At 70.0% G+C, this 115077-nt stretch carries 104 protein-coding genes and 2 riboswitches (1 of these 106 only partly in view); of the genes, 43 read left to right on the top strand and 61 right to left on the bottom strand.

Going from position 1 to position 115077, the window contains the following annotated elements; genetic code table 11:
* From AC1ROC_RS00520 to dapA, 10 genes are all read right to left on the bottom strand, one after another.
* Window positions 1-50: the 5' portion of a helix-turn-helix domain-containing protein gene (locus AC1ROC_RS00520; protein WP_055895785.1), read on the bottom strand. Its footprint begins 262 nt before the window's first position; the window shows 50 of its 312 coding nt (coding positions 1-50); the start codon lies at window positions 48-50; its stop codon lies off the left edge, out of view.
* A gap of 157 nt (window positions 51-207) precedes the next feature.
* On the bottom strand, window positions 208-708 hold the full coding sequence (locus tag AC1ROC_RS00515) for a CinA family protein (protein WP_492997420.1): 501 nt from the start codon (window positions 706-708) through the stop codon (window positions 208-210).
* Complete coding sequence (pgsA, locus tag AC1ROC_RS00510; RefSeq protein ID WP_492997418.1) at window positions 695-1318, bottom strand: CDP-diacylglycerol--glycerol-3-phosphate 3-phosphatidyltransferase; 624 nt, start codon at window positions 1316-1318, stop codon at window positions 695-697. The genes AC1ROC_RS00515 and pgsA overlap by 14 nt, the downstream gene beginning before the upstream one ends.
* Window positions 1319-1323: 5 nt before the next feature.
* Window positions 1324-4164 (bottom strand): FtsK/SpoIIIE family DNA translocase, encoded by a 2841-nt coding sequence (locus AC1ROC_RS00505; protein ID WP_492997416.1) that lies wholly within the window; start codon window positions 4162-4164, stop codon window positions 1324-1326.
* 96 nt (window positions 4165-4260) lie between these two features.
* The gene (locus AC1ROC_RS00500; protein WP_492997414.1) at window positions 4261-4752 is read right to left on the bottom strand and encodes a GNAT family N-acetyltransferase; all 492 of its coding nucleotides are present in this window, start codon (window positions 4750-4752) and stop codon (window positions 4261-4263) included.
* Window positions 4753-4814: 62 nt separating this feature from the next.
* Window positions 4815-6038, bottom strand: a complete 1224-nt coding sequence (locus AC1ROC_RS00495) for an ABC transporter permease (RefSeq protein WP_434948921.1) — start codon at window positions 6036-6038, stop codon at window positions 4815-4817.
* The gene (locus AC1ROC_RS00490; RefSeq protein WP_492997411.1) at window positions 6035-6739 is read right to left on the bottom strand and encodes an ABC transporter ATP-binding protein; all 705 of its coding nucleotides are present in this window, start codon (window positions 6737-6739) and stop codon (window positions 6035-6037) included. Before AC1ROC_RS00490 ends, AC1ROC_RS00495 begins: the two co-directional genes overlap by 4 nt.
* On the bottom strand, window positions 6736-7737 hold the full coding sequence (locus tag AC1ROC_RS00485) for an efflux RND transporter periplasmic adaptor subunit (RefSeq protein WP_492997408.1): 1002 nt from the start codon (window positions 7735-7737) through the stop codon (window positions 6736-6738). Before AC1ROC_RS00485 ends, AC1ROC_RS00490 begins: the two co-directional genes overlap by 4 nt.
* Window positions 7738-7881: 144 nt before the next feature.
* Window positions 7882-9558: a ribonuclease J gene (locus AC1ROC_RS00480; RefSeq protein ID WP_085370414.1), complete on the bottom strand. Its 1677-nt coding sequence runs from the start codon at window positions 9556-9558 to the stop codon at window positions 7882-7884.
* Between the two features lie 66 nt (window positions 9559-9624).
* Window positions 9625-10602 (bottom strand): 4-hydroxy-tetrahydrodipicolinate synthase, encoded by a 978-nt coding sequence (gene dapA / locus AC1ROC_RS00475; RefSeq protein ID WP_085370416.1) that lies wholly within the window; start codon window positions 10600-10602, stop codon window positions 9625-9627.
* Window positions 10603-10743: 141 nt separating this feature from the next.
* On the opposite strand from dapA, the gene AC1ROC_RS00470 reads away from it, so the two are divergent.
* From AC1ROC_RS00470 to AC1ROC_RS00455, 4 genes are all read left to right on the top strand, one after another.
* Window positions 10744-11184, top strand: a complete 441-nt coding sequence (locus AC1ROC_RS00470; RefSeq protein WP_492997406.1) for a thioredoxin family protein — start codon at window positions 10744-10746, stop codon at window positions 11182-11184.
* A complete protein-coding gene (locus tag AC1ROC_RS00465; protein ID WP_492997404.1) occupies window positions 11171-11659 on the top strand; it encodes a DUF4395 domain-containing protein in 489 nt (162 codons plus the stop codon). Before AC1ROC_RS00470 ends, AC1ROC_RS00465 begins: the two co-directional genes overlap by 14 nt.
* 108 nt (window positions 11660-11767) lie before the next feature.
* Complete coding sequence (locus tag AC1ROC_RS00460; protein ID WP_085370422.1) at window positions 11768-12193, top strand: OsmC family peroxiredoxin; 426 nt, start codon at window positions 11768-11770, stop codon at window positions 12191-12193.
* Window positions 12194-12196: 3 nt separating this feature from the next.
* Window positions 12197-13087, top strand: coding sequence for a TIGR01777 family oxidoreductase (locus AC1ROC_RS00455; protein ID WP_492997402.1), 891 nt, complete (start codon window positions 12197-12199; stop codon window positions 13085-13087).
* A 17-nt stretch (window positions 13088-13104) separates the two neighbouring features.
* Here the strand turns inward: AC1ROC_RS00455 and AC1ROC_RS00450 are convergent, their stop codons facing one another.
* Both AC1ROC_RS00450 and dapB read right to left on the bottom strand, forming a co-directional pair.
* Window positions 13105-13557, bottom strand: coding sequence for a hypothetical protein (locus AC1ROC_RS00450; RefSeq protein WP_373270203.1), 453 nt, complete (start codon window positions 13555-13557; stop codon window positions 13105-13107).
* A 5-nt stretch (window positions 13558-13562) separates the two neighbouring features.
* Window positions 13563-14345, bottom strand: coding sequence for a 4-hydroxy-tetrahydrodipicolinate reductase (gene dapB / locus AC1ROC_RS00445; RefSeq protein WP_492997399.1), 783 nt, complete (start codon window positions 14343-14345; stop codon window positions 13563-13565).
* 79 nt (window positions 14346-14424) lie between these two features.
* On the opposite strand from dapB, the gene AC1ROC_RS00440 reads away from it, so the two are divergent.
* Window positions 14425-14916 carry a GNAT family N-acetyltransferase gene (locus tag AC1ROC_RS00440; protein WP_168689701.1) on the top strand — a complete coding sequence of 164 codons (492 nt, stop codon included), beginning with the start codon at window positions 14425-14427 and terminating at the stop codon, window positions 14914-14916.
* A gap of 19 nt (window positions 14917-14935) precedes the next feature.
* On the opposite strand, the gene AC1ROC_RS00435 is transcribed toward AC1ROC_RS00440, so the two are convergent.
* Entirely contained in the window at window positions 14936-15538 is a 603-nt protein-coding gene (locus tag AC1ROC_RS00435; RefSeq protein WP_085370429.1) for a histidine phosphatase family protein, read from the bottom strand.
* Between the two features lie 37 nt (window positions 15539-15575).
* Complete coding sequence (locus AC1ROC_RS00430; protein ID WP_492997397.1) at window positions 15576-16988, bottom strand: M16 family metallopeptidase; 1413 nt, start codon at window positions 16986-16988, stop codon at window positions 15576-15578.
* Window positions 16989-17157: 169 nt separating this feature from the next.
* Here AC1ROC_RS00430 and AC1ROC_RS00425 point away from each other — a divergent pair, with 169 nt between their 5' ends.
* Window positions 17158-17742 carry a TetR/AcrR family transcriptional regulator gene (locus AC1ROC_RS00425; RefSeq protein ID WP_085370433.1) on the top strand — a complete coding sequence of 195 codons (585 nt, stop codon included), beginning with the start codon at window positions 17158-17160 and terminating at the stop codon, window positions 17740-17742.
* Window positions 17743-17920: 178 nt separating this feature from the next.
* On the opposite strand, the gene AC1ROC_RS00420 is transcribed toward AC1ROC_RS00425, so the two are convergent.
* The 8 genes from AC1ROC_RS00420 to AC1ROC_RS00385 all read right to left on the bottom strand — a co-directional run bounded on the left by AC1ROC_RS00420 (window position 17921) and on the right by AC1ROC_RS00385 (window position 27208).
* Window positions 17921-19081: an aldo/keto reductase gene (locus tag AC1ROC_RS00420; protein WP_256922058.1), complete on the bottom strand. Its 1161-nt coding sequence runs from the start codon at window positions 19079-19081 to the stop codon at window positions 17921-17923.
* Window positions 19082-19355: 274 nt separating this feature from the next.
* Entirely contained in the window at window positions 19356-20171 is an 816-nt protein-coding gene (locus AC1ROC_RS00415; RefSeq protein ID WP_492997394.1) for an HpcH/HpaI aldolase/citrate lyase family protein, read from the bottom strand.
* Window positions 20168-20671: a MaoC family dehydratase gene (locus AC1ROC_RS00410; RefSeq protein WP_492997392.1), complete on the bottom strand. Its 504-nt coding sequence runs from the start codon at window positions 20669-20671 to the stop codon at window positions 20168-20170. The genes AC1ROC_RS00415 and AC1ROC_RS00410 overlap by 4 nt, the downstream gene beginning before the upstream one ends.
* Entirely contained in the window at window positions 20668-21342 is a 675-nt protein-coding gene (locus tag AC1ROC_RS00405) for a CoA transferase subunit B (protein ID WP_492997390.1), read from the bottom strand. The genes AC1ROC_RS00410 and AC1ROC_RS00405 overlap by 4 nt, the downstream gene beginning before the upstream one ends.
* The gene (locus AC1ROC_RS00400) at window positions 21339-22106 is read right to left on the bottom strand and encodes a CoA transferase subunit A (protein ID WP_492997388.1); all 768 of its coding nucleotides are present in this window, start codon (window positions 22104-22106) and stop codon (window positions 21339-21341) included. The genes AC1ROC_RS00405 and AC1ROC_RS00400 overlap by 4 nt, the downstream gene beginning before the upstream one ends.
* Before the next feature lie 41 nt (window positions 22107-22147).
* Window positions 22148-23359, bottom strand: coding sequence for an acyl-CoA dehydrogenase family protein (locus AC1ROC_RS00395; protein ID WP_085370442.1), 1212 nt, complete (start codon window positions 23357-23359; stop codon window positions 22148-22150).
* Between the two features lie 40 nt (window positions 23360-23399).
* Entirely contained in the window at window positions 23400-25595 is a 2196-nt protein-coding gene (locus tag AC1ROC_RS00390; RefSeq protein ID WP_492997384.1) for an acetyl/propionyl/methylcrotonyl-CoA carboxylase subunit alpha, read from the bottom strand.
* A 5-nt stretch (window positions 25596-25600) separates the two neighbouring features.
* Entirely contained in the window at window positions 25601-27208 is a 1608-nt protein-coding gene (locus AC1ROC_RS00385) for a carboxyl transferase domain-containing protein (RefSeq protein WP_492998889.1), read from the bottom strand.
* A 106-nt stretch (window positions 27209-27314) separates the two neighbouring features.
* On the opposite strand from AC1ROC_RS00385, the gene AC1ROC_RS00380 reads away from it, so the two are divergent.
* Window positions 27315-27941 carry an SACE_7040 family transcriptional regulator gene (locus AC1ROC_RS00380; protein ID WP_085370444.1) on the top strand — a complete coding sequence of 209 codons (627 nt, stop codon included), beginning with the start codon at window positions 27315-27317 and terminating at the stop codon, window positions 27939-27941.
* A gap of 79 nt (window positions 27942-28020) precedes the next feature.
* A complete protein-coding gene (locus tag AC1ROC_RS00375) occupies window positions 28021-30660 on the top strand; it encodes a penicillin acylase family protein (protein ID WP_492997381.1) in 2640 nt (879 codons plus the stop codon).
* Window positions 30661-30691: 31 nt separating this feature from the next.
* Here AC1ROC_RS00375 and AC1ROC_RS00370 read toward each other — a convergent pair whose 3' ends face one another.
* From AC1ROC_RS00370 to AC1ROC_RS00355, 4 genes are all read right to left on the bottom strand, one after another.
* The gene (locus tag AC1ROC_RS00370; RefSeq protein WP_085370447.1) at window positions 30692-32029 is read right to left on the bottom strand and encodes a citrate synthase; all 1338 of its coding nucleotides are present in this window, start codon (window positions 32027-32029) and stop codon (window positions 30692-30694) included.
* A 124-nt stretch (window positions 32030-32153) separates the two neighbouring features.
* Window positions 32154-33272, bottom strand: a complete 1119-nt coding sequence (gene dapC, locus AC1ROC_RS00365) for a succinyldiaminopimelate transaminase (RefSeq protein ID WP_492997379.1) — start codon at window positions 33270-33272, stop codon at window positions 32154-32156.
* A gap of 16 nt (window positions 33273-33288) precedes the next feature.
* Window positions 33289-33609 carry a ferredoxin gene (gene fdxA / locus AC1ROC_RS00360; RefSeq protein WP_055895722.1) on the bottom strand — a complete coding sequence of 107 codons (321 nt, stop codon included), beginning with the start codon at window positions 33607-33609 and terminating at the stop codon, window positions 33289-33291.
* A 33-nt stretch (window positions 33610-33642) separates the two neighbouring features.
* Window positions 33643-34053 carry a DUF6113 family protein gene (locus AC1ROC_RS00355; protein ID WP_085370451.1) on the bottom strand — a complete coding sequence of 137 codons (411 nt, stop codon included), beginning with the start codon at window positions 34051-34053 and terminating at the stop codon, window positions 33643-33645.
* A gap of 99 nt (window positions 34054-34152) precedes the next feature.
* On the opposite strand from AC1ROC_RS00355, the gene efeU reads away from it, so the two are divergent.
* From efeU to efeB, 3 genes are read left to right on the top strand one after another with little or no spacing between them, the layout of a single operon-like run.
* Window positions 34153-35025 carry an iron uptake transporter permease EfeU gene (efeU, locus tag AC1ROC_RS00350; RefSeq protein WP_085370453.1) on the top strand — a complete coding sequence of 291 codons (873 nt, stop codon included), beginning with the start codon at window positions 34153-34155 and terminating at the stop codon, window positions 35023-35025.
* 44 nt (window positions 35026-35069) lie between these two features.
* The gene (gene efeO, locus AC1ROC_RS00345) at window positions 35070-36248 is read left to right on the top strand and encodes an iron uptake system protein EfeO (protein ID WP_085370455.1); all 1179 of its coding nucleotides are present in this window, start codon (window positions 35070-35072) and stop codon (window positions 36246-36248) included.
* Window positions 36249-36257: 9 nt separating this feature from the next.
* Window positions 36258-37571: an iron uptake transporter deferrochelatase/peroxidase subunit gene (efeB, locus tag AC1ROC_RS00340; RefSeq protein WP_492997376.1), complete on the top strand. Its 1314-nt coding sequence runs from the start codon at window positions 36258-36260 to the stop codon at window positions 37569-37571.
* 105 nt (window positions 37572-37676) lie between these two features.
* Here efeB and typA read toward each other — a convergent pair whose 3' ends face one another.
* Both typA and AC1ROC_RS00330 read right to left on the bottom strand, forming a co-directional pair.
* Entirely contained in the window at window positions 37677-39599 is a 1923-nt protein-coding gene (typA, locus tag AC1ROC_RS00335; protein ID WP_085370458.1) for a translational GTPase TypA, read from the bottom strand.
* Window positions 39600-39724: 125 nt separating this feature from the next.
* Window positions 39725-41578: an ABC transporter ATP-binding protein gene (locus AC1ROC_RS00330; RefSeq protein WP_085370460.1), complete on the bottom strand. Its 1854-nt coding sequence runs from the start codon at window positions 41576-41578 to the stop codon at window positions 39725-39727.
* Window positions 41579-41664: 86 nt separating this feature from the next.
* Between AC1ROC_RS00330 and AC1ROC_RS00325 the strand changes: the two genes are divergently transcribed.
* Window positions 41665-42291 carry a PH domain-containing protein gene (locus AC1ROC_RS00325; protein WP_085370461.1) on the top strand — a complete coding sequence of 209 codons (627 nt, stop codon included), beginning with the start codon at window positions 41665-41667 and terminating at the stop codon, window positions 42289-42291.
* Between the two features lie 59 nt (window positions 42292-42350).
* Here AC1ROC_RS00325 and AC1ROC_RS00320 read toward each other — a convergent pair whose 3' ends face one another.
* From AC1ROC_RS00320 to AC1ROC_RS00310, 3 genes are all read right to left on the bottom strand, one after another.
* A complete protein-coding gene (locus AC1ROC_RS00320; RefSeq protein WP_434948946.1) occupies window positions 42351-43364 on the bottom strand; it encodes an ABC transporter permease in 1014 nt (337 codons plus the stop codon).
* Window positions 43364-44896: an ABC transporter permease gene (locus tag AC1ROC_RS00315; RefSeq protein WP_434948947.1), complete on the bottom strand. Its 1533-nt coding sequence runs from the start codon at window positions 44894-44896 to the stop codon at window positions 43364-43366. The genes AC1ROC_RS00320 and AC1ROC_RS00315 overlap by 1 nt, the downstream gene beginning before the upstream one ends.
* 191 nt (window positions 44897-45087) lie before the next feature.
* Window positions 45088-46878: an ABC transporter family substrate-binding protein gene (locus tag AC1ROC_RS00310; protein ID WP_085370466.1), complete on the bottom strand. Its 1791-nt coding sequence runs from the start codon at window positions 46876-46878 to the stop codon at window positions 45088-45090.
* Between the two features lie 272 nt (window positions 46879-47150).
* On the opposite strand from AC1ROC_RS00310, the gene AC1ROC_RS00305 reads away from it, so the two are divergent.
* The gene (locus AC1ROC_RS00305; protein ID WP_085370468.1) at window positions 47151-47945 is read left to right on the top strand and encodes a CPBP family intramembrane glutamic endopeptidase; all 795 of its coding nucleotides are present in this window, start codon (window positions 47151-47153) and stop codon (window positions 47943-47945) included.
* A 78-nt stretch (window positions 47946-48023) separates the two neighbouring features.
* On the opposite strand, the gene gcvP is transcribed toward AC1ROC_RS00305, so the two are convergent.
* Genes gcvP through gcvT form a run of 3 tightly spaced genes read right to left on the bottom strand, consistent with a single transcriptional unit; the run spans window position 48024 to window position 52486 of the window.
* Window positions 48024-50927, bottom strand: a complete 2904-nt coding sequence (gcvP, locus tag AC1ROC_RS00300; RefSeq protein ID WP_492997367.1) for an aminomethyl-transferring glycine dehydrogenase — start codon at window positions 50925-50927, stop codon at window positions 48024-48026.
* A 15-nt stretch (window positions 50928-50942) separates the two neighbouring features.
* A complete protein-coding gene (gcvH, locus tag AC1ROC_RS00295) occupies window positions 50943-51314 on the bottom strand; it encodes a glycine cleavage system protein GcvH (protein WP_085370470.1) in 372 nt (123 codons plus the stop codon).
* 2 nt (window positions 51315-51316) lie between these two features.
* Window positions 51317-52486 carry a glycine cleavage system aminomethyltransferase GcvT gene (gene gcvT, locus AC1ROC_RS00290; RefSeq protein WP_492997365.1) on the bottom strand — a complete coding sequence of 390 codons (1170 nt, stop codon included), beginning with the start codon at window positions 52484-52486 and terminating at the stop codon, window positions 51317-51319.
* A gap of 67 nt (window positions 52487-52553) precedes the next feature.
* Window positions 52554-52653: riboswitch (glycine riboswitch) on the bottom strand.
* Between the two features lies 1 nt (window position 52654).
* Window positions 52655-52755, bottom strand: a riboswitch (glycine riboswitch).
* Between the two features lie 150 nt (window positions 52756-52905).
* Between gcvT and AC1ROC_RS00285 the strand changes: the two genes are divergently transcribed.
* The 7 genes from AC1ROC_RS00285 to AC1ROC_RS00255 all read left to right on the top strand — a co-directional run bounded on the left by AC1ROC_RS00285 (window position 52906) and on the right by AC1ROC_RS00255 (window position 60600).
* A complete protein-coding gene (locus AC1ROC_RS00285; protein WP_085370472.1) occupies window positions 52906-53661 on the top strand; it encodes an NUDIX hydrolase in 756 nt (251 codons plus the stop codon).
* Entirely contained in the window at window positions 53658-54956 is a 1299-nt protein-coding gene (gene nadA / locus AC1ROC_RS00280; RefSeq protein ID WP_492997363.1) for a quinolinate synthase NadA, read from the top strand. Before AC1ROC_RS00285 ends, nadA begins: the two co-directional genes overlap by 4 nt.
* Before the next feature lies 1 nt (window position 54957).
* Complete coding sequence (gene nadB / locus AC1ROC_RS00275) at window positions 54958-56547, top strand: L-aspartate oxidase (protein WP_492997360.1); 1590 nt, start codon at window positions 54958-54960, stop codon at window positions 56545-56547.
* Window positions 56541-57413, top strand: a complete 873-nt coding sequence (nadC, locus tag AC1ROC_RS00270; protein WP_168689717.1) for a carboxylating nicotinate-nucleotide diphosphorylase — start codon at window positions 56541-56543, stop codon at window positions 57411-57413. The genes nadB and nadC overlap by 7 nt, the downstream gene beginning before the upstream one ends.
* Window positions 57410-58552: a cysteine desulfurase family protein gene (locus AC1ROC_RS00265; RefSeq protein WP_492997358.1), complete on the top strand. Its 1143-nt coding sequence runs from the start codon at window positions 57410-57412 to the stop codon at window positions 58550-58552. The genes nadC and AC1ROC_RS00265 overlap by 4 nt, the downstream gene beginning before the upstream one ends.
* A gap of 70 nt (window positions 58553-58622) precedes the next feature.
* Entirely contained in the window at window positions 58623-60209 is a 1587-nt protein-coding gene (locus tag AC1ROC_RS00260) for an MDR family MFS transporter (RefSeq protein ID WP_492997356.1), read from the top strand.
* Window positions 60210-60237: 28 nt separating this feature from the next.
* Window positions 60238-60600, top strand: a complete 363-nt coding sequence (locus AC1ROC_RS00255) for an iron chaperone (RefSeq protein WP_492997354.1) — start codon at window positions 60238-60240, stop codon at window positions 60598-60600.
* Window positions 60601-60680: 80 nt separating this feature from the next.
* Here the strand turns inward: AC1ROC_RS00255 and AC1ROC_RS00250 are convergent, their stop codons facing one another.
* A complete protein-coding gene (locus AC1ROC_RS00250; RefSeq protein WP_492997352.1) occupies window positions 60681-61418 on the bottom strand; it encodes a class I SAM-dependent DNA methyltransferase in 738 nt (245 codons plus the stop codon).
* A 72-nt stretch (window positions 61419-61490) separates the two neighbouring features.
* On the opposite strand from AC1ROC_RS00250, the gene AC1ROC_RS00245 reads away from it, so the two are divergent.
* Entirely contained in the window at window positions 61491-62060 is a 570-nt protein-coding gene (locus tag AC1ROC_RS00245) for a carboxymuconolactone decarboxylase family protein (protein WP_085370482.1), read from the top strand.
* 235 nt (window positions 62061-62295) lie between these two features.
* A complete protein-coding gene (locus AC1ROC_RS00240) occupies window positions 62296-63765 on the top strand; it encodes an NAD(P)/FAD-dependent oxidoreductase (RefSeq protein ID WP_492997348.1) in 1470 nt (489 codons plus the stop codon).
* A gap of 9 nt (window positions 63766-63774) precedes the next feature.
* On the opposite strand, the gene AC1ROC_RS00235 is transcribed toward AC1ROC_RS00240, so the two are convergent.
* Window positions 63775-65475, bottom strand: coding sequence for a PucR family transcriptional regulator (locus AC1ROC_RS00235; protein WP_492997346.1), 1701 nt, complete (start codon window positions 65473-65475; stop codon window positions 63775-63777).
* Window positions 65476-65568: 93 nt separating this feature from the next.
* Here AC1ROC_RS00235 and AC1ROC_RS00230 point away from each other — a divergent pair, with 93 nt between their 5' ends.
* From AC1ROC_RS00230 to AC1ROC_RS00215, 4 genes are all read left to right on the top strand, one after another.
* On the top strand, window positions 65569-67053 hold the full coding sequence (locus tag AC1ROC_RS00230) for a CoA-acylating methylmalonate-semialdehyde dehydrogenase (RefSeq protein ID WP_492997344.1): 1485 nt from the start codon (window positions 65569-65571) through the stop codon (window positions 67051-67053).
* Window positions 67054-67142: 89 nt separating this feature from the next.
* On the top strand, window positions 67143-68564 hold the full coding sequence (locus AC1ROC_RS00225; RefSeq protein ID WP_492997342.1) for an aspartate aminotransferase family protein: 1422 nt from the start codon (window positions 67143-67145) through the stop codon (window positions 68562-68564).
* Window positions 68565-68583: 19 nt separating this feature from the next.
* Window positions 68584-69687, top strand: a complete 1104-nt coding sequence (locus tag AC1ROC_RS00220) for an NYN domain-containing protein (protein ID WP_085371342.1) — start codon at window positions 68584-68586, stop codon at window positions 69685-69687.
* A gap of 34 nt (window positions 69688-69721) precedes the next feature.
* A complete protein-coding gene (locus AC1ROC_RS00215; RefSeq protein WP_085371343.1) occupies window positions 69722-70657 on the top strand; it encodes an NADP-dependent oxidoreductase in 936 nt (311 codons plus the stop codon).
* A gap of 19 nt (window positions 70658-70676) precedes the next feature.
* On the opposite strand, the gene AC1ROC_RS00210 is transcribed toward AC1ROC_RS00215, so the two are convergent.
* From AC1ROC_RS00210 to AC1ROC_RS00200, 3 genes are read right to left on the bottom strand one after another with little or no spacing between them, the layout of a single operon-like run.
* Window positions 70677-70964, bottom strand: a complete 288-nt coding sequence (locus AC1ROC_RS00210; RefSeq protein ID WP_085371344.1) for a DUF4287 domain-containing protein — start codon at window positions 70962-70964, stop codon at window positions 70677-70679.
* A gap of 3 nt (window positions 70965-70967) precedes the next feature.
* Window positions 70968-71300, bottom strand: a complete 333-nt coding sequence (locus tag AC1ROC_RS00205; protein WP_168689726.1) for a DUF7882 family protein — start codon at window positions 71298-71300, stop codon at window positions 70968-70970.
* A gap of 4 nt (window positions 71301-71304) precedes the next feature.
* Entirely contained in the window at window positions 71305-71664 is a 360-nt protein-coding gene (locus AC1ROC_RS00200) for a DUF7882 family protein (protein ID WP_085371346.1), read from the bottom strand.
* Between the two features lie 122 nt (window positions 71665-71786).
* Between AC1ROC_RS00200 and AC1ROC_RS00195 the strand changes: the two genes are divergently transcribed.
* A complete protein-coding gene (locus AC1ROC_RS00195) occupies window positions 71787-72032 on the top strand; it encodes a hypothetical protein (protein WP_085371351.1) in 246 nt (81 codons plus the stop codon).
* Between the two features lie 6 nt (window positions 72033-72038).
* On the opposite strand, the gene AC1ROC_RS00190 is transcribed toward AC1ROC_RS00195, so the two are convergent.
* Window positions 72039-72518, bottom strand: coding sequence for a nucleoside deaminase (locus AC1ROC_RS00190; protein WP_085371347.1), 480 nt, complete (start codon window positions 72516-72518; stop codon window positions 72039-72041).
* A 43-nt stretch (window positions 72519-72561) separates the two neighbouring features.
* Here AC1ROC_RS00190 and AC1ROC_RS00185 point away from each other — a divergent pair, with 43 nt between their 5' ends.
* A complete protein-coding gene (locus AC1ROC_RS00185; RefSeq protein WP_492998887.1) occupies window positions 72562-73983 on the top strand; it encodes an MFS transporter in 1422 nt (473 codons plus the stop codon).
* A 101-nt stretch (window positions 73984-74084) separates the two neighbouring features.
* On the opposite strand, the gene AC1ROC_RS00180 is transcribed toward AC1ROC_RS00185, so the two are convergent.
* From AC1ROC_RS00180 to AC1ROC_RS00165, 4 genes are all read right to left on the bottom strand, one after another.
* A complete protein-coding gene (locus tag AC1ROC_RS00180; protein WP_492997336.1) occupies window positions 74085-78911 on the bottom strand; it encodes a hypothetical protein in 4827 nt (1608 codons plus the stop codon).
* Window positions 78908-83062: a hypothetical protein gene (locus AC1ROC_RS00175; protein ID WP_492997334.1), complete on the bottom strand. Its 4155-nt coding sequence runs from the start codon at window positions 83060-83062 to the stop codon at window positions 78908-78910. Before AC1ROC_RS00175 ends, AC1ROC_RS00180 begins: the two co-directional genes overlap by 4 nt.
* 289 nt (window positions 83063-83351) lie before the next feature.
* On the bottom strand, window positions 83352-83726 hold the full coding sequence (locus AC1ROC_RS00170; protein WP_492997332.1) for a hypothetical protein: 375 nt from the start codon (window positions 83724-83726) through the stop codon (window positions 83352-83354).
* Window positions 83727-83731: 5 nt separating this feature from the next.
* Complete coding sequence (locus AC1ROC_RS00165) at window positions 83732-84004, bottom strand: hypothetical protein (protein ID WP_492997331.1); 273 nt, start codon at window positions 84002-84004, stop codon at window positions 83732-83734.
* A gap of 201 nt (window positions 84005-84205) precedes the next feature.
* On the opposite strand from AC1ROC_RS00165, the gene AC1ROC_RS00160 reads away from it, so the two are divergent.
* Together AC1ROC_RS00160 and AC1ROC_RS00155 are read left to right on the top strand one after the other, a co-directional pair.
* Complete coding sequence (locus tag AC1ROC_RS00160) at window positions 84206-84973, top strand: alpha/beta hydrolase family protein (protein ID WP_492997329.1); 768 nt, start codon at window positions 84206-84208, stop codon at window positions 84971-84973.
* Between the two features lies 1 nt (window position 84974).
* Window positions 84975-86189, top strand: coding sequence for an NAD(P)/FAD-dependent oxidoreductase (locus AC1ROC_RS00155; RefSeq protein ID WP_492997327.1), 1215 nt, complete (start codon window positions 84975-84977; stop codon window positions 86187-86189).
* Window positions 86190-86195: 6 nt separating this feature from the next.
* Here AC1ROC_RS00155 and AC1ROC_RS00150 read toward each other — a convergent pair whose 3' ends face one another.
* The 4 genes from AC1ROC_RS00150 to AC1ROC_RS00135 form a co-directional block, all read right to left on the bottom strand.
* Entirely contained in the window at window positions 86196-86762 is a 567-nt protein-coding gene (locus tag AC1ROC_RS00150) for a GNAT family N-acetyltransferase (protein WP_492997324.1), read from the bottom strand.
* A 44-nt stretch (window positions 86763-86806) separates the two neighbouring features.
* Window positions 86807-87280 carry a DUF8821 family protein gene (locus tag AC1ROC_RS00145; protein WP_434948971.1) on the bottom strand — a complete coding sequence of 158 codons (474 nt, stop codon included), beginning with the start codon at window positions 87278-87280 and terminating at the stop codon, window positions 86807-86809.
* 70 nt (window positions 87281-87350) lie between these two features.
* The gene (locus AC1ROC_RS00140; RefSeq protein WP_492997322.1) at window positions 87351-87743 is read right to left on the bottom strand and encodes a DUF2510 domain-containing protein; all 393 of its coding nucleotides are present in this window, start codon (window positions 87741-87743) and stop codon (window positions 87351-87353) included.
* 113 nt (window positions 87744-87856) lie between these two features.
* Entirely contained in the window at window positions 87857-88468 is a 612-nt protein-coding gene (locus AC1ROC_RS00135; RefSeq protein ID WP_492997320.1) for an LON peptidase substrate-binding domain-containing protein, read from the bottom strand.
* A gap of 35 nt (window positions 88469-88503) precedes the next feature.
* Between AC1ROC_RS00135 and AC1ROC_RS00130 the strand changes: the two genes are divergently transcribed.
* Complete coding sequence (locus AC1ROC_RS00130; RefSeq protein ID WP_492997318.1) at window positions 88504-89001, top strand: DUF427 domain-containing protein; 498 nt, start codon at window positions 88504-88506, stop codon at window positions 88999-89001.
* Between the two features lie 28 nt (window positions 89002-89029).
* On the opposite strand, the gene ychF is transcribed toward AC1ROC_RS00130, so the two are convergent.
* Both ychF and AC1ROC_RS00120 read right to left on the bottom strand, forming a co-directional pair.
* Entirely contained in the window at window positions 89030-90103 is a 1074-nt protein-coding gene (ychF, locus tag AC1ROC_RS00125) for a redox-regulated ATPase YchF (protein WP_492997316.1), read from the bottom strand.
* Between the two features lie 96 nt (window positions 90104-90199).
* Window positions 90200-90946: a class I SAM-dependent methyltransferase gene (locus AC1ROC_RS00120; RefSeq protein WP_492997314.1), complete on the bottom strand. Its 747-nt coding sequence runs from the start codon at window positions 90944-90946 to the stop codon at window positions 90200-90202.
* Window positions 90947-91127: 181 nt separating this feature from the next.
* Here AC1ROC_RS00120 and AC1ROC_RS00115 point away from each other — a divergent pair, with 181 nt between their 5' ends.
* The 3 genes from AC1ROC_RS00115 (at window position 91128) to AC1ROC_RS00105 (ending at window position 94203) form a co-directional block, all read left to right on the top strand.
* Window positions 91128-91709: an exonuclease domain-containing protein gene (locus AC1ROC_RS00115; protein WP_168689740.1), complete on the top strand. Its 582-nt coding sequence runs from the start codon at window positions 91128-91130 to the stop codon at window positions 91707-91709.
* Window positions 91710-91763: 54 nt separating this feature from the next.
* Window positions 91764-92540 carry a GntR family transcriptional regulator gene (locus AC1ROC_RS00110; RefSeq protein WP_085371118.1) on the top strand — a complete coding sequence of 259 codons (777 nt, stop codon included), beginning with the start codon at window positions 91764-91766 and terminating at the stop codon, window positions 92538-92540.
* 235 nt (window positions 92541-92775) lie between these two features.
* Window positions 92776-94203 (top strand): sugar porter family MFS transporter, encoded by a 1428-nt coding sequence (locus AC1ROC_RS00105; protein ID WP_492997311.1) that lies wholly within the window; start codon window positions 92776-92778, stop codon window positions 94201-94203.
* A 74-nt stretch (window positions 94204-94277) separates the two neighbouring features.
* Here the strand turns inward: AC1ROC_RS00105 and AC1ROC_RS00100 are convergent, their stop codons facing one another.
* The 7 genes from AC1ROC_RS00100 to iolC all read right to left on the bottom strand — a co-directional run bounded on the left by AC1ROC_RS00100 (window position 94278) and on the right by iolC (window position 102710).
* Window positions 94278-95294 (bottom strand): Gfo/Idh/MocA family protein, encoded by a 1017-nt coding sequence (locus AC1ROC_RS00100; RefSeq protein WP_492997309.1) that lies wholly within the window; start codon window positions 95292-95294, stop codon window positions 94278-94280.
* A 70-nt stretch (window positions 95295-95364) separates the two neighbouring features.
* Window positions 95365-96282, bottom strand: coding sequence for a sugar phosphate isomerase/epimerase family protein (locus tag AC1ROC_RS00095; protein ID WP_168689743.1), 918 nt, complete (start codon window positions 96280-96282; stop codon window positions 95365-95367).
* A gap of 38 nt (window positions 96283-96320) precedes the next feature.
* Entirely contained in the window at window positions 96321-98204 is a 1884-nt protein-coding gene (gene iolD, locus AC1ROC_RS00090) for a 3D-(3,5/4)-trihydroxycyclohexane-1,2-dione acylhydrolase (decyclizing) (protein WP_492998885.1), read from the bottom strand.
* Between the two features lie 14 nt (window positions 98205-98218).
* Window positions 98219-99205: a 5-deoxy-glucuronate isomerase gene (iolB, locus tag AC1ROC_RS00085; RefSeq protein ID WP_492997306.1), complete on the bottom strand. Its 987-nt coding sequence runs from the start codon at window positions 99203-99205 to the stop codon at window positions 98219-98221.
* Window positions 99206-99213: 8 nt separating this feature from the next.
* A complete protein-coding gene (locus AC1ROC_RS00080; protein WP_492997304.1) occupies window positions 99214-100719 on the bottom strand; it encodes a CoA-acylating methylmalonate-semialdehyde dehydrogenase in 1506 nt (501 codons plus the stop codon).
* A 112-nt stretch (window positions 100720-100831) separates the two neighbouring features.
* Window positions 100832-101734 carry a Cgl0159 family (beta/alpha)8-fold protein gene (locus AC1ROC_RS00075; protein WP_492997301.1) on the bottom strand — a complete coding sequence of 301 codons (903 nt, stop codon included), beginning with the start codon at window positions 101732-101734 and terminating at the stop codon, window positions 100832-100834.
* A complete protein-coding gene (gene iolC / locus AC1ROC_RS00070; protein WP_492997299.1) occupies window positions 101721-102710 on the bottom strand; it encodes a 5-dehydro-2-deoxygluconokinase in 990 nt (329 codons plus the stop codon). The genes AC1ROC_RS00075 and iolC overlap by 14 nt, the downstream gene beginning before the upstream one ends.
* Window positions 102711-102825: 115 nt before the next feature.
* On the opposite strand from iolC, the gene AC1ROC_RS00065 reads away from it, so the two are divergent.
* Window positions 102826-104190, top strand: coding sequence for a DNA recombination protein RmuC (locus AC1ROC_RS00065; RefSeq protein ID WP_492997297.1), 1365 nt, complete (start codon window positions 102826-102828; stop codon window positions 104188-104190).
* Between the two features lie 104 nt (window positions 104191-104294).
* Here AC1ROC_RS00065 and glpX read toward each other — a convergent pair whose 3' ends face one another.
* On the bottom strand, window positions 104295-105296 hold the full coding sequence (gene glpX, locus AC1ROC_RS00060) for a class II fructose-bisphosphatase (protein WP_085371127.1): 1002 nt from the start codon (window positions 105294-105296) through the stop codon (window positions 104295-104297).
* A 209-nt stretch (window positions 105297-105505) separates the two neighbouring features.
* Between glpX and fbaA the strand changes: the two genes are divergently transcribed.
* Entirely contained in the window at window positions 105506-106534 is a 1029-nt protein-coding gene (fbaA, locus tag AC1ROC_RS00055) for a class II fructose-bisphosphate aldolase (RefSeq protein ID WP_085371128.1), read from the top strand.
* Between the two features lie 63 nt (window positions 106535-106597).
* Window positions 106598-107329, top strand: coding sequence for a DUF6264 family protein (locus tag AC1ROC_RS00050; protein WP_492997294.1), 732 nt, complete (start codon window positions 106598-106600; stop codon window positions 107327-107329).
* Between the two features lie 92 nt (window positions 107330-107421).
* Here AC1ROC_RS00050 and AC1ROC_RS00045 read toward each other — a convergent pair whose 3' ends face one another.
* Complete coding sequence (locus AC1ROC_RS00045; protein WP_492997292.1) at window positions 107422-108291, bottom strand: SDR family oxidoreductase; 870 nt, start codon at window positions 108289-108291, stop codon at window positions 107422-107424.
* A gap of 95 nt (window positions 108292-108386) precedes the next feature.
* On the opposite strand from AC1ROC_RS00045, the gene AC1ROC_RS00040 reads away from it, so the two are divergent.
* Window positions 108387-108770, top strand: coding sequence for a winged helix-turn-helix transcriptional regulator (locus AC1ROC_RS00040; protein WP_085371131.1), 384 nt, complete (start codon window positions 108387-108389; stop codon window positions 108768-108770).
* A 9-nt stretch (window positions 108771-108779) separates the two neighbouring features.
* Here the strand turns inward: AC1ROC_RS00040 and AC1ROC_RS00035 are convergent, their stop codons facing one another.
* Window positions 108780-109808: a 4-hydroxy-3-methylbut-2-enyl diphosphate reductase gene (locus AC1ROC_RS00035; protein WP_085371150.1), complete on the bottom strand. Its 1029-nt coding sequence runs from the start codon at window positions 109806-109808 to the stop codon at window positions 108780-108782.
* Between the two features lie 99 nt (window positions 109809-109907).
* Here AC1ROC_RS00035 and xseA point away from each other — a divergent pair, with 99 nt between their 5' ends.
* Genes xseA through AC1ROC_RS00010 form a run of 5 tightly spaced genes read left to right on the top strand, consistent with a single transcriptional unit; the run spans window position 109908 to window position 114224 of the window.
* Window positions 109908-111176, top strand: coding sequence for an exodeoxyribonuclease VII large subunit (gene xseA, locus AC1ROC_RS00030; protein WP_492998882.1), 1269 nt, complete (start codon window positions 109908-109910; stop codon window positions 111174-111176).
* Between the two features lies 1 nt (window position 111177).
* Complete coding sequence (locus AC1ROC_RS00025; protein WP_085371132.1) at window positions 111178-111456, top strand: exodeoxyribonuclease VII small subunit; 279 nt, start codon at window positions 111178-111180, stop codon at window positions 111454-111456.
* Window positions 111453-112109, top strand: coding sequence for a DUF4245 domain-containing protein (locus AC1ROC_RS00020; RefSeq protein WP_168689751.1), 657 nt, complete (start codon window positions 111453-111455; stop codon window positions 112107-112109). Before AC1ROC_RS00025 ends, AC1ROC_RS00020 begins: the two co-directional genes overlap by 4 nt.
* Window positions 112106-112762 carry a carbonic anhydrase gene (locus tag AC1ROC_RS00015; RefSeq protein WP_179150871.1) on the top strand — a complete coding sequence of 219 codons (657 nt, stop codon included), beginning with the start codon at window positions 112106-112108 and terminating at the stop codon, window positions 112760-112762. The genes AC1ROC_RS00020 and AC1ROC_RS00015 overlap by 4 nt, the downstream gene beginning before the upstream one ends.
* Window positions 112763-112817: 55 nt before the next feature.
* Window positions 112818-114224: a class II fumarate hydratase gene (locus tag AC1ROC_RS00010; protein WP_492997288.1), complete on the top strand. Its 1407-nt coding sequence runs from the start codon at window positions 112818-112820 to the stop codon at window positions 114222-114224.
* A 107-nt stretch (window positions 114225-114331) separates the two neighbouring features.
* Here the strand turns inward: AC1ROC_RS00010 and AC1ROC_RS00005 are convergent, their stop codons facing one another.
* A complete protein-coding gene (locus tag AC1ROC_RS00005) occupies window positions 114332-114901 on the bottom strand; it encodes a prepilin peptidase (protein ID WP_492997286.1) in 570 nt (189 codons plus the stop codon).
* Between the last annotated feature and the right edge of the window lie 176 nt (window positions 114902-115077).

Raw genomic sequence — 115077 nt, 5'->3', positions numbered from 1 at the left:
AGGCGGAAGTCCCTGAGCACGTCGCCGATTTCCTGACGTACAAGAATCATTCGGAGCCTCCTTCTTCTACCCTGCCGACGGATCGGACCTTGTTAGGGATGCCAACACTAGCGCATCTTGTGAGGCTCAACGATATCGATGACGACTGGGCTTTTCTTGTGAATGCAGCAGGTGTAACGAGACCGTAACAGCGCGTATTCCCGCCCGTTACGACGGATCGAGACCGACCTCATCGGCCAGCTCCGCGAGCACCTGCTCGACCACCTGACGCCGGATCTCCGACCGCGTCCCGGTGAGCGCGAGCTCGACGGCGCGCGTCCCCTCCGCGGTGGAGATCCCGACGAACACCGTGCCCACCGCGCGGCCGCCCTGAGGGTCCGGCCCTGCGACGCCGGTGGTGGAGAGACCGATGGACGCCGGCCTGCCGTCGACCGCGAGCGCATCCCGGACTCCGGAGGCGAGCTGCCTGGCGACCTCGGGATGCACGGGGCCCTCCGCCGCGAGCAGGGCCGCATCCACGCCGGTGAGCGTGTGCTTCAGCTCGGTGGCGTAGACGACCACCCCGCCGAGCACCACCGCGGATGCTCCGCCGACCCTGGTCAGTTCTGCGCAGAGCTCCCCGCCGGTGAGGGATTCCGCCGCCGCGACGGTGAGACCGCGGTCGGCGAGGTACGGGATGAGGCGTGCGGCCAGGTCAGGCGACGGCACGCTTCGCCCTCCGGCCCTTCCAGGCCTGCCAGAGGTAGTCGAACCCGGTGACGACGGTGAGGATCACGGCGACCGTCATCACGATGCCGTTGACCCAGAACACCCAGTCGCCGAACAGGGTCCAGAGCGGGAACAGCGCCAGGCTGATGGCGACGGACTGCACGATGGTCTTGATCTTGCCGCCACGGGATGCGGCGATGACGCCCTGCCGGATCACGACGAAGCGGTACACGGTGATGCCGATCTCGCGCACCAGGATGACGATGGTCACCCACCACGGGAGCTCGTTCAGGATGGAGAGTGCGACCAGGGCGCCGCCGGTGAGCACCTTGTCGGCGATCGGGTCGAGCAGCTTGCCCAGCTCGGTGACGAGGTTGTTGCGCCGGGCGATGGCGCCGTCGACGCCGTCGGTGGCGATGGCGATGACGAACAGCACGGCCGCCGCCCAGCGGAGCCAGCCGTCGTCGCCGGCGTCTGCCAGGAGCATCCACACGAACAGCGGGGCGAGCAGGATGCGCACCACGGTGATGATGTTGGGCAGGTTCCAGTTGCTCGCCCGTGCTGGCGTGCCCTCCGCCGCGGCAGGCGGAGGCGTGTCGTGCACCGACATGTGCTCTACTCCCTGTCGGTCAGCTGCCAGGCGTCCTCGTCCGAGTCGCCGTCCACCTCAGGATAGCCCTCGGTCATCCGTGCGACCGGGTCTCCGCCGTACTGGTCGTCGTCCATCGCGCCGGCAGACGCGACGGTCGCGGCGGGCGCAGCAGGCGCACCGGACGGGGCGGACGCGGCAGGCGCAGCCCCGCCGGGCGATTCCTCGCCGCGCAGCATCGCGAGCACGGACGGGAGCTGGTCGGCCGTGGCGAGCACGTCCCTCGCCTTCGAGCCTTCGGAGGGGCCGACGATCTCGCGCGATTCCAGCAGGTCCATCAGGCGGCCCGCCTTGGCGAAGCCGACCCGGAGCTTGCGCTGCAGCATCGAGGTGGAGCCGAACTGCAGCGACACCACCAGCTCGGCGGCGGCGAGCAGCAGCTCGAGGTCGTCGCCGATGTCCGAGTCGATCTGCTTCTTCTCCGCGGCGGCGGCGACATCCTGCCGGTACTCCGGCCGTGCCTGCCTGGTGACGTGCTCGACGACCTTCTGGATCTCGGCCTCGTTGACCCACGCGCCCTGCACGCGGATCGCCTTGGACGCCCCCATCGGCAGGAACAGCGCGTCGCCCTGGCCGATGAGCTTGTCGGCGCCCGGCTGGTCCAGGATGACCCGTGAGTCCGTGACACTGGTCACGGCGAAGGCCAGTCGCGACGGGACGTTCGCCTTGATGAGGCCGGTGACCACATCCACCGACGGCCGCTGGGTGGCGAGCACCAGGTGGATGCCGGACGCACGCGCCAGCTGCGTGATGCGCACGATCGAGTCCTCGACGTCTCGCGGGGCGACCATCATCAGGTCGGCGAGCTCGTCGACGACGACGAGGAGGTACGGGTACGGCTTGAGCGTGCGCTCGCTGCCGGCGGGGAGGACGATCTCGTTGTTGACGACGGCCTTGTTGAAGTCGTCGATGTGCCGGAAGCCGAAGCTCGCGAGGTCGTCGTAGCGCATGTCCATCTCTTTCACGACCCACTGCAGCGCTTCCGCCGCCTTCTTGGGGTTCGTGATGATGGGCGTGATGAGGTGCGGCACGCCGCTGTAGATGGTCAGCTCGACGCGCTTCGGGTCGATCAGCACCATGCGAACGTCCGACGGCTTGGCGCGCATCAGCAGGCTGGTGATCATCGAGTTGACGAAGCTCGACTTTCCGGAGCCGGTGGAACCGGCCACGAGGAGGTGGGGCATCTTCGCCAGGTTGGCGACGACGAACCCGCCACCCACGTCTTTGCCGACGCCGATGGTCATCGGGTGGGTGCTCTTGGTCGCCGCGCCCGAACGCAGCACATCGCCGAGGGAGACGATCTCGCGGTCGGAGTTCGGGATCTCGATGCCGATGGCGCTCTTGCCGGGGATCGGGGACAGGATGCGCACTTCGTTGCTCGCGACCGCGTACGACAGGTTCTTGCTGAGCGCGGTGACGCGCTCGACCTTCACTCCGGGGCCGAGCTCGATCTCGTACTGCGTCACCGTCGGGCCCCGCGAATATCCGGTGACCTGCGCGTCGACGCCGAACTGCGTGAGCACCTCAGTGATCGCCGCGACGATGTCCTCGTTCGCGCTCGACCGGGTCTTGGCCGGGGTTCCCGCCGAGAGCATCCCCGCGGAGGGCAGGTGGTACGGAGCGGCGGGCTCCGAGGCGGACGGGATGGCGGCGGTCTCGTCGAAGTCGTCTGCACCGGCACCCTGTGCGTCGGGGACGAAGCCGGGGAGCACGGCGGGTGCTGCCGCAGCGGCCGGGGGCCACGGAGCGGGAGCGGCGGGCGCGATCTCGCCGGTGAAGCGCTTGAGGGCGTCTTCCGCGTTGGCGAGCTCGCTGAGCACCTCGGTGTTGTAGTGGTCGCTGGCCGGATCGGGCTCGAGGGCCGTGGCGAACTCGCCCTTGCCCTTCTTGGGACGGTCGCCGAACACCTCGGTGATGCCGTCTTCGACCACGGGGGTGTCGAACGCGGGGTCTTCCTCGCGGCCGGACTTGTTCCTGCGCCACCAGGGCAGGTTCGCCTCCTGCTCGCCGTCGTCGCCGTCGACCCCGTCGAGCTCCACCTGCTGGGTCTTGGCCTCCTTGGCGGCCTGACGCTCCTCCTCCGTGGGAAGCTGCGCGCCGAACAGGTATGCGTAGAGCTCGCGCACCCGGACGCCCACCTTGTTCGGCGGGGTCTTGGTGATGATGAAGATGCTCAGGATGAGCAGCACGATGATCACGGCGGCAGCGCCGTACGGCGTGATCAGCGCGGAGAGCGGTGCGGCGAGCAGCCAGCCGAGCACTCCCCCGGCCTCAGCGAGCTTCGCCATGCCGTCGCTCGGCTGCGGGTGGAAGCTGAACAGGTGGCACAGGCCGGAGATGGTGAGCAGCAGGATGCTCAGGCCGATGCCGATGCGCGTGTTGTCGTGCACGGAGCTCGGATGCCGGAACAACCATCCGGCGAACAGCACCATGATGACGGGGAGCGCGAACGCCACGCGCCCGAACAATCCGCCGAACGTCCACGCATCCAGGGTGCGGGCGACCTCGTCGTTGATGAGGAACCACTCGACCACGGCGCCGGCGACGGCGAGGAGGACGAGGAAGAACGGGAAACCGTCCCGACGCTCCTCCTTGGCGAGCTTCTCGGGCCCGAGGGCGCGGAAGGCGGCGCCCGTGAGGTGGGCGAGGCCCATCCACGCGCGGACGAGGGGGTTCGGCCCCGCGTCGGCGGTCGGGTATGCGACCGTCTTCTGGGTCGCGGTCTTCGCCGCCGGCTTGCGCGCGGCCGAGCCGCCGCGGCCGGAGGAGTTCCGTGCGCGCGATGTCGACTTGGTGCTCGTAGCCATAGGGTCCACGGTACTTCGCGCCCCCGTCTTCCTGCGGTTACCGCGCGCTGATTGTGGAAAATCGGTCGCCGGCCGGTTCTGTGCAGGAGACCCGGGTCAGTGCACGGCTCTGACCATCGTGTCCGCGTTCTCGCCGGACGCGACGGTGATGTATCCCTCGCTGACGTAGAGGCGCTGGGCGAAGTTCGCGCGCTCGACGCTCAGGCTGACGCGGCTGTGCCCGGCGGCGCTCGCCTGCCGGGCGACCGCCTGCAGCAGGGCGCGCCCGACGCCTCGTGCACGCCACTGGGTGTTCACGCCGAGCGTCAGCTCCGGGACGCCGACGGCCACGAAACCGTAGCCGGGCGCGTTGGCGGGGAACAAGCGCCCCCAGCACGCCCCCACCGGCACGTCGCGCGCGTCGATCGCGACAGATCCGAAGTCGCCCGGCCGCATCCAGCCGCTGACGTAGCGGGACACCTTCGAGTCGTCGAGCACGGCGACCCTTGGCCGGCTGGTGGCCGGGTTCCAGTTGGACGCCTCGACGAGCATGTCGGCGAGGAAGCGCGCGTCGTCTCCGGTCGCCGCCCTGATCCGGAATGCTGTCATGCAGGAACGTTACCGGGAGACGTGTAACAGCGAGGTTACGAAAACCGCCGCGCGCCTGCCCGTCAGTACCGGATGGCGTCGATCACCTTCACCCGCACCGCGACGAGCGCAGGAAGCAGTCCGGCGAGCGCTCCGACGGCGGTGGCGGCGACCATCCCGATCACCGCGGCCTCCACCGGGAACGGCGGCAGGTCGGACACCAGCCCCTGGCCGATCAGCTGTTCGAGCCACGGACTCTTCACGATCAGGATGGACAGGCCGACGCCTGCCGCTCCGGCGACCATCGTCGCGACGACGCTCTCCATCATCACGGCGAAGAACACCCGCCCGGCCGTCGCCCCGAAACTCCGCCGCACCCCGATCTCCCGAATGCGGTGGCGCACCGTCACCAGTGCGATGTTGACGAGCCCGAGAGCGCCGAGCAGCAGCACGAGCACGGCGATCCCTCCAACGGCGAGCTTCAAGAATCCGAGGGGATCGTCGCCGTGAGCCAGGTAGTCCTGCCGGTTGACGCTCGCCGTTCCTGCGCCGAGCGACTGGTCCAGCTCCTCCCGGATGGCCTGGGCGAGAGGATCGGCCAGGTGCGGCGGCACCCACGCCTCCAGGTTCGCCGGTGCGCCGCCCGTGTAGTCGACCGACATCAGCGGAGCGGACGCGGGGGTGAGCACGTACGCCGACGGCGTCATGTCCTCCCCGGCGGGCGTGCGGAAGACGCCGACGACGACCGCCGTCACTTCCCCATCGCCGCTCAGGACGCGTGCGGTGGGGTGCGACGCGAGCGACGGCGAGCCCAGCTTGCGCCAGAAGTCGCCGTTGACCACGAGCGCCGGTGCCAGCCGCTCCGTGTCGGACTTCGCGAACCAGGACCCTTCCGAGATGCGGAGGCGGTGCATCGCCGCATACGGCTGGTCGACGGCCGTGGTGTTGACCTCGGCGACGCCTCCGCGGAACTGCACGCGCATCCCGAATGGGCGCACCGACGAGGTGTACTCGATCTTGTGGCGTTCTACGACCCCGGCCCACGCTTGGGGCAGCCCTCCCCCCACGAGCGGCGTGCCGTCCGGGCCGTACGACGCGGAGACGGACAGCAGCGCCGGACGGCCGCCGAACCGCTCGTTGGACTCCGTGAGGCCCTGCTGCGCGATGTTCGCGAGCCCGACGACGGAGCTCAGCGCACACACCGCGACGGCGACGCCGATCAGTGACAGCAGCACGCGCACCCGGTGGATGCGCACCTCCTGCCAGGCTTCGACGATCGCACCCCAGACCGACTCGACCGCCCTCACGCCGGCACCTCCGCGCCGGACTCGACCGGATGCAGCCGGCCGGCGTCCAGCCGGTGCCGCTCGTCGGCGAGCGCGGCGATCGCCGGGTCGTGCGTGATGATGACGAGAGCGGCGCCGTAGTCGGTCGCGACGGTGTCGAGGAGCCCCATCACCGAGGTCCCCGTCTCCACGTCGAGGGCGCCGGTCGGCTCGTCGGCGAGGATGAGGCGCGGTTCGCGCACGAGGGCTCTGGCGATGGCGACGCGCTGCTGCTCACCGCCGGAGAGCTTCTCCGGCATCGTGTCGAGGCGGTGGCCCAGCCCGACCTTGTCGAGCATCTCGGCGGCGATGGCCCTGCGCCGCCAGAATCGGCGCCCGCTCGCGTAGAGCAGCGGGGTCATCACATTCTCGAGCGCGGAACGCCCCGACAGCAGGTTGAACTGCTGGAAGATGAAGCCGACGTCCGCACCGCGCTGCCGATCGCGCGCACCCGACCTCAGCCGGGCGACCGATCGGCCGTCGAACTCGAACACTCCGGAGGTCGGCGCATCCAGCAGGCCCAGGATGTTGAGCAGAGTGGACTTGCCGGAGCCGGAACGCCCGACGATCGAGGTGCGCTCCCCGTGTTCGACGACGAGGTCGACGCCGTGCAGGATGGTCAGCGGCTCGGCGTCCGGGATGTCGACCGTCTTGGTCACACCCTCGAGTCGCAGCAGGGTCACGAGCCGACCGACGCGCAGGACATCGAGCCGTCGGGCCCGGTGATGCACCCGTTCTCGTCGGGCATCGGTGCGCCAGGGACGAACTCGAGGATCGTGTCGCCCTCCTTCACCCCGCCGCGGACCTCGACGGCGGTGCCGTCGGTGAGGCCGAGGGTCACGGCGACCTCCTTCGGCGCCCCGCCCTTCGGATCCGGCAGGAAGACGATGCCCTTCTCGGCCGTGCCCTTGATGGCCGTGGTGGGAACGGTGAGCACGCCCTCCGCCCGGCCGCCGGACATGGTGAGGTCGGCGGAGAGACCCGCGAACACGGTGACGCCGGCCGAGATCGCGCAGCGGACGGTGGTCGACGATCCGGATGCGCCTCCGCCGCCCTGCTGCTCGGAGCCGGCCGGCGGGGTCTGTGCCGTGTCGGCGGTCGCGGCGGGCGTGGTGATGCTGAGGCCCGTGCAGGTGAACGGCGCCGGGCCGTTCTTGATGGTCACCACGGCCTCCGTCGGCCGGTTGAGCAACCGGTACTGCTGGGCGGACGGCAGGGATGCCGTGGCCGAGAACGTGGGAGGCGCGATGCCGCCCGTCGCCTCGCCGACCGCCACCGACTGGCCGGGGATGACCGGCAGAGCGCTGACGATGCCGCCGATCGGGGCGGTGACCTCGACGTAGCTGACGGCGGGCTTCGGTTGCGTGACGACGGGAACGCCGTCGGGCCCTGTCGTCTCGACCGGTTCGCGCGGCGTCTCCACCTTGATGTCGTAGAGCGTCGCTCCGGCCTCCACCGCGGCGCCGACGGCGACCTGCACCTCGTCGACCACACCGGCGGCCGTGGCCCTGACCGGTGCGGCGGGATCGGCGACGATGGAACCACTCACGGTCACATCGTTGACGATCGTGCCGGTCTGCACGGCCACGGTCGGATCGCTCAGCTCGGCGGTCGGCTGCAACGGATCGGACGCCGATGGGCCGTCACCGAAGAACGCCAGTTTGACGAGCGCTGCCGCCACGACGGCGACGAGAACCAGACGGATGATGGGAAAGACCCATCGTCGCGTTACCCCCACTGTTCCTGCTTTCTGCTTTGAGTTATCTAGTCCCTCGCCCGCGACACGGACGAGGGGCCACCCCCCGGCGGCTTGTTCGTCAGTGCGTCACGCCTCGATCACGAGCGGAACGATCATCGGACGACGGCGGTAGCTGGTGTTGACCCAGCGGCCGACGGTGCGGCGCACGACCTGCGAGAGCGCGTGCGAGTCGCGGACGCCGTTGTGGGCCGCCTCCGCCAGCGCGGAGGCGATCTTCGGCTTGACCGCGTCGAACACGGCGTCGTCTTCGGCGAAGCCGCGCGCGTGGATCTCCGGGCCGGTGACGATGCGGCCGGTGGCCGCCTCGACGACGACGATGATCGAGATGAAGCCCTCTTCGCCGAGGATCCTGCGGTCTTTGAGGTCGGCGTCGGTGATCTCGCCGACGCTCGAACCGTCCACGTAGACGAAGCCGAGGTCGAGCTGGCCGACGACCCGGGCGACACCGTCGCGCAGGTCGATCACGGTGCCGTCTTCGGCGAGGATGGTGTTCTGCTCCGGCACGCCGGTGTCCATCGCCAGACGCGCGTTCGCGACCAGGTGGCGGTACTCGCCGTGCACCGGCATGACGTTCTTCGGCTTCAGGATGTTGTAGCAGTAGAGCAGCTCGCCCGCGGCGGCGTGGCCGGAGACGTGGACCTTGGCGTTGCCCTTGTGCACGACGTTCGCGCCGAGCTTGGTCAGGCCGTCGATCACCCGGTAGACCGCGTTCTCGTTGCCCGGGATGAGGCTGGACGCCAGGATGACGGTGTCGCCCTGGCCGATCTCGATCTGGTGGTCGAGGTTGGCCATGCGCGCGAGCACGGCCATCGGCTCGCCCTGCGAACCGGTGGACATGTAGACGATCTCGTCGTCCGGCAGGTCGGCGGCCTTCTTGTAGTCGATCAGCACGCCCTCCGGCACCTTGAGGTAGCCGAGGTCGGCGGCGATGCCCATGTTGCGCACCATCGAACGGCCGAGCAGCGCGACGCGTCGTCCGTTGGCGGCCGCGGCGTCGAGCACCTGCTGCACCCGGTGCACGTGGCTGGAGAAGCTCGCGACGATCACGCGGCGCGGAGCGCGGGCGATGACGTTGTCGAGCACGGGGCCGATGGAGCGTTCGAGCGGGGTGAAGCCGGGCACGTCGGCGTTCGTGGAGTCGGCCAGGAACAGGTCGACGCCCTTCTCGCCGAGGCGGGCGAAGGCGCGCAGGTCGGTCAGGCGGTCGTCCAGCGGAAGCTGGTCCATCTTGAAGTCGCCGGTGTGCAGCACGACGCCGGCCGGCGTGGTGATCGCGACGGCGAGCGCATCCGGGATCGAATGGTTCACGGCCACGAACTCGAGCGAGAACGGCCCGAGCTGCTCGACCTGCCCCTCCTTGACGGTGAGGCTGTACGGCTGGATGCGGTGCTCCTTGAGCTTCGCCTCCACCAGCGCGAGGGTGAGCCCGGAGCCGATGAGCGGGATGTCCCTGCGCAACTTGAGCAGGTATGGCACGGCGCCGATGTGGTCTTCGTGGCCGTGCGTGAGCACGACGCCCACCACGTCGTCGAGCCGGTCGCGGACCGGTGCGAAGTCGGGCAGGATCAGGTCGACGCCCGGCTGGTTCTCCTCCGGGAAGAGGACGCCGCAGTCGACGATGAGGAGCTTGCCCTCGTATTCGAAGACCGTCATGTTGCGGCCGATCTCCCCCAGGCCGCCGGTGGGGATGATCCTGAGGGTGCCCGGTTCGAGTGCGGGCGGGTCGGAGACGAGGTTGGGCATGTGCCCTCCTAAACAGATACCGGCGCTGTGCGCCTGTTGTGGTTCACGCCGTGCAATCGCAGCGGCCTATCGAGTTGTTCCGGCGATTCGGGGCAGAGCACCGCCTGCTGCGGCGTTGCGATCCGGCCGGAAGTTGGAGAAGTCGACACCGGGGATGTCTTTGACGAGGTCGAGCTCGTCTTCGATCTGAGCAGCCTCCCACTCCTCCGGACCGACGAGCGGCAGGCGCACGCGCGGGCTGGAGATGCGGCCGAGGCCGTGCAGGATGTACTTCGCGGCGACCGTGCCCGGCACGTGCGTCATGACGGCGCGCACCAGCGGTTCGAGCTTCTGGTGCGCCGCGGTGGCAGTGGCGAGATCGCCCGCGTTGACCGCATCCACGATCTGGCGGTACGGCCGCGCGGCGATGTTGGCCGTGACGCCGATGAGGCCCGTTGCTCCGATGGCCAGGTGCGGGAGCACGTTGGCGTCGTCGCCGGAGAAGTAGAGCAGGTCGGTCTGGTTGAGCACCCGGCTGACCTCGCTGAAATCGCCCTTCGCGTCTTTGATGGCGAGCACGTTGGGGTGCTTGGCGATGCGGAGGATGGTCTCGTATTTGATCGGGACGCCGGTGCGGCCGGGGATGTCGTAGAGGATCACCGGAAGGTCGGTGGAGTCCGCGATGAGCCGGAAGTGGGTGAGGATGCCCGCCTGGGTGGGCTTGTTGTAATAGGGAGTGACGATCATCACGCCGTCCGCCCCCGCCTTCTCGCTCTGCTGATAGAGCTGGATGGCGTGCGCCGTCTCGTTGGAACCGCCGCCCGTGATGATCTTGGCGCGACCGGCCGCCACGTCTTTGCCGACCTCGACCAGCCGCAGCTTCTCGTGGTCGGTGAGGGTGGAGGTCTCCCCGGTCGTGCCGGTGACGACGATGCCGTCTGCCCCCGCGGTGATCACGTCGTCGATGTGCTTCTCCACGCCGGCCCAGTCGACCTCGCCATCGGCGGTGAACGGGGTGACCAGGGCCACGAGGACCTGGCCGAACGGATTCGCGGAGTTCGACATGGCTCAAGGTTATCGGGTCGGTCGCTCCGGGCGCTCTCCCCCTCGTCGGATCTGTGGACAGTCCCCGTTATCCACATGCGCCTGCGTCATCCGCCGTCACACTCCGCATCCGGTGCCCCAGCGGGCGTAACGTCACGGTCCATGAACGCTTGGGAAGCGGCCGCCGTGCTCGTCGCGCTCGTCGTCGCCGCCACGGTGGGCGGGTTGCTCTGGCGCAGGACCACCGGACGCGTCCGCACCGCCAGGCAGACGCGTGTCGTCACGGCCGCAGAGGTCGGAGCCCCCACCTTCGGCAGCGCCGCGACGCTCCTCCAGTTCTCCACCGAGTTCTGCGCGCCGTGCAAGACCACCGCCCGCATCCTGAGCGGCATCGCCGACGAGCGGCCGGGCGTCGCCCACATGGATGTGGACCTCACCCACCGTCCGGACCTCGCCTCGCGCTTCGGCGTGCTGCAGACGCCCACCACCCTCGTGCTCGACCCCTCCGGCGCCATCCGAGCGCGCATCGGAGGGGCGGCCCGCGCCGACGAGGTGCGCATCACCATCGACCAGATCACCGGGAGCGACCATGTCAACGCCTGAACAGACACCCACCGTCCGCGCGGGGATCGACCCCCGATCGCCCCGCTTCGGGGCGGGCATCACGGCCGTGCTCCTCCTCATCGACGTGTTCCTCGGCCTGGTCGGCGCGACGACGGCAGCGTTCTGGCTGCTGCTCGCCATCGCGCTGCTCTTCGCCTGGGGAGCGTTCGCCGGCATCCGGCGCCACCCGTACGGCGCGCTGTTCCGCACCGTCGTGCGCCCCAGGCTCGCGCCGCCCGCCGAGCTCGAGGACCCTGCTCCCCCGACGTTCGCGCAAGGGGTCGGGCTGGTCGTCACCGGGCTCGGCCTCCTCCTGCACCTGCTCGGGGTGCCGGCCGTGCTCCCGATCGCCGCGGCACTGGCGTTCGTCGCCGCCTTCCTCAACGCCGTCTTCGGCTACTGCCTCGGCTGCCAGATCTACCTGCTGCTCGTGCGCGCCGGTGTGATCCGCCGGGGTGGCGTCGCAGCCGCCTGAACGAATACCAGGGAATCCCCCGTACGCCCTGCCCCGGTGTCTGGGGGCGCGATTAGGCTGGTCGAACCGTCCGCGCACCGTGCGGGGGAACAACGAGGAGGACCACACATGGCAGTCACGAGCGCATCGACAACCGTTTGGACCGGCGACCTGAAGTCCGGCTCCGGCGAGGTCACCCTCGATTCGTCGCACTCCGCGCAGTTCCCCGTCACCTGGGCCGCCCGCTCGCAGGGTTCCAGCGACGTGACGACGCCTGAGGAACTGCTCGGCGCCGCGCACTCCGCGTGCTTCTCGATGGCGTTCTCCAACGCCCTCAGCAGCTTCGGCACCACCCCTGAGCGCCTCCAGGTCACCGCGCACGTCGGCTTCGACCCCGCGGAGGGCATCACCGGCAGCCACCTGGTGGTCGAGGCGACCGTGCCCGGTCTCTCCGTCGAGGACTTCAACCGTCTCGCCGACGAGGCGAAGACCGGCTGCCCGGTCTCCCGCGCGCTGGTCGGCATCCCGATCACCATCGACGCCACCCTGGTCTAGCCGATGAGGGTGCTCATCGCGGGCGCCTCCGGCATGATCGGCACCGAGGTCACCGCACAGCTGGCTGCGCAGGGGCACGAGGTGCTGAGACTGGTCCGCGGTGCGCCGTCGGCCGCGAACGAATACAACTGGGCGCCCGCCGCCCGCATCATCGACTTCACGCTGATGGACAGAGTGGATGCGGTGGTCAACCTGTCCGGCGCATCCATCAGCCGTCTGCCGTGGACGCCCGCGTGGAAGCGGACCATCCTCGCCTCGCGCCTGGAGGCCACGCACACCCTGACGGACGCGATGCGGATGGCCGGCTCTCCCCCTGCGGTGTTCGTGAGTGGCTCGGCCGTCGGGTTCTACGGCGACCGGCCCGGCCAGAAGCTGACGGAGACGGCGATCAAGGGCACGGGCTTCCTCTCCGACGTGGTCGAGGCGTGGGAGTCCGCCGCGCACCTCGCGCCGGAGAAGACGCGCGTGGTCACGGTGCGGACCGGCGTGGTCGTCGGGCGCGGGGGCGCGATGAAGCCGCTGCTCCCCGCCGGACGTCTCGGGCTGCTCGGGCCGATCGCGGGCGGCGGCCAGCACTGGCCCTGGGTGAGCCTGCACGACGAGGCAGCAGCCATCGTGCACCTGCTCGACTCGACGCTGCGCGGACCGGTGAATGTGGCAGGACCGACACCGGCGACGGCCGACACGGTGCTGCGCGAGCTCGCGGCGACGCTGCGGCGGCCGTATGGACTGCCTCTGCCCGCCAAGGCGATCACGCTCGCGCTCGGCGACGCCGGACGCGAGCTGCTGCTGGCCAGCCAGAAGGTGGTGCCGCAGAAGCTGCTCAACGACGGGTTCGTGTTCTCCGAGCCGACGGTGCGGGATGCGATGGAGCGGCTGGTCGCGAAGCGGTAGGCGCGGCCGGTTCGCCTCTACGCCGCGCGCTGCTCCGTGCGGTACAGCCGGATCGACTCGCGCAGGGCCGAGCGCGCCCGCTTGCGGTCGCCGGACGCGTCGTAGGCGAGCCCGAGCCGGAACCACGCGCGCCAGCTCTCCGGCTGCGCCTCCACCTCGGCCTTGTAGCGGGGGAACTCCTCGTCGGCCGCGTCGCGCAGGGGACGGCCGCTGGCGCGGACGGGGAGGTCTTCGACGGGGAGGCCGCCCTCCGCATCCAGGATCTTGACCAGCTTCTCGGTGCGGGCGCCGAACAGCAGCTCGCGGCCGATCGCCCACGCCGCCACGATCGGCAGCGCGAGCAGCGCGACGCCCATCGCGATCGCGATGCCCTCGCCGGTCGCCATGAGCATGACGGCGCGCTGCAGGACGAGCACCAGGTAGACCGCGAGGATGACCGCCATGACGATGGCGGCGATACGGTTCCGCACGGCCGTTACGCCGTCTCGCGCACGGTGGGCCGGGGCGGCTCGCCGTCGGGCTCCGCGATGCCCAGGTCGATCAGCTTGTCGAGCCCGACCGTGACGCCGACGGTCGACGCCGCAGCGCGGAGCGCGAGCAGGATGCCCGCCTCGTACGACTCGGAGCCGACGGTGTCGTGCCGGATCGTCAGGGTCTCCCCCGCGCCGCCGAAGACGACCTGCTGCTGCGCGACGATCCCGCGCATCCGGAGGCTGTGGATGGGGACGCTCGCCACCTGCTGGCCGCGGGCGCGCTGGTCGGTGTGCGGGGCATCCACGGGGCCGCGTTCCGCGCGGGCCGCACCGATCAGCTCGGCGGTGCGCACCGCGGTGCCGGAGGGCGAGTCGACCTTGCCCGCTCCGTGGGCCTCGATGATCTCGATGGAGTCGAAGAACCGGGCGGCGACCGTCGCGAAGGCGGTACCGAGAGCGGAGCCGAGCGAGAAGTTGGGGATGACGACGGCGCCGGCGCCCTCGTGGGCGGCCACGCGACGCTCGAGGTCCAGGATGCGGTCGGCCGACCATCCCGAGGTGCCGACGAGCACGTTCAGCCCGTTGTCGACCGCGAAGGCGACGATGCCGGGGCTGACCGCCGGGAGGGTCATGTCGACCAGCACGTCCGCACCGAGCATGTCTTCCAGCGGGGAGCGGGAGTCGAGGCTGGCGACGAGTTCGACGTCGTCGGCCTCCTCGATCAGCCGCACGGCGACGCTGCCCAGTTTTCCGGTCGCCCCAGCGACGGCTACGCGAATAGTCACCAGATCAATCTACCCGCCGCACCTCCGCGAAAGATCCGGGATGCGCGGCACACGCCTGCCACGGAACTACGCTGGGGCGATGGTGTCTTTTGCTGATGTCGCCGTCACGGATGCGACCGCCCACCGGATGCTCAGCGACTACTTCGCGGAGCGGGCGGTCTCCTTCCCCACGTCGCAGGGCGCATACCGCACGACCTTCCCCGACCCCAGCCAGTTCGTACCGCCCGCCGGGGTGTTCCTGCTGGCGTACGACGAGGACGGCGAGGCCGGCTGCGGCGGCGTAAGGGAGCTCAGCGTCCCGCTCGCCGACGCCGACCCCGAGCTGCCGGTGGTGCGCTACGAGATCAAGCACCTGTGGGTCGCACCCGCGCACCGCGGACAGGGGCTGGGGCGCGCGATCCTGTCCGAGCTGGAGCACCGGGCACGCGGGTTCGGTGCGACCGAAGTGGTGCTCGACACCAACGCCAGCCTGGAGGCGGCCGGCGGGCTGTACCGGTCGCACGGCTACGAGAACATCCAGCCGTACAACGACAACCCCAACGCGACGGACTGGTTCCGCAAGCAGCTCTGACCGGCGAGGCCGCCCGCGACTAGACCGGCTGCAGCTCCGGCAGGCCCGTGCGCAGCTCGACGGGCAGGTGCCCGAGATCGTTGTGGACGACGAGCACCGGCGGCTTCGCCGAGCGCACCCGGATGATGGTCAGCCCGCAGTTGGCCTGGTTGAGTCCCAGCCACCGCCACGCCGGAGCGTCGAAGACGTGCCGCACGAACCAGCCGATGACGAAGTTGTGGGTGACGAGCAGATCGTGCCTGTCGCCGAGCGCCGGCGTGAGGAACTCGCCGACCGCGTCGTCCATCTGCGCCCGCCCCGCCTCGATCTCCGCGTCCGTGACGTTGCCGAAGAACGACTCGAACGCCTTCGGCATGTCCGGGGTCGGCCCGGACGGGATGCAGTCGAACAGCAGGCTCGACGGCTCCGGCGTCAGTGCGGGCATCCGCTCCGCCATGATCGCTGCCGTCTCCGCCGCGCGATTCAGCGGTGAGTGGTACATGCCGGTGAACGGCACGCCGCTCAGCCGTTCAGCGACCAGCTGGGCCTGACGCTTGCCACGCGGCGAGAGCGGGCCGTCGGGGAGGCCGTGTTCTGCATCCTGCTGCTCACCGTGGCGAACGAGATAGAGGTAATGGGGCACCGGGAAGCCTTTCGGAGGTACGGATGGAAGCGGTGGGTCACGGAGCGAGGCCGGCGAACTGGTCGTCGGTCACGCTCCCCACCGCGGAGATGGAGACCGGTCGGCTCGCCAGGTCGGTGGCGAGGCTCTGCACATCGTCGGCGGTGACGAGGTGCAGGCGCCGGAGGCTCTCATCGAGGTCGGAGAACTCGCCCAGGCTGATCTCGGCTCTGCCGAGCCGAGACATCCTGGTGTCGGAGTCCTCGAGGGCGAGGGCGGCGCCCCCGGACAGCTGGCCGACGGCGCGGCGCATCTCGTCCGGCGTGACGCCGCCGTCGGCGAGGCGGTGCAGCTCGCCGAGCATCAGCTCGGCGACCTGCGTGGCCTTTGCGGGAGCGCATCCCGCGTAGAGGCCGAAGATCCCGGCGTCGGAGTATGCGCCGGAGAACGAGTACACGGCGTACGCCAGACCGCGCTTCTCGCGCACCTCCTGGAAGAGCCGGGACGACATCCCGCCGCCGAGGATGGAGTTGAGCACGCCCATCGTGGTGCGGCGCTCGTCGGTGGCGACGATGCCGGGGACGCCGATGAGGAGGTTGGCCTGCTCGGTGGGGCGCTGGACGGTGACGATCGACGCGCCGCGCTCGATGTCGGCGGCAGTGGATGCGCGCCGCTCGACCGGGGACGCCTCCACGCTCAGGTCCCAGCCGGCCGCGACGAGTGCGCGCTCCACCCCGGAGACGAGGAGGTCGTGGTCGACGGCGCCCGCCGCCGTGATGACGAGGTCTTGGGGACGGTAGTTGGCGCGGTAGTGCGCAAGCACCGCATCCCTGGTCGCCTCGCGGATGGTCTGCGGGCTGCCGCCGATCGGACGGCCGAGTGGATGCGCGCCGAGCACCGCCTCGAAGAACCGCTCGTTGGCCACGTCGGCCGGATCGTCCTCTGCCATCGACAGTTCTTCGAGGATGACGCCGCGCTCGTTCTCGAACTCGACGGGGTCGAGGAGCGAGGAGGTGAGCATGTCGGCGATGACCTCGACGGCCATCGGAAGGTCGCGGTCCTGCACCTTGGCGTAGTAGCAGGTGTACTCCTTGGCCGTCATCGCGTTGTGCTCTCCGCCGACCGAGTCGAAGGAGATGGCGATGTCGAGTGCCGTGCGGCTCGGAGTGCCCTTGAACAGGAGGTGCTCGAGGAAGTGCGTGGAGCCGAAGCTCGCGGGGACGGCCGGGAGCGCGGGTGTGGCGGGAGCGCCGCCGGACGCCGGATGTGCCGGGGTGGCGGGGATCGCATCCACTTCGTCGCGGGAGCCCACGGCGACCCAGTATCCGAGAGTGGCGCTGCGGGCGCCGGGCACCTGCTCGCTCAGGATGCGGACGCCGCTCGGCAGGACGGTGCGCCTGACCAGCGCGTCGCCGGATGCGGCGAAAGAGAGGTCGGCCAGACCGAGCGGGAGGTCGACTGCGCTGTTCATCCCTTCCACCCTACGCCAGCGGCTCAGGAATCCTTTGGCACGAAATGAGGACAAACAGACTGGTCTGTCTACTATATACTGGTGTCACAGCGCTCCGACGGGTCCCTACGTCGGAGCAGAATCACGAGGGCGGACCCGACCGCCCTCCGCAGTGAAGGAGTCGTGCCGGATGGTCGTAAGTGCCCGAGCGACCATCCGGCCGCCCGCGCCGTCGAAGGTCAAGATCCTCGCGACGGCGGACGAGCTCTTCTACCAGGAAGGCATCCACACGGTGGGTGTCGACCGCATCATCGCGGGAGCGCGCGTCACCAAAGCGACGTTCTACAAGCACTACCGCTCGAAAGACCTCCTGATCATCGCGTACGTCGAAGGCCGCGACAAGCAGGTGCGCGACTGGTTCGACGAGCAGGAACGCGAAGGCCACGACCCGCGCACGATCGCCCGCGCCCTGGTCGACTCGATCAACCTCGAAGCGGTGCGTCCCGGATTCCACGGCGACCCGTTCATCAACGCCGCAGCGCAGTTCGCCGACGAGACCCACCCGGTGCGCGTCGCGGTCAGCACCCACCGCGACTGGTACGCGCGCCGCATCGAAGAACTGTTCCGCGACATCGGCCACCCGCGACCGGGCGACGCCGCAGACGACCTGATCCTCGCGCGGGATGGCGCGCTCGCCGGCGGCTACGTCGGCGACGCGATCGCTGCGGGAGCCGCGCTGCACCGCTCGCTGGACCGCATCCTCGCGGAGGCGTAGGGGCGCGCGCTCATCCGGAGATTCCGGCCGACACGCCGCGCGCGGCTCCGCTAGAGCGGAAACCACGCGCCGGGACGCAGGATCTCTCCGCCTGAACGGACATCGTCGGCGGGAACGCTGGACTTCTCCATCGGCTGGACTTCTCCACCGGAGTGGGCGGGACGCGTCGGCGCGGGCGCTACTCGGAGACGCGGTCGAGTTCGAGCATGTTGGCCCTGGTGAGGCGGATGCCTGCCGAGACCATGAGCGCATCCACCTGTTCGGGGCGGCTGGCGCTGGCGACCGGTGCGACCACGTTGCGCTTGGCGAGGAGCCAGGCGATGGCGATGCTCGCGGGCGTTACCTGCTGCTCGGCCGCGATGCGGTCGAGGGCGGCGAGGACGCGCTGACCCTTGCGGTTGACGTACGCGGCGGCCCGGATGCTGCGGGCGTCGGCGTTCAGGTCGCCCTTGCTGCGGTACTTGCCCGTGAGGAACCCGTTCGCGAGCGCGTAGTACGGCATCACGGCGAGGCCCTGGGCCGCGGCGACGATGCGCAGCGCGCTCTCGAACTCGGTGCGGTGCATCAGGTTGTACTGCGTCTGCACGGCGATGAACTTCGGCAGCCCCGTCGACGACAGGATGCGGGCCTCGATGAGGCGGTCCGCGCTGAAGTTGGACGCGGCGAGGTACCGGACCTTGCCGGACTCGATCAGCCACTCGACGGTCGCGAGGCTGTCTTCGAGGGGCACATCCGGGTCGTCGTCGTGGAAGTAGAGCAGGTCGATGTGGTCGGTCTGCAGACGTTCGAGCGACGCCTCGACGGCGCGCACGATGCTTACCGAACCGAGGCCCGGGTTCTCGTGGTGGCGGCCCACCTTCGTGGCGACGACCACCTGGTCGCGGTTGCCGCGCTCGCGCATCCACTTGCCGATGAGCACTTCGCTGCGGCCGCCGACGTAGCTGTCCGCCGTGTCGATGAAGTTGCCGCCGAGGTGCGCGAACCTGTCCAGGATGCGCAGCGACGTGTCGCCGTCGGCCGTCCAGCCGAAGACGCTGGCGCCGAGCGACAGCGGGTAGACCGCGAGGTCGCTCTCGCCGATGCGGCGGGGCGCGATGATCGACAGCGGGCCCGTGCGTTCGAGCGCGGGATCGAGGGCTGGCATGGCAGCAGTTTCGACGCCGATGGACTCGGTCAGCACCTCTTCCGGGGTGCCGGCTTCGAAAGCGCCCGTCTCGAAAGCTCCGGTCTCGACCGTTCCCACCGACCGCGCTCCGGCGCCACCGCGAGCGGACGCACCGCGTGCGACCGTGGACGGCCGGGCGGTCTGACCGGCGTCGGCACCATCCGCAGGCTCCACGGGGGTCGCTCCGCGTCGCGCGACCGTATCACGCAGACGGAGAGGTAACAGCTGTGGCATGTTCCCTCCCCCTTACTCCGTGCGGTTCGAATCGATTCGAGGACCCCGGTTCCCCGATACTTACTTGCAGCGTAAGGCATACGTCCGACGGGCCAGGGACAATCGCGGTGAACTGTTACACAATGCTTGGTCACAGTTTCATCACGAAACCGGATGGCGTCGGATTCGTGCGCAAATCGGGCCCGAACACACGAAAACGGCCCGCTCACGCCGGTCACCGCCGGGCGCGCTCCAGCACCGAACGGGCGTGCGCGATCACCGGTCCGTCCACCATCCGGCCGCCGAAACGGAACACGCCGCCCGCCTCTGCCGCGGCATCCAGCAGCTCCCGCGCATCCCGCACCTGGTCGTCGGTCGGACGGTACGCCGCCCTGATCGTCTCCACCTGCCCGGGGTGGATGCATGCGGTCGCGGCGAACCCGACCGCCGCGGCATCCTCCGCCTCCGCCGCGAGCCCGGCGAGGTCGTCGATGTCGAGGTGCACGGTGTCGACCGCGGCGATCTCCGCGGCCCCGGCGGCGAGCAGCACCGCCGAGCGGGCGTGCACGGCGACATCCCGGTAGCGGCCGTCGGCGTGCCTGCTCGACGTGCCGCCGAGCGACGCCACGAGGTCCTCCGCACCCCACATCAGCGCGACGACCTCGCCCGCCGTCGCGAGCCGCGGGGCGGCGAGCACCCCGGCCGCCGTCTCGCACAGCGCGATCACCGCGAGACCGCCGAGGTCGCGCAGGTCGGCGACCGATTCCGCCTTCGGCAGCATCACCGTTGTGTACGGCGTCGCTGCGAGCGCGGACAGGTCGGCGGCGTGGTCGGAGGTGCCTGCCGGATTGACGCGGACGATGACGCGCTCCGGGTCGAGGTCGGAGGCGGCGAGCGCCTCCCGTGCCACGGCGCGACGGGACGGGTCGACGGCGTCTTCGAGGTCGATGATGACGGCGTCGGCGCGTTCCAGCGCTTTCCCGTACCGCTCAGGACGGTCGGCCGGGCAGAACAGCAGGGCGGGGCCGAACGCGAATGCTCCCCCGCTCACTCGTCGCCCCCGCCCGCTCCGCCCAGGTCGAGGTGCGCGTCCTTGCACCACATCATCACCTGGCGGGTGGCGGTCGCGACGACCGTGCCGTCCTGGTTGCGCCCGGTGTGCGCCAGCGTGACGATGCCCTGGCCGGGGCGCGACGACGACAACCGCTTGGCGACCACGACCGTCTCCGAGTAGAGGGTGTCCCCGTGGTGCAGTGGATGCGGGAAGGTCACGTCGCTGAAGCCCAGGTTCGCCACGATCGTGCCCTGCGTGAGCTGGGCGACGGAGGCGCCGACCAGTGTCGCCAGGGTGAACATCGAGTTCACCAGCCGCTCCCCGAACGGCTGGGTGGCCGACCAGGCGGCGTCGAGGTGCAGCGCCTGCGTGTTCATCGTGAGCGTGGTGAAGAAGACGTTGTCCGCCTCCGTCACGGTGCGTCCTGGACGGTGCAGGTAGCGGGTGTCCACCTCGAACTCCTCGAAGTAGAGCCCGCGCTGCTCGATCTCCTTCATAATTCACTCCCCTCGCCGGTCAGCTCGACGGTCAGCGGTGCGCCCGTCGCGGCGATCACCTCGTCGACCGTGACGCCCGGCGCCGTCTCGCGCAGGACGAGCCGCGCGGTGGAGCCGTCGCCCTCCCGCACCACGTCGATGACCGCGAGGTCGGTGATGACGCGGTCGACGCATCCCGTTCCGGTCAGCGGCAGCGAGCATTCGGCGACGATCTTCGGCCGCCCCTCCCTGTCGACGTGCTCCATCATGACGATGAGGCGTTTGGCGCCGAACACGAGGTCCATCGCCCCGCCCATCCCTTTGACCATCTTGCCGGGGATCATCCAGTTGGCGAGGTCGCCGTTCTGCGAGACCTCCATCGCGCCGAGCACGGCGACGTCGACGTGGCCGCCGCGCACCATCCCGAACGACAGCGACGAGTCGAAGAACGCCGCCCCACGGTTGACGGTGACCGTCTCCTTGCCCGCATTGATGAGGTCGGGGTCGACGGCGGACTCCTCCGGGTACGGGCCGACGCCGAGCACGCCGTTCTCCGAGTGCAGGATCACCTCGACGTCGTCCGGGATGTAGTTCGGGATGAGGGTGGGCATCCCGATCCCGAGGTTGACGTACTGGCCGTTGCGCAGTTCGCGCGCCACCCGGGCGGCGAGTTCGGTGCGGCTGAGGCTCATCGGGTGCTCCCTTCGTCGAGACGGACTGTCCTGCGCTCGATGCGCTTCTCCACGTCCGGCGCGTGCACCACCCGCTGCACGAAGATGCCCGGGATGTGCACGGAGCCGGGATCGAGGTCGCCGGGTTCCACGAGCTCCTCCACCTCGGCGATGGTGATGCGCCCCGCCATCGCGGCGAGCGGATTGAAGTTCATCGCCGCTGCGTGGAAGACGAGGTTGCCGTACCGGTCTCCCTTCGCCGCGTGGACGAGGGCGAAGTCGGGCGTGAGCGAGCGTTCGAGCACGTAGTCGGCTCCGTCAAAGCTGCGCACCTCCTTGGGCTCGGACGCCACGGCCACCGAGCCGTCCGCGTTGTAGCGGCGGGGCAGGCCGCCCTCGGCGATCTGCGTCCCGACGCCGGCCGGGGTGAAGAACGCCGGGATGCCGGCCCCGCCGGCCCGCAGCTTCTCGGCCAGAGTGCCCTGCGGCGTGAGCTCCACCTCCAGCTCGCCGGAGAGGAACTGCCGCGCGAACTCCTTGTTCTCGCCGACGTACGAGCTGATCATCTTCCGGATGCGCCCGTCCGCCAGCAGGATGCCGAGCCCCCAGTCGTCCACGCCGCAGTTGTTGCTCACGACCTCGAGCTGCGTCGTACCGCGCTCGTGCAGCGCCGCGATCAGCGCGCTCGGGATACCGCACAGCCCGAACCCGCCCACTGCGAGCGACGCGCCATCCGGGATGTCCGCCACCGCGTCCTCCGCGCTCGCCACCACCTTGTCAATCACCGTCGACCTCTTCTCTGCTCCCGGACTCGCGTGTTTCGGTGTCAGGCGTTGAAGCCGAGGGCCCGGGAGATGACCATGAGCTGGACCTCGGTGGTGCCCTCGCCGATCTCCAGGATCTTGGAGTCCCGGTAGTGGCGGGCGACGGGGTTCTCGTTGAGGAAGCCGTATCCGCCGAAGATCTGGGTGGCGTCGCGGGCGTTGTCCATCGCCGCCTCGCTGCAGGTGAGCTTGGCGATCGAGGCCTCCATCTTGAACGGCTTGCCCGCCATCAGCTTGAAGCAGGCGTCGTAGTACGCGAGGCGCGCGGTGTGCACGCGGGCCTGCATCCTGGCGATCTTGAACGCGATGTACTGGTTGGCGCCGATCGGACGGCCGAACACGTTGCGGCTCTTCGCATACCGGATCGCCTCGTCGAGGCAGCCCTGCGCAGCACCCGTGCAGAGCGCGGCGAACGCGACGCGGCCCTCGTCCAGGGTCTGCACGAAGTTCGCGTAACCTCGACCGCGCTCGCCGAGGAGGTTCGCCTCCGGCACGTGCACGTCGGTGAGGGTCAGTGGATGCGTGTCCGAGGTGTGCCAGCCGACCTTGTCGTAGGAGGGCTCCTGCACGAAACCGGACGTCCCGACCGGCACCAGGATCGCGGACAGCTCCTTCTTGACGGAGCCGTCCGGGCGCTCGGACTCGCCGGTGACGGCGGTGATTGTGACCAGCTTGGTGATCTCGCTGCCCGAGTTGGTGATGAACTGCTTCGAGCCGTTGATGACCCACTCGCCGTCGCGCAGCTCCGCCGTGGTCTTGGTGCCCGCCGCGTCCGAGCCGGCGTCCGCCTCGGTCAGGCCGAACCCGGCGAGCGCTTCGCCGCGGGCCAGCATCGGCAGCCACTCCTGCTTCTGCTCCTCCGTGCCGTTCCGGAAGATCGGCATCGCCCCGAGACCGATCCCGGCCTCCAGGGTCACCCCGATCGACTGGTCGACCCGACCCAGCTGCTCGACGGCGAGGCAGAGCGAGAGGTAGTCCTTGCCCTGGCCGCCGTACTCGACGGGGAACGGCAGCCCGAACAGGCCCATCCTCCCCATCTCGGCGATGATGTCGTACGGCAGGCTGCGACGGGTGTCGTAGTCGTATGCGGCGGGCGCGACGACGGTGTCGGCGAAGTCCCGCACCTGATCGCGCAGGCGCAGGTGCTCCTCGGTGAGTTCGAAGCCGGCGACATCGGTGTTCGCCGCTTCCGATCGGGTCATCTGCATGGTCATGGGGTTCCCTGTCTCCTGGTGGATCGTCGTCGTGCGACGGTCACGGGGTGGTGGCCGATGGTGTCGGCCCTGTGGATGCGCGCGGCCCGCCGGTGGGCGCGGCCGGCGCAGTGGATGGGGTGGTGTCTACGTCCACGCTCGCGACGAGCTGGTCGAGCTTCACGAGGTCGCCCGGCGCGACCCGAACGTGCACTGTCCCGGCGAGCGGAGCCACCAGACGGTGCTCCATCTTCATCGCCTCCACGGTGACGATCGTGTCGCCCGCCTCGACGCGGTCCCCGCTCGCGACGGCGACCGCGACGACCGTTCCCGGCATCGGCGTGCGCAGCTCGGGGTCGGCGGCGCCGGCCACCCGGGCGAGCCCGGCGAGGTCGCGCGCGATCCGCTCCGCACGGTCGACCAGCCGCAGCTGCCTGGCCGCTCCCCCGGTGCCCAGCCAGATGGCTGCGCCGTCCCTGGCGTAGCGGAACGCCGTCACCGTGCCATCGAGGGTCAGGAGCGCCGTGGCAGGCTGACCGGACGACGCGGGGGGCAGCAGACGCAACCCGCCCGTGCGGGTGGCGGAGGACCGCGCGCCGTCCTGCCCGCTGTCGCGCGCATCCACGGTCACCGTCGCCGTCGCGGTGTCGAGGGCCGCGGCGTCACCGGTGACGTGCACGGTGGCCGTTCCGAGGTCGTACGGTGTGGGTCGGTGCTGGCCGAGCCGCCATCCGGAGGGGGTGGCCCACAGCCCGCCCGCGGCGCCAGGCACCGCAGCGCCAGCACCTTCCGCCCGCTCGATGCGGTCGAGGTGCACGATCAGCGCCGCCGCGATCAGCTCGGGCTCGCTCGCCTCCGTCGGCGCCTGCTCGGAGAAGCGCCGGTCGATGATGGTGGTGTCGAGGCGCCCGGCGCGCACGTCGTCGTCGGCGAGCAGGTCACGCAGCCAGCGCACGTTCGTGACGGCGCCGAGGATGGCGGTGTCTGCCAGGGCGCTGTCGAGGCGGGCCAGCGCCTCCCGGCGGTCTGCGCCCCAGGCGATCACCTTGGCGAGCATCGGGTCGTACTCGGTGACGATGGGCACCCCGGCGGCCAGGCCGCTGTCCACCCGAACGCCGTCGCCGGAGGCCTCGTGCAGGGCGAGCACGCTGCCGTCGCTCGGCAGGAAGCCGCGCTCCGGGTTCTCCGCGTACACCCGGGCCTCGATGGCGTGGCCGGACAGGCGCACGTCCTGCTGGGCGAAGCCGAGGGGTTCGCCCGCGGCGATGCGCAACTGCCACTCCACCAGGTCGAGCCCGGTCACCAGCTCGGTCACCGGATGCTCCACCTGCAGCCGGGTGTTCATCTCCATGAAGAAGAACTCGTCCGGGGCGGCGTCGGACACCAGGAACTCGACGGTGCCGGCCCCCACGTAGTCGACGCTGGCGGCGACGGCGCAGGCCGCCTCGCCGATGCGCGCCCTGGTGGCCGCGTCGAGCAGCGGGGACGGAGCCTCCTCGATCACCTTCTGGTGGCGTCGCTGCAGCGAGCACTCGCGCTCGCCGAGGTGCACGACGGTGCCGTGCCGGTCGGCGAGCACCTGCACCTCGATGTGGCGGGGCATGTCGACCAGCCGCTCGAGGAACAGCGTGTCGTCGCCGAACGCCGCGGCAGCAACGCGCCGGGCCGCGGCGAGCGCCTCCGGCAGGTCTGCCGCGTTCCGCACCGACTGCATCCCCTTGCCGCCGCCGCCCGCCGACGGCTTCACGAGCACCGGGAAGCCGATCTCGTCCGCCGCCGCGATCAGCTCATCGTCGGTCAGGCCGGGGCGCGCGATGCCCGGGATGGTCGGCACGCCGTGGGCCTCGACCTCCCGTTTCGCGGCGATCTTGTCGCCCATCACGTCGAGAGCGTGCACGCCGGGGCCGACGAAGACGATGCCCTCCGCCTCGCAGGCGGCGGCGAAGTCGGCGTTCTCGGAGAGGAAGCCGTATCCCGGGTGCACGGCCTGCGCCCCGGTGGCCCGCGCGGCGGTCACGATCGCGGCGATGTCGAGATAGCTCTGGGCGGCCGGCGCCGGCCCGATGCGGACGGCGACGTCCGCGAGGGCGACGTGGGGCGCATCCCGGTCGGCGTCGCTGAAGACGGCCACCGACCGGATGCCCAGGCGGCGCAGGGTGCGGATGACGCGGCAGGCGATCTCGCCGCGATTGGCGACGAGCACGGTGCCGAAGGGCGCGGCGGTCGCTGAGGGAGTGCTGGTGGAGTGGGAGGCCACGGCGATCACATCCGGAAGAGGCCGAAGGCCGTGTCGGGGAGCGGGGTGCGGGAGCAGACGTCGAGGGCGAGGCCGAGGATCGTGCGGGTGTCCGCCGGGTCGATCACGCCGTCGTCCCAGAGGCGGGCGGTGGAGTAGTACGGGCTGCCCTGCTGCTCGTACTGGTCGGCGATCGGAGCCTTGAACTCGGCCTCCGCCTCCGCCGACCACTCCTCGCCGCGTCCCTCCAGCTGTTCGCGCTTGACCGTCGCCAGCACGGACGACGCCTGCGCACCGCCCATCACCGAGATGCGCGCGGCGGGCCACATCCAGAGGAAGCGCGGGGAGTACGCCCGCCCGCACATCGAGTAGTTGCCTGCGCCGAAGGAGCCGCCGATCACGACGGTGAGCTTCGGGACGCGCGCGGTGGCGACGGCGGTGACCATCTTGGCGCCGTTCTTCGCGATGCCGCCTGCCTCGTAGTCCCGGCCGACCATGAAGCCGGAGATGTTCTGGAGGAACAGCAGCGGGATGCCGCGCTGGTCGCACAGCTCGATGAAGTGCGCGCCCTTCAGCGCCGACTCGCTGAACAGCACCCCGTTGTTCGCGACGATGCCCACCGGATGCCCGTGGATGCGCGCGAACCCGGTGACCAGCGTCGTGCCGTACTCCTTCTTGAACTCGTGCAGCTCGCTGCCATCGACGATGCGGGAGATGACCTCGCGCACGTCGTACGGCGCCTGCACGTCGGTGGGGACCACCCCGTACAGCTCGGCGGGGTCGGCGACGGGATCGACGGACGGATGCACGTCCCACGCCGGGCTCGCCGGCTCCGGCAGGGTGGCGACGATGTCCCGCACGATCTGCAGGGCGTGCCTGTCGTTCTCGGCGAGGTGGTCGACGACGCCGGAGGTCTTGGCGTGCAGGTCGCCGCCGCCCAGCTCCTCCGCCGTGACGACCTCGCCGATCGCCGCCTTCACCAGCGGCGGGCCGCCGAGGAAGATGGTGCCCTGGTTGCGCACGATCACGGTCTCGTCGCTCATCGCAGGCACGTACGCTCCGCCGGCGGTGCACGAGCCGAGCACGGCGGCGATCTGCGGCACCTTGGCGGCGGACAGACTGGCCTGGTTGTAGAAGATGCGGCCGAAGTGGTCGCGGTCGGGGAACACCTCATCCTGCATCGGCAGGTATGCGCCGCCGGAGTCGACGAGGTAGATGCACGGCAGTCTGTTCTCGAGCGCGATCTCCTGCGCCCTGAGGTGCTTTTTGACCGTCATCGGGTAGTAGGTGCCGCCCTTGACGGTGGCGTCGTTGGAGATGACGAGCACGTGGCGGCCGTGCACCAGGCCGATCCCGGCGATGACTCCCGCCGCCGGCGACTCGTCGTCGTACATCCCGGTGGCGGCGAGCGGGGCGATCTCGAGGAACGGGCTTCCGTCGTCGAGGAGTGCGTCGATGCGCTCGCGCGGCAGGAGCTTGCCGCGCGCGATGTGCCGTTCCCTGGAGCGCTCCGGTCCCCCGGCCGCCGCGGTGGCGAGGCGCTGGCGGAGTTCGGTCACCAGGGCGCGCTGGGCGGCCTCGTTCTGCTCGTATCCGGCATCCGTTGCGCGTGTGGCGCTGGTCAGCGTTGGCATCGTCGGCTTCTCGCTCTTCGTCGTCGTCGACATTCGGTTAGTGGTCACTAACTCGGATTTAGGTTAGTGTTCATTAACTCAAAAGTCCAGCACCCGGAAGCAGACCATGACGGAACTCGCAGGCACCGCGCAGGACACGGGCCGGCCCACCCAGCGCAGCCAGGCCAAGGCCGACCGGCGCGCCGCCCTGCTCGACGCGGCGGCCACCCTCTTCTCCGAACGCGGCTTCAACGGGGTCTCCATCGAAGACCTCGGCTCGGCCGCCGGAGTCAGCGGACCGGCGGTGTACCGGCACTTCGCGTCCAAGCAGGCCGTGCTCGCCGCGCTGCTCGTTGGCGTCAGCGAGCGCCTGCTCGACGGAGGCACCCGCGTCGAAGACGCAGCAGACGACCCGGCGAGCGCCCTGCGCGCCCTCATCGTCTTCCACGTCGACTTCGCCGTGACGGAACCGGACACCATCCGCGTGCAGGACCGCGACCTCGACTCCCTTCCAGGGGAGGAGCGCCGCGCCGTGCGCCGCCTGCAACGCCGCTACATCGAGCTCTGGATGCGCGTGCTCGGCCGCCTGCACCCCTCCCTCTCCCCCGACGAGCTCCGGATGCGCGTGCAGGCCGCGTTCGGTCTGATCAACTCCACCCCGCACACGGCCCGCGTCGGCGGCACCAGCGTGGATGCGGCGACGGTGCGGCCGGTGCTGGAGCGGATGGCCTGGGCGGGGCTGAACGCACACTGACGGACGCCGGTGGCGGCATTCTGGGCGTCACCCCTATGCGTTACAGTCGCAGGACACCATCCACCGGAAGGACTGGCGCGTGGGCGACGACACACCCCGACTACGACGGCACCACCGTGTTCTGCGGGTCATCGGCATCGTCGTCGCCGTGCTGCTGGTGCTGGTGGTCATCGCGGGCGGGCTCGGGATCTGGACGGTCGTCCGGTCGTTCCCGCAGACCTCGGGGATGATCGACGTGCCCGGGCTGTCCTCGTCGGTCACGGTCACGCGGGACGACGCGGGCATCCCCCAGATCGAGGCGTCGACGGCCGACGACCTGTTCCGCGCGCAGGGCTACGTGCACGCGCAGGACCGGTTCTGGGAGATGGACTTCCGCCGCCACGTCACCTCCGGCCGGCTGGCCGAGATGTTCGGGGCCAGCCAGGTGCCGACGGACTCGTTCATCCGCACGCTCGGCTGGCGCACGGTCGCCGAGCAGGAGGTGAAGCTGCTCGACAAGACGCAGCTGCGCTACTACCAGGACTACGCGGACGGGGTGAACGCCTACCTCGCCAGGCACTCGGGCGCCGAGCTGTCGCTCGAATACGCGGTGCTCGGCCTGCAGAACCCGGGCTACACGCCGGAGAAGTGGACGCCCGCGGACTCGGTGGCGTGGCTGAAGGCGATGGCGTGGGACCTCCGCTCCAACCTCGAAGACGAGATCGACAGGGCGCTCCTGTCCACGAAGCTGAGCGCGCAGCAGATCGCGCAGCTGCACCCGGGATACCCGTACTCCACCCACCCGACGATCACCGCGGAGGGCAATGGGCACCCGGAGCGGACGACATCGGATGCGGCGGCCGACGCGAGCGACGGCACAGCGAGCGACGGTGCGGCGGGCGACAGCGCGGCGGCCACACCCACCACCTCGGCCTCCACGGCGACCACGTCCGCCTACGCGCCGGCGCTCACCCAGCTCGCGTCGAGCCTCGAGTCCCTCCCCACGCTGCTCGGTCCGGCCGGGAGCGACATCGGATCGAACTCGTGGGTCGTCTCCGGCGCGCACACCGCGAGCGGCAAGCCGCTGCTCGCGAACGATCCGCATCTCGGCGCGACCATGCCGTCCGTCTGGTATCAGATCGGCCTGCACTGCCGCACCGTCGGGCCGGAGTGCCCGTTCGACGTCGCCGGGTTCAGCTTCTCCGGCCTGCCCGGTGTCGTGATCGGGCACAACAACCGCATCGCCTGGGGCTTCACCAACCTCGGTCCGGACGTCGCCGACCTCTACGAGGAGAAGGTCACCGGGAACACCTACGAGTACGACGGCCAGCAGGTCCCCCTGACTATCAGGAAGGAAACGATCCGGGTGGCCGGAGGGAAGGACGTGCACCTCACCGTGCGATCCACCCGTCACGGCCCGATCGTCACCGACCTCACCGACGGGTTCGGGATCATCGCGAAAGACCAGGCGGGCAAGCTCGGTGTCCCCGCCCAGAAGTTCCAGCTGTCGCTGCAATGGTCGGCGCTCACTCCCGGGCCGACCGCCGGCGCGATCTTCGCGTTCGACACGGCGACGGACTGGACCAGCTTCCGCGCGGCCGCCGCGAACTTCCAGGTTCCGTCGCAGAACCTCATTTACGCCGACGTGGACGGCAACATCGGCTACCAGGCGCCCGGCAGCGTGCCGATCCGCGCATCCGGAGACGGCACCGTGCCCGTCCCCGGCTGGACCAGCGCGTACGGCTGGACAGGCACCATCCCGTACGACGACCTCCCGTCGGTCTACAACCCGCCGAGCGGCGTCATCGTCACCGCGAACAACGCCGCCGTCGGGCCGGACTTTCCGCACCTCATCACCCAGGACTGGGAGTACGGTTACCGGGCCAACCAGATCCAGGTGCGGCTCGACGCCCTGATCGCGGCGGGCACGAAGATCACCGCGGCGGACTCCGCGGCCATCCAGGCCGACAAGTACGACGCGAACGCCGCGACCCTGGTGCCGATCATCCGGGCCATCGGCGACAAGGCCGACCCGTCATCCGGGGCGTACCGCGCGGCCCAGCTGCTGGCCGGCTGGAACTTCCACGACGACGCGGACAGCCCGGCGGCGGCGTACTTCAACGTGTTCTGGCGCACCCTGCTGCAGGATGCGTTCGGGCGCAAGCTCCCCGCCTCCGCCCCTCCGGTGGGCGGCGACCGGTGGTTCGCGGTGGTGCAGAACCTGGTGAAGGCCGAGGACTCGTCCTGGTGGGTCGACAAGAAACTCGGCACGAGCAGCAGGGACTCGATGTTCGAGATCGTCGCGGAGAAGGCGTGGACGGAGGCCGGGCGACTGATGGGCAGCGACCAGACCCGGTGGCGCTGGGACAGCATCCACACCATCGAGCTGACGAACGCGAGCTTCGGCGAATCCGGGATCGCCCCAATCGAGTGGCTGTTCAACCGGGGGCCGTACCCGGTCGGCGGCAGTTCGAGCGTGGTGGATGCGGTGGGCTGGGACGCCTCCGTCGGCTACCAGGTGGACTGGGTGCCGTCGATGCGTCAGGTGATCGACCTGAGCGACTTCGACAAGAGCACCTGGATCAACCTCACCGGCGCATCCGGGCACGCGTTCAGCCCGCACTACACCGACCAGACTCCGCTCTGGCAGCACAACCAGACCAGGCCGTGGCCGTTCAGTCGCGCTGCGGTCTCCGCCGCGGCGGACACCACCCTCACGCTCCGCCCCGCGACGCGCTGACGCGCGCGCCGAAGAGAGCGAGCCGCGAGAGTTAGCGGCCTGTGGGCCAGGCGCGCTCGGCGGAGCCCGTGTACAGCTGCTGCGGGCGGCCGATCTTGGTCGCCGGGTCGCTGTTCATCTCGCGCCAGTGGGCGATCCAGCCCGGCAGGCGGCCCATCGCGAACAGGACGGTGAACATCCGGGTGGGGAAGCCCATCGCCTTGTAGATGACGCCCGTGTAGAAGTCCACGTTCGGGTAGAGCTTGCGGTCGATGAAGTACTGGTCGGCCAGGGCGACCTCTTCCAGTTCCTTCGCGATGTCGAGCAGCGGGTCGTGGACGCCGAGGGCGGCCAGCACCTCGTCGGCGGACTCCTTGACCAGGCGGGCGCGCGGGTCGAAGTTCTTGTAGACGCGGTGCCCGAAGCCCATCAGCTTCACGCCCTCTTCTTTGTTCTTCACGCGCTCGACGAACTTCTGAACGCTCTCGCCGGAGTCGCGGATGCCCGCGAGCATGTCGAGGACGGCCTCGTTGGCTCCGCCGTGCAGCGGGCCGTACAGCGCGTTGATCCCGGCGGACACCGAGGCGAACAGGTTGGCCTGCGTCGAACCGACCAGGCGGACCGTCGAGGTGGACGCGTTCTGCTCGTGGTCCTCGTGCAGGATGAGCAGACGCTCCAGCGCCTTGGACACGACGGGGTTGACCTCGTACGGCTCGGCCAGCGTGCCGAAGTTGAGGCGCAGGAAGTTGTCGACGAAGCTCAGCGAGTTGTCCGGGTAGAGGAACGCCTGACCAAGACTCTTCTTGTGCGCGTACGCAGCGATCACCGGCAGCTTGGCCAGCAGGCGGATGGTGGACAGCTCGATCTGCTCCGGATCGTGCACGCTGAGCGAATCCTGGTAGAACGTCGACAGCGCGGAGACGGCGCTCGACAGGACGGACATCGGGTGCGCGTCGTGCGGCAGAGCCGAGAAGAACCGGCGCAGGTCCTCGTGCAGCAGCGTGTGGCGACGGATCTTCTCGTCGAACTCCGCGAGCTCGCTCTGGCTGGGAAGCTCGCCGTAGATGAGCAGCCAGGCCACCTCGAGGAAGGTCGAGTTCTTGGCGACCTGCTCGATCGGGTACCCGCGGTAGCGCAGGATGCCGGCGTCGCCGTCGATGTACGTGATCGCCGAGCGTGTGGCCGACGTGTTCACGAAGCCGTAGTCGAGGCTGGTGAGCCCCGTCTGCTTGGTGAGCGTCGAGAAGTCGATGCTCGACGCACCGGCGACGCTCGGCAGGATGGGGAATTCAGCCGTGCCACCCGGGTAGCTCAGCGAAGCGGTCGCCGCCTCGGTCCGGGCGGGTGCAGTTCGCTCCGCCTCTGCCTTCTCGGTGCCGAGTCCGCTCACAACGCCTCCAGGGATATGGGATGAGTTCGCGCGCCGATCGTGGCAGCGCTGCAAAAGTCGTGCGGATACAGCCTAACGAACGACGGCGACAACTGTCGCATCGTGCAAAAGGGGGCTGATCCCGTTAGAGACTGTCTCCAACGGCCCGCAGGCGGGACGCCGCCGCGGCGATCCGCTCGTCCGTCGCCGTCAGCGACAGCCGCACGTGCTGGGGAGAGCCGTCGCCGTAGAAGACGCCGGGACCGGCCAGGATGCCCAGGTCGGCCAGGCGCTGGATGCTGTCCCACGCATCCCGTCCCTCCGTCGCCCAGAGGTAGAGGCCGGCCTCGCTCCTGTCGATGCGGAAGCCTGCGGCTTCGAGCGCCGGCCGCAACAGGTCGCGCCGCGCACGGTAGCGCGCGCGCTGCACGGAGACGTGCTCGTCGTCGCCGAGTGCGGTGACCATCGCCGCCTGCAGCGGGGCGGGCAGCATGAGTCCCGCGTGCTTGCGCACGGTCAGCAGCCTGCCGATGACCGTCGCGCATCCCGCGACAAACGCGGCGCGGTAGCCGGCGAGGTTCGACTGCTTGCTCAGCGAGTACACGGCGATCACGTTATGGCGCGAGTCGCCGATCACCCGGCGGTCGAGGACGCTCGGGATGGGCGTCTCGTCCCACGGAGCATCCCAGCCGAGCTCGGCGTAGCACTCGTCGCTCGCGACGTATGCGCCCAGCTCCCTGGCCCGCTCGACAGCGGCTCGCAGCTCGTCGACGGACAGCACGCGGCCATCCGGGTTGCCCGGGCTGTTCAGCCAGACCAGCCGGGTGTTCTCCGGCCACAGCGCAGGGTCGTCGCAGGCGACGGCCTCGGCACCGGCCAGAGCGGCCCCGATCGCGTATGTGGGGTACGCGGCCTGTGGATGCACGACAGCGTCGCCCTCCCCCAGGCCGAGCATGAACGGCAGGAACGCGACCAGCTCCTTGGAGCCGATCGTGGGGAGCACATTGTCGACCGTCAGGCCGGTGACGCCTCTGCGCCGCGCGAACCAGGAGACGATCGCCTCGCGCAGGGCCGGGGTGCCGACCGTCTGCGGGTACGCGTGCGCGTCGGTCGCCTCGGCGAGGGAGCGGCGGATCAGGTCGGGGGTCGCATCCACCGGGGAGCCGATGGAGAGGTCGACGATGCCGTCGGCGTGCTCCCTGGCGCGGGCGGCGAACGGCGCCATCTGGTCCCAGGGGTAGTCGGGGAGTTCGGCGAGAGCCATCGGTGCGAGCCGCGGCTCAGTGGGCCTGCGGGGGCAGGGCCGCGATGACCGGGTGGTCCTTGGCGATGACGCCGACCTTGGCTGCTCCACCCGGGGAGCCGATGTCGTCGAAGAACTCGACGTTCGCCTTGTAATAGTCGGCCCACTGCTCGGGCAGGTCGTCTTCGTAGTAGATCGCCTCGACGGGGCAGACCGGCTCGCAGGCGCCGCAGTCGACGCACTCATCGGGGTGGATGTAGAGCGACCGTTCGCCCTCGTAGATGCAATCGACAGGGCATTCGTCGATACAGGCCCGGTCTTTCACGTCGACGCAGGGGAGGGCGATGACGTAGGTCACAGTGCAGTATTTCCCTTCGCGAGTTGTACTCGTCTAGCTTAGGCCGTTTCCGCCCGTGCTTGTTCCGGCAGGAGCGACCGCCGGGCGCCGCGACTTCGACAGGTCCGGCCACGCGAGCACGATGGCGGCAATCACGATCGGACCGGCGAGCCAGAGCTGTCCGAGCAGGTTGTTCGGGATGAGCACCGAACCGCCCGCGCTCTTCTGCGAGAACAGCAGGATGGCCAGGATCGCGCCGACGGCGGTCACCAGGGTCGGGATGCGGTTGCGCCCGAGCAGCCGCAGCCCCACCAGCAGCGCGGTGTACGCGGCGAGCGAGCCGATCAGCCCGAGCGGGATGGGCACGCCCCAGGTGACGGTGGCCTGGTGCGCCACCGTTCCGACCGCGCCGACCACGGCTCCCACGAGGAAGAGCAGCACGTAGTTGGCGATCCGGCTGAGCATTCTCGAATCCTAGCTGGACATGCTGGGTGCGGATGTCTAGAGTCGGAGTAGGTAAGGTTAGCCTTACCAATCCCCCATCCTCTCCCCCGAAAGTCCTCTGTGTTCGCGAACTATCTGATCGGCCTCCGCGAAGGTCTCGAAGCCTCTCTCGTCGTCGGGATCCTGATCGCGTACGTGGTGAAGATCGGGCGCCGCGACGTGCTGTCCAAGCTCTGGGTCGGCGTCGGGATCGCCGTCGTCGTCCCGCTCGGGCTCGGCGCGCTGCTCACCTGGGGGCCGTACGGTCTCAGCTTCCAGGCGCAGGAGATCCTGGGCGGCACCCTCTCCCTCGTCGCCGTCGCGTTCGTGACCTGGATGATCTTCTGGATGGGCAAGACGGCCCGCAGCATGAAGTCGACCCTGCACTCCAAGCTCGATTCCGCCCTGGTCGGCGCCGGCTGGGGCGTGATCCTGCTCGCGATGCTCAGCGTCGGACGCGAGGGCATCGAGACGGCCCTGTTCGTCTGGGCGACCGTCGCCAGCGTCGGCGGCGGCTGGGAACCGGCCGTCGGGGCGCTGCTCGGCATCCTCACGGCCGCCGTGCTCGGCTTCCTGCTCTACCGCGGCATGGTCAAGATCAACCTCGGCACCTTCTTCACCTGGACGGGCGCGTTCCTCATCCTGGTCGCGGGCGGCGTGCTCGCATACGGCATCGGCGACCTGCAGGAAGCAGCCGTCCTTCCCGGCGCCGGGGTGCACGCGTACGACATCAGCGGCATCATCCCGTCGTCCAGCTGGTACGGCACCCTCCTCACCGGCATCGTCAACTTCAACCCGTCGCCCACCTGGCTGCAGGTGTTCGGCTGGGTCGCATACGTCGTGATCGTCTCCGCGTTCTACCTGCGGCAGCATCGCGCGTCGGCCACGCCGGTGAAGCGTGCCCCCGAGGAGACGTCCCCGGCCTCCACCCTTTCCAGCACCACAGCATCCTGAACAGCGTCGCACCGACGTCTCCCCGCGAACGAGAAAGCACAGCCATGCCACGATCCCGCTCCATCGGCATCCTCGCCGGAACCATCGGCGCCGCCACCATCGCCATCGCCCTGACCGGCTGCGTGCCGAACAAGGCGGCCGCAGATGCCGAGGCGATCAGCGTCACCCTGAACGACGAGAAGTGCACGGTCTCCACCGCCACAGCGCCGAGCGGCGCCGTCACCTTCCAGGTGACCAACACCGGCAGCGACGTGAACGAGTTCGAGGTGCTCGCGGAGGACAAGCTGCGGATCGCTGGCGAGAAGGAGAACGTCGGACCGGGCACCACGGTCAACTACGTGGTCCAGCTCGCCGAGGGCGACTACTTCACCGCCTGCAAGAAGGGCATGGTCGGCAGCCCGACCTCCTACGCGAAGTTCACCGTCACCAAGGGCGAGAAGGCGAACGTCTCCGCCAGTGACAGCAAGCAGGTCTCGCAGGCCGTCACCAACTACATCTCGTACGTCAAGGACCAGAGCGGCCAGCTGCTCACGGCAACGCAGGCGTTCGCGAAGGCGTACGAGGCCGGAGACGACGCGACGGCCAAGGCCCAGTACCCCGCCGCCCGCGCGTTCTACGAACGCATCGAGCCGACCGCCGAGCAGTTCGGCGACATCGACCCGGCCATCGACCTCCGCGAGGCGGACCTCGAAGCTGGTCAGAGCTGGACCGGCTGGCACCGGATCGAGAAGGACCTCTGGGCTCCCGCAGGCTTCACCCCGTCCGACGCGGCGGGAAGGAAGGTCCTCGGCGACCAGCTCGTCGCCGACACGCAGAAGCTCTACGACCTCGTCTACGCGAAGAACTTCAGCCTCACCATCGACCAGATCTCCAACGGCGCCATCGGCCTGATGGAGGAGGTCTCGCGCAGCAAGATCACCGGCGAGGAGGAGACCTTCTCGCACACCGACCTGTGGGACTTCCAGGCCAACGTCGAGGGCGCGCAGGTCGCATACGGCATCGTCCGCGACATCGCGGAGGGCAAGGGCTCCACCGGCAAGCAGGTGGTCGCGAAGCTCGACACCGAGTTCGCGGCGATCACGAAACTGCTCGGCCAGTACAAGTCCGGCGACGGGTTCGTCAGCTACACCGACCTGAGCACCTCCCAGGTCAAGGAGCTGTCCGACGAGGTCAACGCGCTCAGTGAGCCGCTCAGCCAGCTCACCTCGATCATCGTCAAGTAGGGTCGCGGGGTGACTTCGGAGACCACGGGCGAGAACGTGCCTGCAGCGGAGGAGACCGGTCGGCCCGGCCTCTCCCGCCGCGGGCTGCTCGGGCTCGCCGGTGCGGCGGTCGGAGCAGGCGTCGTCGGTGTCGGCGCGGGCATCGCCGTGGACAGGACGCTGCTCGGCGCATCCACCGACGCGTCGGCCACGTACCCCTTCTACGGAGAGCACCAGGCCGGGATCACCACTCCGGCGCAGGACAGACTGCACTTCGCCACGTTCGACATCGCCGGGGACCTCGACCGCGCCGGGCTGATCGAGCTGCTGCAGGACTGGACCACCGCTGCCGCACGCATGACGCAGGGCCGCCCGGCCGGCAAGTACGGACCGGCCAGCGGGCCGATGGATGCGCCACCGGACGACACGGGAGAGGCCCTCGACCTGCCGGCCGGCGGGCTCACCCTCACCTTCGGGTTCGGCCCGACCCTGTTCGAGACGGAGGACGGGCGCGACCGCTTCGGCATCGCATCCCGTCGCCCTGCCGCCCTGGTCGACCTCCCGCATTTCCCCGGCGACGCCCTGCAAGACGCGCTCGTCGGCGGCGACCTGTGCGTCCAGGCGTGCAGCGACGACCCGCAGGTGGCGGTGCACGCCATCCGCAACCTGTCGAGGATCGCGTTCGGGCGCGCATCCATCCGGTGGTCGCAGCTCGGCTTCGGGCGCACGTCGTCCACGTCGAGGAGCCAGACCACACCACGCAACCTGTTCGGGTTCAAAGACGGCACGGCCAACATCAAGTCGGAGGACACCACGGTGGTCGACGACCAGGTGTGGGCTGCCTCGGACGACGGCGCAGAGTGGATGCGCGGAGGCTCGTACCTGGTGGCGCGCAAGATCCGCATGGTCATCGAGACCTGGGACAGGCAGCAGCTCGGCGAGCAGGAGCGCATCATCGGCCGCGACAAGGGCGAGGGAGCACCGCTGTCGGGCGGCACCGAGTTCAGCGAGCCGAACTTCCTCGCGGTCTCCCCCACCGGCGGCACCAAGATCGACCCGGACTCGCACGTGCGCCTCGCGCATCCGTCGACCAACGGAGGCGCGCAGCTGCTGCGGCGCGGCTACAACTTCGTGGACGGCAACGACGAGCTCGGCCGCCTGAATGCCGGGCTGTTCTTCATCGCGTTCCAGCGCGACCCCCGTAAGCAGTTCATCCCGATCCAGTCACAGCTGGCCAAGAACGACGCGATGAACGAATACCTGAAGCACGTCGGCTCCGGCATCTTCGCCGTGCCGGGCGGCGCCGCCTCCGGCTCCTACGTCGGCGCCTCGCTCTTCGCCTGACCCTCAGCCCCAAAGAAAATCGAGTCCGAACTTATTCACGCCCCGCGACGGCGTGTCGCGTGAATAAGTTCGGACTCGTTTATGAGGTGCGAGCCGGGACGATGGTTAGGCGTTCTGGTCCTGCTTCTTGAGGCGGGAGGTCGCACGGGCGCGGGCGTTCGAGTCGAGCTCGACCTTGCGGATGCGCACGGCCTCCGGCGTGACCTCGACGCACTCGTCCTCGCGGGCGAACTCCAGGCACTCCTCGAGCGTCAGCTGACGCGACGGCGTCATCGACTCGAAGTTGTCTGCCGTGGACTGACGCATGTTGGTCAGCTTCTTCTCCTTGGTGATGTTCACGTCCATGTCGTCTGCACGCGAGTTCTCACCGATGACCATGCCCTCGTAGACCTCTTCGGTCGGGTTCACGAAGAACGTCATGCGCTCCTGCAGGGCGATGATGGCGAACGGCGTGACGACACCGGAGCGGTCGGCCACGATGGAGCCGTTGCTGCGGGTGATGATCTGGCCGGCCCAGTCGTCGTATCCGTGCGCGATGGCGTTGGCGATGCCGGTGCCGCGCGTGGTGGTGAGGAACTCCGTGCGGAAGCCGATGAGGCCGCGCGACGGGACGATGAACTCCATGCGGACCCAGCCGGTGCCGTGGTTCGACATGTTCTCCATGCGGCCCTTGCGGGCGGCGAGGAGCTGCGTGATGGCGCCGAGGTACTCCTCCGGCGCGTCGATGGTCAGGTGCTCGAACGGCTCCTGCAGCTTGCCGTCGACGCGCTTGGTGACCACCTGCGGCTTGCCGACGGTGAGTTCGTAGCCTTCGCGACGCATCTGCTCGACCAGGATGGCGAGCGCGAGCTCTCCACGGCCCTGGACCTCCCACGCATCCGGGCGCCCGATGTCGAGCACGCGGAGCGAGACGTTGCCGACCAGTTCGCGGTCGAGGCGGTCCTTGACCATGCGAGCGGTCAGCTTGTGGCCCTTGACCTTGCCGACGAGCGGCGAGGTGTTGGTGCCGATGGTCATCGAGATGGCGGGCTCGTCGACGTGGATGGCCGGGAGGGCACGGATGTCCTCCGGGTCCGCCAGCGTGTCGCCGATCATGATGTCGGCGAAACCGGCGACGGCGACGATGTCGCCGGGGCCGGCGCTCTCGGCCGGGTAGCGGTCGAGGGCCTTGGTGATCATCAGCTCGGTCACGCGCACGTTGTGCACATCGCCGTCGTGACGGACCCAGGCGACCGTCTGGCCCTTCTTCAGGGTGCCGTTGAAGATGCGCAGCAGCGCGAGACGACCGAGGAACGGCGAGGCGTCGAGGTTGGTGACGTGCGCCTGCAGCGGTGCGCTCGGGTCGTAGGTGGGGGCCGGGATGTGCTCGAGGATCGCCTCGAACAGCGGCTCCAGGTCGTCATTGTCGGGCAGCTCGCCGTTGGCGGGCTGGTTGCGGCTCGCGGCGCCTGCGCGGCCGGAGGCGTAGACGACGGGAACGTCGAGGATCGCATCCAGGTCGAGGTCGGGAACGTCGTCGGCGAGGTCGCTGGCGAGACCGAGCAGCAGGTCCTGGCTCTCGCTCACGACCTCCTCGATGCGGGCGTCGCCGCGGTCGGTCTTGTTGACAGCGAGGATGACGGGAAGCTTGGCCTCGAGCGCCTTGCGCAGCACGAAGCGGGTCTGCGGAAGCGGACCCTCCGACGCGTCGACGAGCAGGACGACGCCGTCGACCATCGACAGGCCGCGCTCGACCTCGCCACCGAAGTCGGCGTGGCCGGGGGTGTCGATCACGTTGATCGTGATGGGGCCGTTCGTGGCGTGCTTGCCCTTGTACGAGATCGCCGTGTTCTTGGCGAGGATCGTGATGCCCTTCTCGCGCTCGAGCTCGTTGGAGTCCATGGCACGCTCTTCGACGTGTTCGTGGTCGCCGAACGAATTCGTCTGCCGGAGCATGGCGTCGACCAGCGTGGTCTTGCCGTGGTCGACGTGGGCGACGATTGCGACATTGCGCAGATCATCGCGGTGGGCGACGGCGTTCTCGGACATGCGTGCAGACTCGACTCTCGTCAGAAGGATAAGTGGGGAACGGTCCATTCTATCAGGGGAATGGCGAAGGGCCCGACGCATCCCGCGCCGGGCCCTCCTCTGTGTGCTGGTGCGACGTGCGCGGGCTACAGCCCCTGCGCGACGGGCGGCTCCGCCTCCGGCAGGGTGACGGAGGGCACGACGCCCTCGTCGGAGCCGGCGGCCAGCAGTTCCAGTCGCAGCGTGCGGCGGGCGCGCTGCTGCTCGGGGTCCGGCAGCGGCACCGCGGCGAGGAGGCGCTGCGTGTACGCCTCCTTCGGGTAGCGGAGGATCTCGTTGCGGGTGCCGACCTCGACCAGGTTGCCGTGGTGCATCACCGCGATGCGGTCGGCGAGCACGTCGATGACGGCGAGGTCGTGGGTGATGAAGAGGCAGGCGAAGTTCATCTCGCGCTGCAGGTTCTGCATCAGGTCGAGCACGCGCGCCTGCACAGAGACGTCGAGCGCGGAGGTCGGCTCGTCGGCGATGAGCACCTGGGGCTTCAGCGACAGCGCGCGGGCGATGCCGACGCGCTGCTTCTGGCCGCCGGAGAGCTCGTGCGGGAAGCGGCTGCGGTACGCGCGCGGCAGCTCGACGCTGTCGAGCAGGCGGTCGACCTCCTTCGCCAGGTCCTGGCCCTTGAGGCCCTTCGCCAGGCGCAGCGGCTCACCGATCGAGTCGGCGATCTGCAGGCGCGGGTTCAGCGACGACGACGGGTCCTGGAAGACGATGCCGACGTTGCGGTGCAGCTTGCGGATCTCGTCGCGGTTCGCGTCGCTGATGTCCTGTCCTGCCACCACGAGCTTGCCGGAGTGGATGGGCAGCAGGCCGATCGCCGCACGGCCGAGGGTGGTCTTGCCCGAGCCGGACTCCCCCACCAGTCCGACGACCTCTCCCTCGTGGATCTGCAGGCTGATGTCGCTCGCCGCGCGGAACGCGGGAACGCGTCCGTGCTTCGGGTACTCGATCGCCACGTTCTGGAAGTCAACGACCACCGCGCGCTTGTCCATCTCGGACTTGGCGTGCTCCTCGGCGGCGATGCGCTCGTTGGTGCGGATGCGCTCGGCGTACTCGGCGTCCGGGTTCTCCGTGCCAGCCGCGAGGGCGGCCGTGGTGTCGATCGCGTCGTCGTCGCGCTGACCGAGGTGCGGGACCGCATCCAGCAGCGCGATCGTGTACGGGTGCTGCGGGGCGGCAAACACGTCGGCGACGGTGCCGGACTCGACGATGTCGCCCTTGCGCATCACGACGATGTTGTCCGCCAGGTCGGCGACGACGCCCATGTCGTGCGTGATCAGCAGGATGGCGCTGTCGAGGCGGTCGCGCAGCGAACGCAGCAGCTCCAGGATCTCAGCCTGCACCGTGACGTCGAGGGCCGTGGTCGGCTCGTCCGCGATGAGCAGCTTCGGGTCGCAGGAGATCGACTGCGCGATCATGGCGCGCTGCCGCTGACCGCCGGAGAGCTGGTGCGGGTAGGAGTTGAACGCCTTCACCGGGTCGGGCAGCTCGACCATGTCGAGCAGCTCGAGGGCGCGCTCCTTCGCCTCGTGCGGCGACATCCCGAAGTGGATGCGCAGGGTCTCGACGATCTGGAAGCCCACCGTGTACACGGGGTTCAGCGCCGTCATCGGCTCCTGGAAGATCACGGACACCTGGCGTCCGCGCACGCGCCGCATCTGCTGCGGGGAGAGCCCGGTGAGCTCGCGGCCGTCGAGCTTGATGCTGCCGCGCACGCGCGAGTTCTGCGGCAGGAGGTCGAGGATCGCCATCGAGCTCGCGCTCTTGCCCGAGCCGGACTCGCCGACGATCGCCAGCACTTCGCCGGCCTTGATCGAGTAGTTGAGCTTCTTGGCCGCCGGCACCCAGACGTTGTCGACGCCGAAGTCCACCGAGAGGTCGGTGACCTGCAGAACGGGGGCGTCGGTCACGACGCCGGCCTGACCGTTGGTGTTGTCGGTCATGAGTTGATGTTCCTTTCGCGAGCGCCGGGGATCGCCCGGCGTCTCCGGTCGCCGTCCGCCGACGGAAGGAATGAGAGCATGGTCACATGCCTCACACCTCCGCCGACGAACGCGAGGTGTTCGTCTCCCGGTTCAACCGGGTCGTTGCCGCCCTGATCTGGGCGGCGTGCGCCGCGCTGAGCGTCGGACTGCTGGTGAGCATCCACGATCGGCGCCTGCTGTACATCGTTCCGTGCGTCTTCATCGCCCTGCTGGCGTGGGTCACGCTGTGGCGTCCGCTGTTCGTGGTCGATACCCGCGGCCTGACGGTGGTCAACGTGACCGGCACCGTCGAGATCCCGTGGGAGGCGCTCATCAACGTCGACACGAAGTACGCACTGACGCTCTACACGCCCGGCCACAAGTACGCCGTCTGGTCGCTTCCGGCTCCCGGGACGTCCAGGACCCTGCGGGCGACCCGCAGCGAGACCAAGGGACGCGTCGGACGGCCGAGCGTCGAAGACAGTGTGCGCCGCCCGGGCGACCTGCTGTCCACCCCGTCCGGCGCGGCCGCCGAGGTGGTGCGCCGCCGCTGGACGCAGCTGCGCGACAGCGGAGCGCTGGAGGCGGGAATCGCCGACCAGACGCCCGTGACGGTGCGCTGGCACCTGGTGAGCCTTGCGGCCCTGGTGCTCCTGCTCGCCGGCACGGTCGCCGCCCTGCTCCTCGCCTGACCCGAGGGACACGGCCCAGGAGGTCACGGCGGCGAGGGGCAGGGCGAGGACGGCGCTGGTCACAGCACGTCCTCCGCGATGGCGGCTCCGGTCTTCCTGCTTCCGCCGTCTCCCTCACCGGGCTCCGGCTCCTCCTCGCGCATCTTGCGCAGGTTGAACCGGCGGTGGCGGGGGTCGAACGCATCCCGCAGGCCGTCGCCGACGAAGTTGACGAGCAGCGCGAGCGTCACGATGAACGCACCGGGCCACCAGAACAGCCACGGTCGCGTCTGGAACGCCGACTGGTTCGAGCTGATCAGGAGGCCGAGCGACGCGTCCGGCGGACGGATGCCGTAGCCGAGGTAGGACAACGCGGTCTCGAGGAGGATGGCCGCGGCCATGATCAGCGTCGAGGACACGATGACGACGCCGATGGCGTTCGGCAGGATGTGCTTGAAGATGATGCGCATGTCCGAGGCGCCTGCGACGCGCGCAGCCTCCACGAACTCGCGCTCGCGCAGCGAGAGGAACTCGCCGCGCACCAGACGCGCGATGCCCATCCAGGAGAAGAACCCGAGCATCAGGGCCAGGGTCGGGGCGCCGAGGCCGCCGGTCCAGTGACCGACGACGGAGCCGACGACGAGGGCCGGGATGACGATGAACACGTCGGTGATGCGCATCAGGATGGCGTCGACGATGCCGCGGAAGTAGCCGGCGATGGCGCCGACGACGACGCCGAGGATGCTGGCGATCGCGCCGATGATGACCATCACCAGCACCGAGTTCTGGATGCCGCGCATCACGAGGGCGAAGTAGTCCTTGCCGATGCGGTCCTGGCCGAACGGGTGCTCCGCGGTGGGGGCACCCTGCTTGACCTGGTCGTTCAGCTCCTTGAAGTCGTACTTCCACCAGCCGTGGATCGGGCCGATGCCGATCGCGGAGATCGAGAACAGCAGGATCAGGATGAACAGGATCGCGCTGATGACGGCGATCTTGTTGGACAGGAACCGCTTCCAGATGAGCTTGCCCTGGCTGACCGGGGGTGCGGTCGGAGCCTGCAGCTCATCGGCGATCATGGGTTCGGTGCTGGACATTATCGGACCCTCACTCTCGGGTCGAGTGCGGCATACGCGAGGTCCGCGAGGAAGTTGAACAGAATGGCCATCGCCGCGATCACCACGAAGTACGCCATCACGGGGTTGAGGTCACCGCGGGACAGGCCCAGGTTGAACAGCGAACCCATGCCGGGGATGGCGAAGACGTGCTCCGTGATGATGGCGCCACCGAGGAGGGCGCCCACGTCGAACGCGATCAGGGTGGTGATCGGGATGAGCATGTTGCGGAAGGCGTGACGGACGACGACGGTGCGCTCTGGCAGACCCTTCGCCCGCGCGGTGCGGATGAAGTCCTGATTGAGGACTTCGAGCATCCCAGCCCGGGAGTACCTGGTGTACGAGGCGAAGGAGATGAGCAGCAGCGCGACGGTCGGCAGCGCCAGGTGGGTGAACGTGTCGAGCCCCGTCACCCAGATGTCGCCGTCGAGTCCCGGCGTCGACGAGCCGACGGTCGCGATCGGGCGGCCGTTGGTGTCCTGGAAGTACTGCGGCCACGCCTGCATGAAGCGGTCGAGCAGCACCAGGGCGCCGGAGACGATCGTGACGATGACGCCGACGCGCATGTTCTGACCGCGGTCGTACCCGCCGACGAAGTAGCCGATGGCGAGGCTCACCAGGATGGCGACGACGATCAGGATGATGATGGTCGCGACCGACGAGATGTCGAACAGCGGCTGCAGCGCGAAGTAGCAGACGATCGTGATCGCGCCGGTGATCCCGGCGGTGAGCAGCGCCCTGCGGTTCTGCAGTCCGGAGACCAGCGCGGTCGTGCCCAGCACGACGGCAGCGGTCAGGATGATCATGACCACCGGGCCGAGGCCGGGGGCCAGGAACCAGTTCGTCGCCGACATGAGCAGCAGGACACCGGCGGTCGCGACGCCGGAGATGAGGAACGTGGTGGCACGCCGCCTCATGTCACCGCCGATTAGCGACTGCCAGATCAGACCGGCGACCACCCCGATCAACGCGGCGACCCACCATTGGATCGTCGGATGCGCGAGGAAGTTGTTGAAGCCGATCGCGACGAACTCCTTGAGGAGCACGGCCACGAGGAACGCCGGGAGCGAGTACAGGAAGAAGCTGAGGAACGTGACGACATTGTCGAGTCCGCTGTACTGGCGGAGGGCGGTGACGATACCGATGGTGACACCGAGCAGGATCGCGAGGATCAGTGCGACGGTGACCAGCTGGACCGTCGCCCCGAGGGCCTGCGGCAGGATGTCGACGACCTTCGCGTTCGAGATCGTGGAGCCCAGGTCACAGGAGTTGGCGAACGGGATGAGGCACTTGGCCGCACCTCCCAGCCAGAGCACCCAGCGCAACGGCGGGGGCACATCCAGTTGCAGGAGCTGGATCCTGGCGTTGATCAACTGGGTCTTGTTGGGGGAATTGCTGCTCCGCAGGTCTGCAAGCGGGTCGGCGCTATACGCGACCAGCATGTACATCAGGAACGATGCGGCGATGATGATGAGCACCGAGACGAGGAGGCGTCTCAGGATGAAACTCGCCATAGGTTGAAAACCTCACTGACAGTGCGCGCCAACTCGGGGGTGGCGGGCACTCGGCCCGCGTCGACGCGTTTCGGAATGGATGAACGGGTCTCGTCCACCGACTACATGATACGGGGCGTCGACGAAACCGCCGACGCCCCGCGGCAGGAGAGTGCCCGGGGTTCACCCGGGCACTCTCACTGTTGGAGCTGTTACTTCGCGGTGGACGACTTGACCGACCACTCCCAGAAGTTCCAGAACGGACCAGACTGTCCGCCGTTGAACTTGACGCCGTCCACACGGGACGTCGCGCCGAAGACACCGGGCAGCTGGAAGAGCGGCAGGCCGTAGCCGTCAGCGAACGTCTTGGCGTCGATCTGCTGCTCGATCTTGGTGAGCTCGTCCTTGTCGAGCGTGATCTGCGACTTCACCGCGAGGTCGTTCGCCGCCGAGTAACGGTTGTAGTTACCGCCACCGTTGGTGGTGAACAGCTGCGGGAGCTGCGTGGTGCCTGCACCAGGGCTGATCCAGCCGAAGAGCGAGGCGTCGTAGTCGCCACCCGGGAGGAGCTTGCTCCAGTCGGGCGAACCGGCGTCGACAACCTTGAAGCCAGCCTTGGAGGCCGAGGCCGAGATGGCCTGGAACTCGTCGACGCGGTTCGGGTTGTTCGTGTTGTAGAGGATCCGGACGGTCGGGGTGGCACCGGCGAGGAGCGCCTTGGCGCCGTCGATGTCGACCTTGTCGAACTTGTCAGAACCGTTCATCTTCACGGTGTCCGCGTACTGTTCCTGGTTGGGCAGGAAGATCTGCGAGTTGAGGACCTTCGCCTTCGAGTCGACCGGGGTGACGATCGAGTCGAGGATCTGCTGACGCGGGATGGTCTTCAGGAACGCTTCGCGCACCTTGGCGTCCGCGAACGTCGGCGAGCCGAAGTTCAGGTCGAGGTGGTCGTACGAGGCCTGGGCACCGGTGAGGACCTTGGCGCTGGTGTTCTTCAGCGCGGTGATCGTGTCGGCGGACGCCTGCGGGTTGATGATGTCGACCTCACCGTTCTGGAGAGCGGTGACCTGGGCGTTCGCGTCGGGGATGATGCGGAAGACGACCTTGTCCACGTTCGGCTTGAGGCCGCCCGCGTAGTACTTGTTCTTCGTCATCGTCAGCGACTGTCCGGGGGTCCAGCTGGACACCACGAACGGGCCGGAGGAGACCAGGAGGTCCTTGTCGGTCGGGAACGCGGTCACGTCGTAGCCGGTGTTGACGAAGTCAGCAGCCTTCTTGAGCGTGGCGTCCGGAGCGGCGGGGTTGTCCTTGTCGCCCTTGGGCAGGCCCTTGAGCAGCTTCGTCAGGTCGGCGGCCGAGGAGAGGCCGGCCTTCTTGGCGACGATGTGCGCGGGCTGCGCGATCGGGTTGACGAGCTCCCAGTCCACGTACGGGGTGCCGTACTTCAGGGTGATCGACGTGTTGTTGTCGCCGACGGTCGGGAAGCCGGTGGTGTCGAGACCGGCGGTCGAGCCGGCGATCGAGAAGTACTGCGTTCCCTTGGTGACGGCGCCCTGGTCGTCGGTGGTCGCCGAGTCGTAGTATCCGGAGGCGATCGCCCAAGCGAGGACCATGTCGTCAGCGGTGACGGGCTGGCCATCCGACCACTTGTCGTCCTTGTTCAGCGTGTACTTGACCGTCAGCGGGTCGTCCGAGGTCTTCTCGAACTTGCCGAACTTGTCGTCGTGGACGATCTTGTAGTTGTTGTCGATGTACTGGAACCCGGTTCCGTACGAGCCGTTGAGGTAGCCGACCTGGCCGTTGGTGTCCAGGTTGCCCTGCGGGGTCTGCGAGTTGAACGACGTGAAGTCGTTCACGACGGCGACCGTCACGGTGCCGCCCTTCGCCGCGCTGGACCCGCCGGTGCTGCCGGTCGTGGTGCAGGCAGACAGTGCGAGCGCTGCGACGCCGGCAATGGCGACCGCGCTGACCGCGTACCTGACCTTTCTTCCCTTGATGTGCAATGTTCCTCCTGTGCGAAGTGTGCGACGGCCGCGGACATGCGAGTGCGTCCGGACCGCGCTGGATAAGAATGACCCTAGGTATCGCACGGTTTGAATGCAAAACGGGGCGGCAAAACGTTACACAGTGGTAACTCGGTTGGCGGAAAATTGCACGATGCACACAAAAACGGCTGAATTCGCGTGTGTCGCGCAATGAATCGAGCGCATCCACCCGTTTGGAGTGGACAAACCGCATCCAGAGGTGGATGCGCGGGACCTGGCAGGATGCCTCTATGAGCCGTGAAACACCCTGGTCCGCCGAGATTCCGCTCGAACGCGCGCAGCGTCCGCGGCTCTGGTGGGAGATCGCGATCGTCCTCGGCCTCTCGCTGGGAGCGTCCGCGGTCTACTCGATCGTCGAGATCATCGCCCGGACGACGGACACGACGCCGCTGGCCGACCAGACGGCGCAGGTGAACCCGTCGCAGAGCACCAGGGAGTGGCTGGACTTCACCTATCAGTTCCTCGGCAACCTGTTTCCGCTGTTCGCCGTCGCGCTGGTGATCTTCCTGCTCTGGCAGCGCGAGCGCAGCGGATTCCGGCGGATCGGCTTCGACCTCACGCGCCCGCTGCCCGACCTGGGCGGCGGGATGCTGCTGTTCCTCGCGATCGGCGTGCCCGGCATCCTGTTCTACGCGCTCGGGCGGCTGGTGGGGGTGACCGTGCAGGTGCAGGCGTCACCGCTCGACACGCACTGGTGGACCATCCCGATCCTGGTGTTCGCCGCACTGCGCGCCGGGCTGCAGGAGGAAGTCATCATCGTCGGCTACCTCTTCACCCGGCTGCGTCAGCTCGGCTGGGGGAAGTGGACCATCATCGTCTCCGCTGCCCTGCTGCGCGGCAGTTACCACCTCTATCAGGGGTTCGGCCCGTTCGTGGGCAACGCGATCATGGGCGTCGTGTTCGGCTGGTGCTACACCCGCTGGGGCCGCGTGATGCCGCTGGTGGTCGCCCACGTCGTCATCGACATCGTCTCGTTCGTCGGCTACCCGCTCGCCGTCGCCCTCTGGCCGCACGTCTTCGCTTAAACCGACAATCGAGCCCGAACGTATTCGCGCGACACGCCGAATGAGGGCGTGAACAAGTTCGGACTCGATTGTTTTGGTCTAGGCGAAGGCCTCGGGAGGCGGGCAGGCGCAGAAGAGGTTGCGGTCTCCGTATGCCTGGTCGATGCGGCGGACGGGCGGCCAGTACTTGGCGCGCACGATGCCGGGGACCGGGTAGACGGCCTGCTCGCGCGTGTACGGGTGGGTCCATTCGCCGGAGATGACGGACTCCGCGGTGTGCGGGGCGCCGCGCAGCGGGTTGTCGTCGACCGGCCAGTCCCCCGCCGCCACGGCGTCGGCCTCGGCGCGGATCGCGATCATCGCGGTCACGAAACGGTCGAGCTCCGCGAGGTCTTCGCTCTCGGTCGGCTCGACCATCAGCGTGCCGGCGACAGGGAAGCTCATCGTCGGGGCGTGGAAGCCGAAGTCGATCAGGCGCTTCGCCACGTCGTCGACCGTCACGCCGGTCTGCTCGGTGAGCGGCCGCAGGTCCAGGATGCACTCGTGCGCCACCAGCCCGTTGTCGCCCGCATAGAGCACCGGGAACGCGTCGCGCAGCTTGACGGCGACGTAGTTGGCGGCGAGGACGGCCGCACCTGTCGCATCCCGGAGCCCGGCGGCGCCCATCATCCGCACGTATGCCCAGCTGATCGGCAGGATGCTCGGCGATCCGTACGGCGCGCTCGACACCGGGCCGCCCGCGTGCTCGACGCGGTCTCCGCCGGCAAGGTAGTGCGTCGCATCCTGAGCCAGCGGGTGGCCGGGCAGGAACGGCGCGAGGTGCGCCTTCGCCGCGACGGGGCCGACACCCGGGCCGCCACCACCGTGCGGGATGCAGAACGTCTTGTGCAGGTTGAGGTGGCTGACGTCTCCGCCGAAGTCGCCGAACCTGGCGTAGCCGAGCAGCGCGTTGAGGTTCGCGCCGTCGACGTAGACCTGGCCGCCGGCGTCGTGCACGGCCTGCGTGATCGCGAGGACCTCGTGCTCGTACACGCCGTGGGTGGACGGGTAGGTGATCATGAGCGCCGCGAGCGTGTCCGCGTGCTCGGCGATCTTGGCGCGCAGGTCGTCGAGGTCGACGTTGCCCAGCTCGTCGCAGGCCACGACCACGACCGACATCCCGGCGAGCACAGCGGACGCCGCGTTGGTGCCGTGGGCGCTCTGCGGGATCAGGCAGACCGTGCGGGCGAGGTCGCCGCGCGAGCGGTGGTAACCGCGGATCGCGAGGAGCCCGGCCAGCTCGCCCTGGCTGCCGGCGTTCGGCTGCAGCGAGACGGAGTCGTATCCGGTGACGTCGGCCAGCCAGGTCTCCAGCTGGTCGATCAGCGCGAGGGAGCCGCGCACGTCGTCCGCGGGGGCGTACGGGTGCAGCCCGGCGAACTCCGGCCAGGTCACCGCCTCCATCTCGGTTGCCGCGTTGAGCTTCATCGTGCAGGAGCCGAGCGGGATCATGCCGCGGTCGAGCGCGTAGTCCTTGTCGGCCAGGTACTTGAGGTACCGCATCATGGCGGTCTCGGAGTGGTGGGTGTTGAAGACCGGGTGGGTCAGGTATGCGCTCGACCGGATGAGCGAGGGCTCGAACGACGGGGTGCCGCCCACCATCCGGATGTCCGCGCCTCCCGTGCGCTCCCCCGCGCCGAGGACGGCGAGCAGGTCGGCGTAGAGCGACGAGCCCTCGGCGATGTCCGTCGCCGTCTCCTCGTCGAAGCTGATCGACACCGTGGAGGTGTCTGCGGCGTGCAGCAGGATGCCGCGCTCGTGGGCGGCGGCGACCGTGGCCGCCGCGTCGGCGACGCGCACCTGGATGGTGTCGAAGAACGAGTCGGAGATCACGTCGACGCCGCGCTCGCGGAGCACACCGGCGACCGTCGCGGCCGTCAGGTGAACGCGCCGGCCGATCGCCTTCAGCCCACGCGGGCCGTGGTAGACCGCGTACATCGCGGCCATGACCGCCAGCAGCACCTGTGCCGTGCAGATGTTCGAGGTGGCCTTCTCGCGCCGGATGTGCTGCTCGCGCGTCTGCAGGGTGAGCCGGTACGCGGGCTTGCCCACCGCATCCTGGGACACCCCGACGAGGCGGCCGGGCAGCTGGCGCTCCAGACCGGAGCGCACGGCCATGTAGCCGGCGTGCGGGCCGCCGAAGCCCATCGGGACGCCGAAGCGCTGGCTGGTGCCCACGGCGACGTCCGCGCCCAGCTCGCCCGGCGAGCGCAGCTGGGTGAGGGCGAGCAGGTCGGCGGCGGCGACGATGATCGCGCCGCCCGCCTTCGCGGCGGCGAACACGGCGGACGGGTCCCAGACCCGGCCGGACGCCCCCGGATACTGCACGAACAGCCCGAATGCGTCGGAGAGCCTGGCGTCGTCCGCCGGGGTGGACGCGAGGTCGAGCACGACGAGCTCGATGCCGACCGCGTCCGCCCGGTTGCGCAGCAGCGCGAGCGTCTGCGGGAACGTGTCGGCGTCGACGACGAACGTCGACGACTTGACCTTGGATGCGCGACGCGCGAGCAGCATCCCCTCGACCACGGCGGTGCCCTCGTCCAGCATGGACGCGTTGGCCGTGTCGAGCCCGGTGAGGTCGGAGACCATCGTCTGGAAGTTGATCAGGGCTTCCAGACGGCCCTGCGAGATCTCCGGCTGGTAGGGCGTGTACGCCGTGTACCAGCTCGGGTTCTCCAGCACGTTGCGCTTGATCACGGCCGGGGTGATCGTGCCGTAGTACCCGAGGCCGATCAGCGACGTGTTGACCGTGTTCTGCGCGGCCAGGCCACGCAGTTCGCGGAGGGCGGCGCGCTCGCTGGCCGCTGCGGGCAGCACGGACTCGTATCCGGGGTCGACCCTGATCGTGTCCGGCACGGCGGCGGTGACCAGGTCGGCGACCGTCTCGTAGCCGATGGAGGACAGCATGGTGCGCTGCGCGTCGTCGCCGGTGCCGATGTGACGCGTCTGGAAGAGTTCAGTCATCGAAGTGGGGGTGCCTCACTCGCCCGTGAGGGCGGCGTATTCGTCGTAGCTCAGGAGGGTGGGGAGAGTGGTGAAGGCGACCTTGACGAGCCAGCCGTCGCCGAACGGGTCACTGTTGACGAGCTCGGGCGCATCCACCACCGCGTCGTTGATCTCGGTGACGGTGCCGTCGACCGGCGCGAACAGCTCGCCGACCGACTTGGTCGACTCGATCTCGCCGACGACCTTGCCCTCCGCCACCTCGCTGCCGACGGCAGGGAGCTCGACGAAGACCACGTCGCCCAGCTTCTCCGCCGCGTACGCGGTGATGCCGACCGTCGCGGTGTCGCCGTCGACGAGGAGCCACTCGTGCTCGGCGGTGTATTTGAGGTCCTGTTCTGCGGCCATGACTAGTGCTTCTTTCTGCTGTAGAAGGGGAGGGCGGTGACGGTGTACCCGAGACGGTTGCCGCGGATGTCGACGTGCAGTTCTGTTCCCGGACGTGCGAAGCGCGGGGCGACGTACGCCATCGCGATCGGCACGCCGATGGTCGGCGAGAGGGCGCCGGAGGTGACGACGCCGACGGCCTCGTCTCCTCCGTCCACCGCGCTGGTGGCGTAGACGGGGTATCCGGCGCGGGCGGCCCTCTTCCCCTCCCCCATCAGTCCGACGAGCACCGGTGCCTCGGCATCCGGTCCGTCCTCGCTGGCGGCGCGTCCGACGAAGTCGGTGTCCTTCGCCAGGTTGACCACGCGGCCGAGCCCGGCCTGTGCTGGATAGACGTCGAGGCCCAGCTCGTGACCGTAGAGCGGCATACCGGCTTCGAGGCGCAGCGTGTCGCGGCTGGCGAGCCCGGCGGGCACGAGGCCCTGCTCCGCTCCCGCCTCGAGCAGCGCATCCCACAGCTGCGGGGCGTTGTCCGGCGCGAGGTACAGCTCGAAGCCGTCCTCCCCGGTGTATCCGGTGCGTGCGACGAGCACGGGATGCGTCTCGTACAGCGCGGGGAGCGACCAGTAGTACTTGAGCGCGCCGATGCGGGCGGCGAAGTCGTCGCCGTCGTGCGCCCCGCCCTCGACGGCGAAGCCGGGGGTGGCGGTGAGGATGGACAACGCCGCCGGTCCCTGCACAGCGATGAGGGCGATGTCGTCGCTCTCGTCGAAGACCTCGGCGTCGAACGGCGCTGTGCGGCTGCGCAGCTCCTCGGCGACCTGGTGCCGGTTGGAGGCGTTGGCGACCACCATGTAGCGGTCTTCGCCGGTGCGGTAGACGACGAGGTCGTCGACGATCCCGCCCGAGCGGGACAGCAGCAGGCTGTACTTGGCCTGGTCGATCGCGACGGCGGACAGCTTGCCGGCGAGCGCGTAGTCGAGCGCGGCCCCCGCCTCCGGTCCGATGACCACGATCTCGGCCATGTGGGACAGGTCGAAGAGACCGGCCGCCTGCCGGACGGCGTGGTGCTCGGCGAGGTCGCTGGAGTACCGGACGGGCATCTGCCAGCCGGCGAAGTCCGTGAAGGATGCTCCTGCCGCCTGGTGGGCGTCGTGCAGCGGGGAGAGGCGGTCTGTGTCGTGCGAGGTCATGAGTTCTCCGATTCGCCGGCCGTCGCCGGGAGTTGGGCACGGAGCGCAGCGCGATCCGTGTGAGAACTCCCCCTCTGTCATCCGGCCTGAGAGTTTCACCGCGCTGACGCGCGGCTTTCACCGTGGGCGAGGGCGCGGTTGTGGCGTCGCCCTGCTTTTCAGAGTGGCCAGTCCGATGCGGTACGCGTACCTGAGAGATTGTCGGGGAGGATTGCTCCTTCGGTGCCGATTCCGCGCCATAGCGCTTCCGGCTCTCCCGCATCGACCTCGATGGCCCAGTGTTCTGTTGTGTGGTGCTGCTGCCGCTCAGCATAACCGACCACACCCGATTGTGGTTCTGGTCACCACGACACTAAGATGATCGCAACCACTTAGTGTCACAGTGACCTTTAGGTGCGTCGCAGCGGAGGGAGGACGGGATGGCCGACAGCCACCAGCGCGTGAGCGCCATGCTCGCCGTCTCCACCGTGATCTTCTCGCTCCGCAACGACGAGGAGACGGGCGACATCGCGAGCGTGTGGCTTCCGCTCGTGCGCCGCGTCCGCCAGCCGTTCGAGGGGTGCTGGGCGCTGCCGGGCGGTCCCCTGCACGGCGATGAGGACCTCGCGTTCGCCGCCGCGCGCACCCTCAACGACACGACGGGGCTGACCCCGCGCTACCTGGAGCAGCTGTACGCGTTCGGGGACGCATCCCGGTCGACGGGGGCGGAGCGCGTCGTGTCCATCGTCTACTGGGCGCTGGTGCGCAGCGAGGAGGCCGCACGAGCGAGCGTCGGCGAGAACGTGCGCTGGTTCCCCGCCGACGACCTGCCGAGCCTCGCCTTCGACCACAAGCTCATCGTCGAGTACGCCCTCTGGCGCCTGCGCACCAAGATGGAGTACTCCCGCATCGCGCACGCCTTCCTCGGCGAGACCTTCACGCTCGCCCAGCTGCGCGAGGTGCACGAGGCGGTGCTCGGGCGCCCGCTCGACCCCGCCAACTTCCGCCGCACCATCGAGGGCTCCGGCGCCGTGGTCGCGACAGACCAGTACCTCACCGGCACCCGGCACCGGCCTCCGCGCCTCTACCGGTACAACGACTCCATCGACCTCGCCGACGCCGGACCACTCCCCCGCCAGCAGCATCCCTTCGCCGCACAACCAGCAGCAGTACCGTTCGAGAGTAGAGAAGAATGAGCACCATCGCCTCGGTCGACACCACCATCCAGCTCATCGCCACCGGCGAGCTGAACGGCGAGACCTGCACCCCCGACCTCGTCGACGCCCCCTGGACGTTCGACTCCCTCGCGCCGTCGTACGGTCCCGGCGCGTCGATGGCCGACCCCATCCCGGTGGATGCGCCGCGCCAGGGCGAGCTGCCGGAGGAGTACCGCACGGCGTCCAAGGAGGAACTGCACGACCGCATCCTCGCCGCGAAGGCGACACTCGGCGACAGGGTCGTGACGCTCGGCCACTTCTACCAGCGCGACGAGGTCGTACAGTACGCCGATTTCGTGGGCGACTCCTTCCAGCTGGCCAACGCCGCGAAGGCCAAGCCGGAGGCGGAGGCGATCGTCTTCTGCGGCGTGCACTTCATGGCGGAGACCGCCGACATCATCTCGCGGCCGGAGCAGGCGGTCATCCTGCCCAACCTCGCTGCCGGATGCTCGATGGCCGACATGGCGGACATCGACTCCGTGACCGAGTGCTGGGAGCAGCTCGAAGAGCTGTACGGCACCGAACCGGATGCGGACGGCCGCGTGCCGGTCATCCCGGTCACGTACATGAACTCGTCCGCAGCCCTCAAGGGCTTCTGCGGGGAGCACGGCGGCATCGTCTGCACCTCCTCCAACGCGGAGACCGTGCTGACCTGGGCGTTCGAGCGCGGGCAGCGGGTGCTGTTCTTCCCCGACCAGCACCTCGGCCGCAACACCGCGAAGGCGATGGGCGTCCCCGTCGAGCAGATGCCGCTCTGGAACCCGCGCAAGCCGCTCGGTGGCACCGACGCCGACACGCTGCAGGATGCGCGTGTCATCCTCTGGCACGGCTTCTGCTCCGTGCACAAGCGCTTCACCGTCGGCCAGATCGAGCACGCGAGGGCCGAGTTCCCCGGCGTGCGCGTGATCGTGCACCCGGAATGCCCGATGGAGGTCGTCGACGCCGCGGACGAGTACGGCTCGACCGACTACATCGTCAAGGCCATCGCGGCGGCGCCGGCAGGGTCGACGTTCGCCATCGGCACCGAGATCAACCTGGTGCAGCGCCTGGCCGCGCAGTTCCCGCAGCACACCATCTTCTGCCTCGACTCGATCGTGTGCCCGTGCTCGACCATGTACCGCATCCACCCCGGCTACCTGGCCTGGGTGCTGGAAGGCCTGGTGCGCGGCGAGGTGCTGAACCGCATCCAGGTGTCGCCGGATGTCGCGGAGCCGGCCAGGGTCGCGCTCGAGCGCATGCTCGCCGCGCGGCCGGACACCACGATGGCGGCCTGACATGGCCAGGGTCGTGGTGGTCGGCAGCGGCATCGCCGGACTGGTCGCCGCCGTCGAGGCGAGCAGGACCAACAGTGTCACGCTCGTCACGAAGGCCGAGCTCGCCGAGAGCAACACCGCGTACGCGCAGGGCGGGATCGCTGCAGCGTACTTCGCCGACGACAGCGTCGAGTCGCACGTCGCGGACACGCTGCGCGCCGGGGCAGGACTGAACGTGCGGGATGCGGTGGTCGCGCTCTGCGCGGAGGGTCCGGACCGCATCCGCGACCTGATCGCGTTCGGCGTCGCCTTCGACCGCTCAGGCGGCGACCTCGCCCGCGGCCTCGAAGCCGCGCACTCGAACGCGCGCGTGCTGCACGCGGGCGGCGACGCGACCGGCGCTGAGATCGAGCGGGCGCTCGTGCGCGCCGTGCGGGCGTCCGGAACGCGGATCGTGGAGCAGGCATTCCTCTGCGACCTGATCGTGGAGGACGGCACTGTGACCGGCGTCGAGCTGCTGCTCGCCGACGGCACCATCGAGGTGCTCGACGCCGACGCCGTCGTGCTGGCAAGCGGAGGGGCAGGACAGCTCTACGCGCACACCACCAACCCGGCGGTCACCACCGGAGACGGCGTCGCCGCCGCCTGGCGCGCCGGTGCCGCCGTCGCGGACGTGGAGTTCTACCAGTTCCACCCGACAGCGCTCGCGATCCCCGGCTCGTTCCTGGTGTCGGAGGCCGTGCGCGGCGAGGGCGCGGTGCTGCGGAATGCGCGCGGAGAGCGGTTCATGCTCGACGTGCATCCGGATGCGGAACTCGCGCCGCGCGACGTGGTCGCCCGGGGCATCGCTGTCGAGATGGCCGCGCAGGGCGGGCGTCCCGTCGTCCTCGACGCGACGGCGCTCGGCGCCGACTTCCTGGCGAAGCGCTTCCCGACCATCGACGCCGCCTGCCGGGCGGCCGGCCTGGACTGGTCGCGCGAGCCCGTGCCCGTCACACCTGCCGCCCACTACTGGATGGGCGGGGTCGCCACGGACACGAGCGGGCGCAGCACACTGCCCGGGCTGTACGCCGTCGGCGAGGTGGCCTGCACGGGAGCGCACGGCGCCAACCGGCTGGCGTCGAACTCGCTGCTGGAAGGGCTGGTGTTCGCGCACCGGGCCGTCGCCGCGATCGACCGCGGCGATGCGTGGCCGGAGGCGCCGGCGTGGCTGAACGGGGCTCTCGCATCCACGGCCGGAGAGCGGGCCGAACGACCGGATGCCGTGCCGGTGGACCGCGCGCAGCTGCAGGCGCTGCTCTGGGACGCCGCCGGCGTGCACCGCGACAGGGAGCGACTGGATGCGGCGCTCGGCGTGCTCGCCGGGTGGCGCGCATCCGGGACGCACCGCACGCGCGCCGAGCGCGAGGACGCCAACCTGCTCGACCTGGCCAGGCTTGTCGTCTCGTCGGCGCTCGGCCGGGAGGAGTCGCGCGGCGCGCACTTCCGCTCCGACTTCCCCGCTCCGTCGGCGGACGCGCGGCACACCGTGCGCACCGTGGGCGCCGCACGCGCCGCCCACTCCGCTTTCGCCACCGCCCTGATCGACACCGAGGTGACCGTTCCATGCTGACCGACCAGACCATCCAGACCGTCGTGCGGGCCGCCCTCGTCGAGGACGCGCCGTGGGGCGATCTCACCTCGGCTCTGCTCATTCCCGAAACGGCATATGCCACTGCCCGGCTGGCCGCGCGTGAGGCGGGGACGTTCTCCGGCGGGGCCGTGTTCACCGCCGCGATGACGATCACCGACCCGCGCATCGCGGTCGAGCTCGCGGTTGCGGACGGCGACGCCTTCCAGGCCGGGGACACGCTCGCCACGGTGTCCGGGCCGGCGAGGTCCGTGCTGCAGGCGGAGCGGGTCGCCCTCAACTTCGTGCAGAGGATGAGCGGGATCGCGACCCTCACGGCGTCCTACGTCGCCGAGGTCGCGCACACCGGCGCCCGCATCGTCGACACCAGGAAGACCACGCCGGGACTGCGCGCCTTCGAGCGCCACGCCGTGCGCAGCGGCGGCGGCCACAACCACCGGTTCTCCCTGTCCGACGCGGTGATGGCGAAGGACAACCACCTCGCCGTGCTCACCGAGCAGTCCGGGCTGTCGGTGACGGAGGCGCTGCTGGCCGTGCGCGCGCAGCTCTCGCACACCACGCACCTCGAGGTCGAGGTGGACCGCATCGACCAGATCGAGCCTGTGCTCGCCGCGGGCGTCGACACGATCATGCTCGACAACTTCACCGTCGAACAGCTGCGCGAAGGGGTCGCACTGGTCGCCGGTCGCGCCATCGTGGATGCGAGCGGCAACGTGAACCTCTCCACCGTGCGCAGCGTCGCGGAGACCGGCGTGGACGTCATCTCGGTTGGCGCGCTGACGCACAGCGTGCGCGCGCTCGATCTCGGGCTCGACGTCGTGCTGGATGCGGAGCCGGACGCGACATGATCTACCTCGACGCGGCGGCGACCTCGGCGGTGCGTCGCGAGGTCCTCGAAGCGATGTGGCCGTACCTCACCGGCGACTTCGGCAACCCGTCGAGCCACCACGGCGTCGGAGAGTCAGCGGCGCGTGCCCTCGCCGACGCGCGGGCGACGGTGGCCGCGTGGCTGGGCTGCCGTGCGTCGGAGGTCGTCTTCACCTCGGGAGGCACGGAGGCGGACAACCTCGCGATCAAGGGCATCGCGCTCGCCACCCCGCGCGGGCGGCACATCGTGACGACCGCCATCGAGCACGAGGCGGTCCTCGCCTCCGTGGACTACCTCGTGCGGCAGCACGGCTTCGCCGTCGACTACGCGCCCGTCGGCCGCGACGGGCTGATCGACGTCGACGCGTTCGCCGCGCTGCTCCGCCCGGACACCACCCTCGCCAGCGTGATTCTCGCCAACAACGAGGTCGGCACCGTCCAGCCGATCGCGCACCTGACGGCGCTGACGCGCGAGCTGCGCATCCCGTTCCACACCGACGCCGTGCAGGCGGCGGGCTGGCTGCCGCTCGACGTGACGACGCTCGGCGTGGATGCGCTCAGCGTCTCCGGCCACAAGCTCGGCGCCCCGAAAGGGATCGGCGCGCTGTTCGTGCGCGGACGCATCCCGATCGAACCCGTGCTGCACGGAGGAGGGCAGGAGCGCGGCAAGCGCTCCGGCACCGAGAACGTCGCCGGTGCGGTCGGGCTGGCCACGGCGGTGCGGCTCGCGGCGGCGAACCGGGACGCACAGGCCGCTGCCGCCGCCCACGCACGGGATGCGTTCGTGGCCGCCGTGCTGGCCGAGGTCCCGGATGCGCGGCTCACCGGGCATCCATCGGCGCGGCTGCCCGGCACGGCGTCGTTCGTCTTCCCCGGCAGCAACGGCGAGACGATCCTGCTCGAACTGGAACGGCGCGGTGTCGTCTCGTCGAGCGGATCGGCGTGCGCTGCGGGCAGCGAGGATGCGTCGCACGTACTGCTGGCCCTCGGCTACGAGGAGGACGTCGCCCGCACGGCCGTGCGGTTCTCCTGGGGTCCGGAGGTCGACGCCGACCGGCTCGCCGGGGTGGCCGCGGCCGTCGGGGACGCTGTGCGAGAGGTCACGGCGCTCGGCCGCTGATCCGCCGATGCGAACGCATCGATTACGCGCAGAGTGAACGCCGGAAACGTTAACACGGCCGACACCCCGCATGTCGGTGGCCGTCGCTACGCTCGAACCCGTGACTGAGAACACCCCGCCCGCGCCTGAGGCGCTCGCCGACCCCGCCTTCGACGACCTCGCGGTCGCCGGATCCGCCGCCGACGTCTCGACGGGAGGAACGGCCGGTGCCGGCGTCGCCGAGGCGCCCGATCACACCAAGCGCAACAACCGGGTGATCTGGCTGCTGCTCTCCGCCACGTTCGTCGTCATCCTCAACGAGACGATCATGTCGGTCGCCATCCCGAAGCTGATGGACGACCTGCGGATCGACGCGCTCGCGGCCCAGTGGCTGTCCACGGCGTTCATGCTGACGATGGCCGTCGTCATCCCGATCACCGGCTTCCTGCTGCAGCGGTTCAGCACGCGCAGCATCTTCATCGCCGCGATGACCCTGTTCTCGCTGGGAACGCTGTCGGCCGCCCTGGCGCCCGGCTTCGGGCTGCTCGTCGTCGCGCGCGTCATCCAGGCGTCCGGCACGGCCATCATGATCCCGCTGCTGATGACCACCCTGATGACGCTCGTGCCGCCGAACAAGCGCGGCCGCACGATGGGCAACGTCTCGATCGTGATCTCCGTCGCGCCCGCCATCGGCCCGACCATCTCCGGCTTCATCCTCAACTACCTCGACTGGCGCTGGATCTTCCTGATCGTGCTGCCGATCGCCGTGGTCATGCTGCTCATCGGCATCAAGTTCGTCGAGAACGTCACCGACCCGCAGAAGGTCAAGGTCGACGTGCTCTCCGTCATCCTGTCGGCGTTCGGGTTCGGCGGGCTGCTCTACGGCCTCAGCCAGACCGGCGCATCCGGCCCCGGCAGCTCGCCAGCGGTGATGTGGGTGTCGCTGGCGGTCGGCGTGGTGGCCCTGACCGCGTTCATCCTGCGCCAGCTCATCCTGCAGCGCCGCGACAGCGCGCTGCTCGACCTGCGCACGTTCCGGTCGCCGATCTTCACGGTGTCGATCGCGCTGATGGCGATCAGCACGGCGGCGATGTTCGGCGTCATCATCGTGCTCCCGCTCTACCTGCAGCACGTCCTCGGCCTCGACACCCTCGCAACCGGTCTGCTGCTCCTCCCGGGCGGCCTCGTCATGGGGCTGCTCGCGCCGTTCGTCGGCCGCATCTACGACCGGTTCGGCCCGCGCGTGCTCGTCGTGCCCGGCGCGATCCTGGTCAGCCTGGCGCTCTGGGGATTCACGCTCATCACCGAGCACACCTCGCAGTACCTCGTCCTGGCCGGGCACGTCACGCTGAGCATCGGCCTCGCCCTCATGTTCACGCCGCTGTTCACGGCAGGGCTCGGCGCGGTGCCGCCGAACCTGTACTCGCACGGCAGCGCGATCGTGGGCACGGTGCAGCAGGTGGCGGGAGCAGCGGGAACGGCCCTGCTCGTCGCGATCATGTCGGCGCACACGGCCTCGCTGGTCAGCGCGGGCACGAGCATCGTCCCCGCCACGGCGGGCGGCATCCGGATGGCGTTCCTCGCGGCGGCGATCATCTCGCTGTTCGCGGTGGTCGGCGCGTTCTTCATCCGCAAACCGGCGGACGTGATCGCACCGGAAGGGCACGTCGCGCACTGACCGTGCGGCGGCCGGACAGGAGGCAGGCATGGCACGCGGAGTCGACGCAGACACGGTCGACGAATACCTCGACCGGATCGGCGAACCCTTCTCGTCGGCGCTGCGCACGGTGCGCGACCGCATCGTCGAGGTGCTGCCGGACACGGAGCAGGTGATCAGCTACCGCGTGCCGATCTTCCGGCACCGCGGCCGCGCCCTGATCGGCCTGTCGGCCACGGTGAAGGAGTGCAGCCTGCTGCTGATGAGCCCGTCGGCCGCAGCGGCCCTCGCCGGGACGCTCACCGAGGGCACGCTCAGCGGAGCGACCCTGCACTTCGCGCCGGAGAAGCCGCTGGGGGTGGAGACGCTGCGCACCATCATCGAGTACCGCGTGGGCGAAGCGGCGGGGTGAGCGGCTGCGGGCGGTGCAGCGGGCGGGCGAGGTGATCGGCACCGGTCGCTGCGCAAGCAGCGGGTCTTCCGGCTGCGCCGCTACACCGGGCGCGCGTCGGCGACCACGATCAGCTCGGTGGTCGTGTCGGTGACCGGGCCGCGCATCCAGTCGCCGTAGACCGCGCGCACCGCGAAGCCCGCGCCGACCAGCGACGCCCGCAGCTCCTCCTCGGTGCGGAAGCGCAGCGCGCCCTCGTCGGTGACATGCTCGCCGTCCTCCCACTCGTAGTGCCCCACCAGGCCGACCACGCCACCCGAGACGCCGGTGACCTCGTTCCACGCCGTCACCGGGCCTTCCGGGGTGTCGAGCACCTCGCGGCCGTCGCCCCAGCGCAGCCAGGCCTGCGCCTGCGGGTCGCGGCTCTCGAACACGAGGAGTCCGCCCGGCCGTAGCGCCCGGTGGGCGGCGGCGAGCGCGTCCGTCCAGGCGTCGTCCGTGATGAAGACCTGGGCGACGTGTCCGGTCATGACCGCCAGGTCGGCGTCGCCGGGCGGGAGCTCGCTCGCCTCCGCGCGCAGCCACTCGACCAGGTCGCCGCCGTCGCGGGTGCGGGCGATGTCGAGCATGGCCTCCGCGGGGTCTGCTCCGAGCATCCGGTGGCCGCGGCGCGCAAGTTCGACGGTCAGCAGGCCGGTGCCGCAGCCGATGTCCAGGATGCGCGACCCCGGATGCTCGTCGGCGAAAGCCAGGTAGAACTCGGTGTCGGCCGCGAACGGATTCATCCGGTCGTACAGGGCGGCGAGACGGGGGTCGCGGTAGCTGGCATCCTCGGTCACCTTCCCACGCTAGCGGTGCGGTCGCGCCGGTGCGAGCATGGAGTGCGGGGTTCTGCGACGGAGGAGGAAGCCATGTCCATCATCTCGACGACGGCACCGGAGGACGCGGAGGGGGAGGTCGCCGCGATCTACGCCAAAGAGGAAGCAGACCTCGGCTACGTCGCGTCGCACACGCGTGCGATGGCGGTGAATCCCGAGGCGTACCGGGCGTGGGAGCAGCTGGTCCGGTCGATCGTGTCGCAGCTGGGCACGCGCCGGTTCGAACTGGTCACGCTCGCTGCCGCGCAGGGCACGCACTCCGAGCACTGCAGGCTGGCGCACGGACGCAAGACCCTCCCGCTGATCGAGGAGGACCAGCTGATCCGCATCGCCCGCGATTACCACGACGCCGATCTCACCGAGGCCGAGGTGGGGATGATGGAATACGCGGAGCGGGTCAGCCGCGACTCGTACGCGATGACCGACGCCGACAGCCAGCGCCTGCGCGACCTCGGCTTCAGCGACAGGGAGATCGTCGACATCACGCTCGCCGCGTCGGCCCGCAACTACTTCAGCCGCGCTATCCAGGCGCTCGCGGTCGACGTGGATGTGCCGCCCGGCCTCAGCCCGCACCTCCGCGGGGCGCTGCTCGCCCCGCTCTGACCGGTCGCGCGGGCGGCACCCGGCGAGCGCGAGCTCGCACCGAGATGCCAGCAACTGTCGCGAAAACGGCGGATTCGGCGACAGTTGGTGGCATCTCGTCGGACGGAATGGCCGGAAACCTGTGGAGAAGGCGACGGAGTTCTGTGGCGGGGACGCGCTCGGGCCGCGAGAATGTGGGGACCGGAACCGGGATCAGCCCCGGGACCGTCACCCGGCGGCGGAAAGGGCGAATGGCGTGGGCAGCACCGTATTCGAGAGGAACCGGCCGGACGCATCCACGGTGCGGCACGCGCTGAGCGGCACCAGGCAGGCCGTGTTCTGGACGGAGGACGCGCCCGGCGACGCGTACCCGACGCTCACCGGTGACATCAGCTGCGACCTCGTGGTGGTCGGGGGCGGGTACTCCGGGCTGTGGACGGCGCTGCTCGCCAAGCGCGAAAACCCGGCCGCGCGCGTCGTCCTGCTCGAAGCGCGCAGGATCGGCTGGGCGGCGTCCGGACGCAACGGCGGCTTCTGCGAGGCGAGCCTCACCCACGGGGAGGAGAACGGCCGCAGCAGGTTCCCCGCCGAGTTCGACCAGCTGCAACGGCTCGGGATGCGCAACCTCGACGAGATCGAGGCCACCGTCACCGAGCTGGGCCTCGACGCAGGGTTCGAACGCAACGGCGCCATCGACGTGGCCACGGAGCAGCACCAGGTGGAGTGGCTGCGCGAGGCGGCAGCGGACGGCCAGGCAGCGGCGGCAGCGGACGGCCAGGCAGCGGCGGCCGCACCCTCCCACTCCAGCACTCCTACCGTCCGTTTCCTCGACGGCGACGCCGTGCGGGCCGAGGTGCACTCCCCCACCTACCTCGCCGGGCTGCTGCGCACCCGCGACTCGGCCCTCGTGCATCCGGCGAAGCTCGCCAGGGCCCTCGCACGCGCCTGCGTCGACGCCGGGGTGGAGGTGTTCGAGCACAGCCCGGTGCTGAGCATCGGCGACGACACGGTGATCGAAACCCCGCACGGGGTGGTCAGGGCGGAGCGTACGGCGCTCGCCACCAACGTGTTCCCGAGCCTCCTGAAACGGAACAGGCTCGCGACGGTGCCTGTATACGACTACGTGCTGATGACCGAGCCGCTGACGGATGCGCAGCTCGCCTCGATCGGCTGGTCGGGCAGGCAGGGCATCGGCGACTCGGCGAACCAGTTCCACTACTACCGGCTGTCGCAGGACAACCGCATCCTGTTCGGCGGCTACGACGCGATCTACCACTACGGCGGTCGAGTGCGCGAGCGGTACGAGGACCGGCCGGAGACGTTCGCGCGGCTGGCCAGCCATTTCTTCACCACGTTCCCGCAGCTCGACGGACTCCGGTTCAGCCACCGCTGGGCGGGCGCCATCGACACCTGCAGCCGGTTCTGCGCGTTCTTCGGCACGGCCCGCGGCGGGAAGGTGGCGTATGCGACCGGATACACCGGGCTCGGGGTGGCGGCGACGCACTTCGGCGCCCGGGTGATGCTGGACCTGCTGGCCGGGCGCACCACGGAACGCACCGAACTGGAGATGGTGCGCAGCCGCCCGCTGCCGTTCCCGCCGGAGCCCGCGGCCTCCATCGGCATCAACCTGACCAGGTGGTCGCTCGACCGCGCCGACCACGCCGACGGCCGACGCAACCTGTTCCTGAAGGGGCTGGATGCTGTCGGGCTCGGCTTCGACAGCTGACCCGCGCCGTCAGCCGCGCGCGCTGCGCGCCAGGAGGGCCGCATGCAGGGCGGACAGGGTCTCGCCGTCGTCGAGGTCCATCCCGAGCAGGTCCTCGATGAGGGCGATGCGCTGGTAGAAGACCGAACGCGACAGGTGGCTGGCCGCGGCCGCCCTGGTGCGGTTGCCGGGGTGGGCGGCGTACGCGCGGAGCACGTCGAGCAGGTCGCCGCCGTTGGCTAGGTCGAAGTCGATGAGGGGCCGCAGCATCAGCTCGCTGTGCTCCTGCATGCGGGGATCCGCGCCGAGGGTCGTGACGAGTCGGAGGAGCGGCCGGTGCTCCGCGCGCAGGATCGTCACGCCGCGGGAGCGCCTGCCGTCGGCGCGAGCGATCAGCTGCCCGGCCTCCGCGATCGACGCCAGCAGGCCCGGGATGCCCGGAGCCTGCGACCCGAGAGCCACGGTCACGGCCGCCCCATCGCCCGCCGCCCCACCGAGTGCCCGGCCGATCGCCTGAGCGACGGCGGTCAGGGCTGCGTCCGTCACCGGCCGCTCCGCGCGCGACGACACGGCGAGCACGAGCATCCCCTCTGTGCGCTCCGGATGCTGCGCGACGAGCACGTCGAGCCCCTGGCCGCGCGCCGCCTGCCGGACGGCGTCGGCGAGCGCTGCAGTGTCGAGACGGCCGGAACGCCCGGCGCCCTGCGAACCGCCCGAACCACCCACACCCGCACCACCACCAACCCCCACGACCGCCCCGCTCAGCACCCGCCCCGCCACGGGCAGCCCCGACGCCTCGAAACGCGCCACCAGGCCGCTCTCGCTCGCGAAGCGGCGGCCGAGCAGCGCGCCGAGGAGGCGGTCGTGGCTCTGCCTGGTCCATTCGTCCGCATCCCGGTCGGCGAGCCTGCTGAGGGCGAGCGCGACCGCTGCCTGTTCGAGCACGTTGGAGCGTCCGGCAGGATGCGGGAGGCCGGGGAGCGCGATGAGGTGGCCCCAGCGCATCCCGCGCGCCTCGATCGGGGTGATCAGCCAGCGGTCGTCACCCGCGCCGCGGTGGGCTCGGCGGGAGCGCTGCTCCCAGTCGGCGAGCGCGACCTCTGCGGCGTCCACCCCGGACGACGCGATGACGCGGTGGTTGAGGTCCTCGAGCACGACGGGGGCGCCCAGCGCCCTCGCCGCCTCCGCGACGATGAAGTCGGCCGGGCTGCCACGCAGGCTCAGCTCGGTGAAGAGGGCGTGGATCTCGTCCCTGGCGCGCAGGGCGACCATCTGGTCGGCGATGATGCGGGAGTGCACGGCCTCCGTGATCGCAATGAACCGCACCTCCCTGTGCAGCACGACGAACGGCATCCCCGAGGCGCGGAAGCCGTCGACGATGGCGGCGGGCGGCTGCGGCATCCTGTCGCTCAGTTCGAGCACCAGGCCGGCGATGCCGCCCTCCGCGAGTCCGGCGGCGAGCGCCAGCAGCGCGTCGTCGTCCGTCGGCCAGCCCGCTCCCGTCGAGAGGAGCAGTTCGCCCCCACTGACGAGCCGCGCGCTCTCGGCCGTCTCGGAGACGTGCACCCAGCGCACCGGCCGGTCCAGGCCGTCCTCCCCAGACAGCACCTCCGGCAGGGCGCGGGCCACGTCGTCGAAGCGCAGGATCTCCCGGATGGTCGGCAGCACAGCCGACGAGACGGCTTCCGGACGATCTGTCTCGCCCGCCGTCAAGCTCCGACGATCTGGCATCGTCCACCCGCCCCTTTCTCTGTCAGCATTGGGATGCAAGCCTACTGTTTTCCTCCGGGCAGTTCGTCCGGAGCGTTCCGAAGGAGAATGCCTGTGGCCCTCATCCGTCACCTCATCGACGGCGTCGAGCACGGCGAGCCCGTCCGCACCGGCCCGGTGTTCAACCCGGCGACCGGCGAACGGCAGCACGAGGTCGTGCTCGGCAGCGTCGCCGACGTCGAGGCCGCCATTTCGGCAGCGAGAGCCGCCCTCCCCGGGTGGCGGGCGACCAGCCTCACCAAGCGTGCCGACGTGCTGTTCCGGCTGCGCCACCTGCTCACCGAGCGCTCCGCCGAGCTCGCCGCCATCGTCACGAGCGAGCACGGCAAGGTGCTGTCCGACGCCGCCGGCGAGATCGGTCGCGGGCTCGAGAACGTGGAGTTCGCCTCCGGGCTCATCGCGCAGCTGAAGGGCGAGTTCAGCCAGCAGGTGTCCACCGGGGTCGACGTGCACAGCGTCAAGCAGCCCGTCGGCGTGGTCGGCTGCATCACGCCGTTCAACTTCCCGGTGATGGTGCCGCTCTGGATGGTCGCGAGCGCCATCGCCTGCGGCAACACCGTCGTCCTCAAGCCGAGCGAGAAGGACCCGAGCGCGTCGGTGTTCCTGGCCAGGCTGTTCCTGGAGGCCGGCCTGCCCGCCGGGGTGCTCAACGTGGTGCACGGCGACAAAGTCGCGGTCGACACCATCCTGGACAGCCCGGACGTGGATGCGGTCAGCTTCGTCGGCTCCACCCCGATCGCCCGCTCGATCTACCAGCGCGCGAGCGCGAACGGCAAGCGGGTGCAGGCGCTCGGCGGCGCGAAGAACCACATGGTGGTGCTGGCCGACGCCGACATCGATGCGGCAGCTGATGCCGCCGTCTCCGCGGCATACGGATCGGCGGGCGAGCGCTGCATGGCGGTCAGCGTGCTGGTCGCGGTCGGCGACGTCGGCGACCGGCTGGTGCCCGCCATCGCCGGCAGGCTCGACGCCCTGGCGATCGGCGACGGCACGGACGCCGCCAGCGAGATGGGCCCGCTGATCACTGCCGAGCACCGCGACAAGGTCGCCTCCTACGTGGCCGGAGCAGAGGCGGAGGGCGCTACCGTGGTGGTCGACGGCACCGCGAAGCAGTTCGACGGCGACGGCTTCTTCATCGGCGTCAGCCTGATCGACCACGTCGGCACCGGGATGCGCGTCTACACGGACGAGATCTTCGGCCCCGTGCTCTCCGTCGTGCGCGTCGCCACCTACGAGGACGCCGTCGCGCTGGTCAACAGCAACCGGTACGGCAACGGCGTCGCCCTGTTCACCCGCGACGGCGGGGCGGCCAGGCAGTTCGAGTTCGACGTGGAGGTGGGCATGGTCGGGATCAACGTCCCGATCCCGGTGCCGGTCGGTGCGTACTCGTTCGGCGGCTGGAAGGACTCGCTGTTCGGCGACTCCCACATCTACGGGCCGGAGTCGTTCCACTTCTACACCCGCAGCAAGGTGGTCACCACGCGCTGGCCCGACCCGCTGCACTCCACGATCGAGCTCGCCTTCCCCGGCAATTCCTGACCGGCGACTCCGCACCGGCGACCACTGACTGGCGACCACTGACCGGCGCACCCGCCGACCGCACCCCCAGCACCAACAGGACGGACAGCATGACCGACACCACCGCATCCATCGCATCCACCGCACGCACCGGATTCCTGGACAGGCACGGCGTCGAGCATCCCTTCGGCGACAGCGCGGCCGAGACGCAGGTGCGCTCCGACGACCGCGGCCACGTCTTCCACTCGTGGAGCGCCCAGGCGCAGATCGACCCGCTGCCGGTCGCAGCGGGCGACGGCTCCACGTTCTGGGACTACCGCGGCACCGCCTATCTCGATTTCAGCTCGCAGCTCGTGAACCTGAATCTCGGCCACCAGCATCCGGACCTGGTGCGCGCCATCCAGGAGCAGGCGGGACGGCTGGCGACCATCCAGCCGTCGATGGCGAACGACGTGCGCGGCGAGCTGGCCAGGCGGATCGCCGAGGTCGCGCCTGGCACGCTGAGCAGCGTGTTCTTCACCAACGGCGGCGCTGACGCGAACGAGTACGCCGTGCGGATGGCGCGCAGGGTGACCGGTCGCCGAAAGGTGCTGTCGATGTACCGCTCGTACCACGGCGGAACCGGCGCGGCCATCGCGCTGACCGGCGACCCGCGGCGCTGGGCGAACGAGCCGAGCGACCCGTCCGTCGCGCACTTCTTCGGCCCGTACCTGTACCGGTCGGCGTTCCACGCGACCACGCAGGAGGAGGAGACGCAGCGCGCGCTCGAACACCTCGAGAACGTGATCGTGCTCGAGGGTGCTGCGACCGTCGCGGCCATCGTCATCGAGACCATCGTGGGCACCAACGGCGTGCTCGTGCCCCCTCCCGGCTACCTGGCCGGGGTGCGCGCGCTCTGCGACCGCTACGGGATCGTGTACATCGCCGACGAGGTGATGGTCGGTTTCGGCCGGATCGGCGAGTGGTTCGCGGTGGACGCGTTCGGGGTCGTCCCCGACCTGATCACCTTCGCGAAGGGCGTCAACTCGGGGTACGTGCCGCTCGGCGGCGTGGTCATCTCGGACAGGATCGAGGAGTTCTTCGACGACGTGGCGTTCCAGGGCGGGCTGACGTACTCCGGGCATCCACTGGCCTGCGCGGCCGGGGTCGCGACGTTCGAGGTGTTCGAGCGCGACGGCATCCTGGAGCGGGTGCGCGATCTCGGCGAACGCGTGGTCGAGCCGACGATCACGGGCTGGCTGGACACGCACTCGTCGCTCGGCGAGGTGCGCGGTCGCGGGCTGTTCTGGGCGCTCGAACTGGTGCGCGACCGCGAGACCAGGGAACCCCTCGTGCCGTTCAACGCCGCGGGAGCGGACGCAGCCCCGATGGCCGAGCTGGCGGCCGCCTGCAAGGCGGAAGGGGTGTGGCCGTTCATCCACTTCAACCGGATGCACATCGCGCCTCCGCTGGTGATCGGCGAGGACGACCTGCGGCGCGGACTCGCCGTGATCGACGCCGCACTGACCGTGGCCGACCGCTACGCCCAGTGATCGGCGTTATCGTTGGGCCATGACCGAACCCGGAGACGGCCGCGTCGCCGTGTACATCGACTTCGACAACATCGTGATCTCGAGGTACGACCAAGTCCACGGCCGCGGCCAGTTCATGCGCGACAGACAGAAGGCGGCCGGCAAGACCGACCCCACCTTCACCGCGAAGCTCGCTGAGGCGACCGTCGACATCGGCGCGGTGATCGACTTCGCCTCGTCGTTCGGCACGCTCGTGCTCACCCGCGCATACGCGGACTGGTCGGCAGCGGTCAACGCCGACTACCGCGGGCAGCTGGTCGGCCGCGCCGTCGACCTCGTGCAGCTGTTCCCCGCCGCCGCGTACGCGAAGAACGGCGCGGACATCCGGCTGGCCGTGGATGCGGTCGAAGACCTGTTCCGCCTGCCCGACCTCACGCACGTGGTGATCGTGGCGGGAGACTCCGACTACATCGCGCTCGCCCAGCGCTGCAAGCGCCTCGGCCGGTACGTGATCGGCATCGGCGTCGCCGGGTCGACCAGCAAGTCGCTCGCCGCGGCCTGCGACGACTTCGTGACGTACGACGATTTGCCGGGAGTTGCCCGGGATGAGGACGCGGAGTCCGTCGAGGTGACAGCTCCGGATGCGCCTCCCGCGGCCGGGCGCGCCGCATCCGTCGTCGAGCCGGTCGCCGTGGGAAGTGCGGCCTCGAAGGCTTCCGCGGCCGACACGGCCACCGTGACCGACGCGGCAACCGAGCCCGCAGCCCCGAAGCGGCGCCGGTCCACCAAGGCGGCCGCGCAGGAGCCCGCTCCGGAGCCCGTCGCTGAGCCGGCCCCGGAGGAGCCGGTCGAGGAGGAGCGGGAGGACCCGCAGCTCGTCGCCACCCGGCTGCTCGCCCGCGCCATGCAGCTCGGCCACGAGAAGGACGACGCCGAGTGGCTGCACAGCTCGACGGTCAAGGGCCAGATGAAGCGCATGGACCCGTCGTTCAGCGAGAAGTCGCTCGGGTTCCGGTCGTTCAGCGATTTCATCAAATCGCGCAGCACACTGGTCGAACTCGACGACAGTTCGACAGCGCAGATGCTGCGGCTCGCACCGACGAGGGCGGCGCGCCGCGCTCAGCATTCCGGTCGCGTGTCCTGAGCCGGCGTTCAGGTCGGGGGAATTGGATGTGGCTATGGCACGACGTTGGGTGGCGACACGCTGGGGCGGACTGGACGGCTGGGAGTTCCAGGAGGTGGAACTCCCGCAACCCGGGCCGGGTGAGGTGACGATCCGGGTGACCGCGGCCGGCGTGAACCCCGCAGACTACAAGCACGTCTCCGCGCCTCGACCCGGCCTGGAGCTTCCGGCCCCCATCGGCTACGAGGTGGCGGGCGTGCTGTCCGCGGTCGGCCCGGACACCGAGATCGCGTCGGGAGGAGGGGCCGTCGGGGATGCGGTGGTCGCCTTCCGCATCGCGGGCGGATACGCCACCGAGGTGATCGTGCCGGCGGCCGATGTGTTCGCGAAGCCGCCGCGGCTGGACGACCCTGCGGCGGCGAACCTGCTGCTCGCCGGTTCGACCGCGTCGCAGATGCTGCACACCGTCGGTGTGCGGGCCGGGGAGACGATCATCGTGCACGGCGCATCCGGTGCCGTCGGGGTGAGTGTGCTGCAGCAGGCCGCCGAGCTCGACGTGCACGTGATCGGAACGGCGAGCGAGGCCAGATTCGCCGAGGTCCGCCGGTTCGGCGGCACACCCATCGCCTACGGTCCCGGACTGCTGGACCGGGCGCGCGAGGCCGGTCACGGGCACATCCGGGCTGCGCTCGACTGCGTCGGCACCGACGAGGCGATCGACGTGTCTCTCGAACTCGTGGCCGACCGCAACCGCATCGTCACCATCGTCGCCGCCGCCCGCGCGGCCGAGGAGGGCTTCCATGCCATCAACGGCGCCCAGCCGGAGAGTGCCGCATACCGGGACAGCGTGCGGGCCGACCTGCTCGCCCTCGCCGGGAGCGGACGCCTGCAGGTGCCCGTGGCGCGCACATACCCGCTCGCCGAGGCGATCGAGGCGCTGACGTTCCTGAAAGACGGGCACCCCGGCGGGAAGATCGCCCTGCTGAACTGAGCAGCGGCGAACGCCGGCCCTAGGCCGGTTTGCTCGCCTTGCCGTCCAGCCAGAGCGTGTCGGACTCGTCCCGGTGGGCGGTGTCCACCCCGACGAACTTCGCGTCGATCTTCGGACCCTTGGTGATGACGTGCACCAGCGCCATCCCGTGCCCGCGACCCAGGTCGAAGTCGGTCTTCAGCCACTCCAGGATCGGTCCGGCCTTGGTGTCCTCGCCGAAGCCGTGCTCGTGCGCCAGCGCAATGAACTCGCGCGGCGTCTTGCCCGTCTTGTCCTCGATGTTGTCGAGATATGCCTGGAACGACATGCGTCAGCTCTCCCTCGCGTGGGCGTTCAGATGGGCGGCGGCCTGCTCCTCCGGCATGATGACCATGCCGCCGGTGCGCTGGCTCGACTGCAGCAGCGCCTCCATCCACTGTTCGTTGAGTGTGGGCGGCCTGCTGCCGGCGAAGACGAACGCCATCGGGATCTCGCGGCTGATCCAGAGGCTGATCCTGCCGCCGCCCTGCTCCGGCGGGATCTCCCAGTTGAGCAGGAAGCTCTCGTGCCTGCGCAGCTTGGTGACGAGCGCGATCTTCACGTGCGAGAGCACGCGGTCGTCGAACTCGAACTCCTGGCCGTGGCCGTAGATCAGCGTGCCCATCCGGTCACTCCGATCGTTTCGAACGCGCCGCCCGGTATGTGCCTTCCGGCACCTCCTGACGGATCTCGGCCCGCAGCTCGTCTTCGAGCAGGAGACCGGAGTTGCTGTTCGCGCGCTCCGTGAGAATGGTCAGCCACTCACGGTTCAGCTCGGGCAGCTGCGTGTGCGTGAACGCGAACTGGATGCTGATCGACGGGTCGAGCCAGATGGATCGCAGGCTGCCGTCGACCCCTGACCGGTCCACCCACAGCAGAAGGAACCCTTCGCGGCGGCGCAGTTTGGTCGCTATCACTGCCTGCAGGTGTGCGAGCACGCGATCGTCGAACGTAAAGCTGTCTGTCCCGTCGTAGATCAGTGTTCCCAATTAAGTTCCTCTCCGGGGTCCACTTTCGCCTCCGGGAGGCACCTCGTCAAGTCGGATCGCTGTTTCACTTCCGTGCGCGTTTCTCCGCGTGTCGGCGCCCGGGCGGACGTATGCTCCGCGACATGGACGCTCTCACGCGAACCATCAAAGCGGCCCTCCTCTACGAGGACGGGGCGACCCTCGACAGTGTCGTCGTCGTCCCGCTGATCGGAGGCTGCCCTCCCGGGGAGATCCGGGTGGCGACGACCTTCGCCGGCGCCTTGGCCTACGACGTCTACGAACTGGACGACGACGAGGAGTTCTCGTCGATGCCCGCATATCCGTACAAGGCGACGGTGCCGGTCACGACCGCCGACCTGACCGACTGACCCGCCCTATCCGGCCACCGAACGCTGCAGCAGCCTGCGCACCTCGTCGTCGAACGGCGCAACGGGACCGTCCACCGGAACCCCCGGCGCTACCGTCTGGATGGGGAGCGCGCTCACCGCGGAGACCGGGGCGCCCCAGGATGCGCGCCACCCGCTGATCTGCTCCGCCGACGCTGCGTAGACGATCCGCCCGAGCCCGACCCAGGCGTGCGCCGCCGAGCACATCGGGCAGTGCTCCCCCGACGTGTAGACGACTGCGGCGGCACGCGCATCCGGTGACAGGTTCCTGACCGCCCAGCGCGCGAGCTCGAACTCGGGATGCAGGGTCTCGTCCCCGCCGCCGACCCTGTTGCGGTCTTCGGCGAGCACCGCGCCGTCCTCGCCGACGAGGACCGACCCGAACGGCTCGTCCCCCGCATCCAGTGCCTCGGCCGCGAGCTGCACGGCCCTCGTCAGGTGGCGCCTGTCGTCGTCGCTGATGCCCATGCCGCCACCATAGCCCCGTGGTCGTCGCCGCTGTCGTCGTAGGCTGGAGGGCGTGACCGAAGCCAGACGCCCGGGCGCCGCCGTCGCAGCGCTCAGCGTCGGGACGCTGCTGAACCCGCTCAACTCGTCGATGATCGCGGTGGCGCTGGTATCGCTGCAGCACAGCTTCCGGGTGGACATCGCCACGGTCACCTGGGTCATCACGTCCTTCTACCTGGCGTCGGCCGCCGGCCAGCCGCTGATGGGACGCTTCGCCGACCGGTTCGGCCCACGACGACTGTTCCTGTTCGGGATGCTCGTGGTCGCCGTCTCCTGCGCGCTCACCCCGTTCGCGTCCTCCTTCGTCGCGGTCTGCGCCGGACGGGTGGCTCTCGCCATCGGCACGGCGACGGCGTTCCCGTCCGCCATCGCGATGCTGCGGTCGATCACGGCGGCGGCTGCGAGCGGCGGCGGCGGTGGCACAGCGTCTCGGGCGGCGACACCGCGGCTGCTCGGGCGCATCCAGATCGCCAACACCTCGGGGGCCGCCATCGGGCCGGTGCTCGGCGGGGTGCTGGTGACGTTCCTCGGCTGGCAGGCGATCTTCTGGGTGAACGTCCCGATCGCCGCCGTCGCGTTCGCCGGGGTGTGGCTGTTCGCGCCGCGCGACCCCGAGCGCGTGAAGGCTCCGCTGCGGCAGGTGGTGGCCGAGTCGGACATCCCGGGCATCGTCGCGTTCGTGACGGCGCTGGCGACGCTGCTGGTGTTCCTGCTCGACCTGCGGCCGCAGCCGCTGTGGTGGCTGCTGCCGGTGAGCATCCTGGCCGGGGCGCTGTTCGTCTGGCGCGAGCTGCGCACCGCCCATCCGTTCCTCGACCTGCGCCTGCTCGCGGCGAACCGGCGGCTGCTGATGGTCTACCTCTGCTTCGCGGTGTTCAACGTGGTCTACTACTCGGCGTTCTTCGGCCTGCCGCAGTACCTGCAGGAGTACGGCGGATACTCGGCGGGCATCGCCGGGCTGCTGATGTTCCCCCTCGCGGCGGTGACGATCGTCGCCACGCCGTTCGCGGCGCGCGCCATCGAGCGCGTCGGCGTGCGCACCACACTGCTCTGGGGAGCGTCCGCGCTGATCGTCGGAGCCGGGCTGCTCGCGGTCGGGGCGACGACGACGGCGCCGGTCGTGGTGCTGGTGCTCACGGCCGTGCTCGGCGTGCCGTACTGCGTGGTGAGCATCGCGATGAACCAGGCGCTCTACTCGGCGGCCAGGCCGCAGGATGCGGGCGTCGCGGCCGGGATCTTCCAGACCTCACGCTACGTCGGGGCGATCGTGGCGACCACGATGCTCGGGCTGCTGTTCACCGACGGGACCACCGCATCCACGTGGCTGGCGGCGGTGGGCATCGCGACCGGGCTCGCCGTCGTGCACCTGGCGCTGCTCGTCTTCGTGCGCCCGCGCGGCACGGCGGAGGCGGCGGCCGCTCCGTAGAAGCGGAGATGGTGGCCGACGCGCCGCGGCGCACTCCGCAACACCGGAGATCGCGCGCGACGTGCGCCGCGATCTCCGCGCGAGCGGAAGCCGCGCCCGCGCTACAGCTCCACGTCGGCCGCGAACACGAGGCGCTGCTCCCAGACGCGTCCATCCGGGTAGACGCGCGTGTCCTCCGGCGCAGGCGGATCGCCGGGGAAGCGTTCCCACTCCTCCACGTGCACCCGCCAGCCCGGGTTATGGCCCGGCCTGCTGAGCGGGATCACCACTCCGGCGTCCAGCTCGCCCACCCAGGCGCCCTCGAACGCGTTCGCTCCCGTGCCACGCAGCACCAGCTCGCCGGTCGCCACCGTGCGCCAGCCCAGATCGCCGCCGATCGACGGGTCGACGGTCTGGATGCTCGCCACCAGCAGCCGGTTCTCGTCCACCGGGCGCGCGAACGCCCCCTCCAGCCCGAACCGCGGCGCCGTGGTGTCGCGGGTGATCCCGCGCGTCCCGCTGACCACCACCCTGACGTGCGTGTCGTCCGTGCGGCTGACGCTCGCGATCCGCTCTGGGGTGAGCTGCACGAAATCGCAGCGCACCGGCCACGACAGGTGCTCCCCGGCGACGCTGTCCGGCTGGTAGCGCGCCACCGCGAGTCGCACGAACGGCCAGAACGCCGTGCCGGGGTCGATCGCGATGTCCACGAACCAGAGCTTCCGCTCCGCGCTGTACTGCGGCCGGTAACCGACCGCGAGCACGTTCCTGTCAGTGACCCCGGCGGGGAGTGGGAGAGATACAGCCGGGGTCACCGGTCGGCCGGGGCGCGGCTCGTCGTCGATGCCGGAGGCGTGCAGCAGATCGTCCAGCTGCAGGGTCTTCAGCGGCCGGGCGGCCACGGGGGCGCTCAGCCAGATCGGGTCGCCGCCCCACTGGCTCACGTACGGGAAGCCTGTACCGGGATCGTCGGCCGGTTCGCCGAAGGCGTCGTTCCCGTTGGCCGCGAGCAGCACCGCGAGCAGCTCGCCCTCCCCGCTGGAGTACCACGGGCGCTGCAGGTAGATGCGCACCCCGGCCTGCCTGGTGACTCGCCGCGCCATCGGCTGCTCGGGTTCGACGCCCTCGTTCCAGCGGAACAGCGGAAGCACCGAGTGGATGAGCGGAGCGGCAGGGCGCGCGCTCGACGGCACGGAGACCTCCACCGTCTCCCCGATCACGCTCGCGCCGTCGTCCAGCGGATTCGCCGGATCGCCGCGCAGCAGCTCCGGCGCGAAATACTCGCGGAACCGCGTCGCCGCCCGGAAGAAGTACGAGACGCGGCGGTGCTTGGTGTCCGCGAACCGGTGCGTGGACTCGTGGGTGCGCAGCGGACCGTAGCCGGGAAGCGTCACGACCGCGTCGTGCCCGGCGAGCACCGCCACCTGCTCGTCGGCGACGATGGCCGTCGTGAACGCGATGGCGTCGGTGTGGCTGGTGGACGGCGCATCCTGAGCGATGTCGTCGACCGGCTCGTCCCACGACGCCTGCGCGGTGATGCTGTCCGTGCTCTGCCCGTCGACGTCGACCCCGCCGAACAGGAACGCGGAGGTGTCCCCCGGCACCCGGAAGGCGTGCAGCACGGTCGGCCGCGGTGCGACGAGCGGGCGGGGCACGGCGTGCACGAAGGTGAGGTCCTCGAACGGGGTCAGGCCCCACAGCCAGCCGTCGACAGCGGCCTCGCGCACCTCTGGCGTCTGCTGAAGCACGGCGGCGAAGCTGCGCCAGACCCCGAGCCAGTCGAGCCGGGAGCGGACGAGGCTGCTCGCCAGCCGCGCCCGCTGCACGTCGCCCGGGGGCAGCATGAACCGGATGCGGCCGCCCGCGACGGCGGAGTCGAGCACGTCGCCGCCCTCCAGCGACAGCAGGAACGGCTTCCGCTCCGGCCAATCGCCCCGGTATGCGGCGGTGAACCCTTCCGTGCCGAACGGGAAGCGGATGGTCCGGCCTGCACCCGCCTCCGGGAAGACGAGGCTGACCCCGTCGGCCAGCGGGTCCGGCAGGTACGGCAGCTCCAGCTCGTCGACGTCGTGCACCACGTACTGTCCTGGTGCAGGCGCGTCCCCCGGTCGCAGGCGCAGCCGCTCGACGGCCGGGTCGGGATCGGGGAGCTCCCCCGGCCGCAGGGCGAGCATCCTGAGCCCGTTTGCCGGGGAGGGCACGGGCTGGCTTCCGTCCGCTTCGAGGGTCTGACTGAGCAGCGCCATGCCCGGTTGCTGGATGCGCGCGCCAACCGTGGAGAGGTCGGCCACGTCCACGTCGAAGAAGCTGCCGTTCTCGCGGAGGATCGCGGCGAGCGCCTCCCGTTGCGCTGCAGCACGCTGCGCCGCGGTCTGGCCGTCGCCGATGGCCGCGTCGAACTCGCCGTGCTGCTCCGCCTGGATCTGGCTGGTCTTCGGCGCAGCCAGGTGGCGTTCGGTGTCTGCGCCGTAGCCGTGTGCGGCGTCGACGCTCGCCGCGTATGCCGCAGGCTCCGTCACAGTGATCGCGAGCGTCTCCGGATCCTGGGTCACGCCGGAGCGCACCACGAGCACACGCAGAGACTCCCCCTCCGTGAAGCGGCGGCGCGGCACCAGGGCCGGAGACGGGACGGGGTCCCAGCGCAGGAACGGGACGAGCGGGGTCACCTTCTTCATCGCGGCGCGGAGCGCTGCGGCGACCACGGCGGGGTCGAGCGCGACACCAGCGCCGCCCTGGAACTCGGGCTGACCGGTGAGCTGGGCGGCGGCGACGGCGGCGAGCCGCGACGGGTCGCGCGTGATCGTCGGCTCGGCGAACGGGATCGCGGGGTCGACGACGGCCGCGGCGAAGGCCGCATCCACGAGGCTGCGGCGGTCGGCGGCTCGGCCGAAGGCGGGCGCTGCGCCCGCCGCCTGCCTGGCGGCGGCCGGGCCGGCCGGCACCGTCGCCCGCACCCGTCCGAGCAGCCCGTCGATCACCGCACTCGGCACGGCGCCGGCGGGCGCGGCCGCGAACGCTCCGCGCAGGGTCTCCGCCGCATCCGGTTGCCTGTCGTCGGCCTGGATGGTCTCCTCGGTCGTGAGCGCGGCGTCCTCCACCGCGAGCCGCGCCTCGTGCAGCGCGGCCGTCCCGTCGCGCAGCCCGGACAGCACGGGCCCGATCGTCGCGCCCGGTGCGTCGAAGAGCGGAGGCGGCACCGTCTGCAGCCCGGCGAGCAGCACCTCGGGCGGCGGTCCAGGCGGCAGCGGCTGCGGGTTGAGCTCGTCGGCGCGGGTGTTGCCGGCGAGGTCGACCTGCCAGGCGCGGAACGCGTACGACCGGCCGAATCGCAGCCGCGGCAGCGTTCCGGGGGCCACCCGGTTGGCGAACCGCAGTGGATGCGTCGGGTCCGGCACGTCGTCCGGCACGTCTTCGACCACCTCCACCGTCTGCTCGCGTCCGTCGACCACCTGCTGCTCGTTGCGCACGCGCTTGCCCGGCCGAGGAGCGGACAGGCTCCAGCCCTCCCAGCCGAACACCGCCTCGTGCACGTTCACCGGGTTCGCCGGATCCCCCGGCGTCTGGTTGGCCACCGTCCCCTGGATGAACCCCTGCTCGGGGAGCGCCGTGAACACCGGGGTGTACGTGCCGTCGTCGTGGCGGGCGTCGATGTCGGCGAGCCGGGCGTGCAGCGACGACCAGGTGCGCACGGTGTCGTCCCAGACCTCTACGCGCATCCCGCGGGTGACCTGCTCGGTGAACAGGTCGGGCACGGCCGTGGTCTCCAGCGCGGCCTGGTGTGCCAGCTGGTCCTTCGCGCTCTGCGCCTCCTCCGCGCGGGAGACGGTCAGGCCGCTCGCGCGCATCGCCGGGGTGGCGGCGTTGACCGGGTCGTCGTTGTCCTGCACGTGCAGCAGCCGGGGCAGCGTCCAGAGGAACCGCTCCGTCTTGAGCGCCGTGCCGTCGGCGTCGAGGTCGAGCACCGAGAACAGGCTGTCGTCGCCGATGGCGAGCGACCCGTCGATCCAGTCGCCGGTCTGCGCGACCGTCACGAACGTGCCGTCGCCGAGGGCGCGCACGAACACGTGCGTCGGGCGGCACGCCGTCGCGTTCCCGCCGACCGTCAGCACCGCGGTCAGCCAGCGCGACGAGAGCAGCCTCGCCGGTTCGGTCACCCGCAGGTCGATCACCAGCCCGGTCTTCCTCAGCAACGCTGGGTGGTCGCCGATCGTGCCGACCCGCTCGTGGAACTCCGGGCCCTGCCGAGGGAGACCGACCGGCTGGGTGTCCGGCACCTCCTGATACGGCTGCGCGGACTCGGGTCGCTCGTAGTACCGCCTGGCCCGGTGCAGCTCGCCGAGTGCGCGCAGGAACCACTCCTCGTTGGCGGCGATCCTCCGCGAGATCTCCTGCGGCTCCGCGTCGGTCTCGATCGACTCGTCCAGGAACGCCGTCAGCCTGGCCTCGTCGAACTCGGGTCTACGGCGGTCGTCTCCTCCGTGCACCGGCCAGCGCTGCGCCATCCCGAGCGCCTGCTGGGCCAGTGGATGCGCGGACGGCGCCGGCGGGCTCGTCGGGTCGGACAGCACGGTCGCCAGGTGCACCAGCTTGCCGATGTCGTGCACCGATCGCGCGGAGAACCCGCGCCACCTGTTCTGGTCGAGCCGAGGGACGGGGTTGCCTCTCACCGGGGTGTCCGGAGGGAAGATCGTGTCCCAGACGCCCGCATCCGGTGCGAGTGCCGCGGTGGTCGCGACGGTGCAGTCGATGGCGCCTGCGTCGTCGGCGAGCTCGATCGTGAGCCCGTCGAGCACCTGCGCCGCCCAGTGCGGGAACAGCGCGAACGTGTCCAGCCTGGCGGTCGCGGCATCCGGCACCAGCTTCGGGCTGACGAACACCGAGACGTGGGCGTCGGCGTCTGGCCTCGTCGACCGAGGGAGCACGGTCGTCATGAATGTCTCGGTGCTCATGCCGGCACCCCTTCCGCGCCGAATGCTTCGCAATAGTCGCTCCACGCCGGTGATGTGCCGTCCGGCTCGCACATCACCTCGCGGAAACTCGGGTCTCCGTTCGAGCCGGCGAACTGCCGTTCGGCGCTGATCTGCACGGAGGCGGAGAAGAACAGCACCTTCACCTGCACCGTGATCGTCGCCCGGCCGACCATCTTGCCGGTGTTGAACTGGTACACGAGCTCCATGTAGAGCTCGATCGACGCGGAGATGAGGCCGAGCACATCCACCTCGCCGCGCAGCCGGAAGTAGCCGGTGAGCGAGCCGGCGTCCGCCTCCAACCGGATGTAGATCCCGATCATCGCCGAGATCGACCCGGAGGCGACGCCCAGGTCGACGGCGAGGCACGCCCCGGCCTCCAGCCCGATCTCCAAGATCTCCAGCTTCTTCGGCCCGATGCGCATCCCGAACCAGCCCCCGCCGCCGAGGAACACGACGGCGAGCGTGAACGGCCGCTCCCTGGTGCAGAAGTTGAACCCGACGGTGACGCTCTTGCCGAGGAACGGCACCTGCACGTCGGCGCCGAGCGACATGTTCGACAGGTTGAAGACGCCGATGGCCACGTTCGGCAGCGCGAGGGTGAAGCCAGCGCTCAGGCCGGACGGCGACACGTCCAGGAACGGCGGATCGGAGAACCCGTCGAACGGGATCAGCTCCTTGATCACCTCAACGAACGAGAGCAGGCCGACGAACTTCAGGTCGCCCAGCACCACATCCACGTCGGTCTTGCCGTTGGAGCCCGCCTTGAACGACATGTGCTCGAACGGCACCCGGATGAGCGGGGCGCCCGGCAGGAGGTTCAGCTGGAAGTCGCGCAGCTCGGCGAGCACGTCCACCGTGACGTCGCCGGTCGCGCTCGCCCGGCCGTCGATGGCGATCACCAGGCTGTCCTTCTGCAGGCTCAGGATGGGGTCTCCCGCCGGCCACGACCGCATCTCCGGCTTCCACTCGAACCGGAAGCGCACCTGCGGGCTGTCGGAGGCGAGGCCGCGGAGGAAGTCGATGGCCTTGAGCGCGGCATCCACGTCGGCGACGATCGGGTCGATGGCCTTCTTCAGCGACGCCAGCTGGTTGGCGGCGAACACCGGGAGGCCGCCGATGGCGAGCACCCCGTCGAGCGCGGCGCCGAGCTGCCCGATGGCGCCCTGCAACTCAGCGGGCGTGACGGTCGGCGGCGACGCCACCGCTCCGGCGAGCTGGCCGGGGAACGCGGTCACGAGCGACACGATGGTGTTCTTCGACGCCAGCACGCTGTCCCGGATCGCCGTGGCCTTCGCCACCGCGTCCTGCGAGCGGTCGGCCGCCTTGTCGACGGCGAGCTGCGCATCCCGCACGGCCTGCTCGACCGCATCCCGCAGCCGCTGCACGTCGTCGAGGAAGCCCTCGATCAGCTGCACCGCCTGCGAGACGACCTTCGGCAGGGCGAGCGGCTCCCCGGTGACCGCCTCGATCACGTCGACCAGATCGACCAGCCCGAACAGCTTGGGCAACGCACCCTTGAGGTAGTCGACGGGGTTGAAGTCGAGGTCGATGGCGTTGTCGATGTCGCCGACCGGGCCGGACAGGGCGGAGACGCCGCGGATCGGCAGGTTCGGCGCGACGAACCCGCCGCCCTTGTCCGTGCCGCTGGTCGAGCCGGCCCCGCCGAACGACAGGGAGGGCAACGGGATGCCGTGCGCGGTGAGGTCGGGGAAGTCCGCTGCCGTGATGGTCCCGTCGTCCGCCAGGACGTTCGCCCACACCTGGCCGGGGTTGCCGGCGTCCAGCCCGGTGGAGAGGAACTGCTTGGCGTACGAGACCGGCAGGCTCGGCGTGGCGGACAGGTGCTGCACGGCGGGGAGCACCACGTCGGCGGAGCTCATCGTCGGGGTCGACGAGCCGACCACCGGGGTGCCGAGCAGCCGGACGGTCTGCGTCTCCGCCTGCGCGTCCCCCGATCCGGTCGACGGGCGCGGCGCGAACGCGATCCGCTGTCCGTGCGCCGCCACCTCCCTGTCCGGGTCGGTGTCGTATTTGGCGTGGATGACCGTGGCGAAGTCGGGCGGCTGCACGGACTCGCTCACCCACAGCATCGGGAAGCTCAGCCGGATCGGCTGCGTGTCCCTGTCGACGGTGTTCACCACCCAGCGGAACCGCTGCCCGCCGATGGTCGGCCAGAACGACGAGTTCTCCTGCGCGCCGGGGTCGTCGATCACCGGGGTGACGGACGGCTGCAGCTCGATGGACGCGAACGGGAAGTCCCGCTGACCGGCGTAGCTGCGCGTGCGCTCCAGCAGCACGATGAACTTGCGCTGGTACAGCCCGGCGTACGACCCGCCGGTCGCCGCTTTCATCTTCCGCTCCGTTACCTTGATCAGCGCCGCCTTGTGTCCGAGCGGGAACAGGTATCCCGGATATGCGACGCGCACGTACTGGTCCCGGCCGAACGGAGCCTGGTGGTCCCAGGCGAGCACCGAGGCGAGACCGGCGAGCGAGTATGGCAGGGTGGGCCAGGCACCGTGCAGGTCGAGGGTCGCGCCGAGCCCGGACAGCCACAGCGCCTTCGCCCCGACCGGGAGAGGGTCGATGCGGCTTCGCCGGTTTTTCGCCAGCCACGACTCGGAGGTCTGCCGCACCAGCCGGTGCCGGTCGGCGGCGTTCAGCGACGCCCGGAACGGCGCATCGCCGCCGAGCGGGGGGACCGTGAACGCGCCTCCCGCCTGGTCGATGGCCGCGGACTGCCACTGCGCGGCGGTGACGCTGTCCCTGTCGCGCGTCCAGATCGCGCGAACTACCCGGTGGTCGGCGTCCCGCTCATCCGGTGCTGCCGGGTCGTCGGAGGCGACCCCGAGCCGCGAGTGCCACAGCTCGACGAACCCGGGAGCCGTCGCACTCGGCACGGGTGCGACGGCGTGCGCCCAGCGGCCGTCTGCGGTGGGCGAGATCATCAGCCGGAACGGAGCCTCGATGGCGGTCTGCCCGCGATCCGGCTTGTCGCTGAGGATGGGGCGGGTGCGCGGCAGGTTCCCGAAGCCGCCGCCCAGGATCGGGCCGTCCAGGATCGGGCCGCGCGGCACGGCATCGACCAGGTCGCCGTCAAGCCCGCCGAGCTTCACCCCGTCGGACACGACCGGGCGGACGGCGGACAGGGAGGCGCGCACCTGCCCGAGCGCCTTCGCGTTCGAGACGAGGTTGTCGAGCGTGACGGGACCGGCGACCTTCCGCTGCTGGGCGGCGGTCACCGTCTCCAGGACCACCCCGCCGCCGGTGAGCGTGGCGACGATCCCCTTCCCGACGACGACGCGCTGCTCGAACCCGCCCGCCTTCGCCCCTGCGCCCTGCTGGGCGGCGGCCGGGTTGTCGCCCGGGTTCCACGGGGCGGGCGCCGTTCCTGACGGCGCGGCCAGGGGATGCAGTACAGGCTCGAGCCGGGTGATCGCAGCCAGGAGGCCCTCCGACGTGAACGGGATGCTCTCGCCGTCCGGAATCGCGAACACCAGCCGCGACCCGCGCGCCGGACGGTGCCCGACGATCGGATGCACGGTCGCGCCCGGCGGGGACGGCGTCGCCGGGTCTGCGATCGGCTTCCCGGTGACGGGGTCGACGATGAGCGCCGGCGGACCGGTGGGCGCCTCGTAGAGCGCCTCCTCGTGCAGGTGCTGGAACGCGAAGTCGACCGTCATGGTGGACGGGTGGGCGGCGTCGGGGGCGCCGGGTGCGGGCGCGGGTGCGCCGGGCGCGGGCGTTGGCGTGATGGTCGGGTTGGCGCCCTCGGTGAGGGTGCATCCGGTGAAGGTGACGGTGAGGGCGAGCAGATCCTCCGGACGGATCAGGTCGGCGACGATGTCTGTGCTCGCTGCGAGGTCCGGCCCCCCGAACGCGATCCCCGGATGGCCGACCCTCCTCCACGACGCGGCGAAGCGCAGGGTGGGGGTGATGGTGGCCGGGGGCGCCTCGGGTTCGGCTTTCGCCGGCGCCCGCCGGCCGCGCGCGGCGCCGGCTTTCGCGGTCCCGGGGTCTGCCGCTGCTTTCGAGCGTCTCGTGGACCCGGCCGCGGGTGTCGGTGCGGCCCCTGCGCCGCCCGTCGCGCGTAGTTCGTCCTGCCGTTTTCTGTTGTTCTGCCCTGCAGACATGGGCTCACCGTTCTCATCGAAAGTCTTGGAAAGTCTTCGAGAGCAGGGTGTCCGCTTCAGCCCGGCGGCTGGAACGATGCCGTTGACGGAGAAAGTATGCTCCGGCACCCACCGTCTGCGCCAGGGTTTTCTGAGATTTCTTCGACTGACGCCGGATTGCTGCGTGCATCCTGCTGTCGTGCATCCTGCTGTCGTGCATCCTGCTGTCGTGCGCCGCCGGACCCGGCACTGTGCCGTGTCCGGCGACCGCCCAGCTGCGGGAGTCTGCCACTGCCCGCAGCGTGACGTTTCAGTACGCGGCCTCCCGGTCGCGCCCTTCCGGCGGATGCACCCGTTCGTCGGTGTCTCCGTCGTTCCTGTCGATGTCGCCGAGCGGCGCCAGGTCCCCTGGTTCGTCGCGGACCGCATCCCGTGGCACGGCCCGCTCGTCGGCGTCCGCGTCGTCGTCGATCCGGTCGAGGTCACCGAGCGGCGCAAGCTCCCCCGGTTCGTCGCGGACCGCATCCCGAGGCACAGCCCGCTCGTCGTTGTCTTCCGTCCTGTCCAGCTCGGCGAACGGTCCGACGTCTTTCGCGTCGTACGCATCGTGCCGCGGGTTCGCCCGCTCGTCGACGTCCCCGTCCGTCCGGCCGACGTCGCCCCACGGCAGCACTTCGTGCTCCATGAGCGTCAGACCGTCTGCAGTGCGGTGATCTGGGCGAGATTGTTCGGCCCGCCCGCGTTGGTCGCCCGGTACTGCAGCCGCTTCCCCGTCGCCATCGCCGCAGTAGCGACGGCCAGGATGTTCGACCGCTCCGCATCGGTGTCGGCCCAGATGCGCCTCCACCCGACGCGCCCCAGCTCATGACTGAAGTCGATCCAGGAGCTGCCTCCCCCGGTGAAGACGTTGTTGATGACGGCTGTATATCCCTGAACCCAATGACTGTCGTCCCACGCTGACATGGCACGCCTCCAGATGGCTTTGTTTCCGCGTTCCTTCGAGCAGGGTCGCACTCACCCCTCGACGGCCGGCAGAAGGCCGTGACGCGCCCGATTATGCTCCTCCCCACACACGACACGCCAGACGAATGTGAGAGAAACTCTAAATAAGGTGGACGGGATGGTCCACCAGGCACGTGCGCCAGGGAGCGGTAGCGTCGGTTTATGCGCACCGCCGATATCGTCACCGTCGAGACGACCCTCGGGCCCGGGCGGCTTACTGTGTCTGCCGCGGAGGCGATCGCCGCGTCTGCCGCGACCGCCACGTCCGCCGAGTCCTCCACGCACGCCAAGTCCGGAACGCCTGCCACCTCCGCCGAGGCCGCCGCCGCCGCTGCCGCTCCGCGCCCGCGGGCGGTCCTCTGGCTCGGCCACGGAGCAGGCGGAGGCATCGAAGCGGTCGACCTCGCCGCCCTGGCCGCCGCCCTTCCATCCCTCGGGATCACTGTCGTCCGCTACGAGCAGCCGTGGCGCGTCGCCGGCAAACGCGTCGCCTCCCGCCCCGCCGCCCTCGACACCGCCTGGCTCGAAACCGCCCCCGCCGTCGAGAAGATCGCCGACGGCCTGCCCATCCTGGTGGGCGGCCGCAGCGCCGGTGCCCGCGTGGCCTGCCGCACCGCCGCATCCACGGGGGCAGCCGCCGTGGTCTGCCTGGCGTTCCCGCTGCATCCACCGGGCCGGCCGGACGCGAGCAGGCTCGACGAACTGCTCACCCCCGACGTGCCCGTGCTGGTACTGCAGGGCGAGCGCGACACGTTCGGCACCGCGGCCACCGTCGCCGCCGAGACCGAGGGACGCCCGAGCATCCGGGTGGTCCCGGTACCCGGCGCCGACCACGGGATGCGGGTGCTCGCGTCGTCCCCGTTCCCCGCCGCCGCGGTGCGGGAGCTGCTGGTGTCTCAGGTGGCGGCGTTCGTGGACGGGGTGGTGTGAGATGGCGAGCGCAACCGGAACCGGCCCCACCACTGGCCCCACCCCCACCCGCGCCTCGGCGATCATCGTCGGCACCGGTGTCGCCGGCGCAGCGACCGCGTTCTCCCTCGCCCGTCGCGGCGTCGCGGTGTCCCTGGTCGATGGAGACTTCCCCGGCCAGGCGACCGCGGCGGGCGCCGGCATCATCCAGCCCTGGAGCTCGGCCGCCTCCGGCCCGTTCTACGACCTGTACGCGGCGAGCGCCGACCACTACCCGGAACTCATCTCCCAGCTCGCGGCCGCGGGCGTGCACGACATCGGCTACCGCCGGTCGGGGGCGCTCATCGTCAACCGCGACGCCCACGTGCTCGATGAGATCGAGGCGCGCCTCGCCACCCGGGCCCCGCGGGCGCAGTCCATCGGCGAGGTCTCCCGCATCCCGAACAGTCGCGCCCGCGAGCTGTTTCCACCCCTCGGCGACAGCTTCGACGCGCTGCACATCTCCGGCGGCGCGCGGGTCGACGGCCGTGCTCTGCGCGCTGGGCTCCTCGCCGCGGCGCAGAGTCTCGGGGCGACGATGGTGCCGGGCACCGCATCCATCGTCCCCGTGGATGCGCGCGCACCCATCGCCGCCGAGGATGCGGTCGCACCCGCCGCCCCGGTGGATGCGACCGGCTGGGCCATCGAGGTCGACGGCCGCCGCATCCACGCGGACGCTGTGGTGCTCGCCGCGGGCGCCTGGACCAACCGACTGCTTCAACCGCTCGGCCGCCGCATCCCGGTGGAGCCCCAGCGTGGCCAGATCACCCACCTGCGCGTCGACGGTGCCGACACGCGCTCCTGGCCATCGGTGCACCCGGTGGCGAGCCACTACCTGGTCGCGTTCGACGACGCGCGCGTGGTGGTCGGCGCGACCCGCGAGACCGGCTCGGGGTTCGACCCGCGGGTGACCGCGGAGGGCCAGCGTCAGGTCCTCGCGAACACGCTCTCGGTCGCGCCCGGCCTCGCCGATGCGACCGTCATCGAGACCCGCGTCGGCCTGCGCCCGCTGGCCGACGGCGACCTCCCGGTGGTCGGCGCCCTCCGCGGGCTGGACGGCCTCTTCGTGAACGCCGGCTTCGGCGCGGCGGGCTTGACGATGGGCCCCCTGGTCGGCGAACGCCTCGCCGCCGTGCTCACGGGCGAGGCGGCCGTCCCGGCGACCGGGTTCCTGTCGCCGGTCGACGCAACGGTGTGAGGGGCGTCACCCCAGCTCCCGCCGCATCACCCACCGCTGCGTCGCCCCCGAGTGCGCGTCCGTCGCCTGCACCCGCGAGAACCCGTGCTTTTCGAACAGCTCGACCGTCCCCACGTACCCGCTGATCACATCCACGCGCTCCCCGCCGGTATCCACCGGATACCCTTCCACCATCGCGGCACCGGATGCGCGTGCGTGCTCCACCGCGCCGTCCAGCAGGTCGTGCATCAGCCCGCGCTTGCGGTAGCCACCGCGCACCACGAAGCACACGATGGACCACGGATCGCGGTCCTCGTCGAGGTGCGGGATGGTCCGCGAGTTCATCAGCCGCCGGTACGTGGATTTCGGCGCGACGGAACACCATCCCGCCACCTCGCCGTCGAGATACACGAGCACTCCCGGCCCCGGCTCCGCCGAGCACTCGGACTTCATGTACTCGATCCGTTCGGGCATCCCGAGTCGCGCATCCCGGTACGACATGCACACACACCCGCCACCACCGGGCTTGCGCGGCACCATGAACGTCGCGAAGTCGTCCCAGCGCCCGGTCGCCGGCAGCACCTCTATGGACATGGCAGCACGTTACCCGCCGCCACCGACATCCGGCACCGGACGGGCTAGTACTCGCCCTTGATCACGAAGAACGAGCCGCGGATCGTCCCGGCCAGCTTCGACTTCTGCCTGGCGAACTTGAACTTCTCGGCCAGTTCAGCGGGAACCTCCATGCCGTCGGACAGCTTGAGCCCGACGGCCCGCTTGCCCGCCTCCTCGATCGTGTACATCACGTTGATCGACAGCCCGGACTCGTAGAACACGTACGCCATCCGGATGCCGTCGACCTCGAACGCGGTCGCCTCCAGCGGCCGGGATGCGATGGTGATGTCCCGCTCCTCCTTCAGGATGCGCGTCACCCACGCGAGCGCGTCCGCCGCCTCCCCCGGCTCATCCACCGAGCCGACGGTGAAGTCGTGATCATACTTGTTATGGAAATACCGCGCCTCGTTGGCGCGAAGCCCCGCGAGCGCGTCGGCGACCGGGGAGGACTCCAAGCCAATGGTGGAGACGGTGACGAAGTCGACGGTGTAGGGCATGCGGGGCTCCTTGCGTGTGGTGCTGTGTGTGGGACAACGCTAGCGCGAGCCGGTGGCGTGTCGGCGTGTGTCAGTACAGCCGTTCGAAGACCATCGTCGCCTGAATCCGGTCTCCGCCGCCGAGTCCCTTGCTGCCGGAGGCCGCCGTCGAGATGGTGTGCAGCCGATAACCGAGGGCCGCCTGTTTGTTGATCGTCTTCTCGAGCTCCGTCAGGTTGCCCGACCCCGTACCCCACATCTTCTCCTTCAGGATGACCTGGAGCACGACATAGCTCATCCCCTCCGGAGCCGGCCGCGGGCGACCACCGGCGACGGCATCAGCCTCGATCCGGCCGATCACGCCGCTGATCCCGCCTTCGGGAGGAGGCGGAGACTGAACCTTGTCGGTCCAGGTCTGACCGTCCCACCACCGCATCGTCCCCGACCCGTCGTCGTACCATCCCGCCTGCGCATCAGTCGCCAAAACCTTCGCCTCTCATTCGATGATCTGAGTCGAATTCTGGCGTAAGGGCGAGCGCGCCGGTGCAGGGTGCCAGGGTGTGTCGACGGTCAGAGGATCGCGGCGAGGAGCGGCTGTCAGACGCCTCCCTCGGCGGACCACAGCTCCTCAGCGTCGAGCACCAGATCGATCAGCTGCCGCAGCAGACCCCCCATCGTCGTCGACCTCAGCAGCGTGTACCTGTCGTACTCGCCCAGCGGGGCGATCGCCGCCAGTTGCCACACGGCTTCGACGGGATCCTCCGACAGCTCGATATCGGCATCCGACTGCGGCTCCGCGACGCGCGCGATCGCGCGGCGGACAAGCGCTTCCGCCTCGGTCCGCAGAGGTGCGAGCGCCTCGGACCACTCCAGTTCCGGCAGCATCGAGAGCTCGGCCCGGGGATACGGGTCCTCGTCGACCCAGCGCTCGACCGTGAACCGCCGGGTGCCAACACCGACAATGAGCAGGTCGTCGGCGCCCGCGGCGACGCTCGCCAGGCGCGCCATCGTCCCGACCGATGCGCGCTGGTCGCCACCCCCGGCTTCGGACCCGCGCTCGATGAGGACGACGCCGAACTCGAACCCCGGTTCGTCCTCGTCGAGCAACCGCCCGACCATCCTGAGATAGCGCGGCTCGAACACCCTCAGCGGGATGGGCACGCTCGGGAACAACACGGATCCGAGCGGGAACATCGGTGAGGCGGCCATACTCCAGTGAAGCACCGCAGACGTAGAGTGAACAGGTGTCCAGACCGCGCCCCGAGATCCCAGCCACGGGCCAGGAGTCTGTCTGGGACTACCCGAGGCCGCCGCGCGTCGAGCGCGTCATGGCGCCCGTCACGATCCTTCTGGGCGGGCAGCTCATCGTCGAATCCCGTGACGTCGTCCGGGTGCTCGAAACCAGCCATCCGCCGGTCTACTACATCCCGATCGCGGACTTCGCACCCGGCGCGCTGGCCGACGCCGACGGTTCGTCGTTCTGCGAGTTCAAGGGCACCGCGCGATATCTCGACGTGCGCGGAGGAGGCGAGGTGCGGTCCGCGAGCGCCTGGAACTACCCGCATCCGTCGCCCGGGTTCGAACTGCTCCGCGACCGCGTCGCCGTCTACGCGCAGCAGATGGACGAGTGCACGGTCGACGGCGAGGTCGTCACGCCGCAGCCCGGAGGCTTCTACGGCGGCTGGATCACGAAGGGCGTCGTTGGGCCGTTCAAAGGGGTGCCGGGGTCAGGGGGCTGGTGAACGGTGGGGATTCACACGGTGAAGCCGGTCAGACGTTGAACCTGAACTCCACAACATCCCCATCCTGCATCACGTAGTCTTTCCCCTCCATGCGCGCCTTCCCGCGCGCCCGCGCCTCCGCGACCGACCCGGCATCCACCAGGTCGTCGAAGGAAATCACCTCGGCCTTGATGAAGCCCTTCTCGAAGTCCGTGTGGATCACCCCCGCCGCCTGCGGAGCCTTCCAGCCCTTGCGGATGGTCCAGGCGCGCGACTCTTTCGGGCCGGCGGTGAGGTAGGTCTGCAGGCCGAGCGTGTCGAAGCCGATGCGGGCCAGCTGGTCGAGGCCGCTCTCCGTCTGGCCAGTGGATGCGAGGAGCTCGGCAGCGTCGTCCGCCTCGAGGTCGATGAGTTCGGATTCGAGCTTCGCGTCGAGGAAGACCGCCTGTGCCGGGGCGACGAGCGCGGCCAGTTCGGCGCGGCGGGCGTCGTCGGTGAGGACCGATTCGTCCACGTTGAAGACGTAGATGAAAGGCTTCGCGGTGAGCAGGCCGAGTTCGGCGATCGGCTCGAGGTCGATCTTCGCGCTCGACAGCGGCTTGCCCTCGAAGAGGACCGCGTGCGCTGCCTGCGCGGTTTCGAGGACGACCGGTTCGAGCTTGCGGCCCTTGACCTCTTTCTCGTAGCGGGTGATCGCCTTGTCGAGGGTCTGCAGGTCGGCGAGGATCAGCTCGGTGTTGATGGTCTCCATATCGCCTGCCGCATCCACCTTGCCGGCGACGTGGACCACATCCGGGTCGTCGAATCCGCGGACCACCTGGGCGATCGCGTCGGCCTCGCGGATGTTGGCGAGGAACTTGTTGCCCAGACCTTCGCCCTCACTCGCGCCCTTCACGATGCCCGCGATGTCCACGAAGGACACCGGAGCCGGCAGGATGCGCTCACTGCCGAACACCTCTGCGAGCTTGTCGAGCCGCGGGTCCGGCAGGTTCACCACGCCGACGTTCGGCTCGATCGTGGCGAACGGGTAGTTCGCCGCGAGCACGGTGTTCTTGGTCAGCGCGTTGAAGAGGGTGGACTTTCCCACGTTGGGGAGTCCGACGATTGCGATAGTGAGAGCCACGATCGACCATTCTACGGGGCCGGTCGCCGCCCGGGTCCGCGCCAGCGCTGCATCCGGGCGCCCCAGCGCCTGCGCCGCAGCGCAGCCCGCCCCGCCTCAGCCCGCAAGCACCGCCCGGTAGCACTTCGTGACATACGGCAGCTCGAACGTCTCCCGCCCGGCCAGCTCCGGATGTTCGGCCGCGAGCCTGCGCAGCGACCCGATCACCGCCGCCTGGGTGTCCGCATCCTTGATGATGAAGTAGCTGCGCGACCTCGCCAGGTCGAGCATCCCGTCGACGGTCATCGGCTGCACCCAGCGCACCTCGTGCGTGTCCAGGGGGCCGAACGGGGCGCCGACCACCGGCTCCACCTCGTCGCTCGCATACGCGGCGCCGGTGTCCATCAGCTCGCCGAGCTGCCGCACCCAGTCGACGGACTCGTCGCGGAAATTCCACACCAGCCCGAGCGCCCCTCCCGGCCGCAGCACACGCGCCACCTCGGGCACGGCACGCTCCGGATCCACCCAGTGCCACGCCTGCGCGGACAGCACCAGCCCGGCCGAATCGTCGTCCGCCGGGATGCTCTCCCCCGTCCCCAGCCGCACGCCGACGCCCGGGATGCGCTCCCCCAGCACGCGCAGCATCTCCGGCGACGGGTCGACCGCCGTGACCTCGAACCCGCGCTGCACGACGGCGGAGGTGAGCTTGCCCGTGCCGGCGCCGAGGTCGATCACCGGACCGCTCGCGTCGCCGATCAGCCACGAGACCGCCTCGGCCGGATAGCCGGGGCGCGCCGCGTCGTAGACGTCGGCGGCGAGGTCGAACGAGCGGGCGTGGGCGTCGTGGTCGTTCCGTTCGTACATGCTGCCGATGCTACGCGCGCCGCGACGCCGGATGCGCGGGTGGGCACCGCGCATCCGGACAGTGGATGCGCGCCCTGCACCGCCCATCCGGCCAGTGGATGCGCACCCCGCCACCGCACGCATCCGCGGCACACCGCCCGTGCATCCCGGCGGCGTCGGTGGGCCGTGCGAGCATGTTCCCGTGCCACTGGACTTCACCGCAATCGACTTCGAGACCGCGAACGGGAGTGCGGCGTCCGCCTGCTCCGTCGGGCTGATCAAGGTGCGGGACGGCAAGGTGGTCGACCGGGTGGGGTGGCTGATCCAGCCGCCGATGGGACACGACTTTTTCCAGGAGTGGAACACGCGCATCCACGGCATTCGCGCCGAGGACGTCGTCGGCGCCGCCGGGTGGATCGACCAGCTTCCCGACCTGATCGCCTTCGCGGAGGACGACTACCTCGTCGCCCACAACGCCGGTTTCGACATGGGCGTCATCCGCGCAGCCTGCACCGCCACCGCCGTCGCCTGCCCCGACTACAGCTACCTCTGCAGCCTGCAGGTGGCCCGCAGGACGTACACGCTCGACTCCTACCGCCTCCCGGTCGCCGCGATGGCCGCCGGATTCGAGGACTTCCACCACCACGACGCCCTCGCCGACGCCGAAGCGTGCGCCGCGATCATCGTGCACGCCGCCCGCCGTCACGGCGCGGCCACCATTGACGAGCTCGCCGCGAGCACGGGCTCCCGCCTCGGCCGGATCGGCACCCCGCAGGCCGCCTGACCCTGCCGCGCCGGCCCGCTGGTGCTAATGTCGGACCAACCCATTTGTCCTGACATGATCGAGGTTTCGGTGCCCCAGAGCGACGGCTCCCTCCCGCAGCACCTCTTCATGGACCTCGACCATGCCGGCCCCGTTCCGCTCTACTTCCAGGTGGCCACCCGGATCGAGAACGCCATCGTCGACGGCGAACTGCCCCCGGGATCCCGGCTGGAGAACGAGATCGCGCTCGGCGAGCGCCTCGGCCTGTCACGGCCGACGGTCCGCCGCGCCATCCAGGAACTGGTCGATAAGGGCCTCGTCGTACGCCGCCGCGGCATCGGCACCCAGGTCGTGCACGGCCCGGTCACCCGGAAAGTGGAGCTGACCAGCCTCTACGACGACCTCGCCCGCGATGGCAAGCATCCGGAGACCACCCTGCTGCTGCACGAGGTCATCCCGGCCGGCGCCCGGATAGGGGAACTCCTCAACCTCGACGCATCCAGTCCCGTCCTGCACCTGCGCAGGGTGCGCAGCGCCGACGGCGTGCCCGTCGGCGTGCTCGAGAACTACCTGCCGTCCGACTTCGTCGACATCACCGAGGCCGACCTGGCCGCGCACGGCCTCTACCAGCTGATGCGCGGGCGCGGCACCACCATGCGCGTCGCCCGCCAGCGGATCGGCGCGCGCCGCGCGTCCGCCGAGGAGAGCACGCTGCTGGAGATCGACGAGGGCGGACCGGTGCTCAGCATGGACCGCACCGCCTACGACAACTCCGGCAGGGCCGTCGAGTTCGGCCACCACTGCTACCGCCCCGACCTCTACTCCTTCGAGATCACCCTCGTCGACAAGTAGGCCGCTGGCCGCCGGCGTCCGTCTCCGGCCACCCCCGCCCCGCCGCCGAGATGCCACTAACTGTCGCGAAACGCCCGGGATGCGCGACAGATACTGGCATCTTGTCCGCGCGCCCGATTTCCCTAACAGCCAGCATATTTATCCGCAGTGGTATACATCTGACCACTCCCTTGCTAACACTTCAGAACTGACGTAATAATGTCCTGACAAAGCACCACAACGCAAGGGAGCGCCCGTGTCAGAACCATCAACGTCCACCGCATCGCCCAGAGCAGGAGGCGGGCTGCCGTCGCCAAGCCGCCGCTACCTCCGCACCGTGACCGTCCTGTCCACCTTCGGCGGCCTGCTGTTCGGCTACGACACCGGGGTCATCAGCGGCGCCCTGCCGTTCATGCGGTTCGCCGACGCCGCGCTCACGCCGCTGCAGGAGGGCATCGTCGTGTCGTCGCTCCTCGTCGGTGCCGCGCTCGGATCGTTCGCCGGAGGCCGCATCGCCGACCGCAGAGGCCGGCGCACGCTTCTCCTCTGGCTGGCCGCGGTGTTCTTCGTCGCGGCGGTCGGCTGCGCGGTCGCGCCGAGCATCGCCGTCCTGGTCACCACGCGCTTCGTCCTCGGCATCGCCGTTGGCGGCGCATCCGTGACCGTCCCGCTGTACCTGGCCGAGATGTCGCCCGCCGCACGCCGCGGCCGGCTGGTCACCCAGAACGAGCTGATGATCGTCAGCGGCCAGCTCGCCGCATTCACCGTCAACGCGCTGATCGCGTCCGTCTTCCCCGACAACGACGGCGTCTGGCGCTGGATGCTCGCCGTCGCGTCCATCCCGGCCGTCGTCCTCTACTTCGGGATGCTCGTGCTCCCGGAGAGCCCGCGCTGGCTCATCCTGCACGGCCGCTTCTCCGAGGGACTCGCCGCCCTGCGGCGCGTCCGCGAGGCCGACGAGGCATCGTCCGAGTTCGACGAGATCCAGGCGCACGCCGCCCCGCAGACTCCGGGCACCGCTCCCCGGCGCTCCGCGTTCTCCGAACTGGCCGTGCCGTGGGTGCGCCGCATCTTCCTGATCGGCATCGGTGTCGCGATGGTGCAGCAGCTCACCGGCGTCAATTCGATCATGTACTACGGCGTGCAGATCCTGCAGCTGGCGGGCTTCGACCAGCAGGCCGCGCTGGTCGGCCAGATCGCGAACGGCGTCATCTCGGTGCTCGCCACGTTCGTCGGCATCTGGCTCCTCGGCAAGGTCGGGCGCCGCCCGATGCTGCTCACCGGACTCGTCGGCACGACCGTCTCGCTCCTCCTGGTCGGTGTCTTCTCGAGCGCACTGGACGGCTCCCCCGCCCTTCCGTTCGTGGTGCTCGGCCTCACGATCACGTTCCTGGCGTTCCAGCAGGGCGCCGTGTCGCCGGTCACCTGGCTGATGCTGGCCGAGATCTTCCCCGCGCGCATCCGGGGCTTCGCCTTCGGCCTGGCCGCGCTGGTGCTCTGGCTGACGAACTTCCTGGTCGGCTTCCTGTTTCCGCAGCTGGTGGATGCGCTGGGCATTTCGACCACGTTCTTCCTGTTCTTCGCGGTGGGCATCGGCGGTGTCGTCTTCGTGAAGCTCTGCCTTCCGGAGACCCGCGGCCGTTCCCTCGAAGCCCTCGAACGCGACTTCCAGCTCCGGCGCTGAGCAGCGCGAAACCAGTAACTGCCGCGCATCCCCCCGGATGCGCGGCAGTTACTGGTTTCTCGGTGCTGGGCCGCCTAGGCGTAGAACGCGGGACGCGGCACGTAGCTGACCTCGACCCGCTTCCCGGAGGCCTGCGCGGACACGCCCGCTTCGCAGACGGCGGCGGCGAGGTAGCCGTCCCAGGCGCTCGGTCCGTCGATCGTGCCGCGGCGCACCGCATCCACCCACCGCTGCACCTCGGTGTCGTACGCGCGGGCGAACCGCGTCGTGTACGTCAGGTGCTCGGCCTGCCGGAACGCTCCGTTCACCCACCGGGCGATGCCCGACGTGCGGCCGATCTCGGCGACGCTGCGCTCGAACACGGCATCCGTGGTCACCTGGTAGCCGAACTGGATGTTGACGCTGATCTCCACGTCCGCCAGCACACCGGATGCGGTCTCCAGCAGCACCAGCTGCGGCTCGCGTAGTCCCTCGGGAGCGAGCGAGTTCCGCCGCGGCTTCCGCACCTCGACGGCCGCGATCGGCTCCCCCACCAGCCATGGCACGACGTCGATCTCGTGCACCACGGAATCGGTGATCAGCATGGTCTCGGTGTACCCGGGAGGTGTCGACGGGTTGCGGTGCGCGCAGTGCAGCGCGAGCAGAGCGCCGGCGTCGCCGGAGTCGATGAGGGCCTTCAGCTGCAGGTACTCCTCGTCGAACCGCCGCATGAACCCCACCTGGATGCGCGGACGGCCCGTCTTCTGCTCGGCCTCCAGGATGCGCAGCGACTCTTCGGAGTCCGGCGTCAACGGCTTCTCGCACAGGATGTCCACCCCGGCGTCGAGCGCCGGCAGCAGCACGGATTCGTGGAACGGTCCGGGGGTCGCGATGATGACGGCGTCGATGTCGTCGTGTTCGAGGGCGTCCTCGATGCGGCTGCGCGTGACGGCACCGGGCGCTCCCGCCGCGGCGGCCGCCGCCCGGGTGGCGTCGGGCTCGACGACGGCCGCGACCTCGGCGCCGGTGATGCGCCCGGCGATGCGGCCGATGTGGTCGGAGCCCATGATCCCGGCGCCGACGACGGCGATCCGGAGCGGTTCTGTGGTCATGCTGGTCTCTTTCGGTGGTGCGGTGAGCGGTGTGGGTGGAGCGTGTGTGCCTTCGGCCGCGCGGGCGGGGTCAGTCCTGCCTGGCGTGCCGCGTGCATCCGAAGATGTGGTCGCGGGTGCGCTTCGCGATCGGGTACGGACGCTCGATGTCGGTGCCGTACATGTCCTGCTCGACGATGGCGAAGATGTTCTGGTCGATGGCGCTGACCGCTTCGATGATCGGCGCGAAGTCGGGCACGCCGGCCGGCGGCTCCGTCATGACCCCGCGGGCGACCGCCGTGGCGAACGGCACGTCGTTCTTCAGCACGTCGGCGAGGATGTCGGTGTCCACCTGCTTGAGGTGCAGGTAGCCGATGCGCTCCGGATACGCCCGGATGAGCTTCAGGTTGTCGCCGAGGTAGTAGGAGAAGTGCCCGGTGTCGAGGCACAGGTTCGTGTACGCGGCGTCGGTCTCCGTGAGGAACCGCTCGACCTCGCCGTACGTTCCGACGTGGCTGTCGGCGTGCGAGTGGAACTGCTGGTGCATCCCGAACTCTTCGAGCAGCGCCTTGCCGAGCTTGTCGTGGCCGGCGGCGAGCTTCGCCCACTGCTCGTCGTCGAGCGTGCGGTTCTCGAGTACCTCCTCGGTGGCGTCGCTGCGCCACAGATCCGGGATCACGACGAGGTGCTCTGCGCCGAGCGCGGTGGCGAGTCCGGCGACCTGCAGCGCCTGGTCCCACGCCCGCTGCCACTGGTCCTCCCCCTTGTGGAAGCCGGTGAACACCGTTCCGGCGGACAGCTTCAGTCCGCGCGAGCCGAGTTCGTCCTCCAGCTGATGCGGGTCGGTGGGCAGGTAGCCGTACGGCCCGAGCTCGATCCAGGTGTAGCCGGAGGCGACCACCTCGTCGAGGAAGCGCTGCCACGGAATCTGCTTCGGGTCATCGGCGAACCAGACGCCCCACGAGTCCGGGGCGGTGCCGATCCGCAGGGCGGGGGTGCTGTCTGTCATCGTTCTCCTCGTGCTGCTCGGGATGTTCTGGGAGCGCCTCAGCCGACGTACGGCCGCTGCCGCGCCTTCTGCTCGTCGTACGCATCGCGCGCTGCGCGGGTGCTGTCGAGCTCGGACGCCTCCGCCACTGGCACGTCCCACCAGCCTTCGCCGTCCGGCGAGAACAGCAGGGGGTCGCTGTTGATGTGGATGAGGGTCGGCCCGCTCGCCGCCTTGGCCTGCGCGACCGCCGCCGTGAGGTCGGCGATCGCGTTCGCGCTCGGCTCGACCCGGATCACGTCGACACCGAGGCTGGCGGCGTTCGCGGCGAGGTCGACCGGGAGTGCCGGACCGTCGTCGAACGCGTTCGCCGCGTCGTCGCGGAACCGGTACCGCGTGCCGTAGCGCTGCGATCCGACCGTGTCGCTGAGGTGCCCGATGGAGGCGTAGCCGTGGTTCTGGATGAGCACCACGATGATCTTCACGCCCTCCGCCACCGCGCTCACCAGCTCGGTGTGCATCATCAGGTACGAGCCGTCGCCGACCATCACGATCACGTCGCGGTCGCCTGCGCCACGCTTGGCGCCCATCCCTCCGGCGATCTCGTAGCCCATGCAGGAGAACGCGTACTCGACGTGGTAGCCGAGGTCGTCGCGCACCCGCCACAGCTTGTGCAGGTCGCCCGGCAGCGAGCCGGCGGCGCAGACCACCACATCCCGGGGGTCGCTCGCGGCGTTGACCGCGCCGATGATCTCGGTCTGCGACGGACGGTCGAGCCGGCGGTCGACGAAGCTCTCGTCGACCAGCGCATCCCAGGCCCGCTTCTCTCGCGCGATCTCGTCGCGGTAGCCCGACGGCGTCGCGAAGCCGGCGAGCGCATCGCGGAGGGCGACGAGCGCCTCGCGGGCGTCGGCGATCACGGGAAGCGTCGACCCGTGCTTGTACGCGTCGAACGACGCCACGTTGACGTTGACGAAACGCACCCCGTCCCTGGCGAACGCCGTGCGGGATGCGGTGGTGAAGTCGCTGTAGCGCGTGCCGATCCCGATCACCAGGTCGGCCTGCGCGGCGAGCCGGTTGGCGGCAGACGTGCCGGTGGAGCCGATGCTGCCGAGCGACAGCGGGTGGTCCCAGGCGATCGCGCCTCCCCCGGCCTGCGTGGTGCCGACCGGGATGCCCGTCGCCTCGGCGAACGCCCGCAGCTCGGCGGCCGCGTCGGAGTAGATCACGCCTCCGCCCGCGACGATGATCGGCCGCTCGGCGGCGGCGATGGCCTCGACGGCGCGGGCGAGCGCACCGCGCTCCGGCACGGGGCGGCGCACGTGCCACTCCCGGTCGGCCAGGAACTCCAGCGGGACGTCCAGCGCCTCCGCCTGCACGTCCTCCGGCAGCGCGATGGTGACGGCGCCGGTCTCGACCGGATCGGTCAGCACCCGCATGGCGCCGAGGGCGGCGGAGAACAGCTGCTCGGGACGCACGATCCTGTCGAAGAAGCGCGACAGCGGCTTGAACGCGTCGTTGACGCTCATCGAGGCGTCGTGCGGGAGTTCCAGCTGCTGCAGCACGGGGTCGGCCACGCGGGTGGCGAAGGTGTCGGACGGCAGCAGCAGCACGGGCAGCCGGTTGGTGGTGGCGAGCGCAGCCCCGGTGAGCATGTTGGTCGCGCCGGGCCCGACGGACGCCGCACAGGCGAAGGTTCCCCTCCGCCTCCGCAGGCGTGAGTATCCGACGGCTTCGTGCACCATCGCCTGCTCGTTGCGCGCCTGGTGGTACGGCATCAACGCCGGGTCCTGCACGGAATACTGCTTGAGCGCCTGCCCGATCCCCGCCACGTTGCCGTGCCCGAAGATGCCGAAGGTGCCGGCGATGGTGCGTTCGCGGTGGTCGCCGTCGACGGTCCACTGATGGGCCAGGAACTCGACGATGGCCTGGCTCACGGTCATGCGCTTGGTGCCGCTCACAGGGCTGCTCCTTCGTTGGATGCGGTGGTGGATGCGGGGGTCGCGGTGGGCTCGGGTGCGGTGGATGCGGCGCGATCCGGCAGATACGGAAGCCGCGCATCCATCCCCTCCGCCTCCCAGGTCTGGCGCACCCATCCGTGCGCCGGGTCGTCGGTGATCAGCCAGGAGCGTTCCGCATCCGGGCCGGCCATCACGTTGAGGTAGTAGAGGTCGTAGCCGGGCGCGGCGACAGCCGGCCCGTGGTATCCGTGCGGCACGAGCGCGATGTCCCCGCTGCTCACGCGCGCGTCGATGGCGATCGGCCGCTCCCCCGACGAATACGTCGCGAACACGCCGAACGGCGCAGCGATTGCCGGCGCATCCACCCCGCGCGTCACTGCCGTCTCGAAGTAGTAGATCTCTTCCAGGCGGGATTCGACGGCCGGCCGGTGCTCGTCGTGCTTGTGCGGCGGGTAGGAGGACCAGTTGCCCGCCGGCGTGATCACCTCGCAGGCGATCAGCGTGGCCGCATCCAGGGCCCCGGGCACCCCGAAGTTGTGCACCTGGCGGCTCGACTGTCCTCCGCCGCGCAGCTCGACGGGAACCGCAGACGCCGGAAGGTACGCGGCAGCGCGACGCTCGCCGGCGCCCGCCGCCGTCACCGCCTCGGCCACCGCGACCCGACCGTGCCCGCCGATCGTCGCCGCCGTTCCCGCGCCGAGGTAGAGCACATCCGTCGGACCGTCGAACACCGATGCGCGCCCAGCCAGCCGCTGCGTCGCCCGCTTGGACCCCGGCTCCTCGTACTCGACCGTGAACGAGCCCGCCAGCGGCACGATCATCCGCTCGACGTCGCCCGCGGCGAGCGCGACGGTGCCACCATCGAGGGCGGCGACACGCAGACCGGTGTGCTGCCAGCCCGGGATGCGCGCATCCACCACCGACTCCCAGCCGTCCTCCGCGAGGTCGCCGGGGCCGTAGACCCACTCACTGCCGTTGCGCATCGCTGCTCCTACTTGGTCTGCGGGAATCCGAGGTTGATGCCGCCGTGGCTCGGGTCGAGCCAGCGGCTGGTGACGGCTTTCTCCCTGGTGAAGAAGTCGAAGCCGTGCACACCGTACGCTTTCGCGTCCCCGAACAGCGACTGCTTCCACCCGCCGAACGAGTAGTACGCCACCGGCACGGGGATGGGCACGTTGATCCCGATCATGCCGACCTGCACCTCGTTCTGGAACCGGCGCGCCGCTCCCCCGTCGTTGGTGAAGATCGCCGTGCCGTTTCCGAACGCCCCGGAGTTGATCAGCTCGACGCCCTCCTCGTAGCTGGCGACGCGCACCACCGACAGCACCGGGCCGAAGATCTCCTCGGTGTACACCCGGGAGGTGCGGCTCACCCGGTCGATCAGCGTCGGTCCCAGCCAGAACCCGTCCGCTGCGCCGTCGACCTCGATGCCGCGACCGTCGATGACCACGTCGGCGCCATCCGCGATGGCGACGTCGATGTACGACGCGACCTTGTCGCGGTGCTCGCGCGTGATGAGCGGTCCCATGTCGCAGTTGCGGCGGCCGTCTCCCACGCGCAGGCCGGCCACGCGCTCCTTCACCTTGGCGATGAGGTCGTCGGCGACGGGTTCGACGGCCACGACGACGCTGATCGCCATGCAGCGCTCGCCCGCCGACCCGAAACCGGCGTTGACCGCAGCGTCCGCGACCAGGTCGAGGTCCGCATCCGGGAGCACGAGCATGTGGTTCTTGGCGCCGCCGAGAGCCTGGACGCGCTTGCCGTTCCTGGCAGCGGTCTCGTAGATGTAGCGGGCGATCGGCGTGGACCCGACGAACGAGATGGCCTGCACCTCCGGATGTTCGAGCAGGCCGTCGACGGCGACCTTGTCGCCCTGCAGCACCGTGAAGACGCCGTCCGGCAGTCCCGCCTCGGTGAACAGCTCGGCGAGCCAGACCGCGGCCGACGGGTCCTTCTCGCTCGGCTTGAGCACCACCGCGTTGCCGGCCGCGATGGCCACCGGCAGGAACCAGAGAGGGACCATCGCCGGGAAGTTGAACGGGCTCACGATGCCGACGACGCCGAGCGGCTGCTTGAGCGAGTACACGTCGACCCCGGTCGACACGTTCTCGGAGTGCTCACCCTTGATCAGGTGCGGGAACCCGGTGGCGAGCTCGACCACCTCGAGGCCGCGGGTGATCTCTCCGAGCGCGTCGGAGACGACCTTGCCGTGCTCGCTGGTCACGATGTCCGCAAGGTCGCCCTTGCGGGCGTTCAGCAGCTCGCGGAACGCGAACATGACCTGCTGACGCCGCGCCATCGAGGTGTCGCGCCAGCCGGGGAACGCCGCGGCAGCCGAGTCGATCGCCGCGGCGACCTCCGCCTCGTCCGCAAGACCGACGTGCGCGCTCGGCTGCCCGACCGCCGGATCGTAGACCGGCGCGAGCCGCCCGCTGGTGCTTGGCGTGCGCCGCCCGCCGATGTAGTGCGGGATGACGGGAAGCTCGGTGTCTGACATGGTGCTGGTGCTCCTTCGCGGATGGTTCGTGGCCGGACGCTGTGCCGGGGTGGTGCGGGGTGGTGCGTTGCGGCGGATGATGCTGATGCTGCGGTGCGCGGGGGTGGTGACGTCAGTGCACGATGGCGGCCGCCCGGTCGACGGCGGACGGCACGTCGCCGTCCTCCGGGTAGAGCAGAGTGCGGCCGACGACCAGCCCCTTCACGCCGGGCAGGTCGATGGCGCCCGCCCAGGCGTCGTGAGCCGAACTCGGCTTCGCTCCCGGCACGGGATCGCCGCCGAGCAGCAGCGTCGGCAGCGTCGTGGCCGACATCACCGCGGCCATGTCGTCGACGACCGGCAGCTTCAGCCAGCTGTATGCCGAGCTGGCCCCCAGACCGGATGCGATGGCCACCGACGTGATGACCGCATCCGTCGACAGGTCGTTGACGATCCGGCCGTCCTCCCACGCGCTCATGAACGGTTCGAGCATGATCGGCAGGCGTGCGGCCGCCGCGGCGGTGACGGCGTCGGCCGAGGCGGCCAGCGTGGCCGCCGTGGCGTCGTCGGCGAGGTTGATCCGCACCAGCAGCTTGGCGAAGTCGAGGCGGGCGGCGACCAGCGCATCCACGTCGTAGGCGGTGAAGCGGTCGTCCATCTCGAAGCGGGCTCCGCGCAGTCCTCCGCGGTTCATCGAGCCGACCGCGATGCGGCCGTCGAGGAGGCCGAGGATGGCCAGGTCTTCGATGATGTCCGGGGTGCCGAGCACGCCGTCGACGCCCGGGCGCTCCAGAGCGGAGGCGAGGCGCTGCAGCAGGTCGTAGCGGTCGGCCATCGCGCGCGGGTCGGAGCCGACGCCGAGCGCACCGCGGGCCGGGTGGTCGGCGGCGACGATGAAGAGGCGCTCGTCGCCGGTGAGCAGGTCGCGGGTCTGGCGGCCGGCGAGTGCCTCCGCGATCTTCGCCGGCTCCGCCGCCCTGATCCTGCGCAGCCTGTCGAAGTCCGCAGCGCTGATCGGTCCGTCAACGGGTGCCACGGGATGCTCCCTCCAGCAGGGCGTCGACCTCCGCGGTCGTCGGCATGGCCGTCGAGCACTCGCGGCGACTGGCGACGATGGCTCCGGCGACGTTGGCGAACCGGATCACCTGTTCCAGCGGCCAGCCGGCCAGCAGCCCGTGGCAGAGCGCGCCGCCGAAGCCGTCGCCCGCGCCGAGGCCGTTGACCACCTGTACGGGGAACGGCTCGACCTCGACGGTCTCCGTCCTGGTCTTCGCGAGCACGCCGCGCGGGCCCTGCTTCACCACGGCGAGGTCGAGCCCGCGATCGAGCAGCGCGTCCGCAGCCCGCTGCGGGTCGGACTCGCCGACGGCGATCTCGCACTCCTCGCGGTTTCCCACGGCGACCGTCACCTTCTCGAGCGCTCTGGACACCTCCGCGGTGGCCTCAGCGGGCGACGACCAGAACATCGGCCGGTAGTCGAGGTCGAGGACGGTCAGCGGTGCGCGGCCCCGCGCATCCCATGCCGCGTGGTGGGAGGAACGGCTCGGCTCCTTCGACAGGCCGGTGACGGTGGCCCAGAAGATGCGCGCATCCCGGATGGCGCCGAGGTCGAGCTCGGACGGCTCGATCACCAGGTCTGGCGCGATCGGCTCGCGGTAGAAGTAGAGCGGGAAGTCGTCCGGCGGGAAGATCTCGCAGAGAGTGATCGGGGTGTTGAGGCCGGGCACCGTGGAGACGAAGCGGTTGTCGACGCCGAGCCTGGCGATCTCCGCGCTCACGTAGCGGCCGAGCGGGTCTTCTCCCGTGCGCGTGACGATGGCCGAGCGGCGTCCGTGGCGGGCTGCGGCGACCGTGACGTTCGTCGCGCTGCCGCCGAGATACTTGCCGAAGGTGCTGACCTCTTCGAGGCCGACGCCGTCTTGCAGCGGATAGAGGTCGACGCCGACCCTGCCGATGGCGAGCACGTCGAAGGGCGGCTCTGCCGTGCCGACCGCGCTGTCTGTGGTGGTCATCCCTCGGTGGCTGCCCTTCGTGGTTCATGTCCTGACATAGTGACATGGACAGCCTATTCACGGCGTGCCCTGCGCGCAACCTCCCAGTGTCGGAGGCCCCTGTCACACTCGAAGCATGGACCCCATCCTCTCCCTCCTCCTCGGACTCCTCGCCGGCCTGCTCATCGGCGCCGGCGTCGGCGGATACGCCGTCGCCACGCTGCTGCGCCGCCGCGCAGAGGCCGTTGCGCCCTCCGCGCCGGTGGAAGATCCTGCGGTCGTCGCCGCACGGCACGCGGCAGAGCTCGCGGAACTGCGGGCGGCGGAGGCAGCGGTCCAGGCGGAGATCCGGCAGGATCTCGCGGCCACTCAGGCCACGGCGGACTCGCTGCGCGAACAGGTCATCTCGCACCAGCTGCAGTACCGTGAGCTGGTCGAGCGGCACCGGGTCGAGGCGCAGGCGCAGACCGAGCGGGAGCGCGCGGAGAGCAAGGTCCTGCAGGCGCTCGCGCCGGTGCGCGAAAGCCTGAGCGACATGCAGAAGAAGGTCGCCGAGCTCGAATCGCAGCGCAACCAGCAGCACGGCGAACTCGCGCAGCAGCTCAAGTCGGCCACGGAGTCGGAGGAGCGCCTGCGCAGCACGGCGGAGTCGCTGGCGTCCGCGCTCCGCTCCAACAGCACGCGCGGCGTCTGGGGAGAGACCCAGCTGCGCAGCGTTGTCGAGGCGGCAGGGCTCATCGAGCGCGTGGACTTCAGCGTGCAGTCGAGCATCCAGTCGGAGTCGGGCGCAGGCCGTCCGGACATGATCGTGCACCTGCCCGGCGGCAAGTCCATCGCGCTCGACGCCAAGGTGCCGTTCAACGCCTACCTGGAGGCCAGCCAGATCCCGGCGACCGCCACCGGCGCAGACGGCGCACAACGGGATGCGCTGCTCAAGCAGCACGTCAAGGCCGTCCGCGACCACATCACGGCCCTCGGCAACAAGGCGTACTGGACGGGCCTGGACTCCTCCCCCGAGCTGGTGATCGCGTTCATCCCGAGCGAGTCGCTGGTGTCGTCGGCGATGGAAGCCGACCCCTCGATCATGGAGTTCGCGTTCAGCAAGCGCGTCGCCCTCGCCTCGCCGGTCACGCTCTGGTCGGTGCTGAAGACGGTGGCTTTCAGCTGGCAGCAGGATGTGCTCACCCAGGAGGCGAAGCAGCTCTTCGACCTGAGCCGCACGCTCTACACGCGCCTGTCCACCACGGCGACGCACATCGAGAAGCTGGGCCGCTCGCTCGAACGCACGGTCAAGGACTACAACGGCTTCGTCGGCTCGTTCGAACGCCAGGTGTTCCCGGCCGCTCGCAAGCTGAACGCCCTGGACGAGTCCAAGATGATCGGCGTCCTCGAGGGCATCGAGGAGTCGCCCCGCGAGCTCACCGCCTTCGAGCTCGTCGCCGAACTCGGCGACGACGAGGACTCCGACGCTCCGGCCCTCCCCGAGCGCCGCTCCGCCTGATCCGCCCCGCGCTCCAAACAATCGAGTCCGAAGTTATTCACGCGACGCGCCGGGCGCAGGCGTGAACAACTTCGGACTCGATTGGTGAGGCCGGCGAGCGACGGCTACAGCTGGTCGGCCTCGAGCCACTTGGCGGCGAGGTGGTCGGCGATCACGCGGCGGATCGTGCCCGACTTCGAGCGCAGCACGATGGACTCGGTCCGGATGATCGGGCCCTTGCGGCGGACGCCCTCCACGAGGCCGCCGTCGGTGACGCCGGTGGCGACGAAGAACGTGTTGTCGCCTTTCACCAGGTCGTCAGCGCCGTAGATGCGGTCCATGTCGAGCCCGGCCGCGATGCCGCCCGCGCGCTCCGCGTCGTCCTTCGGGGCGAGCCTGCCCTGCATGAAGCCGCCGAGCGCCTTGATCGCGCAGGCGGTGGTGATGCCCTCCGGGCTGCCGCCGATGCCGACGCACATGTCGATGCGCGACTCGTAGCGGGCAGCATTGATGCCGCCGGCGACGTCGCCGTCGAGCATCAGCCTGGTTCCGGCGCCCGCCGCGCGGATCTCCTCGATCAGTCCCTCGTGACGCGGACGGTCGAGCACCGCGACGCGCACCTCGCCGACCGGCTTGCCCTTCGCTTTCGCCAGCTCCCGGATGTTGTCCCCGATCGACTGCGACAGGTCGACGACGCCGAAGCCCTCCGGCCCCGTGACGATCTTGTCCATGTAGAAGACGCTCGACGCATCCAGCATTGACCCCCGGTCGGAGACCGCGATCACCGAGAGCGCGTTCTGGCGTCCGGCGGCGGTCAGCGACGTGCCGTCGATCGGGTCGACCGCGATGTCCACCGCCGGTCCCCGGCCGTTGCCGACATGCTCCCCGTTGAACAGCATCGGCGCGTTGTCCTTCTCGCCCTCGCCGATCACGATGAGCCCGTCGAAGTTGACCGTTCCGAGGAACTTGCGCATCGCATCCACTGCCGCGCCGTCCGCCGCGTTCTTGTCACCCCGGCCGATGAAAGGGGTGGCCCGGATGGCCGCAGCCTCCGTCGCTCTGACGAGCTCCATAGCCAGGTTCCTGTCTGGATGCAGGTAGAGGGATGCGGTGTCAGTGCTGATCATGATGGGTCCTCCCGGACGGATTCGGTGCGTCGGCGTCGACGCTGCTTATCGGCGTTGCCAGTGTATCGGCGCGGCATCGCGCGGCCACGGAAAGCGCACGAACGTTCACCCGGGATGCGCGCCAACTGCGCCCCGGGCAGCGGCCGGGGCCGCTCCCGGCGGCTCGGTATGATGAGACTCGTTCGACACTTCGACTTCAAGGAGCTGTAATGCCCATCGCCACGCCGGACCAATATGCAGAAATGCTCGACAAGGCGAAGGCCGGTGGATTCGCGTATCCCGCGTTCAACGTGTCGTCGTCGCAGACGATCAACTCCGTCCTCCAGGGCCTGACGGAGGCCGGCAGCGACGGCATCATCCAGGTGACCACCGGAGGCGCCGACTACTTCGCCGGCCAGACGGTCAAGAACCGCGCAGCGGGCGCCATCGCGTTCGCCAAGTTCGCCACCGAGGTCGCGAAGAACTACCCGATCACCGTCGCGCTGCACACCGACCACTGCCCGAAGGACGCGCTCGACAGCTTCGTGCTGCCGCTCATCGCCGCCTCCGAGGAGGAGGTCCGCGCCGGACGCAACCCGATCTTCCAGTCCCACATGTGGGACGGCTCGGCCGTTCCGCTGGCCGAGAACCTCGAGATCGCGCAGGACATGATCAAGCGCACCAAGGCCATCAACGCCATTCTCGAGGTCGAGATCGGCGTCGTCGGCGGCGAAGAGGACGGCGTGCAGCACGAGGGCTCCAACGAGGCGCTCTACACGACCCTCGCCGACGTCGAGAAGGCCGTCGAGGCCCTCGGCCTGGGCGAGAACGGCCGCTACATGGCCGCCCTCACCTTCGGCAACGTGCACGGCGTGTACAAGCCAGGCAACGTCAAGCTGCGCCCCGAGTTGCTGAAGACCATCCAGGACGGCCTCGCGGCCAAGTACGGTCACGGCCCGAAGCCGCTCGACCTGGTCTTCCACGGCGGCTCCGGCTCGACCGACGCCGAGATCGCCGAGGCGGTCGCCAACGGCGTCATCAAGATGAACATCGACACGGACACGCAGTACGCGTTCACCCGTTCGATCGCCGACTACATGTTCAAGAACTACGACGGCGTCCTGAAGGTCGACGGCGAGGTCGGCAACAAGAAGCTGTACGACCCGCGCGCGTGGGGCAAGGTCGCCGAGACGGCGATGGCCGCCCGCGTGATCGAGGCGACCCAGCAGCTCGGCTCCGCCGGACACTCCGGCAAGTAGTCCACCGCGGCGGCCGGGGCTCACGCTCCGGCCGCCGTGTCATATCCAGGGAGGGCGGCCGACATGGCCGACGACGAACAGAGACCGGACGAGCGACCGCGCCCCAAATACGGCGAGCTCGCCCCCGAGGGCTGGGTGTGGCATCCGCCGGCGGATGCGAACCGGCTGGACACCACGCATCCCACCGCCGAACCCGACCGCTACGGCGAGCACGGCGACGCCGGGCAGCGCACAGCGGCCGGTCAGGACCAGCGCGCCCCGCACGCCGACCGCCCGTGGTTCGGGCCGCAGAATCCGCAGAACCCGCAAAACCAGCAGCACTCGCAGGGTCAGCACCCGCAGAACCTCTACCCGCACCCTCAGCACCCGCAGAACGGCCAGAGCCCCCAGCTGCGCTCCGACGCGCCGCGCTGGAACATGACGGTCACCGTGGTGCTCATCGTCTTCGGCTTCTTCGGGGCGACGAACTCCATCGGCGGCCTGCTGTCCCTTCCCACCGCGATGCAGCTCATGCACACCAACGAGAACCTCGGCGATTACACCCCCGCAGGCTCCGTGCAGGGCACCCTGATCGCCGGAGCCATCACCGTCGGCCTGATCTGGGCCATCTCCACCGGCCTGTCGGTCTGGCTCCTCGTCAAGCGCAGGATGGCGTTCTACATCCCGCTGATCGCCGGCGTCGTCGCCCTGATCGCGCTGCTCGGCTTCATGTCGGCCGTGCTGCTCACCGACCCGGTGCTGATCGACTTCTACAGCGGGGTCACGCCGACGCCGTCCGGCACCCCGACGCCCTGACGCCCTGACCTTCGGACCCTCGGACCCCCTGACTCAGACGACGAACGGCCCGGCGCATCCCGCGCCGGGCCGTTCTCCGTCTCCGGATGCTGTTACGCGGCAGCCTGCTCGCGCGCGGCGCGCAGGGTGTCCGCGATCGGCGTCGTCGGGCGTCCGATCAGGTCGCTGACCGTCGTCGTCGCGTCGGCGAGGGCGCCGTCGCGGATGTTGCCGTCGAGCGCGACCACGAAGCCGGCCGTGCCGTCGTCCAGGCCGGCACCGGTCAGGATGCTCGTGTGCTCCTCCGGGCTCACCGCGCGGTAGACCACGGGCCGTCCGACGATCTCGGACACCGCCTCGGCCAGCTCGGCGAACGACCACGCCTCATCGCCCGAGAGCTCGTAGACGGCGCCTTCGTGGCCGGGCGTGCTGAGCACGACGGCAGCAGCGTCCGCGTAGTCTGCACGGCTGGCGCTGGCCACCCGGCCGTCGCCGGCGCTGGACACGATCTCGCCCGTCGCCTCCGCGGTGTCGAGCTGGCCGACGTAGTTCTCGGAGTACCAGTTGTTGCGCAGGATGGTCACCGGCAGCCCGGACTCGGCGAGCAGCTTCTCGGTGGCCGTGTGCTCCGGCGCGAGGACGAGGTCGGTGTCGTCGGCGTGCGGCGCGCTGGTGTAGACGATGCGTCCCACACCGGCGGCGACGGCCGCGTCGATGGCGTTGGCGTGCTGCTGCACGCGCTGGCCGACCTCGCTGCCGGAGACGAGGAGGAGGGCGTCGGCGCCGGCGAAGGCGGAAGCGAGCGTGTCCGGCTTCTCGAAGTCGATGGTGGCGGTCTGCACGCCCAGGTCGGCGAGCGGGGCCAGCCGCTCGGCGGAGCGACCCAGCGCGCGGATGTCGGCGGCGGGGACCCCGCGCTCGATGAGGGATTCGACGACGAGGCGTCCGAGATGGCCGGTGGCACCGGTGACGACGATGGTCATGGGGAAGTTTCCTTTCGGTCGGTCATCACAGCCAACCACGGCCGGATCCTGATACTTCCCGATGGAGGGTACCCACTTTTTGGTAAGTTACTGACGTGGACACCAGTTTTCAGACGTTGAACGGCTTCGGCTTCACGGACGGCGTGCTTCCGTCCGCCTGCCCCACCCGTGTCGTGCTCAACCACGTCACGAGCACCTGGGGCGTGCTCGTGCTCGTCGCGCTCTCCCAGAGCGACCTCCGCTGGGGTGAACTGCGCCGCACCGTGCAGGGCATCAGCGAGAAGATGCTCGCCCAGACGCTGCGCACCCTGGAGCGCGACGGCTTCGTGCTGCGCACGGCCCAGCCGACCATCCCGCCCAGGGTCGACTACAGCCTCACCCAGCGCGGCCGCGACCTCACAGAGCACCTGCTGCCGCTGATGTCCTGGATCGCCGCCAACGCCGACGAGATCGTCGCACCGCAGGCGGAGAGCGCCTAGCGGGCTGCGTCAGCGGCGTCCGCCGAGCGCGCGCGCATCCTGGTTGCCCGCGAGGTCTTTCCTGAGCTCCTTCGGCAGCGAGAACATCAGGTCCTCCTCCGCCGTCTTCACTTCCTGGACGTCGCCGTATCCGGCGCCGCGCAGGTCGTCGAGGACCTCCTGCACCAGCACCTCCGGCACGGATGCTCCACTCGTCACACCGACCGTGGCCACGCCGTCGAGCCACTCCTGCTTGACCTCGCTGGCGTAGTCGACCCGGTATGCGGCCTTCGCGCCGTACTCGAGGGCGACCTCCACCAGGCGCACCGAGTTGGACGAGTTGGCCGAGCCGACCACGATCACCAGGTCAGCCTGCTCGGCGACCTTCTTGATCGCGACCTGGCGGTTCTGGGTGGCGTAGCAGATGTCGTCGCTGGGCGGGTCCTGCAGGTTCGGGAAGCGCTCGCGCAGGCGGCGCACCGTCTCCATCGTCTCGTCGACCGAGAGCGTGGTCTGGGAGAGCCACACCACCTTGTCCGGGTCTTTCACCGTGATGGTGTCGACGTCGTCCGGGCTGTTGACCAGGGTGACCTTGTCCGGCGCGTGGCCGGCGGTCCCCTCGACCTCTTCGTGGCCCGTGTGGCCGATCAGGAGGATCTCGAAGTCGTCGCGGGCGAACCGGACGGCCTCGCGGTGCACCTTGGTGACCAGCGGGCAGGTGGCGTCGATGGCCTGCAGCCCGCGGTCGGATGCGGCCTGCACCACAGCGGGCGACACCCCGTGGGCGCTGAACACGACGTGCGCGCCCTCCGGCACCTCGCCGACCTCGTCGACGAAGATCGCGCCCTGCTGCTCCAGCGTCGACACGACGTGCACATTGTGGACGATCTGCTTGCGGACGTAGACGGGCGCGCCGTAGAGCGCGAGCGCCTTCTCGACGGCGATCACCGCTCTGTCCACACCCGCGCAGTATCCACGGGGTGCGGCCAGCAGGACCCGCTTGTGTCCGACGACCGGGGTATCCTGTAGCCGGCCTCGCGCACCGGGAATCCTCGGCATCGGAAGGCTGATGGTTGCGTCGCTCACCCTTCGATCCTAGGTGAGTGCGCTGAACACTGGTTGGGAGGCTCGGTGACGGACACGACCCGCGCACCGTCGATGGAGGTCGGGCCGCCGACGGCAGACGCTCCGTGGCCGGTGGCGACCCTGGCCGGCAAGATCCGCGGCTGGATCGAGCGCCTCGGCACCGCCTGGGTCGAGGGCGAGATCACCCAGTGGGGCGTGTCCGGCGGCAACGTCTACGGCAAGCTCAAAGACCTCAACGAGGATGCGACGGTCAGCTTCACGATCTGGTCGTCGGTGAAGGCGCGCATCGCGGCCGACCTCAAGCAGGGCGACCGAGTGATCGCCGCCATCAAGCCCAACTTCTGGGTCAAGGGCGGCACCCTCACCATGCAGGTCTTCGACATGCGCCACGTCGGCCTCGGTGACCTGCTCGAACGCCTCGAACGCCTCCGCCAGCAGCTCACCGCCGAGGGCCTCTTCGCCCCGGAGCGCAAGAAGCGCCTCCCGTTCCTCCCGCACACCATCGGGCTCGTGACGGGCAAGGACTCCGACGCGGAGAAGGACGTGCTCCGCAACGCGCAGCTGCGCTGGCCGCAGGTGCGGTTCCGCACCGTGTACGCGGCCGTGCAGGGCGAGCGGACGGTCTCCGAGGTGACGGCCGCCATCCGCACCCTCGACGCCGACCCCGAGGTCGAGGTCATCATCGTCGCCCGCGGCGGAGGGGACTTCCAGAACCTGCTCGGCTTCTCCGACGAAGTGCTGGTCCGGGCGGCGGCGGCAGCGGTCACCCCGATCGTCAGCGCCATCGGCCACGAGGCCGACCGGCCGCTGCTCGACGAGGTCGCCGACCTCCGCGCATCCACCCCGACGGACGCCGCCAAGCGCGTCGTCCCGGACGTCGCAGAGGAGCTGGCCCGCGTTCAGCAGGCCCGCGCCCGCATCGGGATGCGCGTGACGCACATGATCGCCGCGGAGATCGACCGCATCGGTCACCTCCGCACCCGGCCGTCGCTCGCGTCGTCGAGCTGGATCGTCGACTCCCGGTCGGAGGAGCTCACCCGCTTCGTCGCCCGCGGCGCCGAACTGGTCGAACGCCGCGTCGACCGGGAGGCCACCAGGGTCGCCGAGCTGCGCGGCCAGCTGCGCGCGCTCTCGCCCCAGGGCACGCTCGACCGCGGGTACGCCATCGTGCAACTCGCCTCCGGGCACGTCGTGACCGCGCCCGAGGAGATGCCCTCCGGCACGGGGCTGCGCCTCACCGTCTCCGGCGGGGCCGTCGCCGCGACCGCGGCAGACCCCATCCCGTCGCCGGCCGGTCATCCGGATGCCGCTCACGAAGCAAGCCCCCAGCTAGACAAATAGAATGGATGTCATGCCCACCACCGAGTCGCCCTCCGGCGACGACGCCTTCGCCTCGCTCAGCTACGAGGAGGCGCGCGACGAGCTGATCCGCGTCGTCGGTCAGCTGGAACAGGGCTCGTCCACGCTCGAGGAGTCCATCGCACTGTGGGAGCGCGGAGAAGCGCTCGCCCGGCACTGCGAGGAGTGGCTGATCGGTGCGAAGGCCCGGCTGGACGCCGCTCGTGTCGGGGCGACCGCTGGAGCAACGGCTGGAGCCACGGGAGCGTCGAGCGCCGAATGAGTCCCCGCACCAAACCACCGGCGGTGGTCGCCGAACTCGGACGCCCGGAGACCCCGGAGGAAACGGCCGCCCGCAAAGCGGTCAACTCCGCCAATCACCGCAACAGGCAGACCGTCAACAACCTGGTCTACTCGCTGATCGCCTGCGTCGCCCTCGTCGCCGTGATCGTGCTGTTCGTGCCGCGCGGCAACCCCACCTCGTCCGCTCCCCCGGTCGACTACGCATCCATCGCCGCGCAGGCACAGGGCTCCGAGCCGAACCGCCTGCTCGTGCCGAAACTCTCCTCGGAGTGGAAGTCGAACAACGCCGAGCTGCGCACCAAGACCCCGGACCGCGTCGACTCCTGGTATGTCGGGCTGATCACGCCGAAGAAGCAGTACATCGGCATCACGCAGGGCTTCGACGCGAACGACTCGTGGACGGCCCAGCAGGTCAACAAGTCGATGATCAAGGGCACGCGTACCATCGACGGCGTCCGCTGGGACGTCTACGACAACCACACGTCGAGCGACGACAACGGCAACGTCGAATACGCGCTCGTCACCGCGGCGGGCAAGAGCACGATCATCGTGTTCGGCACTGCGAGCGATGCCGAGTTCGGCACGGTCGCCGGTGCGCTCGCCGACCAGATTCGTCAACTCGGAGGTTCATGATGGGTAAGCCGAGGCCGTCCCGCGTCTGGGACGCCATGCTGCGTGGCAACGAACGGTTCGTCTCCGGCGATCCCGAGCACCCCCGCCAGGACGTGGAGCGCCGCGAGACCATCGCCAGCGGCCAGGCCCCGCTCGCCGCGATCTTCGGATGCGCCGACTCCCGTCTCGCCGCCGAGATCATCTTCGACCTCGGCCTCGGAGACGCCTTCGTGGTCCGCAACGCCGGTCAGGTCATCTCCGACTCCGTGCTCGGTTCGCTCGAGTACGCGGTCGGCGTGCTGGAGGTTCCGCTCATCCTGGTGCTCGGTCACGACGAGTGCGGCGCCGTCCGCGCCGCGATCGACTCGCAGGCCGAGGATGCGACGCCGCTGCCCCCGCACATCGCGCACCTCATCTCCCCCATCGTCCCGGCGGTGCACACCGTCGCCGGCGTCCCGGCCGACCAGCCGGTGGACCCGGCGACCGTGGATGCGCTCGAGGTCGGCCGCGAGCACCTGCGGCACACCGTCGCCGAGCTCCTGGAGAGCTCCGAGATGATCAGCGCTGCCGTCGCGGACGGTTCGTTGGCTATCGTTGGTGCCAACTACCGGCTTCAGGAAGGTCGGGTCGTCCCCGACATCGTCGTCGGATTGGCCGACCAGGCCTCCGACTGAAATCGCGGGAAGCCCGGCGAATCCGCCGGCCCCGCACCAGAAAGGAAAACACACCGTGGTGGACACCCAGGCGGACGCCGACTACCGCATCGAGCACGACACGATGGGCGAGGTCCGCGTCCCAGCGGCCGCGCTGTACGGAGCGCAGACGCAGCGCGCCGTCGAGAACTTCCCGATCTCCGGATCGGTGCTGGAGCCGACGCAGATCGCTGCACTGGCGCGCATCAAGAAGTCGGCCGCTCTCGCCAACGCGAAGCTCGGCGTGCTCGACCAGTCGATCGCCGATGCGATCGCCGCCGCCGCCGACGATGTCGTCACCGGCGCGCACGACGCAGACTTCCCGATCGACGTCTACCAGACCGGCTCTGGCACGTCCTCGAACATGAACATGAACGAGGTGCTGGCCACGCTGGCATCCCGCAGGCTCGGCCGGCCGGTGCACCCGAACGACCACGTGAACGCGTCGCAGTCCTCCAACGACGTGTTCCCGACCTCGGTGCACATCGCCGTCACCGGCGCCCTCATCGACGACCTCATCCCCGCCCTCGACCACCTAGCCGTGTCGCTCGAGGAGAAGGCGGAGCTCTGGTCCACGGTCGTCAAGAGCGGCCGCACCCACCTGATGGATGCGACACCGGTCACCCTCGGCCAGGAGTTCGGCGGCTACGCCGCCCAGATCCGTCTCGGCATCGAGCGCGTGCAGGCGTCCCTGCACCGCGTCGCGGAGGTCCCGCTCGGCGGCACGGCCGTCGGCACGGGAATCAACACCCCGCTCGGCTTCCCGCAGCTGGTCATCGAGCTGCTCACGCAGGAGACCGAGCTGCCGATCACGGAAGCCCGCAACCACTTCGAGGCGCAGGCCAACCGGGATGCGCTGGTCGAGGCATCCGGAGCGCTCCGCACGATCGCGGTCAGCCTCACCAAGATCTGCAACGACCTCCGCTGGATGGGCTCTGGCCCCAACACGGGACTGGGCGAACTGCACATCCCCGATCTGCAGCCCGGATCCTCGATCATGCCCGGCAAGGTCAACCCGGTGATCCCCGAGGCGGTGTTGATGGTCGCCTCGCGCGTGATCGGCAACGACGCCACGATCGCCTGGAGCGGCGCATCCGGCCTGTTCGAGCTGAACGTGGCGATCCCGGTGATGGGCACGGCGCTGCTCGAGTCGATCCGTCTGCTCACGCAGGGCTCCCGCGTGCTCGCGGACAAGACGGTCGCCGGCCTCGAGGCCAACGTCGACCGCGCCCGCGCATACGCGGAGTCGAGCCCGTCGATCGTGACCCCGCTCAACCGCGTGATCGGCTACGAGGCGGCGGCCAAGGTGGCCAAGCACTCGGTCGCCCAGGGCATGACCGTCCGCGAGGCCGTCATCGACCTCGGCTTCGTCGACCGCGGCGAGGTCACGCTCGAACAGCTCGACACGGCGCTCGACGTGCTGAGCATGACCCACCCGGGGTAATCCGGGCGGGCGGCGGTACGCCGTCGCGATTGCGGTTGCTCGCGGTCGCTGAGATTTGCGCACAGGGCGCTCTCCCCAGGGAGGGCGCCCTGTCGCGTTGCGCGCGCTTATGAGAGCTGCACGACGGCCGCGGCGACGGCCCAGAACCCGACCAACAGGTGCGGGCCGAGTGGGACTTCTGACTCCGTTCCTGCGGCAGCAACACGGGTCGCCGCCGCATCACGCGCCACCACCACACCACGCGCCACCACCACACCACGCGCCAGCACCGCGCCGCCCAGCACCGCGAGCCCCGCCGTGGTGAACGCCACCACGAAGAGCGCGACCACCGCCGGCCCTGGCCCGAGCCCTCGCTCCACCGCGAGCGCACCGAGCACGAGCGTGAGCAGGGCGGCGAGCTTCACGTCTCCCATCCCGATCCCGCCGCCCGACGCCGCCGCACAGAGCACCGCGATCACCGCCGCCCAGCACAGTGCGAGCTCCACATACGCTCCCGGCGGATCTCCGCGTGCCAGCGCCAGCCAGCCGACGCCGAGCGCAGCGAAGGCGAACCCGGGCAGCACGAGCGCGTTGGGCAGCCGCCGCTCCCGCAGGTCGGTCGCGCACAGCGGGAGCGACACCACGCCGAGGTACGCGACCCCCACCAGCCCGCCGACCGTCTGCCCGAGATTCTCCATACATCGACCGTATGCGCCCGCCAGTCGGCCCGGCAGAAATCCACAGCACGCGCCGGTTTCCACAGCCCAGCGCCCGGCCGCGTCAGCCGGAACTGGAACACGAACAGCGTCTGATCCGCCCCCACAACACAGCACCTGCAACGCACCGCGGCGCCCGCACCCACCTCGGGTGCGGG

The sequence above is a fragment of the Leifsonia sp. GW821-FHT13C05 genome (genome assembly GCF_058806515.1).
The sequence above is the reverse complement of the archived record's forward strand: the minus strand, read 5'-3'. Positions and strand labels throughout refer to the sequence as shown.

Coding starts and splice junctions, on each gene's coding strand:
- pgsA (WP_492997418.1), bottom strand. CDS start 1,318: ATGTCGGTGCACGACACGCCTCCGCCTGCCGCGGCGGAGGGCACGCCA.
- AC1ROC_RS00505 (WP_492997416.1), bottom strand. CDS start 4,164: ATGGCTACGAGCACCAAGTCGACATCGCGCGCACGGAACTCCTCCGGC.
- AC1ROC_RS00500 (WP_492997414.1), bottom strand. CDS start 4,752: ATGACAGCATTCCGGATCAGGGCGGCGACCGGAGACGACGCGCGCTTC.
- AC1ROC_RS00480 (WP_085370414.1), bottom strand. CDS start 9,558: ATGCCCAACCTCGTCTCCGACCCGCCCGCACTCGAACCGGGCACCCTC.
- dapA (WP_085370416.1), bottom strand. CDS start 10,602: ATGTCGAACTCCGCGAATCCGTTCGGCCAGGTCCTCGTGGCCCTGGTC.
- AC1ROC_RS00470 (WP_492997406.1), top strand. CDS start 10,744: ATGAACGCTTGGGAAGCGGCCGCCGTGCTCGTCGCGCTCGTCGTCGCC.
- AC1ROC_RS00465 (WP_492997404.1), top strand. CDS start 11,171: ATGTCAACGCCTGAACAGACACCCACCGTCCGCGCGGGGATCGACCCC.
- AC1ROC_RS00460 (WP_085370422.1), top strand. CDS start 11,768: ATGGCAGTCACGAGCGCATCGACAACCGTTTGGACCGGCGACCTGAAG.
- AC1ROC_RS00455 (WP_492997402.1), top strand. CDS start 12,197: ATGAGGGTGCTCATCGCGGGCGCCTCCGGCATGATCGGCACCGAGGTC.
- AC1ROC_RS00440 (WP_168689701.1), top strand. CDS start 14,425: ATGGTGTCTTTTGCTGATGTCGCCGTCACGGATGCGACCGCCCACCGG.
- AC1ROC_RS00430 (WP_492997397.1), bottom strand. CDS start 16,988: ATGAACAGCGCAGTCGACCTCCCGCTCGGTCTGGCCGACCTCTCTTTC.
- AC1ROC_RS00425 (WP_085370433.1), top strand. CDS start 17,158: ATGGTCGTAAGTGCCCGAGCGACCATCCGGCCGCCCGCGCCGTCGAAG.
- AC1ROC_RS00410 (WP_492997392.1), bottom strand. CDS start 20,671: ATGAAGGAGATCGAGCAGCGCGGGCTCTACTTCGAGGAGTTCGAGGTG.
- AC1ROC_RS00405 (WP_492997390.1), bottom strand. CDS start 21,342: ATGAGCCTCAGCCGCACCGAACTCGCCGCCCGGGTGGCGCGCGAACTG.
- AC1ROC_RS00395 (WP_085370442.1), bottom strand. CDS start 23,359: ATGACCATGCAGATGACCCGATCGGAAGCGGCGAACACCGATGTCGCC.
- AC1ROC_RS00385 (WP_492998889.1), bottom strand. CDS start 27,208: ATGCCAACGCTGACCAGCGCCACACGCGCAACGGATGCCGGATACGAG.
- AC1ROC_RS00380 (WP_085370444.1), top strand. CDS start 27,315: ATGACGGAACTCGCAGGCACCGCGCAGGACACGGGCCGGCCCACCCAG.
- dapC (WP_492997379.1), bottom strand. CDS start 33,272: ATGGCTCTCGCCGAACTCCCCGACTACCCCTGGGACCAGATGGCGCCG.
- AC1ROC_RS00355 (WP_085370451.1), bottom strand. CDS start 34,053: ATGCTCAGCCGGATCGCCAACTACGTGCTGCTCTTCCTCGTGGGAGCC.
- efeO (WP_085370455.1), top strand. CDS start 35,070: ATGCCACGATCCCGCTCCATCGGCATCCTCGCCGGAACCATCGGCGCC.
- typA (WP_085370458.1), bottom strand. CDS start 39,599: ATGTCCGAGAACGCCGTCGCCCACCGCGATGATCTGCGCAATGTCGCA.
- AC1ROC_RS00330 (WP_085370460.1), bottom strand. CDS start 41,578: ATGACCGACAACACCAACGGTCAGGCCGGCGTCGTGACCGACGCCCCC.
- AC1ROC_RS00325 (WP_085370461.1), top strand. CDS start 41,665: ATGCCTCACACCTCCGCCGACGAACGCGAGGTGTTCGTCTCCCGGTTC.
- AC1ROC_RS00320 (WP_434948946.1), bottom strand. CDS start 43,364: ATGTCCAGCACCGAACCCATGATCGCCGATGAGCTGCAGGCTCCGACC.
- AC1ROC_RS00315 (WP_434948947.1), bottom strand. CDS start 44,896: ATGGCGAGTTTCATCCTGAGACGCCTCCTCGTCTCGGTGCTCATCATC.
- AC1ROC_RS00305 (WP_085370468.1), top strand. CDS start 47,151: ATGAGCCGTGAAACACCCTGGTCCGCCGAGATTCCGCTCGAACGCGCG.
- gcvP (WP_492997367.1), bottom strand. CDS start 50,927: ATGACTGAACTCTTCCAGACGCGTCACATCGGCACCGGCGACGACGCG.
- gcvH (WP_085370470.1), bottom strand. CDS start 51,314: ATGGCCGCAGAACAGGACCTCAAATACACCGCCGAGCACGAGTGGCTC.
- gcvT (WP_492997365.1), bottom strand. CDS start 52,486: ATGACCTCGCACGACACAGACCGCCTCTCCCCGCTGCACGACGCCCAC.
- AC1ROC_RS00285 (WP_085370472.1), top strand. CDS start 52,906: ATGGCCGACAGCCACCAGCGCGTGAGCGCCATGCTCGCCGTCTCCACC.
- nadA (WP_492997363.1), top strand. CDS start 53,658: ATGAGCACCATCGCCTCGGTCGACACCACCATCCAGCTCATCGCCACC.
- nadB (WP_492997360.1), top strand. CDS start 54,958: ATGGCCAGGGTCGTGGTGGTCGGCAGCGGCATCGCCGGACTGGTCGCC.
- nadC (WP_168689717.1), top strand. CDS start 56,541: ATGCTGACCGACCAGACCATCCAGACCGTCGTGCGGGCCGCCCTCGTC.
- AC1ROC_RS00265 (WP_492997358.1), top strand. CDS start 57,410: ATGATCTACCTCGACGCGGCGGCGACCTCGGCGGTGCGTCGCGAGGTC.
- AC1ROC_RS00260 (WP_492997356.1), top strand. CDS start 58,623: ATGTCGGTGGCCGTCGCTACGCTCGAACCCGTGACTGAGAACACCCCG.
- AC1ROC_RS00255 (WP_492997354.1), top strand. CDS start 60,238: ATGGCACGCGGAGTCGACGCAGACACGGTCGACGAATACCTCGACCGG.
- AC1ROC_RS00245 (WP_085370482.1), top strand. CDS start 61,491: ATGTCCATCATCTCGACGACGGCACCGGAGGACGCGGAGGGGGAGGTC.
- AC1ROC_RS00235 (WP_492997346.1), bottom strand. CDS start 65,475: ATGCCAGATCGTCGGAGCTTGACGGCGGGCGAGACAGATCGTCCGGAA.
- AC1ROC_RS00225 (WP_492997342.1), top strand. CDS start 67,143: ATGACCGACACCACCGCATCCATCGCATCCACCGCACGCACCGGATTC.
- AC1ROC_RS00220 (WP_085371342.1), top strand. CDS start 68,584: ATGACCGAACCCGGAGACGGCCGCGTCGCCGTGTACATCGACTTCGAC.
- AC1ROC_RS00215 (WP_085371343.1), top strand. CDS start 69,722: ATGGCACGACGTTGGGTGGCGACACGCTGGGGCGGACTGGACGGCTGG.
- AC1ROC_RS00210 (WP_085371344.1), bottom strand. CDS start 70,964: ATGTCGTTCCAGGCATATCTCGACAACATCGAGGACAAGACGGGCAAG.
- AC1ROC_RS00205 (WP_168689726.1), bottom strand. CDS start 71,300: ATGGGCACGCTGATCTACGGCCACGGCCAGGAGTTCGAGTTCGACGAC.
- AC1ROC_RS00195 (WP_085371351.1), top strand. CDS start 71,787: ATGGACGCTCTCACGCGAACCATCAAAGCGGCCCTCCTCTACGAGGAC.
- AC1ROC_RS00190 (WP_085371347.1), bottom strand. CDS start 72,518: ATGGGCATCAGCGACGACGACAGGCGCCACCTGACGAGGGCCGTGCAG.
- AC1ROC_RS00180 (WP_492997336.1), bottom strand. CDS start 78,911: ATGAGCACCGAGACATTCATGACGACCGTGCTCCCTCGGTCGACGAGG.
- AC1ROC_RS00175 (WP_492997334.1), bottom strand. CDS start 83,062: ATGTCTGCAGGGCAGAACAACAGAAAACGGCAGGACGAACTACGCGCG.
- AC1ROC_RS00170 (WP_492997332.1), bottom strand. CDS start 83,726: ATGGAGCACGAAGTGCTGCCGTGGGGCGACGTCGGCCGGACGGACGGG.
- AC1ROC_RS00165 (WP_492997331.1), bottom strand. CDS start 84,004: ATGTCAGCGTGGGACGACAGTCATTGGGTTCAGGGATATACAGCCGTC.
- AC1ROC_RS00160 (WP_492997329.1), top strand. CDS start 84,206: ATGCGCACCGCCGATATCGTCACCGTCGAGACGACCCTCGGGCCCGGG.
- AC1ROC_RS00155 (WP_492997327.1), top strand. CDS start 84,975: ATGGCGAGCGCAACCGGAACCGGCCCCACCACTGGCCCCACCCCCACC.
- AC1ROC_RS00150 (WP_492997324.1), bottom strand. CDS start 86,762: ATGTCCATAGAGGTGCTGCCGGCGACCGGGCGCTGGGACGACTTCGCG.
- AC1ROC_RS00145 (WP_434948971.1), bottom strand. CDS start 87,280: ATGCCCTACACCGTCGACTTCGTCACCGTCTCCACCATTGGCTTGGAG.
- AC1ROC_RS00135 (WP_492997320.1), bottom strand. CDS start 88,468: ATGGCCGCCTCACCGATGTTCCCGCTCGGATCCGTGTTGTTCCCGAGC.
- AC1ROC_RS00120 (WP_492997314.1), bottom strand. CDS start 90,946: ATGTACGAACGGAACGACCACGACGCCCACGCCCGCTCGTTCGACCTC.
- AC1ROC_RS00110 (WP_085371118.1), top strand. CDS start 91,764: ATGATCGAGGTTTCGGTGCCCCAGAGCGACGGCTCCCTCCCGCAGCAC.
- AC1ROC_RS00100 (WP_492997309.1), bottom strand. CDS start 95,294: ATGACCACAGAACCGCTCCGGATCGCCGTCGTCGGCGCCGGGATCATG.
- AC1ROC_RS00095 (WP_168689743.1), bottom strand. CDS start 96,282: ATGACAGACAGCACCCCCGCCCTGCGGATCGGCACCGCCCCGGACTCG.
- iolD (WP_492998885.1), bottom strand. CDS start 98,204: ATGACCGTGAGCCAGGCCATCGTCGAGTTCCTGGCCCATCAGTGGACC.
- iolB (WP_492997306.1), bottom strand. CDS start 99,205: ATGCGCAACGGCAGTGAGTGGGTCTACGGCCCCGGCGACCTCGCGGAG.
- AC1ROC_RS00080 (WP_492997304.1), bottom strand. CDS start 100,719: ATGTCAGACACCGAGCTTCCCGTCATCCCGCACTACATCGGCGGGCGG.
- iolC (WP_492997299.1), bottom strand. CDS start 102,710: ATGACCACCACAGACAGCGCGGTCGGCACGGCAGAGCCGCCCTTCGAC.
- AC1ROC_RS00065 (WP_492997297.1), top strand. CDS start 102,826: ATGGACCCCATCCTCTCCCTCCTCCTCGGACTCCTCGCCGGCCTGCTC.
- glpX (WP_085371127.1), bottom strand. CDS start 105,296: ATGATCAGCACTGACACCGCATCCCTCTACCTGCATCCAGACAGGAAC.
- fbaA (WP_085371128.1), top strand. CDS start 105,506: ATGCCCATCGCCACGCCGGACCAATATGCAGAAATGCTCGACAAGGCG.
- AC1ROC_RS00050 (WP_492997294.1), top strand. CDS start 106,598: ATGGCCGACGACGAACAGAGACCGGACGAGCGACCGCGCCCCAAATAC.
- AC1ROC_RS00045 (WP_492997292.1), bottom strand. CDS start 108,291: ATGACCATCGTCGTCACCGGTGCCACCGGCCATCTCGGACGCCTCGTC.
- AC1ROC_RS00035 (WP_085371150.1), bottom strand. CDS start 109,808: ATGCCGAGGATTCCCGGTGCGCGAGGCCGGCTACAGGATACCCCGGTC.
- xseA (WP_492998882.1), top strand. CDS start 109,908: ATGGAGGTCGGGCCGCCGACGGCAGACGCTCCGTGGCCGGTGGCGACC.
- AC1ROC_RS00025 (WP_085371132.1), top strand. CDS start 111,178: ATGGATGTCATGCCCACCACCGAGTCGCCCTCCGGCGACGACGCCTTC.
- AC1ROC_RS00020 (WP_168689751.1), top strand. CDS start 111,453: ATGAGTCCCCGCACCAAACCACCGGCGGTGGTCGCCGAACTCGGACGC.
- AC1ROC_RS00015 (WP_179150871.1), top strand. CDS start 112,106: ATGATGGGTAAGCCGAGGCCGTCCCGCGTCTGGGACGCCATGCTGCGT.
- AC1ROC_RS00005 (WP_492997286.1), bottom strand. CDS start 114,901: ATGGAGAATCTCGGGCAGACGGTCGGCGGGCTGGTGGGGGTCGCGTAC.